Here is a 92,857-nt window from a genome sequence, read left to right as displayed (position 1 = left end):
GCCGCGGGCGCAGGCGCGCTGGGCGCTGGCGCCTTTGCGGCGGGGGCCGGCGCCGGTTGGGCGGGGGGCGCGGGCTGGCTCGTCACAGGCGCTGAGGGACGAAGCTGCGGATCAGGCCGCGCCTGGGGCTCCTCAGGGGGCGCCACGAAGTTCGGCTCGGCCGGCGCGTTGGCGTCATCGGAGCGATAGATCTGAAGGCCAGTCGCAGGGTCGATGGGCTGATCTGCGGCGGTGGGCGCCGTCTTCATCTCGCCCACGGGGGCGCCGACAGTCTGCGGCGGATCTCCCGCCTCACGGGCCCCGGAGCGGTAGATCAGCACGATGGCCACGACCATCACGACCAGCACCACGGCGCTGATCACCAGCATCATGGGCGCCGGGCGCGAGCCCCGCACGGGCTGGCGCGCATCGAAGGACAGCGGCGCGTCAGTGGGGGGCGTATAGGCGCCGCGATCATGGTCGGACATCGCGAAGGCTCCGCGGGAAAAGGTCTTGGGACCCGCCGCGAATCAGGCGGGGCTGGGCGTCAGTCTATCGGAGCCGCACCGTAGATGCGGCCCTCATGCGTGCTAATTCCAGACATCGAGGTGGAAAAGCCGACGATGTTCTTCGATGGCGTAGCGGTCAGTCATTCCGGCGATGTAGTCGCAGACCACCCGCGCCCGACCGGCGTCCCCCCGATCCTTGGACCGGGCGAACCATTCTGTCGGCAGGACGTCGGGCTCTTGCATGAACAAGCCGAACATCTCGGCCAGAATGCGGCGCGCCTGGCTGCGGGTGCGGTTGACCCGCCAGTGCCGGTACATCCGCTCCATCAGGAAGGCCCGCAGCTGGGCCAGATCCTCGACCATGTCCGGGGAGAAGGCGACCAGGGCGCCTGACATCATCCGCACGGCCTCGGGGTTGGCCAGACCGTTGACCTGCGCCCGGCGCCGGGTCTCGGTCAGCACGTCGTCGACCATGGCGCCGATCATGCGACGCACCGCCTCCAGGCGGGTGATCCCGGCGTCGAGCCCCGGATGATCCCGATAGACCTGATGCAGGATCGGGCCAATCAGCGGGACGTCCAGCAACTCTTTCAGGTGGAACAGGCCTGCCTGCACCCCGTCATCCACGTCGTGGTTGTTGTAGGCGATGTCGTCGGCCAGGGCCGCCACCTGGGCCTCGGCCGAGGCCCAGGTCGACAGGCGCAGGCCATAGTCGGCGTCGAACTCGGCGATGGCGCTCCAGGACGGCCGGTCGAGCTTGGAGGCCACAGGTCCGTTGTGCTTGATCACACCTTCCAGGGTTTCCCACGTCAGGTTGAGCCCGTCCCAGCCGGGATAGCGACGCTCCAGCTTAGTGACGACCCGGAAGGTCTGGACGTTGTGGTCGAAGCCGCCATAGGCCTCCATCAGCACCTGCAGCTCATCCTCGCCGGCATGACCGAAGGGCGGATGGCCCAGGTCATGGGCCAGCGCGATGGTTTCGGCGAGATCGACGTCGAGGCCCAGGGCCGCAGCCAGGGACCTGGCGATCTGGGCCACTTCCAGGGAGTGGGTCAGGCGGGTGCGGAAGTGGTCGCCCTCGTGGGCCACGAAGACCTGGGTCTTTTCCTTGAGCCGCCGGAAGGCCGTACAATGGATGATGCGGTCGCGGTCCCGTGCGAAGGGGGTGCGGGTGGCGCTCTCGGCCTCTGCGACCTTGCGCCCGAGGGAGGCTGTGGGATCTTCGGCATAGGCGACGCGGAAAGGCAGGGAGGCGGCCATTGAACCCTTCATTCGGACCAGCCCCTTGGTCGAGGCCGCTTGAGTCCTCATATAGTCCAGGCCACAGGTTGATTTAACAGGCTATGACCATACTCGATCTCACCCTCTCCGCCTCGGCGGCCGAACGGCTCAAGGCGATCAGCCAGGCCCAGGGCAAGCCGATCATGCTTCGGGTCGCCGTCGAAGGCGGCGGCTGTTCCGGATTCCAGTACCAGCTGGACCTGGTGGACTCCGCCGAGCCCGACGACCTGCGCATCGAGCGGGACGGCGCCGCCGCCCTCGTGGACGAGATGTCGCTGATCATGCTGAAGGGCTCGGAAATCGACTTTGTCGACGAGCTGGTGGGGGCGGAGTTCAAGATCCGCAATCCCAACGCCAAGTCGAGCTGCGGCTGCGGGGTCAGCTTCTCCATCTGAGGCTAGCCATGGGCTCCTGGCGGCCCAAGGCCCATTGAGCCGGCGCGGCCGCACCTCTAGCTTCGCGCTTCGCCAAAGCCCTGGAGACCGCGATGCGCCTGGCCACCTGGAACGTGAACTCCGTCAATGCGCGGATCGAGACGGTGGTCCGCTGGTTCGAAGAAGCCGCTCCCGACATCGCCTGCCTGCAGGAGATCAAGTGCGTCGAAGAGAAATTTCCCGCCGAAGCCTTTGAAAGGCTTGGCTATAATGTCGAGGTTCTCGGCCAGAAGACCTATAACGGCGTGGCCCTCCTTTCGAAGACCCCGCTGGAGGATGTGAGGCGCGGACTGCCGGGCGACGAGGCCGACGAGCAGGCCCGCTATATCGAGGCCGTCGTGTCCGGCCCCCGCCCCGTCCGGGTCGCCTCGATCTACCTGCCCAATGGCAATCCGGTGACCACCGAGAAGTACGACTACAAACTCGGCTGGATGGGGCGCCTGCACCGGCACGCCCAGGCTCTGCTGGCCCTCGAGGAGCCCCTGGCGCTGATGGGGGACTACAATGTGATCCCAGAGCCCCGGGATGCGGAAAACCCCGAAAGGTGGCTGGACGACGCCCTGTTCCAGCCCCGGTCGCGGGAAGCCTTCCGGGCGCTGAAGTGGCTCGGACTGTCGGACGCCTATCTCCAGGCCGATGGCGCGCCCGGCGCCTACACCTTCTGGGACTATCAGGCCGGGGCCTGGCAGCGGAACCACGGGATCCGCATCGACCACGCCCTCCTCTCCCCGCAGGCGGCCGACCTCTTGCGGGGCTGCGAGATTCACCGGGATGTTCGCGGCTGGGAGAAGCCGTCGGACCATGTGCCCCTGGTCATTGAACTCGACCTCTAAGCCGCTTCTCGCTCGCGGCGAACGGGGTTAGGTTTCGGCCCCATGGACGAGACGGCGCGCCTCCTTCTGTGGCTGGCCCTGGCGGGCACGGCGGTGACCTTCGCCGGCAGCGCGGCCATCTGGTTCATGGACGAGGATCGCCGCATCCGTCGGGCGGTGCGCCACGTCCTGAAGGTCCCCGCTGACACCCTGCTCAGCGCCAACGGCCGAGGCGTCGGGTTCAACTTCGCCCGCAACCTGGCCGCCGTCGCCTGGGACCAGGGCGCCTGGTGCCTGGTCTATCGCATTGATGAACTGGTCGGGGCCGAACTGCTGGTCGATGGCGAGGTGCGCGCCCGGGCCTATCGCGGCGAGGGACGGCGGGCCCTGGACCGGACCACTCCAGGCGCTGGCCAGGTCGCCCTCCGCCTGATCTTTGACGATCCGCGCTACCCTGACTTTGAGATCACCCTCTGGACCCCTGGCGATGAGGCCAAGCGCAACGCCCCGTCCCCAGCGGAGTGCATCCAGGAAGCCAATCGCTGGGTCGCGCGGGTCGAGGCTATTCTGCGCCGCTCCAGCCCCCCGCGGCCGGCGCCAACGCCACAGGCCGCCCCACCTGCGGCGCCCGTTCCCCGCGAGGCGGACGCCCCGCCCTGGGATGAGGCGCCCGCAGCAACGGCGCGCTCACGCCCCTCACCCCGCCGGGACGAGCCCCGCACCCGCGATCTGTTCGAGGACGACGAGCCGGACGAAGCCTTTTCTTGACACTGTAAATTTATCGCGGGAGGGTCCGCCTGCGCCTGGGGGAAGACCACATGATCCAGCTAACCGCCGCAGCGGCCTTTTTCGTGCTGATCCATCTGCTGATCTCCGGGACCCGCGCCCGGGACGTCGTGGTCAGCCGCATTGGCGAAGGCGCCTATATGGGCCTCTTCTCCCTGCTCTCCATCGCCGGCCTCACCTGGATGATCATGGCCTACGGCCAGGCCAGGGGCGAGGTCTGGAACACCGTCTACTGGGGAGTCGGCGACGCCACCCGCCATATCCAACTCCTCCTGCAATTCATCGCCGTCATGCTGGTCGTCATCGGCCTGACCACCCCCAATCCGACGAGCGTGAAGCAGGAGGGTGTCCTGCAGCGGGAAGACGCCGTGAAGGGCGTGCTGCGCATCACCCGTCATCCATTCCTGTGGGGCGTGGCGATCTGGGCGGTAGGCCATCTGATCGTCAATGGCGACCGGGCGGGCATGACCCTTTTCGGCACCCTGCTGGTCCTGGCGATCGCGGGAACCACCAGCATCGACGCCAAACGCCGCCGGGTCCTGGGCGCGGCCTGGGAGCCCTTCGCCAGCCAGACCTCGAACATCCCCTTCGCGGCGATCCTGGCCGGTCGCCAGTCCCTGCGCCTGGGGGAGCTTGGCCTGTGGCGTCCCCTGGCGGCCCTGATCGTCTATGCGGTCCTGCTGGTTAGCCATCCGCACCTGTTCGGCGCCGTCGCCCTGCCCTGAGGCCTTGCCCGCCTCCACCGCAGGGGCGATGATCTGGGCTGACTCCAGTGAGAGGGACGCTCGAAATGCGCGTTTTCTGGCCCGCAACCCTGTTGGCGATGCTCCTCGCCGGGAGCCCCCAGGCCCAGACGCTGCGGCTCCACCATCCGGCCGACGCCAATCGTGATGGCGTGGTCAGCGACGCCGAACGGGCGGACTACGAAGCCAGTAAGGGGGGGCCGGCGCCCTGGGACCAGCCCAGCCCCTACGCCGTCGATGCGCCGCCCGCCTCCGAGCCAGGCGTGACCTTCAAGCCGGGCGATAGCGCCGGGGGAGCGCCCAGCCCAGCGCGGCTGGAAGACCGGGCGGTTAAGGCCAGCGGCTTTGAAGAATATATCAACGCCGAGGCCGACCGGCAGCGGCGTCGCGACTGATCAGGCCTGCGCCGCCAGGGCGAAGTCCAGGGCGGCTGTGACATGGGCCAGGGCGGAATCGACCACGGGCAGACCGACCGACTCCGGCTCCAGCAGCAGACCAATCTCCGTGCAGCCAAAGATGACGCTGTCGGCGCCCTCGGCCCGGCCACGCTCGATCATGGCCATGACCGCCGTCCTGGACCCCATATCGATCACCCCCTGGCATAGCTCATCATAGATGATCGCGTGGAGCCGCTCCCGCGCGCCGTCCCCTGGGATCATGGGCTCAAGGCCGTAGTCTTCCAGGCGGGCGCGGTAGAAGCGCTCTTCCATGGTGAAGCGGGTGGCCAGCAGCAGGGGCCGCTTGACGCCGAGCTCCACCAGGGCGCCGGCGGTGGCGTCGCCGATATGGATCAGCGGCACGGACACGGCGGCGGCGACCTGATCGGCCACCAGATGCATGGTGTTGGCGCAGATCAGCACGGCCTCGGCCCCCGCCCGCTCCAGGACATGGGCCGCCTGAGCCAGTTGCGCGCCGGCCCTCGCCCAGTCGCCTGCGGCCTGCATCTGGGCGATGGGGGCGAAGTCCACCGACCACAGCAGAAGCTCGGCGGAATGCAGTCCGCCCAGGCGGGCGCGAACCCCCTGATTGAGCAGTTGGTAGTAGGTGGTGGTGCTTTCGGCGCTCATGCCGCCGATCAGGCCCAGACGCCGCATGGGTTTCAGATGACCTTTCAAGCCTAGGCCCCCTCCCTACCGCTCACCCAGGGAGTCGCCAAGGCTGCGGGACCGGTGGCGCCTTCAGGTCCGGCTGAGCTCCAGGAGGGCCTGGCTCAACCGGTCTGCCTCAGCCGGACGGGTGAAGAGGCTGACCGTCGCCCGGACACAGGATCCGCTTGCCAGGCCATGCCGGGCGACCGTGAAGATTCCGAACCGTTCCAGCAGAACCCGGGCCAGCTCCACGTTGTCCGCCGGCGTCGCACGCCCCGTCAGTCGGAAGGCGCCCAGGGCCGAGCCGATCTGGTCATCTGGCGGCGACAGGACCTGCACGCCCGCCACGCCGCGCAGGGGCTCGGTCCAACGGCGACGCAGATAGGTCAACCGCGCGGCCTTGGCCGGGGTTCCTATGGCTTCGTGGAAGTCGAGCGCATCCTCCAGGGCCAGATAGGCGGCCATGTTGGCGGTGCCCGTATGGACCCGCAGGCGCACGTCGCCGGCGGCATGGTCGTCCGAGCCCATGAAGGGGTCGATATCGGCGATGCGGGACCTGGCGATGTAGAGGACGCCGACCCCGATGGGCGCGCCGATCCACTTGTGGCCATTCAGACCCACGAAGTCAGCGCCCAGCGCGCGCAGCTGCGTGTCCACCTGGCCCCAGGCATGGGCGGAATCCAGGATCACGTCCACACCGCGAGCCCGCGCCAAGGCGGTAATCTCTCCCACGGGCAGGCGAAGGCCGTTGCGATGGCTGACCTGGGTCAGCAGCATCAGCTTCACCCTCGGATGGGCGTCGAGGGCCATGGCATAGGCCTCGATCAGCCCCTCCCGGGTGGCAGGTTCAGGCAGGCTGACCCGGACAAGGTCCGCGCCACGGCGGTCCTTGAGCCAGGCCATGGCGCTCTGCATGGAGTCATAGTCCAGGTCAGCGGTCAGCACCTGGTCGCCGGCCCTGAGCCGGTTGTAGCCGCCGATCAGGGCCTGCAAGGCCTCGGTGGCCCCGCGGGTGAAGGCGATCTCGTCCGGCTCCACCCCGAGACTGGCGGCCACCCGCGCCCGGATCCGGGTCAGGTCGGAGCCATGTTCCCGGCGCGAGTAGAAGGAGTTCCGGCGATTGACCATCGCCTGGTGGCGCTCATAGGCCGCCAGGACGGGGCGCGCCATCACCCCCCAGTTTCCATTCTCCAGTTGGACGACGTCCGAGGCGAGATCGTACTGGGCGGCGATCCCTGCCCAGTACGTCTCGTCGGCGGCCAGGACGATCCCCCCCGCCGCCGGCCGGGCGGCCGAAGCCGCTGAGCCTGCGCCCAGGGCCAGACCGGCGGCGACGACGCCGCGACGGGTGAGTTTCGCCATGGCCGATCGTCCCTAGAAGCTGGTGTCGAAGCGCAGATAGTACATCGCCCCGTTGGTGTCGTAGGGCGAGTTCCGCGAGTAGACGAGCCCGCGGCTGGCCTGGAACACCGCCTCGTCCGGATAGGAGTCGAAGACGTTTTCCGCCCCGATCCGGATGGAGACAAACTCCGTCGGGGCATAGGTCAGCGCGAGGTCGAAGAAGGTCATCGCGCCGAAGTCCTGGAAGATGTCGCCGGTGGCGTTGCCCGTGGAGTCCGTCCAGGATCCGTAGTAGCGCATGCGGCCGAGGACTTCGAAGGGCCCCACCTCATAGGTGGCTGAGGCGGTCGCATTGTGCTGCGGCCGGGATTCCTCGAACAGGCGCTGCTGGGTCGGATTGGCGGCGATGGAGCCAGCCGTGACCTCGGTCTGGTTGTAGTTGTAGGCGCCCGTCAGATTGAGCCCGCCTGGGCCGAGATCGCGGTCGTAGGCGCCGACCACGTCCACCCCGCGGGTGCGGGTGTCGAAGTCGTTGGCGAACCAGTTGATGCGCGTGAAGGCCGAGGCGCCGGGCACGCCGGCCGCCACCAGCTGGGCGCGGATGGCTGGGGTCACGGTGACGGCGGCCGAGGAGGAGAAGCGGTCGCTCACATCGATCTGATAGGCGTCGATAGACCCTGAGAAGCCGAAGTCGGTGCGCCAGGTCAGGCCGGCCGTGAGGGTTTCGGAGGTCTCCGGCTCCAGGGCCTCGGCGCCCAGGAAGACCGCCACCGGATTGGTCGGCGACAGGCGGCCCGAGGTGAAGAGCTGCAAGGTCACTGTGTCCAGGCCTTGCGAGGTGCTGGTGGAGTTCAGCTGGCCGGGCGTGGGGGCGCGGAAGCCACTGGACCATGCGCCGCGGAGCGCGAGGTTGTCGGTGATGGCGTAGCGGCTGGCGATCTTGCCGTTCAAAGTATCGCCGAACTCCGAGAAGTCCTCGTAGCGAAGCGCGCCGCCCAGGCTCCAGGCCTGCGTCAGCTGGGCTTCGACATCCACATAGGCGGCATAGCTTTCCTGCGACCACTCACCCGCCTGGATGTCGCTGAAGCCGGGGAAGCCGTTGGAGGCTGGCGCCAGACCAAACGCGGCGCCCGGGCCGACGGCGTAGGAGTCCGGATCGCCGGGGCGGATCGCATAGGTCTCCACCCGACGCTCGGCGCCGAAGGCGATGTTCAGCGGCGCGGCCAGGGCGGCCATGTCCATCCGATAGACCGCGTCAGCGTTCAGGTTGAACTCCGACTGCAACAGCCGGCCGAGATCGAAGTCCGTCGGGCTGTTGGGGCCGAGCGAGGCGTTGATGGTGTTGTTGAGGAAGAAGGCCGTGTCGTTGCGCCCGTAGGCGGCGCTGAGATCCCAGGTGAAGTCGCCCGAGACGTTCCGGAAGCCGGCCAGCGTCTGATAGTCCTGGGACTCGACCCCTTCGATGGGGGTGAAGCCGGCGGGATAGATGCTGCGCAGATCAAAGCCCGGGAAGGCCGCGGTGGGGCGATAGATGCCTGGATTGGTGTCGGGATTGCGCCAGTTGATGTCGTTGACGCCCTCGGTCTCGGTATAGGTGACAAAGCCGTAGAGCTCGCCAGCTTCGCCAGTGTCGACCACTGCGTTCAGGCCAAGCGCCCGGGTCTCCAGGTCAGGATTGCCCCAACGCTGCACGGGGTCGGGGACCCTGAGCGTCGGATTGGCGGCTTGGAAAGCGATGGCGTCCTGCCGTTGGCGGGTGCGCGAGGTGGCCTCGGCGTCCGACCATTCGGCGGTCAGGTTGAAGTTGGCCGCGCCGATCTCGACGCCAGCCTGCGCGCCGGCCCGGTAGGTGACCCCGTCCCCCTCTGCGAACTGTCCGGCCTGAGCAAAGCCGCGCACGCCGGGCTGATCATTGAGGATGATGTTGATGACGCCGGCGATGGCGTCCGAGCCGTACTGGGCCGAAGCGCCATCTCGCAGCACCTCAATGCGCTTGACCGCATAGGATGGAATCTGGGCCAGGTCCGCGCCCTGGGCGCCCCGAGACCCCAGGAAGGCGGAGCGATGGAAGCGCTTGCCATTCACCAGGACCAGGGTCTGGTCGGGCGACAGGCTGCGCAGTGTGGCTGGCCGGACGAACTGCAGGCCATCGGAGGTCGGCAGGCGTTGGACGATGAAGGAGGGAATCTGCTGAGCCAGGTTTTCGCCCAGCTGGGCCGTGGCGGAGGCCTGGATCATGTCCTGCGACAACACATCGACCGGCGCGAGGGTCGTGAACTGCGTGCGCCCGACCTCCCGGGTGCCGGTGACGATGAGCTCGTCGACGGTGGCGGCATCATCGGCCCAGGCCTGCCCGCCCAGGGCGCCAATTGCCATGCTGATAGCGACGGTCGCGTACAGTCTGCGCTTCAGACCCATATAGTGCATTGATTATCCCCGATTCCAGGTCGAGCCTTCTCGACGGCGTCGCTCTGGACCCAAGCGGTGACAGGCTCGCGACGGGGGGATGAAGTTTCATGGAGCTGAGATAACGGGGACAGGCGAACCTATCCCCGTCGCTGTCTAGAGAGCGGCCTTGATCGCCTCGACAACCTCCAGATCCATCGGATCTGTGCGAGGGCCAAAGGCGCGGATCAGGCGGCCGTCCTTGCCCACCAGGATCTTGTGGAAGTTCCAGGCTGGATCGGCGGACTCGCCGAGTTCAGCCTTGGCCCACTGGTAGAAGGGATGGGCGCTCTCGCCCTTCACATCGGTCTTGGCGGTCAGGGGAAAGTCCACGCCGAAGCTTGTGGCGCAGAAGGCCGCGATCTCCGCCTCGGTCCCGGGCTCCTGGCCGGCGAACTGGTTGGAGGGCACCCCCAGAACCACCAGTCCCTGGTCGCGATAGTCGCCGTAGAGCTTCTCTAGCCCCTCATACTGCGGCGTCAGCCCGCATTTGGACGCCGTGTTCACCACCAGGACGACCTTGTCCTTGAAGGTGGTCAGGGGCAGGACGCCCCCCTCAATGGCTTGGAATGAAAAGGCATAGGCGTCAGTCATCGGGCGCTCCTGGAGGGCTTTCGCTCCAAGCTAGGGGCCCGCGCCGCCCCTCGAAACCCTAGGCCTGCAGAAAGACCGTCGGTATGAGAAGAAATCCGATGACGATCAGCAGAACGGCTGGCCAGCGCCACACCCCCATGCCCCGCCAGCTGATCGCCAGGGCCGGGCCCCAGCGCCTGGGCTTTCGCTCAGTACGGATCAGGCGCAAGGCGTAGATCGCCACGCCAGACACCGAAAGGCTGGTCAGGGCGAGGCCGAAGACGAACCAGATGACCTTGGTCGCCAACCCGCCCCAGGTCCCGAAATGCAACGGGTCTGCGGCTTCCGACAACCTCTGGTGCAGGTTCAGATCCCGGCCGTCGTTCACCAGCAGAACTTCGCCGGTCTCCGCCTCCGTCCAGAGGGCGTTGGCCCGGCTGCGCACCAGGATCGCCTCGTCTTGGCCATGCAGGACAAAGGCGCCGGACTTTTCGGTGGGAAACAATATCCGCTCAATGCGCAGGTCTGGATTGGCGGCCTGGGCCTCCTGTAATGTGGCCGGGAGACGAGAAGCCAGGATCTCGACGCTCTCTACGGCCGGCTTGACCTTGGCCACGGGCAGTCGAGGCGCCGGGAAAGCCGTTTCCTCGGCCAGGTACCAGAGGCCCGTCAGGATCATCAGGGCCACGAACCAAAGGCTCCAGAGACCGGCCAGGCGATGAAAGTCGCCCATGGCCGTGCGCAGGTCCGTCAGGCGGATGGGCCTCAGGAAGCCCCGCCACCACTTCTTGTAGACGACAAAGGACGTGACGAGGCTGACCGCCAGAAGCAACGAGAGGGAGGTGACGATGGGCACGCCAATGGGGATCGGCATCATCAGGTGGCGATGCATGTTGCGCAGGATGCGCTGGGCGCTCACCCAGTGACCGGTCCCCTGAAATTCGCCGGTGGCCGGATGGACATAGGCGAAGGACAGCCCTCCGTCGGGGGCTTCCAGGATCGCCGCCGCAGCGAACCAGGGATCGATCGGCCCCTCCAGGCTGACAACCCGCCCCGCCCCGGCCTGAGCCGCCGCCGTTCGCGCCACCGCCGCCCAATTCACCTCCGCGCCGACCGTGGCGGGATCGACCCGCATGGCGGGCCGCAGCAGCCAGTCAATCTCGTGGCTGAGGGTCGCCAGGGTTCCGGTGAGCAGGATGAAGCTCAGCAGGATCGAGACCTTCAGGCCCGCCCACTGGTGCACCTCCCACCAGACGCGTGAGGCCTTCTTCCTTGGCCGAGGCCTCGCGATCGTCGTGTCTTCCCGGTCCAGGGCTACCATTGCCGGGAAAGTTCGAGGAAGACCGACCTGGGATCGCCGGGGAAGTGCCCCGTCCGGTCAATGAAACCTGAGGCGGCGTAGACCTCGTCGGTCAGATTATCGATGCGCACCAGGGCCCGCCAGGGGCCGTGGGTGTAGATGATCGAGGCGTCGAAGATGAGGTAGGGCCGCACCTTCTGATCGGACATCGAGCGGCGGACATCCACGTAGTCGCCGCCCAGGGCCACGGCCAGGCCAAGGTCGGGAAACTGGTAGCGGGTCCAGAAGCCGACCGTATGCTCCGGCGCGTTGGCGAAGCGGTCGCCCACACTGTTGGTGATGGCGGTCCGGCCATTGTCCCCCGTGATGCGGGTGTCGTTGTAGGCGTATGAGGCCGTCAGCACCCAGTCGGTGGTGATGTCCGCCGCCAGATCGAATTCCGCCCCCTTGCTGGTGATCTCGCCGAAGGCGACCAGGTCGTTGGTTCCGTCGCCGCCGATATCGCCGCGGGGATCGGCCTGCAGGATGTTGGTTCGCGTGATGTGATAGACCGCTGCAGATCCTTGCAGGCGGCCACCCATCAGTTCGCTTTTCAGGCCAGCTTCGAACATCTCCCCTTCGGTCGGGGCGAAGGGACCCCCAGCCAGGGGCGTCTGGCTGCTGGCGCCCTGGGGCTCAAAGCTCTCGGCCCACTGGCCATAGATCGAGATGTCTGGGCGTACACGATAGACGAGACCCATCCGCCAGGTCAGGGCGTCGTCCTCGAACGATGTCGTGCCGGAGACGTCCTCGAACCTGTCATAGCGGGCGCCCACGGTCCCGATGAGGTTCCCGACCGTCGCCTCATAGAGCAGATAGCCGCCGGCCCGATCGGACTCCGTCAGGGAGACCGCATAGGCCGGGAGGCGGTAGCTGCTGACCGGCGCAACGCCATAGACGGGGTTGAACAGGCTGAGGGGCATCGGCGTGGTCGGTGTCGCCACGAAGGTCCCATTGACGCTGCGGCCCTCAAACGCGAGTTCGTTGGTGAACCAGTCCGCGCCGGCCAAGAGGCGGCTTTCCACCCCGGCGAGGTCAAAGGCCCAGATCAGATTGGCGGCGGCCGACCAGTTGGACTGGTCCCGGACCTGGTCGCGGTACTGGCGCCTGGACGTGTCGAGAACCCCGTCGCCATCCGTATCAGCCAGGCCGAAAGGCTCGTGGTATTTCTGCGTCTCCAGCCCGTCGGTGTACCGAAGCGCCGCGTTCAGCGTCAGGGTGTCACTGGCCTCCGCCGTCCAACTGGCCTGATAGACATTGGCTTCCAGGCGCAGAAAATCGGTGGGTTCGTTGTGGTTCCAACGGCGGTCGGTGAGGAATTCTCCCAGATTGTTGGTCGGCACGCCCCTCAGCCGATTTCCCGGCAGGTTCTGGTCGTAGTGGGTGGCCTGTAGATTCAGCTCACCGACCGGCAGGTCGATCTTCAAGCCGCCGTCGAGGATGAGAATTTCTGAGCGGGCGTTCACCCGCGCGGTGTTCTGCTCTTCGTAAAAGGCGCCAAAGCGTCCCGCGACGCCCGCCACGGGCAAGGCGCCATTGATCTCAGCCGACGCCCCATATCGCGCCTCGCTGCCGACCACGGCCGCCACCTTGGCCGAGTACGGCTCCTCGGCCTTCTTGGTCACGTAGTTGAAGAGGCCGCCGGGCGCCCCGGGGCCATACAGCATGCCGGCCGGCCCTTTGAGGAACTCCACCCGCTCCACATTGAAGAGCTGTGGCACTGAGAAGCCGGCATAGGGGTCGCCGCGCAGGCCATCGAAGAAGATCTCTTCCTGCCGAAACCCCCGGGCGGTGACGCCGGCGTAGGAGAAGAAACTGACGCCGGAAATGCTGCGGTACAGGTCCTGGGCGTCTCGGGCGCCCTGGTCGGCGATGAGTTCGGCGTTGATGACCTGGACCGCCTGGCTGGACTGCAGCGGTGGCGTCGGCAGGCGGCCGGCCTGCACCTCCTGGGTGCGGTAGAGCTGCTGGGCGCGTCCTGTGACCACCACCTCGCTCACCTCGGCCTCCTGAGCTTGAGCCCCCGAAGCCAGGGCGGTCATCGCCGCCGAAACCAACAAAATTCGCCGCATAGCATCCCCCGCCCGGACCGCATTATGCGACCGCTTCGCAGTCGCATTTCTGCCTCAATGGCCCGGGAGGTGGCAAGCTAATTATTGCGAACGAGTCTCATTAACGTCGCCGGTTTCGCCGGTCTAGGCTCCGGCGGTCAGGCCCTGCTCGACAGCCAGAGCCAGGTCGAGGGCCGCAATGGCCTCAGTGGCGGTGACAATGGGCCGGGGCGCCTCGCCACGAACGGCGGCGAGGAAGGCCTCGATGCTGGCGCCCAGGGTGTCCTTGGCCGCCGGGGTGTCGGCGAAGTCGGCGTTCAGGGCGAAGCCCGTGGTGTTGCGGAATTCGCGGGTCAGGAAGTCGATCTCCAACTCGCCGGAGGGATAGACCAGTTTCATGGTGCGCCGCCGCGCCTGCGCCACGCGGGAGACGTCGAACAGAGCGGTGAAACCGTCGTCGAAGGTCACCTCACTTCGCGCGGTGTCCCAGGAGTCAGACCGAACCACCGCCCCCTCCCCTTCGGCCGTCACCGGCGCGGCCTTCGACAAGGCCAGGGCCAGGTCCAGGTCGTGGATCATCAGGTCGAGCACGACGGACACATCCAGGCTGCGGTCTGACGGCGGGCCGTGACGCACGGCTTCCAGCCGCAGGGGCTGGGCCGGGATATCGAACAGGCCCATCACCTGGAACAGCACCCGCTCCTGGTGCCCGCAGGCGACTGTCAGGTTCCGCCGGGCGGCCTCTTGAGCCACCGCCTCGACCTTGGCGACATCTACCCCGATCGGCTTTTCAATATAGACCGACTTGCCGGCCTTCACCGCCGCGAGCGCCTGTTCGGCGTGAAAGGCGGCCGGGGACGCGATGGTGACCACATCCACCGCCTCCAGGAAGTCTTCCAGGGTGGCGAAGGCTCGACCGCCCAGGGGCATGGCGAGCGCCGCGGCCCGTTCGGGATGGGGATCAAAGACGGCGGCCAGGTCTACGCCGGGCAGACGGGCGTATTGCCGGGCGTGATAGGCGCCGAAGACGCCGGCGCCGATGACGCCGCCTCGCAGGGACTCGCTCATATCACCTCCATGGCCCGGGGGGGCCGCCTAGCATGATCCGCCAGGCGGGCGCCACCATCCGGGCTGGAGAGGGGCCTAGCGCGCGGTAAGTTCCGTCAGGACGGGCAGAGGCTCAGCATCCTGATACTTGAAGCTGACCCGCGAGCCGGGCTCCAGCGGCGCCTCGGCCAGGACGGTGGCGTAGGCGCGGAACTCCTGGCGACCGGCGGGCTGCCCGCCCTCGACGCCCTCGTGGTCGATGGACACGCTCCGCCCATCCAGGGTGGCGATGACGCCGACGCCGCTCAGCTCAGGCCCCGTGGGGGCTACCTCGGCCACGCTGGCCGCGCCGCTCGAGCCCGAGGTGTCAGACGATTGTCCGCAGGCGGCGAGCGCCAGGGTGGAGGCCAGGGCGGCGGCGAACAGGACAGCTCTCATAGGAATCTCCGGGGACGAACCAAGACGCACCATAGCCATCTTGTGTGTCTTGTGAACGACATGCCATTGGCCCGCCCCGGCCGACGGTCTACAAATAGAACTCCTCCCCCTTTTCCGTCCGGAGCCATGCCGTGTCGCGCCTCTTCAGCGCCTATCTGATTGTTGACTGGAGCGCGGCGGCCAAGCCGGGCACCGGGACAGACTCCGTCTGGATCGGCGTGCTCAAGCGTGATGTGCGTTTCCGCATGTCGTTTGAGTCCCACAATCCCGCCACCCGCGGCGAAGCCGAGAAGCTGCTGGGGACGATCCTCGACGATTTGAGAAAGCGGGGCGAGCGCGCCCTGGTGGGCTTCGACTTCCCCCTGGGATTTCCCCGCGGCTTCGCGGCCGGCCTGAACCTGGCCGGCGATCCGCCGTGGCGGGCGGTCTGGGATCAGGTCGACAAGATGGTCAAGGACAAGGCCGACAACACCAATAACCGCTTTGGCGTCGGCTCGGAGCTGAATCGGCGCCTGACCGGCGGCCCCTTCCCGTTCTGGGGCTGCCCGCCCAAGGACGCGCTCACCACCCTGCAGCCCAAGCGCACCAGGGCGCACGGTCCCGATGATCTGCCGGAGTTTCGCTATGCCGATGTCGCGGCCAAGGGCGCGGCGTCGATCTGGAAGCTCTACTACAATGGCTCGGTGGGTGGTCAGGCCCTGTTGGGCATCCCGGCCGTCAAGCGCCTGAAGGCCGCCCGCGGCGAGGCCCTGCGCGTCTGGCCGCTGGAGACCGGTTTCGGCGCTCTGACGCCAGCCGACCTGGAGGGCGTCGAAGCCGTGGTCGCCGAGGTCTATCCGTCCCTGCTGAAGATCAAGGCCGCCCCGGGAGAGGTGAAAGACCTGGTCCAGGTGCGCGAGACCGCCGAACACTTCGCCAAGCTGGACGAAGCCGGCAAGCTGGCCGAGTTGTTCGCCGCGCCAAGGGGCCTGGACGAGGCGGCTCTGGCGGAGGCCGAGCGCGAAGAGGGCTGGATCCTCGGCGCCGGTCGCTGAAGCGGTTCAGAGGGGCTGGAGCGACAGCCGCCAGAAGCGCGCCGCCAGCAGGCCGACCGAAACCAGGCTCGCCAGGATCACGGCCCAGACGAGGCCGGTGACGCCCATGCCCATGGGCAGGGCCAGCCACCAGGCCAGCGGCATCATGATCACCACATAGCTGGTCAGGTGGGTGAAGGTGGGCATCCACACATCGCCGCGCGCCCGCAGGGCCTGGGCGATCACCACCTGCAGCCCGTCCGCCAGCAGGAACAGGCAGGAAAGCGCCAGGGCCGCGGCGGCGACCGCGATCACCTGCGGGTCGGTCGTATAGGCGGCCGCGATCCAGGGGGCGGCGGGCCAGATCACGAAAGAAACGACGACTCCGAAGACGGCGGTCACGGCGAAACCGACCAGGGCCGCGCGGGCGACCCCCGCCCGGTCCCGGGCGCCATAGGCGCTGCTGACCAGGACGGCCGTAGCCGCCGCCAGGCCAAGCGGCGCCATGAAGACCATGGAGATCACGTTCAGGACCACGGTCCAGGCCGCCAGCGCCAAGGTCCCGATCCAGCCAGCGACGATGTTGAGGGAGGCGAAGGCGGCCACCTCGAAGAAGTTGGAGGCGCCGGCCCCGTAGCCGACCCTGCGTTGCTCGGCTTCGGCCAGGCGGTCACGAATGGGCTTGGCGAACACGCCTAGCTCGCGGGCCTCAGCCATTCTGGCGATGTAGATCAGCAGGCCCGCCACAAGAAAGGCCCGGGCGGCGAAGGTCGCCCAGGCCGCGCCGACGGCGCCGAGGGCTGGCAAGCCGAAGACGCCAGGCACCAGCAGCAGCAGGAAGACAAGGTTGACCACATTGGCCAGCCACATGATCACCATGGCCGGCCCAGGCCGCGACAGGCCCTCCAGCCAGAAGCTGGCCGCGCAGGCCACCACATAGGTCGGCAGGGACAGGGCGAAGATGATCACCGGGCCGATGGAGCCCGCCGCCAGGCTGGGCTCCAGACCGATCCGCGACAGGCCCCAGGGCGCCACGGCGACCAGCGCCAGCATGGAGGCGAGACCTATCCAGGCGCCATAGACCAGCCCCCGTCGCAGCACGGCGCCGCTCTCATGCCGGCGCCCCTCGCCCACGGCGCGGGCGGTCATCACCTGGACGCCGGTCAGCAGGCCGATGGCCATGGTCAGGATCACCGAGGTGGGCGCCCAGGCCATGGCGTGGAAGCCGAGCTCCACGGCCGAGTAGCGCCCCACGACGATGGCGTCCATCAGGCCCATGGTCATGATGCCCAGGCGGGCGAGCACCACCGGCCCCGACAGCTTCAGCAGCTGTCGCAGATCCTGACGCACGAGCATGTGGCGCCCGGGCGCCGCTGGCGCCTCGGGGCTCGCGGGGTGGGTCATGGGATCACCAGTCAGACTGGCGGCTGGACTAGACCGCCACCCGGCGGGCCATGTCGACCCGGTCTTCCTTGAGCTTCTCGGCCACCAGGAAGGCCAGTTCCAGGGCCTGCTCGCCGTTCAGGCGCGGGTCGCAGTGGGTATGATAGCGGTCGGCCAGGTCGCCCTCGCTCAGGGCGCGGGCGCCGCCCAGGCATTCCGTCACGTTCTGGCCCGTCATCTCCAAATGGACGCCGCCGGGATGCACGCCCTCTGCCTTGGCGATCTCGACGAAGGACTTCACCTCCGACAGGATGCGATCGAAGGGCCGGGTCTTATAGCCATTGGCGGCGGTGAGCGTGTTGCCGTGCATCGGGTCGATGGCCCAGACCACGTTGCGTCCGCCGGCCTTGGTGGCCTGCATCAGACGGGGCAGACGGTCGGCGATCTTGTCGTGGCCGAACCGGCCGTACAGCGTCAGGCGACCGGCTTCGTTAGCCGGGCTCAGCGCATCGATCAGGCGCAACAGTTCATCGGGCTCGAGGGAGGGGCCGACCTTCACGCCCACGGGGTTCTTCACCCCGCGGCAGAACTCCACATGGGCCCCATCCAGCTGACGGGTCCGCTCGCCGATCCACAGCAGATGGGCCGAGGTGTCGTACCAGTCGCCTGAAGTGGAATCGACGCGGGTCATCGCCTCCTCGAAGCCCAGCAGCAGGGCCTCGTGGCAGGTGAAGAACTCCACCCGGTGCAGGTCGGGATGGCTGTCGGGGGTGACCCCGATGGCGGCCATGAAGGTCAGGGCCTCGCTGATCTTCTCCGACAGCTCGCGGTAGCGGGCGCCCTGCGGGCTGTCATTGACGAAGCCCAGGGTCCAGCGGTGGATGTTGTAGAGGTCGGCATAGCCGCCGCCGGCGAAGGCCCGCAGCAGGTTCAGGGTCGAGGACGACTGGGCATAGGCCTTCAGCAGGCGTTCCGGATCGGGCGCCCGGGCCTCAGGCGTGAACTCCATGCCGTTGATGTTGTCGCCGCGATAAGAAGGCAGTTCCACATCGCCGATCTTCTCGACGGCGGAGGAGCGGGGCTTGGCGAACTGGCCAGCCATGCGGCCCACCTTCACCACCGGCTTGCCGCCGGCGAAGGTCAGGACCACCGCCATCTGCAGGATCAGCCGGAAGGTGTCGCGGATGTTGTCGGCGTGGAACTCCTTGAAGCTCTCGGCGCAGTCGCCCCCCTGCAACAGGAAGGCGCGGCCCTCGGCCACATCGCCCAGCAGCGACTTCAGGCGTCGCGCCTCGCCAGCGAACACCAGGGGCGGCATGCCGCGCAGAGTCTGCTCCACCCGCTCAAGGGCCGCAGCGTCCGGATAGTCGTCCGGAATGTGCTTGGCGGTCTTGGCGCGCCAGGACGCTGGTTTCCAGTTGTCGCTCATCAGTCGGCTCCGCGTCATCCCGAGATCGGGCGGCGATGCCCGGGGACGAAAGAGGGGCCTTCTACTCCGATATGGGGGGATAGGTCGATGCTCTGCGCGACCCCGCTGCAGCCTTTGACGTCGAGGTGGCCATGGCCAGACGCTGGGCGCCGGCGGCTGTGACGAGAGCCAGCGCGCCGAGGGCCAGCCACCATTCCTGCCAGACCCCGAAGCTCACGGCGGCGAAGGTGAGATAGCTGACCGCCGCGGCTGTTCCCGCCGCCGCTCCCAGGTCGGGGCTGCGCCGCTCCAGACGATGAAAGAGTGTCACCCAGAAGACGGTGGCGGCCGCAGCCCCGATCACGCCAAGCTCAAGCCAGACCTGCAGGGCGGCGTCATGGGGATGCAGCCGGATGCCCGGCCCGAACATGCGGCTGGCGTCCAGGCCCCAGCCCCGCAGAGGCTTGTCGCTGATCCAGTCCACCGCATAGCTCCAGTAGTCCATGCGCATGCTCCAGGAGAGGCTGACCCTGTCCTGCAGCGCGGCATAGATTCCTTGCTCCCGCAGCGCCCACAGGATCAGCGGCGTGGCGAGGAAGAACAGACCGGCGCCGGCGCCCAGCACCCGCGGGGCGATGAGCGGCCACCGATAGACCGCAGCGCCCGCTGCGCTGGCCCCCGCCAGGGCGATCAAGGGAGCGTCCGCATTTAGCCCCACCGCGCCGGCGACGAGGCCAGCGGCCATGAGCACCGCAAGCTGCCACCAGCCCAGACGGATCGCGGCCAGGGCGGCCGGCCCCCAAAGCACGGCCAGGACAAACACACCCTGGGCCACGTTGCGGACCGCCAAGTCCGGCCGGATAGGATCAGAGATCGCCTGGCGCAGGGCCTGATAGAGGGCGGCGCCGGTGACCGCCTCGACAATGATCACCGCCGCCAGGCCCGACAGGCCCCACATGAAGACCGCCATGGCCCAGCGCAGGATCTGCGGGTCGGCGCGCCGCACCGCGCAATAGGCCGCCCAATAGAGCGCCGCCTGGCAGGCCAGCTTGACCGCATTCGAGCTCCACAGGGCTTCGGGCTCATAGGGGCTCCAGAGCATGGAGCCCGCCGCCCAGATCACCAGGACCAGGATGGCCAGGGCGGCGGGCCGATCGGCCTCCCGCACCTCAAGCGCCGGCAAGGTCAGCAAGCCCACAAGGCTGAGCAGTACGGCGAAGGCCAGAGGCCCCACCCAACCCAGCGGCCCGGTGAGCGCTGCGGCGAACACCAGCACCCAGCCGCACCAGCGGGCGAACCCCGGGCCGGCGAAGAGGGAGGCCGCCAGCTTCACGCCACCGGGCCCAGGTCCTGGGGCAGATACTTCTCCCGCATGGTCACCAGTTCTTCAGCCAGGGTCGGATGCACCGCGCAGGTGGAGTCCCACTGGGCCTTGGTGACGCCCATCTTCAGCGCGATCGCCGCCATCTGGATGATCTCCGGACCATCGGGCGCCACCACATGGCAGCCCAGCAGCTTCTGGCTCTCGGCGTCCACCACCAGCTTGATCAGCGCCCGCTCCTCTCCGCCCGAAAAGGTGTGCTTCATGGCGCGGAAGCGAGACAGATAGACATCCACCTGGCCATGGGCGCGGCGCGCCTCGGCCTCGGTCAGCCCCACCGAGCCGATGGCCGGCTGAGAGAAGACCGCCGAGGCGACCATCTCGTGGTCGAAGGTCGTGGGGTTGTCGTAGAACTCGGTCTGAGCAAAGGCTGCGCCTTCGCGGATCGCCACGGGCGTCAGGTTGATCCGGTTGGTGACGTCGCCGACGGCCCAGATGTTCTCCACATTGGTGCGGGAATAGTCATCGACCACAATGGCCCCGTCCTGGACCTCCACGCCGGCGGCCTCCAGTCCCAGCCCCTCCACATAGGGCTCACGGCCCAGGGCGAAGAGCACGAGGTCGGAGTTCAGGGTCGCGCCGCTGGACAGGTGGCTCACCAGGCCCCCGGCTGTCTTCTCCACCCGCTCATGCTGGCAGCCCAGCAGAACCTTGATGCCCTTCTTCTCCAGCTCTTCGGCCAGATGGGCGCGGACATGGTCGTCAAACCCCCGCAGGATGTTCGGGCCCCGGTGGACCAGGGTCACGTCAACTCCAAGTCCGCTGAAAATACAGGCGAACTCCACGGCGATATAGCCGCCGCCGGCGATCACCATCCGCTCGGGCAGATCCGCCAGATGGAAGGCCTCGTCTGAGGTGATGACGTGCTCGATCCCCGGCAGGTCCTTCGGGACCCATGGCCGGCCGCCAGTGGCGATGAGAATCTTGCCGGCGGTGACGGTCTTGTCCTTGCCAACCAGTTCGATGGTGTGGGCGTCCGCCAGACGTCCCTTGGCGTGGACCAGCTCGGCGCCGGCGTTCTGCAGGTTGGTCACATAGATCCCCGACAGACGGGCGATCTCCTTGTCCTTTTCCGCCAGGAAGGTCGGCCAGTCGAAGCGCGGCGCCTCGCCAAAGCTCCAGCCATAGGCCTGGGCGGTCTTGAAATGACCGGCATATTCCGAGGCGTAGACCATGAACTTCTTGGGCACGCAGCCGCGGATCACGCAGGTGCCGCCGACCCGGTCCTCCTCGGCCACCGCCACGCGGGCGCCGCTCACGGCCGCCAGTCGCGCGGCGCGCACCCCGCCAGAACCGGCGCCGATGACAAACAGGTCGTAGTCGTACTGGGCCACGCTCAGGTCACTCCACTTCAGGGTTCGACGGTGACGACGCCCTGGGGCGTCCCCACCAGGGCCAGGTCGGCCAGGTCCAGGAACAGGCCGTGATCGACCACGCCGGTGACGCTCTTCAGCGCATCGGCGAGCGCCGCGGGGTCCTCGATCCGACCACAGGCGGCGTCATAGATAAGATTGCCCCCGTCGGTCCGCACCGGCGCCCCGTCCTTCATCCGCAGACGCGGCGCGACGCCCAGGTCGCATTCCGAAAGCGCGTCACAGATGCGCAGGGCCGTTGTCTGGTGGGCGAAGGCCACCACCTCGATGGGCAGCGGGAACTTGCCCAGCATGGACACCCGCTTGGCGGCGTCGGCGATGACCACGCAGCGGCGCGAGGCCTCCCAGACCAGCTTCTCGCGCAGCAGGGCCGCCCCGCCCCCCTTGATCAGCGACAGGGCCGGGCCGATCTCGTCGGCCCCGTCCACGGTGAGGTCGATGGACTTCACTGGTCCAAGCTCAGTGAGCTTCAGGCCCAGGCTCTGAGCCAGTTCAGCGGTGGCCACCGAGGTGGCGATGCAGGTCACGTCAAGCTGACGGGCCGCCAGCGCCTTGACGAACCAGGCTGCGGTCGAACCCGTGCCCAGCCCGACCACCATGCCGGCCTCGACCATCTGGGCGGCGGCCTCGCCGGCGGCCTTTTTCTGGGCGTCTGCGTCCATCTTGATTCCGTGCTCGGCCGCCGGACCTTGGCGGGGGCTTTCTTCTAGGCGCCTGGGGCGGGGAAGACCACGCCCGAACGGTGGCCGATGTCAGGGCTTTTTCGACCGCACGGCCTTGGTGGCGCGGAAACCGGCGGCCCAGCCGCTCTTCTCCACCTGCGTCCCGCGCCCCAGGGCCAGGGCGTCGGGCGCCACATCACGGGTGATCACTGAACCTGAGCCCGTATAGGCGCCGGCCCCGATGCGCACCGGAGCCACCAGGGCCGAGTTGGAGCCGATGAAGGCGCCCTCGCCCACATGGGTCTCGAACTTGTCGAAGCCATCATAGTTACAGAAGATCGTCCCAGCGCCGATATTGGCGCCCGCCCCCACCGTCCCGTCTCCCAGATAGGCGAGATGATTGGCCTTGGCCCCCTCGCCGACCACCACCTTTTTCACCTCGACGAAATTGCCGATATGCGCCCGGTCGCCGATCTGGGCGCCAGGGCGCAGCCGGGCATAGGGGCCCACCAGGGCGCCCTCGCCGACTTGCGCGCCTTCCAGATGACTGAAGGCGCGGATCACCGCGCCGGTCGCAACGCTGACCCCGGGACCGAAGACCACGAACTGCTCGACCGTGGCGCCGGGCGCGATCTGCGTGTCCCAGGAGAAATGCACCGTGTCCGGGGCCGGCATGGCCACCCCCTCGCTGAGGAAGTGGTGTCGCCGCCGCTGTTGGAAGATGGCCTCGGCCGCGGCCAGTTGGGCTTGCGAGTCCGCCCCCATCACCGCGCTCTCGGCGGCGAACACCGCACGAACCTGCGCCTCGTCGGCGACGGCGATGGCGACCGCCTCGGTCAGATAGTACTCGCCCTTGACGTTGTCGTTGCCGATCCGGGCCAGCCAGGCGAACAGCTGGGCCCGGTCGGCGACCATCATGCCCGAATAGCAGGCCCGGACGTGGCGCTCCTCCTCATTGGCGTCGCGGGCCTCCACGATCCGCAGCACGTGACCGTCGGCGCCGCGGATCAGCCGGCCGTAAAGCGCCGCATCGACGGGCTCAAATCCCAGCAGGGCCAGGGCCACCCCCTGAGTGCGCAGGGCGAACAAGGGCTCGAGGTCCTTGCCCTCCAGAAGGGGACAATCGCCATTGGTGACCAGCACCTCACCGTCAAAATCAGCCAGGGCCTCCCGGGCGGCCAGCACCGCATGACCGGTGCCCAGCGGCGGGTCCTGCACGGCGACCGCGTCCTCCCCCAGACGCGCCACCACCGCGGCGCGCACCTCGGGGCTGTGGGGCCCGACCACCACCACCACCCGCGCGCAGCCAGCCGCCTGGACGGCGTCGATAGCCCGGTCGAGCATGGTGCGGCCGCCGACCCTGTGCATCACCTTCGGCACAGGCGACTTCATCCGCGTGCCCTGACCAGCGGCGAGGATCACGGCGGCGCGGGGTCTGGCGCTGAAGGTCATGGGACAGGTCCTTGGCGAGTCGACGGCATTGCAATCATGGGGCGTTTAGCCGAAACGGCGACAGGTTTCGACGAAAGGAAACGCATCCGTCATGGCCGCCCCCCTCGACCTCTCGGCCCTGGCCGGCGCGACGCTCGCCTTCGACCTCGACGGGACCCTGGTGGACACCGCGCCGGACCTGGTCGGCACGTTGAACGTCATCCTGCAGGAGGAAGGCCACGCCCCCCTGCCGCTGGCCGAGGCCCGTCCCTTCATCGGCAAGGGCGCCCGCTGGCTGCTGCAACGGGGCTTCAGCGAGGCTGGCCATCCCATCGCCGACGACGCCATGGGCGGCCTCTTCGACCGCTTCATCGCCCGCTACAACGCCCATATCGCCGATGAGAGCGCGCCCTTCCCCGGCATGGTCGAGACCCTGGAAACCCTGCGGGGGGCCGGCGCGCGCCTGGTGGTCTGCACCAACAAGCGTACCGACCTCTCCACCAACCTGCTGGACGCGCTGAACCTGTCATCCCTGTTCGAGGCCGTTGTCGGCGCTGACGCCGCCCCGGCCCAGAAGCCCGACCGCCGCCACCTGGAGACCGCCATCGCCCGGGCCGGAGGACAGGCCAGCCGCGCCATCATGATCGGCGACGCCTCCCCGGACGCCGGCGCAGCCCGGGCCGCGGGCGTGCCCCTGATCCTGGTCAGCTTCGGCTATACCGAGGTTCCGGTCGCCGACCTGGGCGCCGACATCCTCATCGACCACTACGCCGACCTGCCCGCCGCCTGTTTGCAGCTACTGCCGGCTTGCCCCGGGCCGAACGAGACGCTATAGGCGCAACCCTTCCGATGGATGCGTAGCTCAGCGGGAGAGCACCTCGTTCACACCGAGGGGGTCACAGGTTCAATCCCTGTCGCATCCACCATTCCTTTCAGCGGGTCAGAGATTTCTCCCCGCGGCGCTGGCCAGATCCCCACCTTACTCGCCCGCTCCTCTTCGACCTTCGAGACGGCTCAGACTGATCCGGCGGACGGCTGGCGCTTAAAGACCCGCCGGGGTCGATAGGGGCTGGGTCAGATCGAATGCGACCCGGAACAGGCGCCCAGGCCTAGCCAGCTCATAGGTGAAGGCCTCGTCGGACAGCTCCAGGGACCAGACATTGGTGTTCGACACCGTCCGGTCGGTACGGGTGAACAGCGCGATGGAGTAGGCGTCCACCGGGAAGCTCTGACGGCCGGCCGAGCCCGCCTCCAGGCTGTCGCCCCCGTACTGGGAGAGCTCGTCCTCGGTTCCGTCGGTGTGGCGGTGGTCATGCTTCAGACGCAGCCGATCATCGCCCAGGCGGGTGATGACCCAGGTTCGCGAATGATCCTCGCCCACATGGAAAGGGATCCGGATCTCGGTCTCGCTGCAGCTCGCCACGTGCATGATCAGCTCAGCCTCGCGGAAAGCCGCATCGGTCTCGTTGCCGGCGGCCACCTGACCCGCAAAGCTCTGGCCGCAGAGCTTGCCCAGAGCGTCGAAGAACGCGCCTGCCGGGCTCTGGGCAAGGGCGGCGGGGGCTGTGGCCAGCCAGGCCGCCGCCGCCAGGATCAGGGCGATTCTCATCAGGTCTTCTCCGCAAAGGGGGCGGCGCCTGGCCGCTTTCCGCATGATCCTAGGCGCGGACAGAGGCTTGCGTCTAATCGCTTTGCGCCTCGCCGGCCGCCGGCCTGGGTCTCAGGGGGCGAGCCGATGGGGTAGTCTGCGCCGAACGCCCCGCGATTCGGACCTGATCATGAGCAAGCCCCCCGAGCTGACCTACCGGCCATTGAGCGACGGGCGCTATGAGGTCTGGTTGCACGCCGTGGTGACGCAGGACGCCCTGCTTGGACTGCACGGGGTGCTGGCCCAGTACGGGGCCGAGGGACCGCCGGACCCTGTTGATCCCGAGGCCGATGGCGGCGACCAAGGGGTCGAGTCTGACGAAGGCGGCGGCCGCGCCCACTGACTGCCCAGGTGAGCTGACACCTCAAGGCGAGCGCGGGGGTCCCTTGAGCGAGCGCAGCATGAGCTCGTGGACATAGGCCGCCACGTCGGCGAGGGCTGCATCGAGGGCGTCCCGCACCGCCGACAGCCGCCCCTCACCGTGGGTCTCAGCGGCTTCACAGGCCTTCGCCAGAGTGTGGGCGCCGATCCCCCGGGCGGTTCCCTTGATCGTGTGGACCGCGTCGGGCCACCCTTCCTGGCCGGGCGCGATCAGGGGCGCCCAGAGCGCCGCCTGCTGGCGGAACAGCTCCAGGACTTCAGCCACCACCTCCAGGTCGCCGGCGGCGTAGGATTCCAGATAGGCGAAGTCCACCGCCCCGGTCAGATCGCGCCGCGCCATAATTCTCTCCGTCCCTCGCTTGCCAAGCCCGGAAATCCGGCTATGTTCCGCGCCCTCGCCGGGACCCCCGCAGGAAGGGGTCTGACGCGACGGGTGCATAGCTCAGTTGGTAGAGCAGCTGACTCTTAATCAGCGGGTCGTAGGTTCGAATCCTACTGCACCCACCAAGTTTTCCCGCGAAAACTGAAGGTGGCCTCGCGCTGGAGCGGGATCGGATGCGCCGATCTGGCTGCGGCGGAGCAATCTCTCATGTGGACCCTGGCCGCCTTTGGTCTGATCGCCCTGAACATCGCGACCTTCGCAGTCTTCGCCCTCGACAAACAGAGGGCCCGGGACGGCGGTCGACGGATGGCTGAGCGGACCCTCCTGTTGATGGCCGCCCTGGGCGGGGCGCCTGCGGCCCTGGCCGCCCAGCAGATCCTTCGGCACAAGACGCGCAAGCAACCCTTCGGCGCCCGACTGGCCGGAATCGTCGGCGCCCAGGCCGTCGTCCTGGCGCTGTGGCTGGCCCGTGGCCCCGCCTGAACGCGCCGGACACCGTCGAGGTCGCCACGGGGCCAGAGGGCGCCCTATGCGTAGGCGAGACGCCGCGCCAGACTGGCGGCCACGAACGGGGAAGATGTCGATGAAGCTCTACAGCGGGGACCTGAGCCCCTATTCGGCCAAGGTGCGGATGCAGATCTACGCCAAGGGCATCGAGGATATCGAGCTGGCCCGGCCACCCGGCTTTCCGCAGGCCGGCTTCAGCAAGGTATCCCCCATCGCCCGCATCCCCGCCCTGGACCTGGGCGACGAGGTGATCGCTGAGTCCGAGGTGATCAGCGAATATCTGGAAGAGCTTTACCCTGCCCCGCCCCTGCTGGGGGCCTCCCCCCGGGAGCGCGCCCGCATCCGGACGGTGTCGCGGATCGCTGACATCTACGTCATGAACAACATCTTCATGTGCATTCCGCAGGGCCGGCGATCGAGCCGCAATGACGGCGTTCGCGACCTGTTGACCGGCCAGACCGCCCGGGGGGTCCGCACCTTGGACCAGTACCTGGACGGCACGGGCTTCGCCGTCGGGGGGGAACTGTCCCTGGCCGACTGCACCCTGGTTCCGGCCCTCTTCCTGGTGGAGAATGTCACCCCCACCTTCGATGTCCCCGATCCGCTGAAGGACGCGCCCAAGGTTGCCGCCTACTGGAGCGCCATCCAGCAGAACCCCCACGCCGCACGGGTCCTGGTGGAACTGCACCGTGGTCTGGAGGAGCGCCGCGAGCTGATGCGCAAGGCTGAGAGCTGAGGATTCGCCTACGCACCCTCCTCTGGCCCGCGCGACTGACATCTGAGGCGCTGGGTTCAAGGATTTGAGCGCGTTTCGACCACAGAACGGGGCTCCAATGCTGCGGAAGGCGCGCCAAGCGGCTGCAACGCTTCGCGCGCTTGGGGCGTTGCCAGCGATAGGGCCGCGCCCAGAGCCTGCGCCCAGACCTGTCGAGATAGCCGCCGTGGCGCTATGCTCGCCGCCGCCCGTTAGAACTGAAGGATGACCTCAAAAATGCCTCTGCCTACGTTGCGCCTCGCCCTGTTCGCCACCTGCCTTGTGGCTGCGCCCGCCCTGGCGCAGGCTCAGCCGGCCGCGTCCCAGACCGCCGTCGCTCCCGCCGCGGCCTTTGAGCTCGCCCCTCTGGCGTACGGGTACGATGGCCTTGAGCCGGTGATCGACGCACAGACCATGCAGATCCATCACGGTCGCCACCACCAGGGTTATGTGAACAACCTCAACGCCGCCGTGGCTGAAACGCCCGCCCTGGCCGGGAAGTCGCTGGAGGCGATCCTGGCCGAGGTCTCCAACCACCCGGCGGCGGTGCGCAACAACGCCGGCGGTCACTACAACCACACCCTGTTCTGGACGCTGATGGCCCCGACAGATCAGGTCGGCGAAGCCTCCGACGGCCTCAAGGCCGAGATCGACAAGGACTTCGGGTCCATGGCCGCCTTCAAGAAGGCCTTCGAGGCCGCGGGCGCTCAACGGTTCGGCTCAGGTTGGGCCTGGCTTGTCTGGGACGGCGAAAAGCTGGCCGTCGTCTCGACACCCAACCAGGATAACCCGCTGATGGACGACGCCCCGGTCAAGGGCGCGCCCATTGTCGCCAACGATGTCTGGGAGCACGCCTATTACCTGAAGCATCAGAACAACCGCGGGAGCTATCTCACCAATTGGTGGGAGGTGCTCAACTGGAACGAGGCCAGCCGCCTGTTTGACGCTGCACGCCAGGACTGACGCTGACGACCCTGCGCCGACCTGATCGGTAGGCGCAGGCCGCCCTTTGTCGGGATCGTCGCCCCGCTGACCGGGCCAGCCCTCAGATCATATGTTCGGAGAGGCGCCTTGGTCAGCGGACGGCTGCGTCTCGGGCGGATCGTTGAGCGGCGGCAGATGCTCGGCCACCAGATCATCCCGCTCAGCCATTCGCACCGCGCGCCGAACATTCAGCCGCAGCAACAACTCGGCCGCCGGCCATCGCTGACGGACCTCATCGAGACGCCCTGCCAGGTCCGCGGCCATGACGTTCTCGGTTTCCCCCGCATAGATCAGACGGGTCTCCGGACCGGTTTCGGCGATGACGTAGTTAGCACCAGCCGTTGGAGGAATGCGATCATCCTCCAGGGCGGTGTAACGATAATTGGCGCCGGACTTGCCGACGAAATCGAGTTGGCGGGCCAACGCAACGCTCCCAGCCTTGAATACGCTTTTCCATGTGTCGGTGAGGCTCCCACCGACCGCCCCTCTCTACACGGTCAATTCGGGCGAAAGCGAGACGTGATCCATGGTCACGCTTGGGATTTTCGGCAACTTTCGTCGTCGGGGAACAACCGGCGCCATAAGACGTTCCGACCAGACCCCCGGCTCTGCTAGGATTTCGCGGGGCGGCGCCGTCTGAGTCCGCCATGAGTTTGGAGCCGCACCATTTCCAAGGTTTCTCCCAACGGCCAAATGCCTGCCGCCTTCGAACTCGTGGGGGACGGTGACGCACGGACGGTCAAGCTGACGGGAGACTGGACGCTCAACGCCCTTGACCGGGAAGGCCGCCGTCTGAGCGCCGCGCTCCGCGGCGCGCCGGCGGCGCACTATGACCTCACCGAGGTCGGCAAGCTCGACACCGCGGGCGCCTTCGCCCTGATCCGCGCCGCAGGCGGCGTCCTCGATCCGGCCAAAGTCGAGGCCCGCCCCGAAAGCCAGCGACTGATCGAACTCGTCGCTGAGGCCGCCGCCAAGCGCGAGCCGCCCAAACGCGAACCCAGCGGTTGGCACGAAATGACCGTGCGGATCGGCAAGGGCGTCGTCAGCACCGGCTATGACGCCTTCGACACCCTGGTCTTCGCCGGCCATCTGCTCATCGTGCTGGCCAAGAGCGTGGCCAATCCCATGCGGATCCGTTGGGCGTCGGTTTTCTCTCTGGCCGAGCGGGCTGGACTGGACGCCATTCCCATCGTCGCGGTGACCTCCTTCTTCATCGGCGCCGTGGTCGGCCTGCTGGGCGCCAACATGCTTCGCGAGTTCGGCGCCCAGGTTTTCGCCGTCGAGCTGATCGGCGTCGCGGTCCTGCGTGAGTTCAACATCCTGATCACCGCCATCCTCCTGGCCGGCCGGTCAGCCTCATCCTTCGCCGCCGAGATCGGCTCGATGAAGATGAACCAGGAGGTGGACGCCATGAAGGTCATGGGTGTCGATCCGTTCGAGGCCCTGGTCTTCCCGCGCTTCATGGCGCTGCTGGTGACCATCCCCCTTCTGACCTTCGTCGCCACCTTGGCGGGTCTGTGCGGCGGTCTGGCCGTCACCTGGAGCGTGCTGGACATCGGTCCGAGCTTCTTCTTCCAGCGCATTCTGGAATATGTCGGCCCAACCCACTTCTGGGTGGGCCTGTCCAAGGCCCCGATCATGGCCATCGTCATCGCCGGCATCGGCTGCCGCCAGGGCATGGAGGTCGGCGGCGACGTGGAGTCCCTCGGCCGGCGGGTGACGGCGGCGGTGGTCCACGCCATCTTCGCCATCATCATGATCGATGCGGCCTTCGCCCTGCTCTACATGGAGCTGGACATTTGACCGACCTCGCCCCCCCGTCCGTCGTCCCGCAGGCTGAAGCCCCGCAGACCGACCGCCCGGATGACTTCGTGATCGAGGTCGAGGGCCTGCGTTCGCAGTTCGGCGACCATGTGGTCCATGAGGATTTGAACCTCAATGTCCGACGCGGCGAGATCGTGGCCGTGGTCGGCGGGTCGGGCTCAGGAAAGTCGGTCCTGCTCAATTCCATCATCGGCCTCAAGGTCCCCGAGGACGGCACGGTCAAGGTCTTCGGACAGGACGTCAGCGGCGCCCGGAAGAGCGGGGGACTGGAACGCCGCTGGGGCGTTCTCTTCCAGCACGGCGCGTTGTTCTCCAACCTGACCGTGCGTGAGAACATCGAGGCGCCCATGCGCGAGCATACAAAGCTGTCGATCCGGGAGATGGAAGAGCTGGCGGACCTCAAGATCGCCCTGGTCGGCCTGCGGCCCGACGCCGGCGCCCTCAAGCCCTCAGAGCTGTCGGGGGGCATGCGCAAGCGTGCGGCCCTGGCCCGAGCGCTCGCCCTGGATCCCGATCTGCTGTTTCTCGACGAACCCACCGCCGGTCTTGACCCGATCGGCGCGGGAGCCTTTGACGAGCTGATCCGCGACCTCTCTGACAGCCTCCACCTGACGGTGTTCATGATTACCCACGACCTCGACAGCCTCTATACGATCACTGACCGTGTGGCGGTGATCGCCGACCGCAAGGTGGTGGCCGAGGCGCCGGTCGCCGAGCTCGAATCCTCCGACCATCCCTGGATTCAGGAATACTTCCTTGGACCCCGGGGCCGCGCTGCGGCGAAAGCGACCGCCCAGGGGAGCCGGGCCTGACCATGGAAAAGAACGCCAACTACGCCCTGGTGGGCCTATCGACCCTGATCCTCTTCGTGGGGCTGGTGATCTTCAGCATCTGGCTGGCGCGGGTGGCCTTCGCCCGGGACTATGATGTCTATGACATCCTGTTTCAGGGGCCCGTCCGAGGCCTGACCCAGGGGGGCGAGGTCCACTTCAACGGCATCAAGGTCGGTGAAGTGACGGACATTTCCCTCGACCGGACCAATCCGAGCCGGGTGATCTCCCGCGTGCGGGTCAACTCCGACGTGCCGATCCGCGTCGACTCCTTCGCCACCCTCGAGCCACAGGGCATCACCGGCCTGAACTATATCCAGATCACCGCAGGCACCTCCACCCGGCCCCTGCTCAAGGAGACCGCGCCGGAAGGCAGGGTCCCGGTCATCCAGAGTCAGCGCAGCACCCTGGCTGACCTCCTGGAAGGCGGCGGGACGGTGCTGTCGCGGACCGTGGAGGCCCTGGACCGGGTCAATCGCGTGCTGTCTGACGAGAACATTCTGACCCTGGGGGCGGCCATTTCCGACGCCCAGGCGGTCACCGCGGAGTTGCGGGAGCGCAAGGCGATCATCGCCGACGCGCAGGCCGCCCTGCAGAACATCGGCGAGGCGGCGGAAGAGGCCCGGGCGCTCGCGGCCTCCACCCGCGATATCGTCGACACCGACGGCCGCGCGGCGATGGCCAGCCTGAGCCAGGCCGCCACGGAAACCGAGGCCGCCGCTGCTGATCTGCGCCGCATGCTCGCCAGCCTGGAAGGTCCCACCGCGGACTTCGCCACCTACGGCCTGCCGCAGGTCACCCGCGCCGCCGAAACCCTGCAGGACGCCGCAGAGTCTCTCTCGCGGCTCACCAATGAGGTCAGCTCCAACCCCCGCGGGGTTGTCGGCAAGGGGCCGGCCAAGGAAATGGAAATTCAGCCATGATCGCGAAACTGCGGACCCTGGCCATCACCGCCACCGCCCTTTGCCTGTCGGCCTGCGTCTCACTGCTCCCCGACGCCGACCCCTCTCAGCTCTACCGCTTTGGGGGCGCGATGGGAGCCGTGGACGCGCCCCGTAGCGCCCAGTCCTTCGGTCTTGTCCTGCCCAGCACCGGCTTTGATCGCGCCGCCAGCGGTGACCGGATCCTGACCATGACCGGAACTGAAGCGGCCTATGTGGCCAGCGCACGATGGGTCGCGCCGGCCAGCACCCTGTTCGACGAGGCGGTCGCCAAGGCCTTCGACGCCAATACCGGCCCCGCCCGGTTGGTTACGCGGGGCGAGGTGCGTGAGGCCGCCAGCGTCTTGCGCCTTGATGTCCGTCAGTTCGAGACGGTCTATGACCAAGGCCAGAGCGCCGCCCCGCTGGTGATTGTCCGGCTGCGGGCGACTCTGGTGGCTCGGGACGACCGCGCCCTGGTGGCCGAAGAGATTTTCGAAGCCCAGGTCCGCGCGCCCGACAACCGGGTTGGCCAGATCGTGGCGGCCTATGACACCGCCGTCAGTGAGGTCCTTGCCGCCCTGGTGGACTGGTCCAATCGGCGCGGCGCGCCGCGCGGCTAGAGCCGCCGACAACCGAAACAGGTACGCGGCCGCGGCCGCACCCCATGAGTGCGCACGCCTTGAGCGAGCTGGCTCGGGCCTCGCCTGCAGACCGAGCAAGCGTCTGCGCGTTCCTGCCCCTGAATGAACGCCTAAAGGTCAGCTTGGCCTTGTGGCTGGTGTTTGCGGGACACCGCGCCTTGCTACTGCGTCAGCGCGATTCAACCGTCAGGGTGGATGGTCTGCGCCTCCGGCGCCGCCTGGGAACACCGCCATGGTCCAAACCCGCGCAATATTCGTGGCCTGGGTCGGCGCGCAGATCCTGCCTCACGAGGGGGATGTGCGTCGCTGGCTGAGCCGCGCCGGCTGGAGTCGGGATGAGATCGACGACATTGTTCAGGACGGCTATTGCCGTATCGCCGCCCTGTCCTCGATCGATCATATCCAGAACGGCAGGGCCTATCTGTTCCAGACCATTCGCAGCGTCGTGACGGACCGGCTTAGGCAGGCCCGGGTGGTCTCCCTCGCCCGAACGACGGAATTAGCGCTGTTGGACGTCTTAGATCATGCGCCGTCTGCGGAACGGGTGGTCGCCGGCCGCCTTGAACTTCGCAGGGTCCAGGCCGTGATCCAGGCTTTGCCAGAGCGGTGCAGGACGATATTCATGTTGCGCCGGGTCGATGGGCTGTCCCAGCGTGAGATCGCCCAGCGGCTCGGCGTCACCGAGAATGTGGTGGAGGCCCAGGCGGCGCGGGGATTGCGTCTCATCCTGAGCGCCCTCACCGGGGTCGATGGGACAGAAGAGGCGGCCAGCCGCACACAGCCAGATGTCAGAGGTTCAAGCCGCAAACGAGATCGATGACGAGGCGGCCCTCTGGGCCGTGCGGAGCGATGCGCGAGGCCTTGAGCCGACGACTGACGTTGAACTGGCCGCCTGGCTGGCTGGGGATCCCCGGCGACAGGGCGCCTATCTGCGCGCCCAGGCCGCCCTGAGTCTGGTGGATCGAGCCAGAGCCCTCCCATCGACTGATCTGCAGCCGGCGAAGGCTCCCACCCTGCCCCGCCGCGCCCTGTTGGCCTGGGGCGGTGGAGCCGCGGCGGCGGCGATTGGCGGGACCGCCATCGTGATGAACCTCGGGACCGAGCGATTCACAACCGGCCTGGGGGAGATCCGGCGGGCCCCTCTGGCCGACGGCACCCAGATGATCCTCAACACCGAGAGCGCGCTCAAGGTCCAGATCACCACGCGCCGGCGACAGATCGAGGTCCTGCAAGGGGAGGCCTGGTTCGATGTCGCCCATGATCCCCAACGGCCTTTTATCGTCCAGGCGGGTGGGGCGAGATTTCAGGCCCTGGGGACGGCGTTCAGTGTTCGCCAGCTCGGCGGGCGAACGGACCTGCAGGTCACAGAAGGCGTGGTCGAGGCCTCGCGGTCTGATGGCGGTCAGCGCGCCGACGTGCGCGCGGGCCATCGGCTGTCGGTCACCGATACAGACCAGGCCTTTGTGGTGAGACCTGACCCTGCCGCGATCCGTCGCAGCCTCGCATGGCGTCAGGGGGAGCTCGTCCTCGACGGGGAGACCCTCAGCGAGGCCGCCGCGGAGTTCAACCGCTATAATTCGCTGAAGATCGTCGTCGAGGATCCCGAGCTCGGCGGCGAACAGCTGGTCGGCCTGTTTCGGACGGGGGATCCGGAATCTTTCGTCACATCGGTGACGACCCTCCTCGGCGCCGAGGTTCGCCGCGAAGGCGAGGTCCTGCGCCTGCGGCGCCCGTGATCGCGCCGCAAGCTTCGACGTCTGACTAATTTTCAAGCGATCCCTGTGGAATGGGCCGACCTGCGGGCCGCCTCCCCCGGAACTGTGACCCCAGGCCGTCCTCCCCCCTGACGCCGGATGGAGCCGGCATCAGTCACGGGGGATAAGATGAGCACCAATAGCAAGACGATGAGCGCATGGCGGCGGGGCCTGTTTGGCGCCTGCGCCGTCGGGGCGATGCTGACCGCCGCGCCGGTGTGGGCGCAGGTTCAGCCCTTCCAGGTCGCCCCTCAGCCGGCGTCGTCAGGCATCGCCGAATTCGCCCGCCAAGCCGGGGTCCAGATCCTCGTCGCCGCCGATCAGGTGAGGCACAAGCAGACCCGTGGCGTCCAGGGGGACCTGCCGGTCCGTCAGGCCTTGCAGGGGCTGTTGGCCGGCACCGATCTCGTGGTGGTCGCCGACGACGGCCGCACCATCACCCTTGGGCCAGCGCCGGCGGCGCCGCTGATCAGAACCGCCTGGCAGGCTCCGAGCGCGCCTATCCAGACGGCCCAGGCCGCGCGGCCACCCGCTCCGGCGGCCGCTGAGGTCGAGGTCGGCGAAGTCCTGGTGACCGGCTCGCGCCTCCAGGTGAGCGGCTTCCAGGCCCCGACCCCGGTCACCACCGTCGGCGCCGCGGAAATCGAACAACGGGCCGCCGCCAGCGTCTTCGAAATTGTCCGCGACATTCCGAGCTTCCGCGGCTCCAGCGGCCCCAGCGTCAATTCGACCGGCGCGCAGAACGCCTCCAAGGCCAATTTGGATCTGCGCGGCCTGGGCGGGCAGCGGACGCTCGTCATGCTCAATGGCCGCCGTCACGTCCCCGACGGCCAGACTGGTCTTTTTGACACCAATCTCATCCCGACCAGCCTGATCGAACGGGTGGAGATCGTCACCGGCGGCGCCTCGGCGGCCTATGGCTCCGACGCCGTGGCCGGCGTGGTCAACTTCATCCTGCGCAACCGGATGGAGGGGCTCGACGTCAACATGCACTACGGCGTGTCGCAGGAAGGCGACAATGTCGAGGTCAACGGGTCCACAGCCTATGGGACCTCCTTCGCCGATGGCCGCGGTCACTTCATCATCGGCGGCGACTTCACCCTCAACAACGGCTCAGGACTGATGGACTCCCGCGACTGGGGGGAAAGCTATCCCGGCGTCCTGTCTCTTCCGGCCAACCGTCCAGCAGGCCTGCCGGCCACCATCATTTCCAACAATGTCTTCACCTCGGCCTACAATTCCAATGGCCTGGTTCCGTCTGGCCCCCTGCGGGGCACCGCCTGGAACGCCGACGGCGGGATCTACCAGTATCAGTACGGCTCGATCGTGGGGAACACCGAGATGATCGGCGGCACCGTCGACAGCTGGGAGAACCCCGACCAGCGCCTGCGTCCGGCCTATGACCGCAGCGCAGCCCTGGCCCGGGTCGAGTATGAACTGACCCCTGACATCAACGCCTTCGCGCAGCTGCACTATGGCAATCTGCTGACCTACGGCCAGTCGTTCGGCGCGCGGATTCCCAACTACAACAACTACCCGGTCCTGATCACGAACCCCTTCCTGCCCGCCTCGGTGGTCGCCGCGATGCGAGCCGCCGGGGTCGATCGGATCCCCTACAGCGCCACCCGACGAGACGATGTCGGCTCAATCCGGTCACGCAACCGCACCGAAAGCCTGCAGGCCGACTTCGGGATCGATGGAAAGGTGTTCACCGACTGGAAATGGGACGTGGGCGTCGGCCTTGGCCGGGCGACCTTCAATCCCAACCTCAGCGGAACGCCCCGTACAGCTGACTTCTTCCAGGCGGCCTACGTGGTGACGGGGCCCGACGGTAAGCCGGCCTGCGGTCCCGTAGAGACCAACCCCCACTTCAACGCTCAGCGCCCGGAGGAGCGGGCCAAGTGGATCGCCAACCTCTCCCCCGGCTGCGTGCCCTACAATATCTTCGGCGCCAATGTGGAGCAGAACAAGGCCGCGAACGCCTATTTCAATTCCGCGTCGCAGCAGAAGAACGACCTTCGTCAATACACCGTCCAGGCCAATCTGGCCGGTGAGCTCTTCAGCCTTCCGGCCGGCCCCGTGGCCGTCGCCACAGGGTTCGAGTGGCGCAAGGACACCGCCGATGTGAACGGCTGCCCCGACTGCAAGCGCGGCGCGCTGATGAACCAGAACTACCCCACCTATACGGGTGAGATCGAGGTCAAGGAGGCCTATCTCGAAGGGGGCGTGCCGATCCTGCGCGACCTGCCCTTCGCCCAGTCCCTGGACCTGAACGGCGCGGTGCGGCGGACCAACTATTCCACCTCCGGTTCGGTCACCACCTGGAAGGTCGGCGCCACCTGGGAGCCCGTCGACGCCCTGCGCCTGCGCTTCACCCGCTCCCGGGACATCCGCGCCCCCAACATCAATGAGCTGTTCAATCCGGGCTCAGAGGGCAATCCCAACGTCGTCAACCGGGTCACCGGCCGTTCGGGCTTCACCAAGAGCAACACGGTGGGCAACGACCAGCTCGTCCCGGAGACCGCCGACACCACCACCTTAGGCGTGGTCATCCAGCCCACATGGGAATGGGCCTCAGGCTTCCGCGCCTCGGTGGACTACTACGACATCGAGATCCGCGACGTCATCGCCACCCTGGGGGTCCAGGAAATCCTCGACCGCCTGCTGGTCCAGGGCGATCAGTCCTACGCCCGCTTTGTCGAGCTTGATCCCAGCAGCCCAATCGGCGTCGCCCGGGTCAATGTGCCCCAGCTGAACCTCAACGCCCTGAAGACCAACGGGGTGGATATCGAGATGGCCTATCGGGCCCCGCTGGAGAATTTTGACCTGCCAGGCTCTCTGACGGTGCGGGCCCTGGGCACCTGGGTCGACGACCTGCGGACCATCGCCGGCGTCAGAGACACCGACAATGCCGGCGCCACGATCCCCACCTGGTCCTGGAACGGCCAGGCCACCTACAATCTTGGCCGACTGACCGCCAACCTGATGGTCCGCTACACCAGCTCCATCAAGTACAACGTCAATCTCGTGGGGCCGGAAGACCCGAACTACAACCCGGCCGCTTCCAACAGCGTGAACAAGAACGTCTGGCCAGAGGCGGTCTACTGGAACACCAGCCTGCGCTATCAGGTCGTCGATCGGCCCGGCCGGCAGATTCAGGCCTATCTCAATATCGACAACCTGTTCGACAAGGACCCGCCGATTGTGGCGATCAGCCTTGGCGGCTCTCCCTACGACCTTGTCGGCCGCGCCTTCAAGGCCGGCGTGCGGATGAGCTTCTAGATGTCGCCCCCCACAATTGGAAAAGGACCCAGCCTCGTGATCAGACACGTTTCTGTCGCCGCCGCCCTCATGGCGCTCTGTGGACCTGCCATGGCCCAGCCGGCGGCGCACGACGCCTATCTTCGCTCAACCCCTGAGACCGTCCTGCGAGGTTCGATCTCGGCGACCCGCACGCCTGTGCTCAGGATCACATCGGGACAGACTGTGCGCATCGACACCGTCTCCCATGGCGGGCTCACCAGTGATCCCGTCGCCTATTTCGCCCAGGCCGGCATCACGGCCGACGAGATCCTGCAGGATGTGAAGGACATCGCCGCAGCCAGCACCGGCGAGGGCTGGCGCGGTCACGTTCTCACCGGCCCCATCTATGTGGAGGGTGCTGAGCCGGGCGACATGCTGGAAATCCGGGTCGTCGACCTGGAAAACCGGGTGCCTTACGGGGTCAACAGCCCTGGCACGGGGGGCGTCGTCCCTGGCCTTCTGACCGAGCAGGTGCAGAAGATCCTGAAGTTCGACCTGGAGCGTCAGGTGGCGCTCTTTTCCCCGGAAATCGAGGTGCCGCTCATCCCCTTCCTGGGGATCATGGCCGTGGCGCCGGACCCGGCCATCGGCGTCGTGGGCTCCCGGGCCCCAGGCATCTTCGGCGGCAATATGGACTTGAAGCGCCTGACTGTGGGATCAACCCTCTACCTGCCGGTCTTCAATCCGGGGGCTCTGTTCTACACAGGCGACGCCCATGCCGCCCAGGGCGATGGAGAGGTGTCGGGCAACGCCATCGAGGCCTCGCTGACCGGCACGCTCCAGTTCATCGTGCACAAGGGCAAAGGCGCCGACATGCCGGCGCCCTTCGCAGAGGACGCCGCGAACTACTATGTGATGGGCCTCGATGAGGACCTCGACGACGCCATGCGGAAGTCGGTGGAGAATACGGTGGCCTTCCTGGAGGCGCATGCCGGAATTTCCAAGGCTGACGCCTATTCCATCTCCAGCATCGCGGTGGACTTCGCCGTCGCCGAGGCTGTGGACGGCGTGGAGATCATCTACGGGACCGTGCCCAAGAAGCTGTTCCTGAAGCCTGCGCCTTATTGGACGGAATAGGCGAAATGGGGCGGCGTCTCGGCGTCGCCCCTACCCGTCAGATGGCTCGAGCCCGGCCTGTCGCTTGGCGGCGGTGACCGTGTTCTGCAGCAGACAGGCCACCGTCATCAGGCCGACGCCCCCAGGGACCGGGGTGATCGCGCCAGCCACCTCGCGGGCTTCCTTGAAGGCTACATCCCCGACCAGCTTGGTTCTTCCCGCCGCGGCCTTTTCAGGATTGTCGAAGGGGACGCGGTTGATGCCCACATCGATCACCGTGGCGCCGGGCTTGATCCAGTCGCCGCGGATCATCTGCGGCCGGCCCACGGCGGCCACCAGGATGTCGGCCTGTCGGCAGACCCCGGCCAGGTCACGGGTGCGGGAGTGAGCGATGGTCACGGTGCAGTCGGCCTGCAGCAGCAGCTGCGCCACTGGCCGCCCCACCAGGACCGAGCGCCCGACAACCACTGCGGTCTTGCCGGTCAGATCCCCCAGGGTCTCCCGCAGCATGATCATGCAGCCGAGCGGCGTACAGGGCGTCAGGGCCGGCTCGCCGCTGGCCAGTCGCCCGGCATTGACCACATGCAGACCGTCCACATCCTTGTCCGGATGGATGGCCGCCAGGGCCGCGCGGGTCTCCAGATGACCGGGCAGCGGAAGCTGCAGCAGGATCCCATGCACCCGGGGATCCTCGTTCAGGCCGGCGATCAACAGCAGAAGCTCGTCCAGCTGGGCGTCGCCCGGCAACCGGTGGGTCACCGAATGCATCCCCACGGCCAGGGACTGCTCGCCCTTGGATTTCACATAGACCTGGCTGGCCGCGTCGTCCCCGACCACGATCACCGCCAGGCCTGGCTGCAAGCCGTGATCCTGGCGCAGACGGGCCACCTCCTGCGCCACCCCGGCGCGAACGCGTTCGGCATAGACCTTGCCGTCGATGATCTGGGCCTGGGGCATGACGACTCCTGAGGGCGTTGTGTGCGCCAGCCACTAAAGCCTGGAAGACATTCGCGCAACGCGCCCGCCAGGGCGCTACGGCGGTTCAGGCCCGGCGCAGCCAGCAGGCGAGCGCCCAGGCGTGACTGTCGCGGCTCAGCAGGCGGAGCGCCTCATCCGGGTTGCGCCAGAAGAGGCTGTGGTCGGCCTCGATCTTCCGCTCCGGACGCTCAGCCAGGACCTCCACCGCATAGAAGAACCCCCGGGTGTTGAAGCTGTCAGCGGCCCCATTGACGAAAAAATGGTCGGCCCGCGTCAGAAGATGTAGCGGCCGGACCTCCAGCCCCGTCTCCTCGACAAATTCCCGAGCCATGGCCGCCTCGGGGGTCTCTCCGGGGTCGATGCCGCCGCCCGGCAGGTCGATGCGCACAGGTCCGTCGGCCGGCTCCACCCGCACCAGGGCCACCAGACCCTCCCGCAGGCCGACCCCGAAGGCCACCGGCCGGTCGGGATAGGGACGGGCGGGCTCTGGGGCGCCAAACTGGGGAACCGTCGCCATCAGTCGACGGAGAACAGGGCGTCGAACGGATCGACCCGGCCGGCCTCGACATCCACCACCTTCACCGGTCGCCATCCCACCTGGGAGTCGGCGCTGTCGCGCCAGGCCTCGACGATGAGGTCCCGCAGCTCCGAGGCCCCGGCGCTGGTGCGGGTCAGGACGAAGGCCACGCCCCGGGGGTCGGCGGGCGCAAAGCCCCCGGCCTGCTCCAGGGCGTAGAAGGGCTCCACCTGGGAGAAGCCCGCCAGGATGTAGTCGACGGTCCGGTCCTCGATGGCGCAATCGCAGATTCGCAGGGCCGACATGGCCCCCTTCAGCTCCGGAAGCCCCAGGTTGGCGCGGGTGAATTCACCCTCAAACAGGCCATGGATCTTGGCCGCGGTGTAGCCCTTGGGGTTGGGATAGTCCGCGCTCCAGCCATTGTAGTGGACCGTGGTGTGCAGGGGCTGGGCGCCGTCGGCCACATAGTGCGAGAGCGAGCCGATCGTGGTCTTCAACAGCCCTTCGCGCAGGGCCCGGTCGGCGGCGTACCAGGCCCGGCGGCCGGGATCGCGCTCCCGGGCCTCGGCGGCGACCAGGACCCGCCAATAGGCGAAATCCAGGGTCAGCTGCTGGTAGGAGTCGACGATGGAGTACTGCAGATAGCCGGCCTTCCAGCTGTCCGTCCCGGCCGCCTGCAGCTGCGCCTCATAGTCGGCGCGGGTCGGCGCTATGGGCTTTTCGAACCTCGGCCCTCCCATCACCAGGCCCGCGTCATCAATGTCGACGAAATGGGCGGAGTCGCGGTTGGAGCCGTGGATCTTCCCAGCGCCCTTGGAGCGGTCAGGCTCGCGGCTCAGTTCGCCGATCTGGCTGATCGCCGTCGGATCACGCAGGAAGGCCGGAACATCATCCGGGAGCGCCTCCATGGCCGCCACCCCGATGATCCGGTGCCCATGCCCCCCCCAGGCGAGGGCCTGGCTCGGCGACAGAACGGCAAGGGCCGCCAGGACGAGGGGAAGCGTCGCAATCCGCATCGCGGAAACTCCTAGGACTTGATCGGCAGGGCTGTCTCCACCCGCGCGATCCAGGCCTGAACCTTCGGGTATCGCGCCAGATCGAAGCCGCCCTCGCCAGCCAGCCGGGTATAGGCCACCAGGGCGACATCGGCGAGACTGAGCTGATCGCCCACGAGGAATTGAGCGTCCGCCAGACCATCCTCCAGCCGTTGCAGGGCCCCCTCGCCCTTGGCCACCAGCTTCGGATCCAGGTCTGCGACCGCCCGCCCCTGATAGACCACATGGAAACGGGCCACCGCCACATAGGGCTCGTGGCTGTACTGCTCCCAGAACATCCACTCCAGCATCCGGGCGCGGGCATAGGCGTCAGCCGGGATCAGATCTGAGCCTTCCGCCAGGTGCAGGATGATGGCGTTGGACTGAGCCAGGGGCCGGCCGTCGGGCAGAACCACGACTGGGACCTGGCCGGCCGGATTGATCGCCATGAACTCCGGGGCCCTGGTCTGGCCCTTCAACAGGTCGATCTCGATCCACTGATAGTCGAGCCCGAGTCGCTCGGCCGTCCACTTCACCTTCAGGCAGTTGCCTGAGATGGAATCCCCATAGATCTTCAGGCTCATCTGAGTCCCCTCGTTCGTTCAGCGCTCGGTGATATCTGACCGTTGCAGGGCGCCAAGCCAGATCGACTCATAGCGCCGCGAGAAGACCTCAATTGAACGGGTTGCCGGGCGACCCCCAGCCGGGTACGGACTGGCCACCAGCTTCACGACGCAGGATGACGCCGCCATGCGACGCCGCCTTGCCGCCCTGGCGGCTCTACCTCTTCTGGCCCTGGCCTCCAGCGCCCAGGCCTCCACGAGTGATCCGATCGGCGATCTGATTGTCGGCGCGGTGACGGGCGGCTTGCCCGGCACGCCAGCCTACCGGATGCGCGCCACGCTCTATCACGCAGGCGCTGCGGGCGTCGGCGCGCTGGACTCTCTGGGCTGCAAGGTCGTGGCCATGCGCACCGCGGCCATCGACAAGAACCTGATCCCCCGCCGCACCGTTCTGTTCATCAAGGAGACGGTCGGCCTGCCCCTGCCCGACGGGGGCGCGCATGACGGCTACTGGTACGCTTCGGACGTCGGCGGCGCGATCAAGGGCGAGAAAATTGACCTCTATACCGGCCATGGACGCGCCTCCATGAAGCCGATGATGCCCCTGAACCTCTCGGAACTGACCGTCACCAAGGTCGGCGAATTCAAGGGTTGCCCCCCGGCCAAATAGGCCAAGGGGGCCACGTCCCTCAGGTCTCGACGAAGGCCTTTTCCAGGACGAAGTCGCCGGGCTTGGCGATCGAGCCTTCTTCGAAGCCGCGCTCGATCAGCATGGTCTTCAGGTCGGCCAGGACCCCGGGACCGCCGCAGAGCATCAGCCGGTCCACGGCCGGATCCAGCGGCGGGACACCCAGATCTTCGAACAGCTTGCCCGAGGCGATCAGGTCAGTGATCCGGCCCTGGGTCTTGAACGGCTCCCGGGTGACGGTGGGGTAATAGCGCAGCTTGTCGCCGATCACCTCAGAGAGGATCTCGTCCTTGGCCAGGTCTTCCTCAAACAGTTCGCGATAGTTGAGATCGGCCACATTGCGCACCGTGTGGGTGACAATCGCCTCGTCGAACCGCTCATAGACATCGGGGTCGCGGGCCAGGGACAGCCAGGGGGCCAGGCCCGTGCCGGTGCCGAGCATATAGAGGCGCTTGCCGGGCTTCAGGCCGTCCAGCACCAGGGTGCCAGTGGGTTTGCGGCCGATCAGCACCTGATCGCCCACCTGGATCTTCTGCAGGCGCGAGGTCAGCGGGCCGTCAGGCACCTTGATGGAATAGAATTCCAGCTCCTCGTGCCAGGCGGGGCTGGCGATGGAATAGGCTCGCAGCAGCGGCTTGCCGTCCACCTCGAGCCCGACCATCACGAACTGGCCGCTGGAGAACCGCAGGGACGGATCTCGCGTCGTGCGGAATGAGAACAGGCTGTCGGTCCAGTGCTGGACCCAGGTCACGGTCTCCAGGTGAAAGGCGCTGGCCTTCTTGGGGGCCGGGGCGGCCACGGTCACGTCAGTCATCACTTCGTCTTTTCTGTCCCAGAGCATGTCCCCGCACGCGGGGTGCGGTGGTCGGGCGGGATGCTCCAAACCTAGTTATGAGCGCCGATCAGATATCGCCGCCGACATTGCCAGAGCCGCCGCCGATCATCGAGACGCCGGGCGCCCGGGCGACATGTATGCCGCATTCGCTTTTTTGCGAACCCTGCCAACGGCCGGCGCGGACATCCTGTCCATCCTCCACCGGCGAGGTGCAGGGCCAGCAGCCGATCGACGGAAAGCCCTGCGCCACAAGGGGATGGGGAGGCAGGTCATGGGCCACGACATAGGCGTCGAGCTCTTCCTTGCCCCAGTTGGCCAGGGGATTGAACTTGGTCTGGGTCTCGGCCTCTTCGACCACCCGCAGGGCCAGCCGGTCGCCCCCGTGGAAGCGCTTGCGCCCGGTGATCCAGGCGTCGAAGTCGGCCAGCGCGCGGTCCAGGGGCAGCACCTTGCGAATGTGGCAGCAGCCGTCCACATCGGTCTCCCAGAGCTTGGCCTGCGGGTCCGACACCGCCAGGTCCTGGTAGTGCGGACGCAGGTCGCGGACATCGGTCAGACCCAGGCGCTTCGCCAGGCCGCGACGATAGTCCAGGGTCTGGCCAAACAGCATGCCGGTGTCGAGGAACAGCACCGGGATGTCCTTGCTGACCTGGGCGGCCAGATGCAGCAGCACCGCCGATTCCGCCCCGAACGACGAGACCATGGCCAGCTTGTCGCCGAACTCCCGAAGCGCCGCAGCGATGATCTCGGTCGGCTGGGCATGGCGCAGCTCGCCGTCAAGCCGGTTGGCGACGGAGAGATGGTCGGTCTGATCATAGGCCATGGTCACCCTCCCTCGCGCTCCACAAAGGCCGGCGTGCGCAGATCGGCGGCCCGCTGGTAGACGTGGCGGTGGCGATGGACGGCGTGGGCCCAGTCCTGCGGGCTTGCGCCGTCGGCCGGGGCGAAAGCGTCAAAGCCGCAACGGACCATGAAGCCGGCCTGCTCGCGCAGCACCTCGCCCACGGCGCGGACTTCTCCGGCATAGGCGAACCGCTCTCGCAGCAGCCGGGCGGCGGTATAGCCTCGCCCATCACGGTACTTCGGAAAGGCCAGGGCGACGACGGCGATCCGCGGCAGGTCATAGGCCAGGGCCTCAACCTCCTCGGCCGGCTCCAGGCGCACACCCACGGCGCGGCCCTCGGTCAGCAGTCGGTCGCCCTCGGCCTGAAAGCGGGTGAAGGAGATGATCACGTCGCCGGGCGGCAGGCCCTCATCGTCGGCCACAGCGGTGAACGGGTCGTCGGCCAGGATGAACTGGTCGTCGTCCAGGCGCCTAATGAGCGTCGGCATAAACGGCCTCCTTGAAGGGTTCGACCCCGGTGCGGCGATAGGTGTCGAGGAAGCGTTCGCCCTCTTGACGCTCGCGCAGATAGACCTCGACCAGGGTGTCGATGGCGCTGGCCACCTTGTCGTACGGCAGGGCCGGGCCGAGCATCTTGCCCACCGCGGCGTCCTCGGCGCCGGAGCCTCCCAGGGTCAGCTGGTAGAACTCCTCGCCCTTCTTATCGACGCCCAGGATGCCGATGTGGCCCACATGGTGGTGGCCGCAGGCGTTGATGCAGCCGCTGATCTTGATCTTCAGCTCGCCAATGGCCTCGGCGCGGTCGGGGTCGGCGAAGGTCTGGGCGATCTGCTGGGCCACCGGGATGGCCCGGGCGTTGGCGAGCGCGCAATAGTCCAGCCCCGGGCAGGCGATGATATCGGAGATCAGGTTCACATTGGCGCTGGCCAGACCCGCGGCCTGCAACTGCGCGAAAACCTCCGGCACGTCGTCGAGCCGCACATGTGGCAGGACCAGGTTCTGCTCATGCGTCACTCGGATGTCGTCCTGGCCATAGCGCTCAGCCAGGTCGGCGATCACGTCCATCTGATCCGAGGTCGCGTCCCCAGGGGTGTCGCCGATGGTCTTCAGCGAGACCTCTATGATCGTGTAGCCGGGCTTCTTGTGCGGCCGCAGATTATTGCGGGCGAACCGGGCCAGGGCGGGATGGGCCGCCTTGGCGGACTCGAAGGCCTCCGAGCGCGCTGGCAGGGCTTCAAAGACGGTGGTCGCAAACGCGCCGCGAATGCGCGCCAGCTCGGTGTCGGGCAGGTCGCCTTCGGGACCGATCTTGGCCCACTCCTCGGCGACCTGGCGGGCGAATTCCTCGGCGCCCAGGGCCGCGACCAGGATCTTGATCCGCGCCTTGTAGATATTGTCCCGGCGGCCATGGCGATTGTAGACCCGCAGGATCGCCTCCAGGTACGAGAACAACCGGTTGGCTGGCAGGAACTCGGTGATGGTCGGGCCCACATAGGGGGTGCGGCCGAGGCCGCCGCCGACGATCACCTCAAAGCCCAGCTGGCCGTCGCGGCCGCGGCGGATCATCAGGCCGATATCGTGGACCTTGGCCGCCGTGCGGTCCTTGGCCGAGGCGGTGATGGCGATCTTGAACTTGCGCGGCAGGAACGAGAATTCCGGGTGCAGGCTCGACCACTGGCGGATCGCCTCCGACCAGACCCGCGGATCATCCAGCTCTTCGGCGGTGGCGCCGGCATAGGGATCTGACGTCACGTTGCGGATGCAGTTTCCGCTGGTCTGGATGGCGTGCATGTCCACCTCGGCCAGCTGGTCGAGGATGTCTGGGGCGTCCCGCAGCTTGATCCAGTGGAACTGCAGATTTTGGCGGGTGGTGAAGTGGCCATAGCCCCGGTCATAGACCCGGCCGATATGGGCCAGGCGGCGCATCTGGCGCGCATTCAGCGACCCATAGGGAATGGCGATCCGCAGCATATAGGCGTGCAGCTGCAGATAGAGGCCGTTCATCAGGCGCAGAGTCTTGAACTGGTCTTCGCTCAGTTCGCCAGACAGGCGGCGGGCCACCTGCTCGCGGAATTCCCGGGAGCGGTCGGCGACGAATTCCTGGTCGACAGCGTCGTACTGGTACATTCGGCGCTCCTTACTTACGCTTGATCAGGTTGACGCGACCGCTGGAGCGGGCCGCGCCGTCGGCATGCAGCAAGGCTTCAATCACCTCGCCGCCCTGCGCCTGCTTGCCGTGGGTCGGATGGTTGGTGGGCCCCAAGGCCCGGATGCGCTCGCGATAGCTCAGCGGCGCCCAGAGACCGTCGGACTCCATCAGCTCGATCAGATAGGGGTCGATGACGACCGTAGGCTGCGACTTGGCATGGCCTTCGGCGGCCTCGGCGGCGGCAGGGTCATCAAACAGTTCGGCTTCACCGAAGCCCTCGACCCACCGGCCGGACTTCCAGAACACGACATCGCCGTCGATCAGGCGGTTGGCGGTCAGGGCCTTCATCTCACTTGCCTCCCAGCTCGGCGGCGCGAGCCTCAATCTGCGTCGTCTGCCCTGGTTCCCCCGCCTGGGCCAGGGCCATGGCCTCGCCCACGATCAGCAGGGCCGGACCCGTAAGCGTCGCGGCGACCTCCGCCAGCCCCGCCAGGCTGGTGACAAGGCGGCGCTCATCTGTCCGGCTGGCGTTCTCGACAATAAGCGCCGGCGTGGCCGGGTTGCGGCCGGCCTGTGTCAGCCTGCGGGCGATCCCCGCCGCCGTGGAGACGCCCATATAGATCACCACCGTCTGGTTGGGGCGGGCGAGGCTGTCCCAGTCCAGATCCGGCTCGCCATCCTTGGCGGCGTGACCGGTGACAAAGGTCACCGCCTGGGCCACGCCCCGATGGGTCAGGGGCGCGCCAGCGCTGGCGCCGGCGGCCAGGGCCGCGGTGACGCCGGGGACGATGACGCACTCGACGCCCGCCTCGCGGCAGGCTTCCAACTCCTCGCCGCCCCGGCCGAAGATGAACGGATCGCCGCCCTTCAGCCGCACAACCCTCAGCCCCTGGAGGGCGAAGGCCACCAGCATCCGGTTGATCTCATCCTGGGCATAGGCATGGCGGGACTTCCGCTTGGCCACGCTGATCTTCTGGGCGCCGGCTGGGGCGAGCTCGAGAATCTCGTTGGACACCAGACCGTCGTGAACCACCACCTGGGCGCCCTGCAGGGCCTTCAGCGCCTTCAGCGTCAGCAGCTCCGGATCGCCGGGGCCGGCGCCGACCAGCCATACCGTCCCAGCCGCGCGCACCGCTGCGCCGTCCAGAAGGACGAGGCCGCCGGGTCGCCTGTTGGTTCTGTCGCTGGACGCCATAGATTTAGCTTCTCTATCACTCTTGAGCCCGAAGGCCGACGGGGCGGACCCTAGGCCCGCCCCGTCGAATATCCGCCAGCGAAAGGGCCATAACGCCGCCGGATGGTTGCAAACTGGGGAAAACCACCCCACTTCGCAACCCAAGGAGTTCTGCCCGGGGGTTCAGGAAAACTTATGGAACGACAGGCTGAGCGGAGCGGAGATCGCAGGCGATTGCCGCCGCTGAACGCCCTGCGCGCCTTTGAGGCCGCCGCCCGTCACCTCAATTTCAGCCGGGCCGCCGAGGAGCTTTCGGTGACGCCAGGCGCGGTCAGCCAGCAGATTCAGAACCTGGAGGACTATGTGGGGGCGGCGCTGTTCAAGCGCACGCCCAAGGGCCTGCTGCTGACCGACGCCGCCCAGACCGCCCTGCCCGCCCTGCGCGAGGCCTTCGATCGTCTGGCCGAGGCCGCCTCCCTGCTCACGGCCGCGGTGGATGGCCGCCGGCTCAGCATCACCGCGGCGCCCTCATTCGCCGCCAAATGGCTGGTGCCCCGGCTCGGCAAGTTCGAGGAGGCCCATCCCCAGGTCGATGTCTGGCTTTCGGCCGGCATGGAGTTGGTGGACCTCAGCGCCGGCGAGGTCGACCTCGCCATCCGCTATGGCTCGGGCCGCTATCCTGGCCTTGAGGTCACCCCCCTGATGAGCGAGACGGTGCTGGCGGTGGCCAGCCCCGACCTGATGGCGAAGAACCCGCTGAACGACCCGGCCGATCTGGTGAACCACATCCTGTTGCACGACGGCTCGGCCGAGCTCGACGCCTCCTGCCCCGACTGGGCCATGTGGCTGGCGGCCCGGGGGCTCAAGACGGTGGATGGCTCGCGGGGCCCGCGGTTCAACCAGTCCAGCCTGGTCATCGAGGCGGCCGCCAATGGCCGCGGCGTGGCGCTGGCCAAGCGCACCCTGGCCCAGGCCGATCTGGAGGCCGGACGTCTGGTGGCGCCGTTACAGATCGCCACGGCGGTGGACTTCGCCTATTACCTCGTCCACCCCAAGGCCAAGGGCCGGCTGCCTCAGGTCAAGGCGTTCACCGCCTGGATCACGGCCGAGGCCCAGGCCCATGAGGCCGCCCTGCGGGCGATAGACAACGGGGCCGGCATCTAGAGAGGCGCCGGCGCAAAGCGACCAGAGTGCTGAATGCTGATTGAGATCGACGACCACAAGGCGCCCGCCGACTGCACCACCATGACCGAGGTCCGCCAAGGGGTCGACGCCCTGGACCGCGCCCTGGTCAAGCTGCTGGCCGAGCGCCAGGGCTTCATGGACGCCGCCGCCCGCATCAAGCCCCATCGCGGCGTGGTGCGCGACGAGGCCCGGATCGAAGACGTAGTGGCCAAGGTCCGCGCCGCCGCCCGGGAGGCTGGCCTGTCCGAAGCCATCGCCGAGCCCGTCTGGCGCACCCTGGTCGATCGCTGCATCGCCTATGAGTTCGGATCCTGGGACAGGAACCGGACGCGGGAGGGCGATCCCCTACCCTGATCTTGTCCGCTCGCGCTCAGGCCGCGGCGGACTCGCTGGAGGCGGCAGGTCCCATCCAGCGGCTGAGACAGGCGTACAGGTTCTCGATCTTCACCGGCTTGTCGACGCTGTCGACCATGCCTGCCTCGCGCATGCGCGCAATCTGTTCGGGCAGCACGTCAGCGCTCATGGCGATGATCGGGGTCCTGCCCTCCGGGCCCTCCAGAGCTCGGATCGCCCGGGTGGCGGCGAGACCATCGACCCCCGGCATGTGCAGGTCCATCAGGATGGCGTCGTAGCGGCCGGTCTTCGCCGCCTCGATGGCCTCGCGCCCATCACAGGCTACGTCGGCGGTGCAGCCCAGGATTTGCAGCATCAGCACCCCGAGTTCGCGGTTCATCGGGTGGTCGTCGACCAGGAGGATATGAGCGGACAGGCTCTCGCCGCGCCCCTCTTCCTCGACGGACGGCGCCGTCACGCTGGCCCGTTCCAGGCTGAGCTCCAGCCAGAAGGTCGATCCGACCCCCGGGGCGGAGTCGACGCCCACCTGCCCGCCCATCGCCTCGATGAGTCCCTTGCAGATCGCCAGGCCCAGTCCGGTGCCCCCATGGGTGCGGCTCACCGAGGAGTCCACCTGGCTGAAGCGCTCGAAGAGGCCCGCCGCGGCGTCCTGGGCGATCCCGACCCCGGTGTCGCTGACCGAGATGCGCACCCGGTCTCGATCACCCTCCGAAGTCATGGCCAGCGACAGCGTGACCTGCCCGGCGTCAGTGAATTTCACGGCGTTGTTCAGATAGTTGAGCAGGACCTGGCAGAGGCGATGATCGTCGCAGACGTGACCGGCGGTGATTTCGCCCTCGATCTCCAAGGTCAGGACGAGACCCTTGCTGTCGGCGGCCTCGGCCACGATAGCCAGCGCGTCACGGCAGACCACGCCCAGATCAACGGGCTTGGGATCGAGTTCGATGCGGCCCGCCTCGACCTTCGAGAAGTCGAGGATGTCGTTGACGACGGTGAGCAGGGCGATGCCTGAGCGCCGGATCAGGTCGATCTGGCGGCGACTGTCGGCCCGCATCTCCTTGTCCATCTCCAGAACCTGGGCGAAGCCGATGATGGAGTTCAGGGGCGTGCGGATTTCATGGCTCATCGTGGCCAGGAAGTCTGTCTTGGCGACCGAGGCGGCTTCGGCCCGCTCTCGCGCCCGCTGGTGGCTGATGGACCGGCGAAGGATCAGGTCTCGCAGGCGCTGCTGGTGAATGGCCATCAGGGCGGTGACGATGCCGGTGCCGAACACCAGGCCAAGATAGACCTGGAAGAGGGTGATCTGCTGATAGAGCGACCGGGTCTCGGCCAGCACCGGGGTGCGCCCCCACAGGACGCCGACCGTCAGCAGAACCACGCACGCCACCGCCATGGCCACGGTTACCGCCTGGGGTCCTGTGCGCAGGCCAAGGATCGTAATCACGGGGAACATGGCCAGCAGGGCGATGGGCGCGGCCGGCGTGATGATCAGCGCGACCAGCACGGCTACGGCCACATAGCCAAGGGTGATTTCCCACGACCTTTCCGAGGCGAGACGCGTCCGGCGCTCCTGATTGAGCAGCAGAATGGCGGGCAGGACCATGGACATCCCAAGGAACTTGGCCGCCAAACGGTTGACCAGCATCGCCGCGGGGAACTCACCCTCGATCACCAGGGCGCCGAGGCCGAGCAGCAGGGCCGCGAAGATCAGGACTGGCGCCAGCGCCAGAAATATCAGCGCCGCGAACCGCCCTGGCGTGGTCAGTCGAACCGCATTGAAGCGCCGGGCGAGATAGACGACCGCCACGGCCTCAATCACATTCAACAGGCTATAGCCGATGGCCCCATACAGGGGATGGCCAAAGGCGAGGATGACGGCGCCCTGCAGCACAAAGCCCACGGCGAGAAGGGCTGGCGCCCACCGGGCCGGCAGCAGCAGGAGGGCGCCGATGACAAAGGCGTTGGCGGTCCAGATCGTCCCTATGCCCGTCGACACCTGCAGAACATTGGTCAGCCACAGGTTGGCGACGTAGCAGCCGTAAAGCGTGACGGCGAGCAGGAGCTGTCGGCTTTGACGAGTAATGGGGGAACTCCAGGACAAGGGCGAACGGCCGATACCTTGGGGCCAACCTAGACCGTGGCTTCTCAACCAAAGCTTAAGCCTGTCGTCGCCGGCTATCGGCCGGCCAGACGACCGCTCAGGGCGCCGATTTCCTGACGCAAGGCGGCCAGCTCGCTGCGGAGGGCGGCGAGATCGGCGGCGTCCTCGGCATGGGCCTGCTGGCGCTCCACGCTGGCCAGACGCAGGTCTTCCTCGATCTGCTGGCGCTCGGCCTTGGCCTCTTCCTCATGCTCGCTCTGCATGGCGTTGACCACGATGCCGATGAACAGGTTCAGCATGGTGAAGGTGGTGCAGAGGATGAAGGGCACAAAGAAGGCCCAGGCATAGGGATAGACCTCCATAACCGGCCGCACGATGCCCATGGACCAACTCTCCAGCGTCATGATCTGGAACAGGGAATAGGCTGAGGCCGGGATCGTCCCGAACCACTCGGGGAAGCTTGCGGCGAACAGCTTGGTGGCCATCACCGAGGCCACATAGAAGATCAGCGTCATCAGCAGGATGATCGAGCCCATGCCCGGCAGAGCGCTGATCAGGGCGCCCACTACACGGCGCAGGGACGGCACCAGGGTGATCATCCGCAGCACGCGCAGGATGCGCAGGGCTCGCAGCACCGAAAACGCGCCGGCGGCTGGCACCAGCGCGATACCCACAATGGCGAAGTCGAACAGGCTCCAGGGGTCCTTGAAGAAGGCCAGCCGGTGGACGGCGATCCGCGCGACGATCTCGACGACGAACACCGCCAGGATCGCCCGGTCCAGGATCAGCAGGACGTTCCCGAAACTCGCCATCGCCCAGGGGCTGGTCTCCAACCCCAGGGTGATCGCGTTGAGCACGATCAGGGCGGTGACGATCTTCTCTGTGCGCGGTGAGGTGATCAGCGCCTTGAGCTGGTCCAAAGGTGTGGCTCCGTGGGTAGGATTTCTCCGCGCCATCTGCCGCAAACCGCAGCCCAGCGCCAGCAGGCCGAAGCGGCCGATGTAGAAACTCTGCCCGGCTTGACGTCGCGGCGTGGTTTCCCGGGGCCATCGCCTCCTCTATGGGCTTGGGATAACATCCAACGGGGGACGACCATGGGCCATCCTGGCGAACTCGAAGCGATCCTGGAGACCGTTCGGAGGCTCTGCGCGGACTTCCCGGGCGAGTACTGGCGCGTCAGGGATCGGGAGCGGGCCTATCCCACTGAGTTCGTCGAGGCGCTGACGCAGGCCGGCCTGCTGGGCGTGCTGATCCCGGAGGCCTATGGCGGCAGCGGGCTGGGCCTGTCGGCGGCCGCGGCCATTCTGGAAGAGATCCACGCCAGCGGCTGCAATGCCGCCGCCGTCCACGCCCAGATGTACACCATGGGCACAGTGCTGCGGCACGGGAGCGAGGCTCAGAAGTCCCAATGGCTGCCCAAGATCGCCTCGGGCGAGGTGCGGCTGCAGGCCTTCGGCGTCACCGAACCTGGCGCCGGGACCGACACCACCGCCATCACCACCCAGGCGGTGCGCAAGGGCGACACCTACGTCATCAACGGCCAGAAGGTGTGGATCAGCCGGGCCGAACACTCCGACCTGATGGTCCTGCTGGCCCGGACCACCCCCCGGGAGCAGACGGCGAAAAGGACCGAAGGTCTGTCAGTCTTCCTGCTGGACATGCGCGAAGCCGTTGGGCGCGGCCTGACCATCAAGCCGATCCGCACCATGTTCAATCACGCCACCACGGAGCTCTTCTTCGACGACCTGGAAATCCCCGCCTCAAGCCTGATCGGCGAAGAGGGCAAGGGCTTCCGCTACATCCTCGACGGCATGAACGCCGAGCGTATCCTGATCGCCGCCGAATGCATTGGCGACGGGCGCTGGTTCGTGGACAAGGCGCGGAACTACGCCACCAGCCGCGTGGTCTTTGGCCGGCCTATCGGGCAGAACCAGGGGGTCCAGTTCCCTATCGCCCGGGCCTATGCGCAGGTGCGCGCCGCCAAGCTGATGACCTATGAAGCCGCGGCCCGCTACGAGGCCGGCGATCCGGCCGGCGAGGAGGCCAATATGGCCAAGCTGCTGGCCTCGGAAGCCTCCTGGGCGGCGGCCGACATGTGCATCCAGACCCACGGCGGGTTCGGCTTCGCCGAGGAATATGATGTGGAGCGCAAGTTCCGCGAGACCCGCCTCTATCAGGTAGCCCCGATCTCCACGAACCTGATCCTGGCCTATCTGGCCGAGCACGTGCTGGGCCTGCCCCGCTCGTACTGAGGCGTCCGCCTCAGTCGGTGAAGACCACGGTCTTGGCGCCGTTCAGCAGCACCCGGTCCTCCAGGTGCCAGCGCACCGCCCGGGCCAGCACGCGCCGTTCGATGTCGCGGCCTTTGCGGATCAAGGCGGCCGGCGTATCGCGGTGGCTGATCCGCTCCACGTCCTGCTCGATGATCGGGCCTTCGTCGAGGTCGGCGGTGACGTAGTGGGCGGTCGCCCCGATCACCTTCACGCCGCGGGCGTGAGCCTGGTGATAGGGCCGCGCGCCCTTGAAGCCCGGCAGGAAGGAGTGGTGGATGTTGATGCAACGCCCCTCCAGCTTGGCGGCCAGACCGTCGGACAGGATCTGCATGTAGCGGGCGAGCACCACCAGCTCGGCGCCGGTGGACTGGACCAGGGCCCAGAGCTCTGCCTCCTGCTCCAACTTGGTGTCACGGCCCACCGGCAGGTGGTGGAAAGGCAGACCGCTGAGGTCGATGCTGGAATAGGTGTCGGCGGCGTGGTTCGACACCACAGCGCAGATGTCCATGGGCAGTTCGCCCCGACGCCAGCGCCAGATCAGGTCCGACAGGCAATGGTCAGCCTGGGAGGCCAGGATCATCACCTTGCGACGCACCTTGGGGTCTCGGAGCGTCCATCGCATGCCAAACTCGGCGCCGATGGGGGCGAAGGCCTCGCGCAGGGCCTCGACCGGCGGCTCACCAGCCTCGAACACCACCCGCATGAAGAAGCGATCGGTCTCGACATCGCCGAACTGCTGGGCGTCGATGATGTTGCCGCCACGCTCGAACAGGAAGCTCGCCACCCGGCTGACAATGCCGGGCCGGTCGGCGCAGGATAGGGTCAGGATCATGAGGCGGCTGACTAGCCTGCGCGGGCGATCAGCACCACCACCAAGACGGAGATCGCGACTCCAAGCGCCAGCCGCCACAGGGGCGACGGCTGTAGTTCGCCCTCCAGGCCGGGAGTCGCGTCCTGGCCGGTCACCATGGGCGTGACCAGATTGCGGCGCTTGAACACCGCATAGGCGGCGATGGCCACCAGATGCAACGCCACCGCGGCCTGCAGCAGCCGGAAGTTCAGCTCATGCAGATCAGAAGCCTTGCGGCCCGTCTCGAAGTCTACGAAACGCGCCAAGGGGCCGGACTCCATGCCATTGATATCAATGGCGAACAGCCCAAGTCCAACCTGTGAGATCAGCAGCAGCAGCAGCAACAGCACGCTGAGCGCGCCCAGCGGGTTGTGGCCAAAACTCGCCGGCTTCCCGCGCCAGCCCCGAGCATAGGCTAGCACCGCGCCCGGGCCCTTCACGAACTGCGAAAACCGCGCCGTGGATCCGCCAGCCACCCCCCAGTAGAGCCGAAAGATCACCAGGCCGAGAATGCCATAGCCGGCGTAGCGGTGGATGTTCATCCGCTCGCCGCCGGTCAGCCAGGCCACCACGACGAGGATCACCAGGGCCCAATGGACGAGGCGGGTGGGCAGGTCCCAGACCCGGACACGAGGTCCCTGGCCGGACATGGCTACTGCTTGACCCGGAAGTTGTCGTGACAGCCGCCGCAGCTGGCGCCGACCATCTTCACATGCTCGCGCAGACCCGCCGCATCTCCGGCCGTGGCCAGCGCCTGCAACCGGGTCGTGGCTTCTGCAAGACGGGTCTGAGCCGCGGAGAAGCCTTCCGGATCGCTCCACACCGTGGCCAGGGCGTCGGTCTTCACCCCGTCATCCGGGCCGGTGCCCGCGGGAAACCAGGTGGGGATCTGGCCAGCCAACTCATTCATCTGAGCCGCCGCCGGCACGATGGCCGCCATGTCCGGGGAGTCGGTCTTGAGTTGATCATTGATGATCTTGAAGGCCGCGCCCAGGGCCTTGAACCCCTCCTGGCGTTCGCTTACGGCCCGCGGAAGCGGCTCATCGCTTGTCGCCTGCTCGGCCGCCTGCTGGTTACAGCCGGCGATCAGAACAACGAGGGCCACGCCCATCAAGCCGCGTCGGAAATGGGGCCACCGGACAGATTGGGACGGCGTCTTCATGGTTTTGGGTTCCTCAAGCCGTACACGCGCACCGCGCGATTGAGTCTCCCCTGCAGTATGGCACAGGTTTCACGCCAGGGCTGAAGAGCATAGCCGGCTGATCTATCCTCCCGGCGCCCACCCCTTGCGCAGTTCATCGGCCGCGACGCGGAACCTTAGCCATGGGCGGCGCATTGGCCTGTGGAACCAGAGGAGGATCACTCGTGACCACGGTCAACCACACGCCCCGCCTGGGCCTCGCCGGCGCCTTGACGGCGGCCGGTCTCCTGATCGCCGCGTGCGGCCAGGGCAATCCCGCCACAGCCGGGAACGAGCAAGCCGTCGTGGACAATGAGGCTGGAACTCTGAACGCCCCACCCTCTGACGCGCTCGGCGGAGCCACTGGCCAGACGCCGGACTATGGGCAGCCCGGCGGCGTCCCGTCTGAAGCCTACAGCGCGCCCGGCTCGCAGCCAGCCGGCAGCGAGATGCCACCGCCGCCCGGCTCGAACTGAGCGGCGGGCGACGGCGACGTTTCAAGATCAGGCGGCGGCAAAGAAGCCATGCTCGCCGCTGACCCGCACCAGGCAGGGCTGACCCTTGTCCTGGGCGGCGCGGGCGCGCTTGTTGGCCGCCGCCTTGGCTTCTTCCTTGTCCAGGCTGTGGTCGGAGAAGGCGCCGTCCTGCTCGACGGCCCAGTAACCGTCATGGCGGGCCACCGTGAAGACGATCCGATCCCGAATTTCGCGCATGCCATGCTCCCGTGAGGTCTGGCCGAGACCTCCACAGGGCGAGAAACGCAATGAGGGCCGGCGGCCAGAACGTGTTGTGAAGAAACGGTGTATAGGAAATTTCGCTGTAAGTCTGGGCATTTGCGAAAATAATCTTGCCAAACACGGGGTTTTCATGCAATTTTGAGCAATCGAATATCGTTTTGGCTCGCCTAAAATCCACCGCTGCGCACTTTGTACGACGTCTGGACTCCTCGACCCTCTCCGAAGATTTGATCGCGCGACCGCTCTTGGGCGCGTGAATATTTAGACCCGGAAAGGGATCAACATGAGCACCGGAACCGTAAAGTGGTTTAACGGCCAAAAGGGCTTCGGCTTCATCCAGCCTGACGACGGCGGCGCCGACGTTTTCGTTCACATTTCGGCCGTGGAGCGCGCCGGCATGGCCTCGCTGCACGAGGGCCAGAAGCTTGGCTTCGAAATGCAGCGCGACGCCCGCAACGGCAAGATGTCCGCAGCCAACCTGCAAGCGGCCTAAAAGCCTCTTCGGACTGCAGAACAGCGAAGGGTCGGCGCTTGCGCCGGCCCTTTTTCGTGTTTGTTCCAGCGGGCCTGGAGCAGGCCCTGCATTCAGCCGTTGAGGTTGAGCTACTGCACAGGAGCCGGCCATGCCGACAAGATGGGTGATTGAAGTCCGCCTGGGCGAGCGGCCCGAAGCCCAGCCCCTGCGCCGAAGCGTGGTCGAAGCCGAGGATGAGGCCCAAGCCCTGCGGATCGTCCTGGCCGAGGCTGAGGCCGACCTCGCCGGCGCTCGATCCCGGCTTGGCGAGGACGGGCAGGAAGAAGTCTTCGCCACCTCAGAAGCCAGTGCTGGTCGCACAGAGCATCACCGCGGTGAGGAAGCCCGCGACCAGACGGACCCCGCGGTGGGGTGACAATGATGGTCGGCGGAACCTCCACCGGCCGCGTGGGTTCATCCCCCCATGACGCACCCGCTCCAGACCAAGGATGACCAATGGCGCGAGCGCCCCAATGGCGCCGAGCCGGTTTTTGATCCTGGCGCCGCGCCGGCCGGGACCGACGCTGAGGCCGGCGGCGCCCATGCGCCCCCCTCCGCCCCCGGCCGGGCCCGCCCAGAATTGCCCACACGCCCAGACCCGAACGCGCCCGGACTGACCTTGCCGCCGGTCGTATGGGGCGTGGCAGCCGGGGTCATGCTGGTGGCCGTCGTGATCGCCGCCATTTTCAGCTTCTAATCCCTCCCCGCAGCGCAATCTGAGGGCGGTCTATGACTTCGACGTCACCGCGCGATCTGACAGGACACGACAAACCGCTGGTGCTGATCACCGGCGCCGCAGGCAATCTGGGCGCGGCCCTCGCCGCACACCTCTCTGATAAATATCAGATTGTTGGGCTGGACCTGGAGGGCGGCTCCAACGACTTCCCTCTGATCGCGGCTGACCTGACCTCGGCGCAGTCCATTGCCGCGGCCCTGGCCGAGGTGCGCCGACGCTATGGCCCTCGGCTGGCCAGCGTCATTCATCTGGCGGCCTATTTCGATTTCTCGGGCGAGGATCACCCCTTGTACGAGGCGCTCAATGTCGCGGGGACGCGCCGCCTGCTCAAGGCTCTGCAGACCTTCGAGGTCGAGCAGTTCATCTATGCGAGCACCATGCTGGTCCACGCCCCGGTGAAGCCAGGGGAGCGGCTGGACGAGCGCCAGCCCCTCGATCCTCAGTGGATCTATCCCCAGTCCAAGGCCGCAGCCGAGGCCGCCGTCGCCGAAAACGCCGGCGACATCCCCTACCTGCTGCTTCGGCTCGCCGGGGTCTATGACGAGCAGACCGCTGTTCCGACCCTCTCCCAGCAGATCGCCCGCATCTACGAGCGAGACTTTGAGAGCCACCTCTATTCGGGGGACACCGAGGTTGGCCAGTCCATGCTCCACAAGGATGACATGGTGGACGCCTTCGTGCGCGCCGTGGACAGGCGCGACCGCCTGCCTGGCGACACAGCCGTCCTGATCGGCGAGGCCGAGGCGCTGTCCTACCAAGCGCTGCAGGATCAGATCGGCCAACTTATCCACGGCGAAGATTGGCTGACGCTTCGCGCGCCCAAGCCGATCGCGGCCGTGGGCGCCTGGGTCCAGGAAAAGCTCGAACCGGTCATTCCAGACGCCCTGGATCAAGGGGAAAAGCCCTTCATCCGCCCCTTCATGGTCCGGATGGCGGACGACCACTACGCCCTGGATATCAGCCGGGCGGCGGCCGTGCTGGACTGGCGGCCCCGCCACCATCTGCGGGACGAGCTGCCACGGCTGGTGGCCGCCTTGCAGGCCGACCCGGAGGGCTGGCACAAGGCCAACGGTGTTCCGGTGCCCGCCTGGATGAGCGTGGCCAAGGACGCCGACCTGGAGCCCGAGTCGACCCGGCTGGCGCATGAAGCGGCCTTCAGCGACGCCCATGCCCGCCAACGCTGGGCGCATATGGCGGTCATGGCCCTGGGGGCCTGGCTGGTGGCCACGCCGCCGGCCATGGGCCTGGAGGACGGCCGGTTGGTCGCCAGCCAGGTCGCCTCCGGGATCGGCCTCATCGTCTTGGGCGCGCTCTCCCTCAGTCCGCGCCTATGGCTGGCCCGCTGGGGCGCGGCGGCGGTGGGGCTGTGGGTGATCTTTGCGCCGATCCTGTTCTGGACGCCCTCTTCCGCAGCGTTCCTGAATGGCGTGCTTGTCGGCGGCCTCACCATGGCGCTGGCGGTGGGGTTTCGTCCCGACCCTGGCGTCACGCCTGCCGCCGAGCGCACAGGACCCCTGACGCCCCCGGGCTGGGGCTACAATCCGTCCGACTGGACCCAGCGACTGCCGATCATCGGCCTGGCTGTGATCGGGCTCTTCGTCTCGCTGATCCTGTCGGCCTACCAGCTCGGCCACATCGACGCCGTATGGGAGCCTTTCTTCCCCGGGGGGCCGGACCCACGTAACGGGACCGAAGAGATCATCACTTCGGATGTGTCCAAGGCCTGGCCCATTCCAGATGCGGCCGTGGGCGCCTTGGTCTACGCACTGGAAATCGTCACCGGGCTCATCGGCTCCCGGCGACGCTGGCGGACCATGCCTTGGCTGGTGATCGCCTTCGGTCTGATGATCGTCCCCCTGGGCGTGGTCTCCATCGCCTTCATCATCATCCAGCCGATCGTGATCGGGACCTGGTGCACCCTGTGCCTGATCGGCGCCGCGGCCATGCTGTTGCAGGTGCCCTACGCCATGGACGAACTGCTCGCGAGCCTGCAATTCCTGGCGCGGCGCAAACAGGCGGGTCATCCGATCCTGAGAACGCTTCTGGTCGGCGACACCGATGAGGGTGGCTCCGAAGTCGAAACCGACGAGTTCGCCCGCCCGGCGCCGGTCATCCTGCGGGACATGGCGGGCGGCGGGGTCAATCTGCCGTGGAATCTGGCTGTGGCCGCTGCGATAGGGATCTGGCTGATGTTCAGCCGCCTGACACTCGGGGCCGAAGGCGCGGCGGCCGATGCTGACCACCTGATCGGGGCGCTCGTGTTGACCGTGGTGGCTATTGCTGCAGCAGAGGTGACCCGCACGGCTCGCCTGGCCTTGCCCCTGCTGGGCGCCGCGCTGCTGGTCAGCGCCCTGACATTCGAAAGCTCCACCTTGCACACCGCCGCCGCCATGGCCGCGGGGCTCGCCCTCATCGCGCTGTCGGTTCGGCGGGGCCCAGTGCGGGCGCGCTACGGCGACTGGAGCCGGCGAATTCTCTAAAGCGCCGCCCTGTTGATCACGGCGCCGGGCGAAGGGGCCTCCGCGACGGGCTCCAGGGATTCAATATAGGCCACGATGTCCTGCATCTCGGCCGACGTCATATAGATCGGCGGCATCTCGCCATGGCCTTCCCGGGCGATCTGCGCCAGCGACCGCTCCAACCCGATGGCGGTATGGCGCATCCGCACGCTGGCGAAGCCCGGCGCCACCGCATTGGCGCTATGCCCCCCATAGCCCACGGCGTGGCATCCCGCGCAAGATCGGGCGACGAATTGCAGGCCGCGCTCGGCGGCGGGACTCAAGGTCTGCGGCGGAGGCGCGGCTGGGGTCGCGCAGGAGGCCAGGGCGCCGGCGAGGCACAGAACGATCAAGGCTTCGCGCATTGCAAGTCTCCCATGGGTGGCGGGGCATCCTAGCTGATGGGTCCAGATCCTGCCGCCTCCGTAGTCCTACCTAGGCGTCAAACCGGAATTTTCGCCTGAGCGGCCGGACGGAATCCTTTCCTGCATTCGAGAGGAGCAAACCATGAGTTTTCACGACCTTTACCTGGGCTTGGTCCTGGCCACCTTCGGCGCCTTCGCCGTCACCCTGTTTGGGTTCAGCCTCTGGTCGAACGGCGGCAAGCGCTAGCCCCCCCGGGTGCTCCAGGCCACCCAGGCCGCCACCGCCACCAGACCTAGGGCGAAGGCGCCCTGGATCTGGGGCGCCCGGTCGGTCCGGGCCACCCAGTCATAGGCGCGGGCGCCCAGGGCCACGATCGCGATGTGGATCACTATCGAGACGGTGAGGTGGATCGAACCCAGCAGCAGGAAGACCCGCAACGGGCTCTCCGCGCCAGGGGGCGCGAAGCTTGGCAACACCGCCACATAGAAGATCAGCGCCTTCGGATTCAGCAGGTTGGTGATGAAACCCCGGCGCACGTCCCGCCAATCCCCGACCGACTTGTCTTCCAAGGTCGAAGACGCCGCACGGTCGCGCCAGCCTTCCCAGGCTAGCCAAAGCAGGTAGAAGACGCCTGTCCAGCGGAGCCCCTCGTACAACAGGGGCTGGGCGGCAGCCAATTGCGACAGCCCTGCCGCGGCGGCCACCATGTGGACCGTCAGTCCCAAGGTCACGCCCGCGACGGTCAACAGACCGGCGGCCCAACCCCGTCGCGCGCTGGCCAGGGCGAGGTAGCCCATGTTGGGGCCGGGGGTGAGCTCGATCAGCACTGCGGCCACGAGAAAGGGCGCCCATCTGACCTCGTCCATCTCAGTCGCCTCTTCCGCCACCGCCCGCGCGGTTGGTCCGCCGTGCTTGCCAAGCGCGGCGACCCCTTCTACCGCATCTCTCCATGCACTGGCTCACTTGGCACAACGTCGCAACTCGGCGACCCGCCTGGACCGGATACCTGTGGGCGGTGGGGGCTACCGCCCTATCGGCGGCCCTTTTTGTCGCGATCCTGCCTCTGGTGGGGGAACGGACCGTTTATCTGGTCTTCCTGCCAGCCGCCGTCATAGGCGGGCTCATGGGGGGCGCAGGCCCGGCCCTGCTGGCGACCTTCGCCGGCATGGGGTGTGCGTGGGCGCTCGGCGGACATGCCGCGTTTACCGGCATGGCCAACCAGGTCGACAGTCTGCTGTTCGTCATCAGCGGCGTCGCGATCGCTATCGCCGGCAGCCACCTGCAGCGGCGCACCACCGAGGGCGCACAGGCCATCCTGCACCTGGCCGAGAGCGAGGCCAGGCTCCGGTCCATTCTGGAGACTGTTCCCGACGCGATGATCGTCATCGACGACCTTGGGGTGATGCGCTCGTTCAGCGCGACCGCAGAACGACTGTTTGGCCTGCGCGCGGACGAAGCTGTGGGCCGCAATGTCTCGGCCCTGATGCCCAGTCCCTACCGGGAGCAGCACGACGGCTATCTGCTGCGCTACATGCAGACCGGCGAGCGGCGGATTATCGGTATTGGCCGGGTCGTGGTGGGCGCACGAAAGGACGGCTCCACCTTTCCCATGGAACTGGCCGTCGGCGAGATGGAGACGATGGGCAATCGGTTCTTCACCGGCTTTGTCCGCGACTTGACCGAGCGCCAGAGCACCGAGCGCCGGGTGCAGGATCTGCAGTCGGAGCTGGTTCACGTCTCCAGGCTGACTGCGCTCGGCGAAATGGCCTCCGCCCTGGCCCATGAGCTGAACCAGCCCCTGTCGGCCATCGCCAACTATGTGAAGGGCTCCGAGCGACTGTTGGACGCGCCGCAACTGGACCGCGACAAGATCAAGGGCGCCCTGTCCAGCGCCACCGAACAGGCGCTGCGGGCAGGCCATATCATCCGGCGCCTGCGGGACTTCGTGTCCAAGGGCGAATCTGACCGACGCATCGAAAATCTGCCGCAGCTTCTGGAGGAAGCCGGGGCCCTGGCCATGATCGGCGCCAAGGAGCGGGGGGTGCGCCTGCAGTTCCAGCTCGATCACCAGCTGGGCCTGGTTCTGGCCGACAAGGTCCAGATCCAGCAGGTGCTGCTGAACCTCATGCGCAACGCCATTGACGCCATGGAGACCTCGACGCGCCGGGAACTGACCGTCGCGACCCAGCCCGCCGCCGAGGATATGGTTGAGGTGACCGTCGCCGATTCAGGTCCAGGGATCGCCCCGCAGATGATCGATCAGCTCTTCCAGCCTTTCGTGACCACCAAGCCCCAAGGTATGGGTGTTGGCCTTTCGATCTCGCGGACGATCGTCGAAGCGCACGGGGGACGGATCTGGGCCGAGCCTAATCCGGGGGGCGGCACGATTTTTCGCTTCACCCTTCGCGGGGTGAGGCGTGAGGATTTGGAGTCCGATGACTGAATCTGTTGTTCATGTGATCGACGATGACGAGGCGATGCGCGAATCCCTCGCCTTCCTCCTGGACACGGCCGGACTCGTCGCCCGCACCTACGACTCAGCCCCGCGGTTCCTCGAGGCGCTGGATGCGGCGCCCGCTGGCGTGATCGTTACGGACATCCGTATGCCTGAGATGTCAGGGCTGGAGCTGGTGCGGCGGCTGAAGTCCCGCGGATGCGCCTATCCTGTGATCATGATCACAGGTCACGGTGACGTGCCCCTGGCGGTAGAGGCCATGAAGGCCGGGGTGGTCGACTTTCTGGAGAAGCCATTCGAGGAGGACCGACTCCTGGCGGCGATCCGCACAGCGCAGAGCCCGACCATCGCCGAGGACCCCGAACGCGAGCGGGTTCGCGCCGTTCTCGACAGTCTCTCCCCCCGGGAGCACGAGGTTCTTGAGGGCGTTGTCGAGGGCAAGCTGAACAAGGTGATCGCCCACGAACTGGGTATCAGCCCCAGAACGGTGGAGGTCTACAGGGCCAACGTCATGTCGAAGACCGGCGCTCGGGGCCTCTCGGAGCTGATCCGCATGGTGCTGTTGATCAGACCCTAGGGCATGGCGCAGCAGGAAATCTCGCTCGGGCTGGGCGCCCGCGGCTGACCTTTGCGTTGGATCAAGGACGGGCGCCCCCCCGCCCCTAGATTTGGCGTTCCGCTCCCTGAGCCCGTGGCCAATGCTTGCTGAGACCATGACCGTCATACGTCCTGCGCCTATGGTCGTCCTGCTAGACGACGATGCGGCTCTGAGACGGGCGCTGACCTTCTCCCTCGAGATCGAAGGTTATCGCGTGAAATCCTCCGCCACTGGAGAAGACCTCATGAGGCAGGTCTTGCCGGAGGATCGGGCCTGTCTGGTGCTGGACTATCGCCTGAGCGGCATGTCAGGGCTGGATGTGCTGCAGGTTCTCCGCGACCGCGCCGTGGCGTTGCCCGCCATACTGATCACCAGCAACCCCACGCCGGAGGTCCGCGCCCGGGCCGCACGCCTTCAGGCTCAGGTGGTCGAGAAACCCCTTCTCGGAGATCTACTGCTCGGCCACATCCACCAGATGCTGCCCCTCTGAGGAGGCGCAGTCGTTCATGCAGCCTCTGCGCCTAGGCTGCGCAGGCGTGCAATCCAACGCAGTCGGCGGGCCGGATCGGGCGATTCGACGGGACCAAGGGCCATCTCTCGCACCGGCCGGTATCCCGACACCCACAGCAGCCCCCGGCTGACGCACTTCAGGCCGTGAGCGAAGAAGACCAGGCGGAAGATGAAGCCCGGCATGCCCATGGTCACCACAACCCGGGCGGAGCGGCCAGCGAGCAGGCCCTTGACCCCCTTGGCCTCCCCCGGCGCCGCCAGGGCCAGGCCATAGCGGAACACCTGTTCGAGGAAGGCCTTGAGCACGGCTGGGGGCGCCCCCAGCCAAAGCGGGTAGATCAGCACCAGATGATCGGCCTCCCGCACGGCCGCCTGGAGTTCGGCGACCTCAGGGCTTGAGGGGGCCATGAAGGCGGCCTGGGAGGTGATGGGCGGCAACGCCAGCCCGCCGACTTCGATCCGCCTGACGTGATGGCCCGCAGCTTGCGCCCCTTCGGCATAGGCGCTGGCCAAGGCCGAACACAGCCGGTCCGGATGGGGATCGGGATGGCCGTTAATCAGCAGGATCTTGCGGGGGGCGATTCGGGCGGCCGTCATGGGGAGCTCTCCAGGCTCGACAGTCTTGGGCTGTGATCCGGGCCGGCGCCTTGACGAGCGTCAAGGACGCCGACGCTGCGAGGCGCCACAGATTCCAGGCGCCGCACTTCCGGGAAACTACTTAGGTAGCGGACCTGAATGTCAGCGCAGGGCGGCGCGCGCCAGGATGAGGTCATCGGCTCAAGGACCTCCGCCATGACCCTCGCCTACGCCTCCGACGCCCCCCTCGCCACCCCCGCCATCGCTCAGGTGATGGAGCGTCTTGGGCTGCGCATGAACTTCGCCAAGGACGAGGAAATCTTCTGCCAGGATGAAGAGGCCGACCTGCTCTACATCGTCGTGTCCGGCGCGGTGCGGACCACCCGCCTGCTGAGCGACGGCCGACGCCAGGTGGGCAGCTTCTACTACGCTGGCGACCTGGTCGGCCTGGAAACCGGTGAGCTGCATCGTTTCTCGGCCGAGGCCCTGTGCGACTGCACCCTGTTGGTGGTGAAACGTTCGGCGGTAAAGACTTTCGCCGGCGACGAAGATCTGGATCGCGCGCTCTGGCAGGCCACCCGCCGCGAACTGGAGCGCACCCAGGAGCACCTGCTGGTGCTGGGCCGCAAGACCGCCTGCGAGAAGGTCGCCTCTTTCCTGATGGACCTGGCCCAGCGCGATCGCTCCCAGCAGATCGCCCTGCCCATGGGGCGCCAGGACATGGCCGACTATCTGGGCCTGACCATTGAAACCGTCTCGCGGATGCTGACCCAGCTTCAGGGCGCCTCGGTCGTCGAATTCGACGGCTGCCGGCGCTTCCGCGTGACCCGCTGGGATGCGTTGGAACGTCTCGCCGAATAGGCCATCGAGCGTGGGCTTGCCCAGGCCCGCGCCCGGACCTGTCGAGACCGGATCTCGCCCCGCATCCACCCCGTCGCGGTCGAGGTCCTGCTTCAGCGCCGCCGGCGCAGCGCCCGGCTCCGCCCCAGACGGAGCTGGTCTCGCTGCGCCGGCAGTTGCTTTTTGACCAGCGCCCTGGGGCTGGCCGGTTCAAGTCTGCTCAGCGTCGGTATTGGGCTTTGATCTGGGTCAGGGCGAGGCGCCGACCCCTTGGAGAAGATGGTTCATGACCGTGCTCTACAACCCCCACGCCCCCGCCGATGCACACCTCATCGCCAAGTACGATGGTCGCGCGCCCCGCTACACCAGCTATCCGACGGCGGTGCAGTTCACCCCCGAGGTGAACGAAGCCACTTATCGTGAGTGGTTGGCGGCCCTGCCGGTGACCACGCCGGTTTCGGTCTATCTGCACATCCCGTTCTGCGCCCGCCTCTGCTGGTACTGCGGCTGCAACACCCGGGCGGTCAGCCGCCACGAGCCCGTGCGCGACTATGTCGCCCTGCTGATGAGCGAGCTCTCGATCCTGGAGCAGGCCCTGCCCGGCAAGATGGCCGTGGGCGACATCCACCTGGGCGGCGGCACCCCCAACATGCTCAGCGTCGAGGAACTGGCCACCATCTTCGGCGGCCTGCGCCACGTCTTCAACCTGGCCCCCGACGCCGAGATCGCCGCCGAACTGGACCCTGCGGTCCTGTCGCGCGACTGGATCCGGGCTGCGGCCTATCACGGCCTGTCGCGGGCCAGCCTCGGGGTGCAGAACCTGGCCCCGGAGGTCCAGAACGCGGTCAATCGCCAGGAGAAGTTCGAGGATATCGCCGAATGCGTGAACGATCTTCGTCAGGCCGGTGTCGGCTCCATCAATCTCGACCTGATGTATGGCCTGCCCCACCAGACCACCCGTAACACCCTGGCCACCCTGGACTCGGTCCTGACCCTGCGCCCGGAGCGGCTGGCCCTGTTCGGCTACGCCCACGTGCCCTGGATGAAGACCCACCAGCAGCTGATCGATGAAGCCGCCCTGCCCGGCCCCGCCGAACGGCTGGAACAGAGCCAGGCCGCCGCTGAACGGCTGAAGGCCGAGGGCTATGTCCAGATCGGCCTGGATCACTTCGCCCTGCCGCAGGACGCCCTGGCCAAGGCCGCCGCCAATGGGACCCTGCATCGCAACTTCCAGGGCTACACCACCGACGCGGCCGGTACGCTGCTGGGGCTCGGCGCCTCGGCCATCGGCACGACGCCGGGGGGCTATGTGCAGAACATCACCCAGGAACTTGGCTGGCGTCACGCCGTGGCCGACGGGAAGCTGCCCATCGCCCGGGGCGTGGCGGTCACTGACGAGGACCGCTTCCGCGCTGATATCATTGAGCGCCTGATGTGCGACTTCGCCGTTGATCTGGCCGCGGCCTGCGAACGCCACGGCCGCACCATCGCTGACCTGCAGGACTCCATCGTCCGGCTGCACGATTTTCAGCAGGACGGCCTGGCGACCTGGGACGGTCAGATGCTGAGCGTGACGCCCCGGGGACGGATGCTGGTGCGCTCCATCTGCGCCCTGTTCGACGCTCATCTCGCGCCAGACGCACAACGCCACGCCAAGGCGATCTGACACCGCGCGGGGCCCTGACATTTCAGGGCAAATGTCCTAGGTCCTGACGCTGGAGTCATTGGCGAGGAGTCGTCCCATGAGCGTCTGCGTCCTGGGCGGCGTCAACCTGGACCATGTGGCGCGGGTGGCGGATCTGCCCCGCCCCGGCGAGACCGTCGCCAGCCGGAGCCTGATCCAATTTCCCGGCGGCAAGGGCGCCAACCAGGCCGTCGCCGCCGCCTGCCTGGGTGCAGAGACGCGCCTGCTGGGCGCCGTCGGCCAGGATAGCGCCGGCGACTTCATGCTCGATTTTCTTGTGGGCGCGGGCGTGAATGTGGGTGGCGTGCGGCGCGAGGCCGGCGCCCCGACCGGTCAGGCCTTCATCACCGTCGATGACGCCGCCCGGAACATGATCGTGGTCGCCGCCGGGGCCAACGCCCTCTATGGCGCGCAGGCCGCGCTGAGCGCTGATCTCGCCGGCGCAAAGGTGATCCTGACCCAGTTCGAGGCGACATTGGAGGCCATTGAGGCGATCTTCAGGCGGCCGGACGCGGCCGGCGCGATCAAGATCCTCAACACCGCGCCTGCTCTCTCAGAGGGCGCGGCCCTGCTGGCCCTGGCCGACCTCCTGATCCTCAACGAGACCGAGCTGGCGAGCTTTGCAGGCCTGGACGCCGAACCTGCCGACGCTTCCGCCGCCCTCGCTGCAGCGCAGGTCCTGGCCCGGCCAGGTCAGACGGTGCTGGCCACTCTGGGCGCAGCCGGCGCCGTGGCGGTGCGGGGGGACGAGGCCTTCCAGGTCCCCGGCCTACGACAGCGGGCGGTGGACACGACCGGCGCGGGCGACTGCTTCTGCGGAGCCCTCGCCGCTGGCCTAAGTCGCGGCCTCACCCTGCCCGACGCCATGGCCTTCGCCAACGCCGCCGCGGCGCTCTCGGTCACACGGGCCGGCGCGGCGGCCTCCATGCCCCTGGCCGCCGAGGTCGAGGCGCTGATGGCGGGCGCCTAGGCCTCTTCGCCGAGGGCTGCGCGGCGGTATTCCCGGGGCGACTGGCCATAGGCGCTGCGGAAGGCCCGGCTGAAATGGGCCGAGCCGTTGAAGCCCCAGCGAAAGCAAATCTCCGAGATCGAGAGCTGGGCGCAGGCGGGGCTGGCGAGGTCAGCCCGGCAGCGCTCCAACCGCCGGCCGCGCACATAACCGGTGAAGCTCTGCCCCTGCCCGGCGAACAGTTTCTGCAGGTAGCGGGGCGAGACACCGTCCTCATCAGCCACCCGGCGCAGGGTGAGCTCGGGCTCGGCCAGCAGAACCTCGATGGTCTGGCGGACCCTGTGCATCTGGACCGCACGGGCCCCCTCGGCGCCGCCCCGCGCAGCCGGCCCCCCGTCCTGGGCCAGGCAGGCGACCAGGAACTCGGTCAGCGCCAGTTCGACCGGGCGGAGCTGGTCGCTCGTCAGGTCATCCAGCGCATCAGCCGTAGCTCGTAACAGTCCTGAAAAAACATGATTTATGCCCGCGACAGTCGCCAGATGTCCGAGGCGCAGGGCCGAGGGCGCCAGCAGCCGGTGATCCAGAGCCACCCGCGGCGCGGTGATGAACAGCAGGCGAAACCGGCTCTCCAGGCGCAGGCCGGCCGTCTGCCCCGTCGGGCCATAGACGATGTCGCCCGGCGCCATGGGGATTTCGCGGTCGCCGTCCAGCAGGGTCGACTCCCCCTCAAGCAGGACCGCCATCCAGATGGCGGCGGGCTGGTGGGGATTGCGCCCGGAGATCTCCTGCGGCGTCGAGGCCACCACCGCGAACTCCACCCCCATGGGCGAGGTCAGGCTGGAGACCTGAGCATGGAAGGCCCCCTCGGCCGGCAGGTCGCCGACGGGCAGGCGCAGCCGCTCCATGGCCTCGCGCCAGGCGTCCCGGCGCTCAGGCTTGAGATAGGTGTCGGTGGTGAACTGCCAGGCCTTCAACGGCTCGTCTCTTGTCAGGCGGGGGCCTTCACCGATCCCTTGGCCGGGAAGATGCCCCGGGGGATGCGCACATGGATGCCCTGGGTCCCGTCCACCACCTGGGTGATGGAGAAGTCGGCGGCCACGCTCATCAGGGAATAGGCGTCGTTGCGCGACAGGCCCTGCTGCTCGGTCAGCAGGCCCAGCATGTCCAGGGAGGCGTTCTTCATCGCCCGGTTAAGATCGGGGTCGAAGCCATGGACAATCCACCAGTTTGGCGTCTCCAGCAGCGGCGATGGGAAGGTGAAGTCCTTGCGCAGGACGATCTGCATCAGCACGTTCAGCGAGGCCTCGATGGCCGTGCCGCTGATCTCGCCGTCGCCCTGGCTCACATGCGGATCGCCGATGGAGAACAGGGCCCCGTCGACCTGCACCGGGTAGTACATGGTCGCGCCCGCGCCGATGCGCCAGTTGTCGATATTGCCGCCATGAAGCCCCGGCGGAATGGTGCTGACCCGGCCGTTGACGTTCGGCGCGACGCCGGCGGTGCCGAGGTGGGGCCGCACCGGCACCCTCACGCCAGGCAGCGCCCCTTGGCGATCACAGACCGGGCAGTGGGTGATGGTCCCGGGCGTCAGATACTTGCCGGGGAAGTCGTAGGCATACAGCGCGCTGGCGGTCTGGGCGTTAGCGTCCAGTTCATAGATGGTCACCCGCTCCTTCTGGTCGAACTCATCATAGAGATGGCCCCAGTTGGCTGCGAGGTTGGAGCCATAGTTGCAGCGCGGGACCATGCGCAGATAACGCACCTCCAGCATGTCGCCGGGCTGGGCGCCCTCGACATGGATCGGGCCGGTCATGATGTGGACGCCGGGATTGCGGTCGGCCTCGGGGATCTCGCGGAAGATGGCGGTGACTGCCTCGTCCATCATCAGCTCGGGATCATCGCCGGCGTGGTGGGTGATGGCCTCGGCCTGCACCAGGTCGCCGCTCCTGATCCGCAGAGCCGGGCCCCGGGCGGGATCGAAATAGCCCCAGTGCACGGTCTTGGACGTGGCGTTCAGGGTGTGCAGGGCGCCCGGCAAGGTGTCGGCCCGGGTCTCGGTCGGCTCGCAGATGAAGGCCATGGGGCGTCCTTGGAATGGCGTGGGTTCAGGCGGCCTGGGCGGCCGGGCGGCTGTCGAGCATCACCGTGGTCATGCTGAGCGAGCCATGCTCGATATGGTCGGGGCCAAAGACCGCCCGGTCGCCGGGCATCCGGGCGCCAAGCGCATAGAGCAGCGGCCAGTAGTGGTCCGGCGTCGGGACCGACCGACTGGCCGCCTCGCCGAACGCCTCATAGGCCACCGCCTTCTGGGGATCGTCGGCGGCGATGGCGTCCTTGATGTGGGCGTTGAAGGCCTCGGCCCAGTCAAAGGCTGGACGGTGGCGGGCGCCCCAGTCCATGGCCGGCAGGTTGTGGACGATGTTGCCGGTGGCGACGATCAGCACGCCCTCATCTCGCAGGGGGCTGAGCTTGGCGCCCATCTCATAGTGCCAGGCCGGCGGCTTGCTGGCGTCCATCGACAGCTGCACCACCGGCACATCGGCCTTGGGATAGGCCTTGGACAGCACCGACCAGGTCCCATGGTCCAGGCCCCAGCCCTCGTCCTGGCTCACCGGCAGCGGCGCCAGCAGTTCGGCCACGCGCCGCGCCAGGGCCGGATCGCCGGGCGCTGGGTACTGCACGTTGAACAGGGCCTGAGGGAAGGAAGCGCCGAAGTCGTGGATGGTTCGCGGCTGGGCCATGGCGGTCACGCCGACGCCGCGGGTCAGCCAGTGGGCCGAGATGCAGAGAATGGCCCGGGGCTTGCCGATTGACGCCCCAATGGCGCCCCAGGCCGCGGTGGTGTCGTTGGTCTCGATGGCGATCATCGGGCTGCCGTGACCGAAGAAGACCACCGGCAGGCGTTCAGCCGGCCCGCTCATGCCGGAACCCGGGCCGGCGCGGCGACGGGCGCCTTTGCGCCGACGTCGGCCTGCATCGCCTTCCAGGTCCCCTGATAGCGCGGCGTCAGCCAGCGGTTGAAGGCGATCTGGGCCCCCTCCTGCCAAGAATAGCGGCCACGGATGGCGAAGCGCGAGCGCAGGCCCGCCTGGACCAGGCCGTCCACATGCAGGTCCTGGGCGATGATGGATCCGGCCGCGGCCATGTTCATGGCCAGCTTGTGCTCGAAGGCCGGGTCTTCCATGGCGCCGGGCGCAAACAGCAGGCCGGTGTCCATCTCGTGGGTCTCGGCCCCGTCGGCGCGGACGATCAGATAGATGACCATGTCGCTGGTGACGACGAGCGAAAGCGTCGGCGGGATGTTCGCAAAGGTCATCCGGTTGCGGTCGACCTCGGTCAGCTTGGGGAAGACCGGCAGCAGGGCCTTTTGCGTCACGTTGAAGCTGGCGTCGGCATGCAGGGTGCCGTTGAAGCGCAGATAGCCCGCCGCGCCGTGGGGCGGCTCGGGGAACACCGACTGGGCGCTGGGTACGAAGTCGTGCAGCGGCCCCTGGTGCAGACGGCTGGCGTGATAGCCGTCGTTATTGTTCTCGAACATCACCTTCCAGTTCCAGGGGAGCTTGGCGGCCGGATCGGGGCGCGGCCCCTCGGCGTTGGCCAGATCGTAGCCGGCCAGCGCGCTCTCGATCTCGGTCAGGCGCGGTCCCAAGGGCGCGGCGTCCAGGTCGAAATTGATGAACACGAAGCCCAGCCACACCTCGACCTTGAACCTCGGCAGGGCGATCTTCTTCTTGTCGAAGCCGCAGGTCTGCTCCATGGCCGGGGCGTTCACCAGCTTGCCGTCCAGGCCATAGGTCCAGTGGTGATAGGGGCAGACGAAGCCGCGGGTATTACCGTGCCCCTCGGCCACCAGCATGGCCCGGTGCTGGCAGACCGAGCTCATGGCCACCAGTTCGTTCTTGCGGGTGCGGGCCACGATGACGGGCTCGCCGATGATCGTGGTGGTGAAGTAGTCGCCGGCCGTCTTCACCCAGGACTCGCGCCCGACGCAGAGCCACTCGTGGTTGAACACCGCCTCCTTCTCGAACTCGTAGAATCCGGCGTCCACATAGCAGGCCGGCGGCAGGGTCTCGGCGGTCTCAAACCCCTCCATGGAGGTGGAAAGCCCGTCGAAAAAGGCGTCGTTCAAGAGGTGCGCGCTCATGCTGTGGACCCTCGGCTTCCGGTTCGGTCGAGGCCTTGACGGTAGGCGCCACGGTGGGGGCGGTCTTGCACCAGCGCGCACGACAACTTGGCCAGCCAGCGGCCAAATCCCCCGAACGCCCCATTTGCAGGCGGCGGTGATCAGGGGCTGATCAGCCGGCCGACCCCCCGCTCGGGCGCTGGCAAGCAAATGTGCGCGGATGGACAAGACCTGCGCCCGGCCCTGCGGCTAAGGTCGTCGTCACACAGCCGGAGCCTGCGCCGATGACCACCGCCGTCCAACTGAAGACCCAAGAGCTGAAGCCCGGTTTCGGCGCCGAGATCCTGGACGTGGACCTCGCCCGCGCCGATGGCGAGACCCTGGCCGGCGTGGTCGACACCTTCCATCGGCACGGCGCCATACTGCTGCGCGGCCAGGACATGACGCCGGCCCAGCTGGTGGATTTCGTGGCCCTGTTCGGCGAGCCCGAGGACCACACTCAGAAGCAGTTCACCCTGCCCGGCCAGCCCAAGGTCTTCGTCCTGTCCAACCGCGAGGTGGATGGCAAACCCATCGGCGCCCACAATGACGGGGTCGGCTGGCACACCGACTATTCCTACAAGGCGCAGCCGGTGATGTGCACCATGCTCTATGCGGTGGAGGTGCCGGCCGAGGGCTCCGACACCTTGCTGGCCGATGGCTGCGCGGCCTGGAACGCGCTCAGCCCTGAGCGCCAGAAAGAACTGGACGGTCTCCGCCTGCACCACTCCTACCAGCACTTCATGGCCACCCGGGAATTCGGCCGCCAGGAGCTGTCGGACGAGCTCAAGCGCGACAATCCCGATGTCGAGCATCCCCTGATCCGCACCCACCCGGCCGATGGCCGCAAGGCGCTGTGGCCCTCCACGGGCACGGTGACCGAGGTGGTGGGGATGGAGAACCCCAAGGGCCTGGAGCTGGTGGACGAGCTGGTGGAATTCATGACCAGCGACCCCTTCGTCTTCCGCCACAAGTGGCAGGTCGGCGACGTGCTGATGTGGGATAACCGCTGCACCCTGCACACCGGCACCCTCTACGACGACACCAAGTATTTCCGGACCATGCATCGCCTGTGGGCCAAGGGCGACGCGCCCTACTGACATGACGCGCACCTGGTTCATCACCGGCGTCAGCGGCGGCCTCGGCCGCGCCCTGGCGCTGGCCGCCCTTGAGGCTGGCGATATCGTCGCTGGCACGGTCCGCAAGCCCGCTGATCTGGCGGCCTTCGCAGCGCTCCATGCAAACGCCCAGGGGTTCGTCGCTGACGTCACCGATGAGGCCGCCGTCCAGGCCGCCGTCGCGGGCGCCGAGGCCCTGGCCGGCGGGATCGACATCCTGGTCAACAATGCCGGCTATGGCCTGACCGGCGCGGTGGAAGAGACCAGCCTCGATGAGGCCCGCGCTCAATTCGAGGCCAATCTGATCGGCCCCCTGGCCGTTCTGCGCGCCGCCCTGCCGGGTATGCGCGCCCGCCGCTCAGGCCATGTGATCAACATCACCTCGGTCAGCGGCCTGGCCGCCTGGTCGGGGACGGGCGTCTACTGCGCCAGCAAGTTCGCCCTGGAAGGCCTGGGCGAGGCCCTGGCCCAGGAGGTGGCGCACCTCAATATCCAGGTGACCAATGTGGCGCCCGGCGGCATGCGCACCGACTATGCCGGCCGCTCGCTGATACGCGCCGCCCAGGTGATCGACGACTATGCCGAGACCGCCCACAGGGCGCCCAAGCTGCTGGCCGAACACGCCGGCCAGGAAAGCGGCGACCCGGCCCGCGCCGCCGCCGCCATCCTGAAGATCGCCGGGGCAAAGGACGCGCCCCTGCATCTGCTGCTGGGCGCGGACGCCCTGCACTACGCCATGCGCAAGATGGGCGCGATGACCACCGAGATCGGCGACTGGGCCGGCGTCTCGACCAGCATCAGCTTCCCCGAGGCGTGACGGGGAGCCCGTCGGCGCTCAGCCCTCTGCGCCATCCGCGGTGAGAACCCAGCCCTGGACCGTGGTCAGCGGCGTAAAGCCGAGGTTCTGCAGGATCGGTCGGCTGGTCTCCAGCGCCTCGGTGATCAGGTATTCGTACCCCCGCCCCGCCGCCTCCCGCGCCCGGCTCTGCACCAGGGCGCGATAGAGGCCGCGTCCCCTGTGCGCCGGGGCGACGCCGCCGGTATAGAGGCCCGCGAAGCTGCGCCCTGCCGGCATCTCCAGGCGCCCGGCCGCGATCGGTACGCCCTCGGCATAGGCCACATGCACCGAGACCTCGCCTCCGCTGATCCCCGCGAGAAGCTGGCCTGGATCATAGCGGAAGGGGTGGCCGAAGGCGGCCTCGACGGCTTTCAGGAAATCATCGACATCGGCGGCCGTCGCCACCTGCCTGATCGACAGGTCCCGCTCCAACGCCGGCTGCAACAGGGTCTCATCGATGGCCCGGACCAGCAGGGTCTCCATCGGCTCTGGCGTAAAGCCGTGACGCGCCAGGATGAGCGGCAGGTCACCCGGCCTGTCATGACCGTGAACCTTCCACTCCAGCTGTCCGCCCGTGGCCGTCAGATGGGCGACCTCAGCGGCCACCTGCGCCTCCGCATCGGCCGTCGAAAGATCAGAATAGACGATGCAGTTGTAGGGTCCGCTCAACCGCACCCGCCCCCCGACTCGGGTCGCCACCAGTCCCTGGCTCGACGGCGGCTCCCGCCGCATCTCAGCGTCATAGCGCTCAAGGAGATCTGACCGCATGTGAAGCCCTCTGGCCTGTGACGCCCGGGCAATCGGTATGAATAAATCACACCGCATGCTAGCCTTCTATCAGAGCAGAAGGCGCAGCCCATGATCGAGAAGAGAACCGTAAGCCTGCCCCGGGACCAAGCTGAATTCATCGACGCCAAGGTGAGCTCAGGCGACTACGCCTCGGCCAGCGAGGTTGTCCGCGCTGGCCTGCGCGCCCTGAAGGAACGCGACGAAGCCATCAGCCGCTGGCTCCGCGATGAGGTCGCCCCCACCTACGACGCCATGCGAGATGATCCAGGTCGCGCCGTATCGTCGGCGTCGGTCTTCTCCGACATCCACGCGCGGCACCAGGAACGGTCGAAGGATCGCAAGTGATCCGCCGCACCATCGTCTTCAGCCCGGAAGCAAAAGACGACCTTCTTGCGCTATACGACTGGATCGCCAGCGAGGCCTCACCCGAGACCGCGATGGCCTACATCGGCCGGATCGAGCGGTTCATCGCCGGCTTCGAAACCGCAGCCGAACGCGGCACGCGGCGAGACGACATTCGGCCAGGCCTTCGCATGATCGGCTTCGAACGGCGCGTGACCATCGCGTTCGTCGTCGGCGAGCAGGTCACGATCCTGCGGGTATTCTATGCCGGCAGGGACTGGGAAGCGGAATCACTACCCCCCTGATCAACGGTACGAGATCCCGGGAGCCGATAGGCGGAGGCCTCAGCGCGGCACTTCTCCACCAGCAAGGCAACTCGCGCTAACCGAAGGCAGAGGTTGGCCGGCCATTCGTTTGAGATGCGCCGGGCCTGGCCTGCAACCGAGTCCACAACCCGCATCTCGAAGCTCGCTAAGCACAGCTGCCTTATCAGAGGCGTTCTGTTCGGTGAGGTGCTCGCGCAGAGATTTCCCCTCCGCCAGCACTACTTCCCGTGCGGCCTCGCACTCGGCAGCACTGGGGAATTCAGTCTGCGCAACGTGGGGTGGCTGATCGGGAACCAGCCACGTAGTCATCAGCGTTACCGGCACGCCGGCCGGCTCTACCGGATGCTGGCTCACGCCTGATTCAGGCACTGAGCAGGCTGATAGCACCCCGCAGATTAGGATGAACCTGAGGTTCATGCTCACTTCCTCGTTCGCGCAGCAGTGTTGCTCAGCTACTCGGCGGCACGTCTGGGCGTAGAGCTTCGGTCACGCCGCCTCAACGAGGTCTAAGGCGAATTCCGTCCGACAACACCGCACTCCCTTAAAACGGCTTATCCCCCGCCACCGTCACCCGGAACCCTGAGCGCGTATCCGGGAAGTAGTCCCAGATGGCCTGGTGCCAGGTGCAGCGGTTGTCCCAGAAGGCCACCGAATTGGCCTGCCAGCGGAAGCGGACCTGGTAGTTGGGGTTCATGCAGTGGACGTAGAGGAAGTTAAGGATGGCCGCGCTCTCGTCCTCGGGCATGCCCTCGATGTGGGTGGTGTAGGACGGGTTGACGAAGATCAGCTTCTTGCCCGTCACCGGATGGGTGCGGATCACCGGATGGACCGAGCGGTTGTACTTCCGGTCCAGATCCGGGAAGAGCTTCTGATAGACGGGGTTGGCGTCGTGGACCGCCTGCAGCCCCTCCAGATAGGCCTTCATCCGCTCCGACAGGGTGTCATAGGCCGCGTACATCGAGGCGAAGACGGTGTCGCCGCCGCTCTCGGGCACCACCGGCATGTAGAGGATAGAGCCCAGCGGCGGGGCCGGATCGCAGGTCAGGTCCGAATGCCAGTTCTCGCCGGCCACGAACTTGGAGTCGGCATCAGCGTGGATGGCGACGATCTCGGGATGGCCCTCGATGCCGGCGATGGCCGAGTGGATGGCCAGTTCGCCAAACAGCCGGCCGACCGCCTTGTGGGCGTCGTGATCCATCTCCTGGTCGCGGAAGAACAGCACCTGGTGATTGGCCAGCGCCTCGCGCAGCTCGGCGGTCTGCCGGTTGCTCAGCGGCTTGCCAAGATCGAGCCCGAACACCTCGGCGCCGATCCGGCGGGTCATCGGCTTCACGTCCAGAACGTCATATCCCATGGTCTTTGACCTTCAGTCCTCTGGGCCCAGGAACCGGCCCTGGCTGTAGATGAGGGGCTCGCCGGCGGCGGCCTGAATGTTCAGGCCCCGGCCGATCAGGATGTCGTGGTCGCCGGCCGCGTGCAGGGAGTGCAGGCGACAGTCGATGCTGGCCAGGGCGCCGGTGATCTGCGGCGCGCCCAGGACGCCCGGCGTGATCGCCACCTCGGCGAACCGGTCAGTGGCGCCGGGGCCGGCGAACAGACGGGCGAGCCCCCCTTGGCCGGCGGCCAGGATGTTGATGCAGAAATGACCTGAGCGACGCACGGCCGCCCGGGTGCGGCTCTTGTGGTCCAGGCAGACCAGCAGCAGGGGCGGATCCAGCGAGACCGAAGAGAAGGCGCTGACCGTGGTGCCCACGGGCCGGCCCTCCTCGTCCTCTGTGGTGACGATGACCACGCCGCTGGCGAAGGCGCCCATGGCCGCGCGCCAGGCCGGCGCTTCGAAGGGGGCGCCGATCTCGAGGTCGCCGAAGTTTGTCGCCTGACCCATCAGTCGTTCCCGAACGGGTTGTCGCCATAGACGGGGGGCGGGCCGCTCTTGGCCTGGGCGCTCTCCGCCCGGCCACAGACCGCCAGCGCCGTCAGCGCATAGACCAGCGCGCTGTCGGTCAGGTCCTTCGGGGTCGGCCGCCAGCGCTTGAAGCCGGTGGTGATGGCCGGAATGCGCTGCATGTTGAAGACGTTGTGGTCCCGCCACATGCTGGAATAGACCGGCGCGGCCCGCTGCACCGGGTGGCCCAGCGACAGGCGGGTAGCGGCGTCCACCGCGCCGACCAGGGGGGCGACCTCGGCGGCGTCGGCCTCAAAGCCGTGGCGGACCACGACGGGCTCGATATCCACCTCGCCCAGACCTGCGGCGCGGACCATGCGCTCCAGGGAGTGCTGCAGATCGGCGATGCGTTGGCGGGGGTTCAAGCCCACCTCCAGATAGAGGTTCACCAGCTCGGTGCCGGCCCCGAAGGCGTAGGGAATGCCCCCGCGCACCGCGGCGATCTGCGCCTTTGGCAGGGCCACGCCGCCGGCGCTCTCATAGGCGCTGTCGGTCTCGTACTGGCGGCTCCACTGGTGGATGGCGTCGGTCAGCGCGCCCAGGCGATAGATCGGATTGGGGTGGTCCCCCGACTTCTCCGGCTGGGTCAGCAGGGGGGTGAACACCCCCTCCCCCCACAGGCGGAAGCGGAACACGGCATAGCCGCAGCCGACCCAGGTCAGGCCAAAGTCGCAGCCCTCGGCGGCGATGGCGTAGTCGGGCGCCACGCCCCCGTGGTGGAACAGGTAATGGGCGCCAATATCCTTGCCCATATAGGCTACGCCCCTGTGCTCCTCGATGGGCTCAGGGCCGATCTCGCCGGGGCAGGCGGTCAGATAGAGCTTGCCGGCCAGGTCATAGCCGGCGGTCTTCAGGGCCTTGGCCGCGATCAGGAAGCAGCTCATCGGCCCCCGGTCATTGGCGATGGGATAGCCATAGAGGACCCCGTCCTCGAGCCAGCACTTCTCCCACTCCGGATTGTCCAGGGTCTCGGGCCGGTACTTGTAGGCGTCGAGGTCGGGATTCCAGGTCGGCGCCTCGGTGTCCAGGTGGGCGGTGAACAGCAGGTTCTTGCCCTCGCCTGCTCCGCCATAGGTCCCGATGATGTTGTTGCGCTCGGGCGTCGCGCCGACCCGGCGGGGGCTGAAGCCCTCGCGCTTCATCCAGTCGTGGACGAACTCGCCGGCGGCGAACTCGTGGCCGGCGGGGCTCGGAATATTGCCCAGCTCCAGGGCCAGCTCGACGATCTCGGTCTCACTGATCGCCGCGGCGATGGCGGCGCGGTCGGCCTCGGAGACCGTGAACGGCGCCTGGGCGCCGGGCAGTTGAAATCCATCGGCCATTACGCGGCCTCCTCCCAGGCGGTGATCACCTGGTCGGTCTCGACCAGGATCGCGCAGTTCAGTTCCAGGGCCTTCAGCGACGCGGCATGCACCTCGGCCTCATAGGCGGCGCAGGCGTCGGCGGCGATGAAGACATGATAGTCCAGATGGAAGGCGTCGCGGACCGTGCAGTCCACACAGCACTCAGTGGTCAGGCCCGCCACCACCAGGGTGTCGACCCCCAGACCTTTCAGCACCGCATCGAGCGGGGCGTCGTGGAAGCCGGAATAGCGGGCCTTCTCCACCACCTTATCGCCGGCCAGAGGTTTGGGACCATAGAAGTCCGACCCCACCTCGCCGGCCCGGCAGAGGCCGGAATCGGAGTCCGGATCGCCGCCCCGGCGGCGCATCCGCTCGCGCCAGGAGACGGAGTCGGTTTCGGATCGCGTGAACAGGCCGACAAAGACCACCGGGGCCCCCGCCGCCCGGGCCGCCGCCGCCAGGGCCTGCGCCTTTTCCAGGGCTGGCGGCACGGTGGAGAGATCGACGCCCCACTGGCCAAGACGGCCCTCGGGCGCGGCGAAATCCACCTGCATGTCAATGATCACCAGGGCGGTGCGGGCCGGCGTGATCCAGGTCGCCAGCCCATCGGAGGCTGGCGAGGGCGAGGCCAGAGCGCTCATGCGAAGGCCGAACGCAGGCCTGGCAGGATCTCGGCGCCGAACATCTTCAGGCCCTCCACATAGTCGGGGAAGATCAGCATTAGGCCGTCCAGCTGGGCGAACTCCACAAACTCCTGGACCTGCTCGGCGCAGGTGGCCGGCGAGCCCACGGCGGTGTGGGTCATGAAGGCGCCCTGCTGCTTGGCCACCACGTCCAGCTTGTCAGCCGGCACGCCCCAGCTGCGCAGCATCTCCAGGATGGCGCCCATGTCGGTGCCGGTCTTGTAGTGCTCGACCATGGCCTCGGCCTTGGCGTCGGTTTCGCCGTGGACGATGGTGCACATGGCGTAGGTCTTGATCGACTTGCCCAGGTCGGCTGCGACCTTCTTGGCCCGCAGGCTGTTGTCGCGGCGCTCCTCGGCCGTACGACCGCCGATGAAGCAGATGTCGGCCTCGCGCACCGAGAACTGGAAGCCACGGTCCGACTGGCCCGCGCAGATCAGGTCCGGCCGGGGCCGCGACAGGGGTTTGGGGTTCGACTTGGCGTCCTTCATGTTGAAGAACCTGCCCGCGTGATCGACGCTGTCCTCCTTCCAGAGGCGCTTGATGACGGCGGTCCATTCCTCAGTCAGGGCGTAGCGCGCCTCGTGGTCGAGACTGTCGTCCCACATGCCCATCTGGTCGAACTCGGCGCGATAGGCGCCGGCCACGATGTTCAGGCCAGCCCGCCCGCCGCTGATGTGGTCGAGGGTCGAGATCATCTTGGCCGTCACCGCCGGGTTCTGCAGCATGGGGTGGACGGTGGCCCAGATCTTCACATTCTTGGTCGCCTCGGCGATGCCGGCCATCATGGTCACCGACTCCAGGGACGCGCCCCAGTGGTCGGTCGTACCGCCGAAGCCGCGCCACTTGCCCATGGACATGACGAAGTCCATGCCGACCTCGTCGGCGGTGACCGCTGCGGCCCGGTTCTGGGTCCACAGGTCGTCCAGCGGCGGCGAGGTCTCCGAGATGATCCAGCCGCCATTGGCGACCGGCAGGAAGACGCCGAATTCCTTATGGGAGGAAGGCTTCTGATACATGGGGGACGCCTCAGACAGGATCGTTGACAAGGCCGGCGCCCGGGGCGGCCGGAGCGTTCGCTTCGGTCTTCATCTGCGGCGGGCGCATGAAGAGCGAGGCGACGAACACCACGGCGGCGACGACGCCGAACAGCTGGAAGGTCGGGGTGAAGCTGCCGAGCGCATCGCGCAGGGAGCCGCCAATCAGGGGGCCGAGCGCCGACAGGGCGCCGACCAGGCAGACCGTGGAGAAGATCTCCAGGTTGTTCTTCCGCCCATAGTAGTTGAGCAGCAGGATGGTCACCGCCAGCGCCGTCAGGCCAAAGCCGATGCCGGTGCCCACCGCATAGATGATCATCAGCAGGTAGGTGTCGGCGACGCTGAGGGCCAGGGAGCCGGCGCCCAGGACCCCGACGGCGAGCATCAGGAGCCACTTGGGATCAATCCGGTCGCCGATGAAGCCGCCGCCCAGGCGGGCGACCGTGGACATCAGGCCCTCCAGGCTGAGCATACCGGCCGCGATACCGACCGCCACACCCCGCTCTGAAAGGTGGGCCACCGACAGGCTGGAGACCGTCACCCCGCTCAGCAGATGGACGAAGTAGGCCGCGACCAGGATGTAGAACTGCGGCGTGGCCATCGCCTGTTTCAGCGTCCAGTCGTGGACCGTGCGATAGACAGCCAGCGGCGGTTGGGCCGGGGCGGCCGCAGCGGCTTCGGCGTCAGCCTTGACGGCCCGGTCGATCTTCTCAGAGGACTCCCGCAGCCAGGCGTTGTTGGGGATCAGCATCGAGCAGATGACGCCGATGGCCAGCGCCGCCACCGCCTGCAGCGCCCAGAAGGGTCGCCAGGCGCCGCCCGTGGCCTCCATGACGCCGAGCGCCATCCAGGGCCCCGCCACGCCGCCCAGGCCGCCGAGGGTGAAATAGAGCCCAAAGGCCATGGCCCGCTTCTGGAACACCGCGGCCAGGACGTGGGTCCCGGGGATCAGAGCCATCAGCTGGTAGGCCACCCCACACAGGGCGGTGCCGAGGAAGTAGATCCAGACGCTCTGCGTCAGGTAGAGGCAGATGAAGCCCACGGCCATGACGACGGTGCCCACCAGCAGGGCGGCGCGCACGCCGAACCGGCGGATGATGATCGGCGGCAGCCAGGCCGAGCCGCCGCAGCAGGCGCCCAGCAGGGTGAAGCCGAGACCCGCCTGCGCCCAGCTCCATTCCTGATCGGCCACCATGGCCGGCAGCACCACGCCCAGCGAAGAGAAGGTGGCCGCCGAGATCAGGAACAGCAGCAGGCTGAAGACGCCCAGAAGCACCCAGGGACGCCATTGGCTCAGGGGCATGTCATGCCTCCACACAGGAACACAGTCCCGCCGCCCCCCGGAAGGGGCGGCGGTCGTCAGATCAGAACGAGCGCTTCAGAGTCACCCGCCACTCGCGGCCCTTGCCGGGGATGGCCGCCAGGTTGGCGTAGGAGTCCGCAGCCGGGGTGAAGAACAGCTCATCGAACACGTTATCGACGTTGAGCGAGGCGTGGAACGGGCCGCGCGCATAGAAGACCGAGAGGTTGGCCGTCGTGTATTCCGGATAGGTGATCGGGTTCTCTACTGTCTGGGCCGTCTCGCTGACCCGGGTGGCCCCGAAGACGCCGCCCAGCTGGCCCCAGTCATACTCATCGCTGGTGTAGCTGCCATACAGGCTGAGCACGGTGCGCGGGATCAGGGTGTAGGCATAGTCGCCCCCGCGGCCCGGCAGGCCGGAAAACGCCCAGACCACATAGGTGCCGCCAAAGGCGTTCACCGGGTCCACGCCGGTCACATAGTAGGGGATGTAGCCGAAGCTGTTGTCTGGCCCCTTGACCGTCGTGCGCTGGCTGTTGCCGGCGAAGGTGAAGGACAGGTTGTCCGTGGCCAGGTAGCGCACCTCCAGTTCCACGCCCTTGGCCCGGGTGCCCCGCACGGTAGGATTTGGCCCGCCGGTCAGCTGGGTGCGGTTCTGCCGATAGCCGGCCACCGAGCCCACCAGGGAGCCCGACAGCAGCTGGAACTTCACCCCGGCCTCGGCCAGGTCGGAGTCCGAGAGCCAGGCGTCTGACTGGATCAGCGACGGTGCGATATCGCCGGCCTGGCTCATCTCCAGGGCCGCGGTCTCGGCATAGGTGATGTAGGGCATCAGGCCGAAGTCGAACTGATAGGTCAGGGAGGCGGTGTAGGTCCCCTTGCCCTGGCTGTCTTCGAACTTGCCGGCCGGCTGATAGCTGACCAGGCCCGTATCCTCGGACTCCACCTCGTAGTGATCATACCGGCCGCCGACCATCAGGTTCAGCCGCTCGCCGATGAAGATGTCGGAGGTGAAGAAGATCCCGGCCTGGTTCCAGGTGGAGCTGTTGTCGTTCTCCCACTGCAGGCCGTAGCTCTCGGGCGAGAAGGGATCATCGATGATGTCGGTGGGCGTCGCGCCAAAGGCGATGTCGCGGCGGTCCAGCGCGATCAGGCCGGAGTTGAAGCTCTCCATCCTCCGTCCGTCAAAGGCCCGGTAGGACGCGCCGACAAAGGACGTCGACGTCACCATGCCCACGTCATAGTCGAAGTCGTAGCTGACCCTGGCCTCGCCTACCTGGGAGTCGAACATGGCCGGATAGCCGTAGGACACGAACCGCTTGTTCTTCAGCTCGTCATAGAACAGCTGGAACTTCAGCGCTGAGCCGTTGTCGAAGTCCCGCACGAGATCGAAATAGCCGGTCCGGGTCCACGAATTCGAGAAGTCCGCATCGCTGATATAGACCGTGCGCGGATCGAGCTTGGTGGTCCCCACGCCGACATCCAGCGTGTGCTTGGCGCTGCTCTGCGGGAAGCCGTAGTAGGCGAGGTACATGGCCGAGGCGTAGGGGTAGAAGCCGATCTCATTGGGCGTCAGCTTGCCGTCGCCATTGGCGTCGACCAGGCTGGTGTCGCGGCCGGTGATATAGGTCTGATTGTCGATCAGGTCCTGGGTCAGGCGGTTCCAGCCCGGGGTCTGCACGTCGCCGTCGGAGTGGAAGCCCATGCCGCCGAAGGCGGTGCGCCAGCCGCCGCCCAGTTCCAGATCCACCGAAGCCTGGAGGATTTCCCGGCGGGGCGAGACACCCCGGTAGAAGCTGTCGGAATTTTCCGCCTGGCCATAGAGGTTCAAGCCCCCTTCCATGCCACCGAAGTTCAGCGGGATGCTGATCTGGCCCGACGCCTCCTTGCGATTGTAGGAACCGACGGTGAAGTCGGCCTGGCCGGAGATCTCGGAGATATAGGCGCCTTCCAGGCGGCCGGACTTGGGCACGAAGTTGAGCATGCCGCCGACCTTGCCGGCCCCATAGATGGGCGTCGGCGGCCCGCGGACGATCTCGATCTGGGCCGCATTGGCGATGGGGGTTGAATAGGTCCCGCGGTTTTCGATCCGCTTGAAGCCGCGGAAATAGTTCTCCGCCAGGGTGCCGCGAATGTTCAGGGCGCCGGCGACGCCGTAGAAGCTGGCCGTATAGGTGCCCGGCGAGATCGCGGTCAGGTCGTCGATCGACTCGATGCCGTAACGCTCCAGGGTCACGTCGCTGGCGAAGCTCGCCGAACGCGGCGTTTCGATCAGCGCCTTGTCCAGGCCAAAGACGCTGTTGCTCGGCGTCTTCTCCAGCAGGCCGGTGCGGTCCTGCGCGGTGACCACGACCTCGTCGACCATTTCGGACTGCGCCAAGGCCAGGCCAGGATTTGCGATCAGCGCGGACAGGGAGGCGCCCGCGACCAACATGAGTCTCTTTGACATATCGCCCTCTTCAGGAGGGGCGCGGACCCTCCGCCGGGTGGCGGTTATCCCCGCGTCCGCGCGCCTCTTGAAAGACAAGGTCTCGCGACCGCGGCCCCAGGTCAAAAATGTCTGGTGACATTTCAGTTGGAATGTCAGCGGCGCCCTTCCAACGCTCAGATTTCCCCGTCCGGCGCCCAGATGCGGATCAGCGCCTGGGCGGGGCTCAACCTGCGGGCGCTGCTGGGGGCTGCAGTTTCCCCGAATGCGCGTCCTCTTCGCCCCAGCTGGTCAGGGAGCGCTTCACGGTTTGCGGCATGGTCCCCAAAACCAGGATCATGCCAGCCCGGGCGCCCTCGGCGTCGCGGGCGGCGATTCGCTGGGCCACGGCCCGGTGCAGGCAGATATCGGCCAGCCGCTCCTCCTGCGTTGTGGTCCCCATCGAATAGACCCAGAACCGCGCGGCCTTGTGCTGCAGGGGGATCAGAATCCGCGCCAGGGCGGCGTTGCGGCTGGCCCTGGCGATCAGCGCGTGGAACCTCTGATCCATGGCGATCAGGGCCCGGCGGTCCTGATCCCGATCGGCCCGCTCGGCGTCGTCAAAGGTCGAGGCGATCTGGGCGATCTCTTCGGCCGAGGCGTTACGCGCGGCCATGGCCGCGCAATGGGGCTCGATCAGCGCCCGGGCTTCATAGCCCTCCCGCAGGTCGACGAGATCCAGAGGCGAGACGGTGGTTCCGGCCCGGGACCGGCGCACCACCATGCCCTCCAGAGCCAGGCGGCCCAGGGCGTCGCGAATACCGGCCAGGCCCGTACTGTAGCGTCGGGTCAGGGCCTGCTCGTCCAGCCGCGCGCCAGGGGGCAACTCCCCCAGGATGATGTCGAGCAGGATCTGTTCGTAGGCGCGGGCCTTCTGGAGCTCAGGGGACCATTCACCGGAATCGGTGATGATGCTCACCGTTCCAGCATCCCTGGCTGCGCCCTCAGGGTTCACGCTCAAGCTCCGCACCACGCCTTGTCCTTCCTCCGACGCCGGCTCTTCGGGGCCGGTCACCCTCTGGTCTAGTCTGAAATCCCAGACCGGACCAGCCGAGCCCCATCTAAAGCACCTTGCAGGCCTCCTCGAACTCGAGCCGTGGGTTGCGGGGATAGACGCCTTCGGGACGCCCCTGGCCGAGGGCCACCAGGAAGTTGGACCGCCAGTTCGTCCCGCTGAAGAAGGCCTCGTCCAGCCCCGTGTTGTCGAAGCCTGACATCGGACCGCAGTCGAGCCCCAGACTGCGAGCGGCCATGATCAGATAGGCGCCTTGCAGGCTCGAATTCCGCAGGGCGGTTTCGAACCGCACCTGGGGGTCGCCGAACCAATGCCTGGCGCTCGGATCGTGGGGGAACAGCTTGGGCAGCTGTTCGGCGAAGTCCAGATCATAGGCCACGATGACGCAGACCGGCGCGGCCATGGTCTTTTCCCGATTGGCCCGTGAGAGGTGCGGCGCCAGCTTTTCTTTGGCCTCGGTCGACTGGATAAAGACGAACCGCCCTGGCCCGCAGTTGGCTGAGGTTGGGGCCCACTTCAGCAGATCATACAGCTGGCGCAGGGTCGCCTCGCTGATCGGGGCGTCGGACCAGGCGTTATGGCTGCGCGCCTGGCGAAACAGCTGGTCAAGAATCGGGTCGGCGAGATCCTGCACGAGGGCTCCTTGGGCGGCGGGCGGGCGGTTGATGGCAGAGTGATCAGCGCAGCGGCGCTGTGACCAGTCGCTTTGCACATTTCCAGTAAAATTTCCGCATCCCGCCCATCTCCTGGGCGCGGCGCCGATGAGCAAGGCCTCGTGCGCATGCAGGCAAGAAGTCGAACCTCGCCATCCCTAGGGTCCCAGCGAGGCCGGTCAACGGCCGCCGTGCATGAGAGGAGTTCCCGTGGGCCATCCCAACACCCTGATCTTTGTCGATCTGGTCGCCGATGATCCGGCCGCCGCCGGCGCCTTCTATGCCGAGGTGTTCGGCTGGCGGAACGATCCCCGTCCGGAGGGCCTCTATCACCGGATGGTGCCGGGCGGTCAGTTCCGCAATCCGGACGGCTCCGACAGCGAGATCGGCAATCTGCACCTGGGGATCTTCAAGGCGGACAATGCCCGTCCCCACCCGGAGCCCGGGGGCGTGGCGCCGCGCAGCGCCAGCCAGGAGGGTCGCAAGCCGCGGATCTGGGTCCTGATCAGCGATGACGACACGCCTGAGAGGATCTTGGATGCAGCGGCGGCGCGCGGCGCAGCCATCCTCTGGCGCAACCACTATTGGTCAGAGTTCAACGGCTTCAATCACGCCTTCCGGGACCCCTGGGGTAATGAGATCGTCCTGTGGGGCAAGGCCGGACCGGAGCCGGTCATTCCGGCTGACCACACCCGCGAATAGGGCCGGCCCGCGGGTGGAATCAGTCGCCCCGCCCGCGGGTCAGGAACTTCAGGCCGCCTGTCAGGAAGAAGCCCACCAGGCAGACCACGAACAGTCCCCAGGCGATGATCCGCACCGCCTCGATCAGCAGGCCGAGGATCGCCGCAGCGATCATGACGAGAAGAAAGATTCCGGCCCATTTCAGCATTGTCGTCTCCAAGCTTGAGCTTGAGAACGCCAGCCGCGCCATGACGTTCCCAGCGGTGAGTCGCAATTGTACAGGCGCCTTCCGGGTTAGTGCAGGGTCGAGCCCGGGGGACGTCCGCAGGGCTGAAGCGATCCGTCGGTCAGGCGCGCAGGCAGGTCCAGCCCTTCGTGACAGAGCACCATGTTCAAGGCACGGGCGAAGATGGCCACCGGCTCTGGTTGACTGACCAGCGGCGCCAGCAACGCCCGCGCAATCCCCATATCCACCCGCGACACGCCACAGGCCAGGACGAGCCTCTGCTCATCCTCCCCATAGCCGCCGCATCCGCCGCACGCGATCTGCAGGGGCCGCCGGGTCTGGCGCTCCAGCGCCTCCATCAGGGCTACAAAGATCGCCCCGGCCCGGTCGCTCACCTGCTGCGCCATCAGCCGACGAACACAGGGGGCCGGCGACTCGCCCGATAGTCGAAGCCCCGCCCACAGACGCAGGGCCGCCAGGACCACCTGTTCGCCATTGGTGAGGCCGGCGGGGCCTTGCACCGACATCATTTCAGCCCGAGGCCCTGCATCGTCAGCCATCACTCACCTATAATGCGAATAGTTCGCATTAGCGATATCCCGCGCCTGCCCCGTGGTCAAACCCCGATATGGGACCCGTTCGCCGCGGGCGCGTTCTTGGGCTAAGCTGGCGTCACAGCGAGGAAAGTCCGTCCATGAACATGATCGCAAAACGGGGCCTGCGCCCCCTTCGCACCGTCGCCTTGCTGGCGGCGCTGGCTGCGCCCGCGGGGCTGGTCGCCTGCGCCTACAATGAGGAGCTCGGCCGCCAGCAGGTGCTGCTGGTTGACCCCAGCGCGCTGTCGCAACAAGGCGCTCAGGCCTGGGCGCAGATGAAGCAGACCTCGCGGCTCTCCACTGACGCCGCCGCCAACGCCCGTCTGCGCCGCATTGGCGGCCAGATCGTCGGCGCGTCGGGTTTGGGGGGCCAGACCTGGGAATACGCTGTCTTCCAGGACAACTCCGTCAACGCCTTCGTCCTGCCGGGCGGCAAGGTGGGCGTGACCACGGGCATGATGGCCTTCGTCGCCAATGACGATGAGTTGGCCGCCGTTCTGGGGCATGAGGTGGCTCACGTCATGGCCAACCATGCGGCCGAACGCTATTCGCAATCCGCGCTCGCCCAGGTGGGCGCGGGCCTGGTAGGCGCGGCGACCCAGGGCGCCGAGAATGGCCTGGCCCAATCCCTGGGCCGATATGCCGGACCCGCCCTGCAGGTCGCGGTCCTCAACCCCTATTCCCGCCAGCATGAGCTGGAAGCCGATCGCATCGGCCTCGACCTCATGGTGCGTGCGGGCTTCAGCGCCCGGCGCGGGGTGGAGCTTTGGCGCCGGATGGCGGCACGGGGCGGATCATCCATGCCCGCCATCCTCTCAACCCACCCCTCGGACGCCGCGCGTGTCCAGCAGCTGGACGCCTACATCGCCGCGCGCGGCTATTCCTAGGTCCTAGAACTCGGCGGAGCCGCCGTCACAGGGCACCACCGCGCCGGTCGTATAGGCCGAGGCCCGGCTGCTGAGGAAGATCGCCACGCCGGCGATGTCCTCCGGCTGGCCGATCCGGCCGCGGGGGTTGTTCTTGGCGATGGCGTCGCCGGCCTGGGCCAGGGTCGCGGCCATCATCTTCGATGGGAAGGGCCCTGGCGCAATCGCATTGACCAGGATGTGCTCGGGCGCCAGCCGCTTGGCCAGGTGGCGGGTCAGCATGATGCAGCCGGCCTTAGAGGTGGAATAGGCGTAGGTCTCCAGCGTCGGCGGCTCGATGCCATTGACCGAGGCGATATTGATCACCCGGCCGGGGTTTTCGGCAGTCGAGGCGGCCCGCAGCAGGGGCAGCAGCTTCTGGGTCAGGAAGAAGATCGACTTGACGTTCAGGTCGACCGTCTTGTCCCAGCCGTCCTCAGGGTAGTCGTCGATCGGCGCGCCCCAGGTGGCGCCGGCGTTGTTGACCAGCACGTCGAGGCGGCTCTCTCGCTCCTTGACGGCGTTCGCCAGGCCCTCGATGCCCTCCATGCCGCCCAGATCGAAGGGCAGCGAAATGCAGGTCCCGTATTCCGAGAGCTCATCGGCCACCCGGTCGCAGACCTCGGCCTTGCGCGACGAGATATAGACCTTGGCGCCATTCTCCACATAGCCGCGGGCGATCATCTCCCCGATGCCGCGGCTGCCGCCGGTCACGAGGACGACCTTGCCCTCGACGCTGAACAGGTTCTTCAAAACGCGCTCCTGAAAATAGCTGGATATGAATTTGGTCAGCCGATCCGGCTGGACATGCCGCCATCGACCGGCAGCAGGACGCCGGTGATGAAGGCGCTCTCGTCGCTGGCCAGGAACAGGGCCGCATAGGCGGTGTCCCAGGCCGTGCCCATCTTGGCCCCCAGGGGAACCCTCGCGCCACGGGCCTCGCGGACCGCCTCGACGTCCTGGCCTGTCGCCTGGGCGATGCCGGCCACGGCCATGGGCGTGTCCATCAGGCCCGGCAGGATGGCGTTGCAGCGCACCCGATACTTGGCGTTGGACTGGGCGATGCTGGTGGTCAGGCGGTTCATGGCGGCCTTGGAAACCTCGTAGGCCACCTGATTTCCGCCCGCCAGCGACGCCAGGGACGAGATGTTGACGATGGCCCCGCCGCCTTGCGCGCGCATCATGGGGATGGCGGCCTTGCTGGTCAGCCAGGCGCCCTTGAGATTGACCGCCATGATCTTGTCAAAGGCGTCTTCCTCGACCTTGTGCGCCGGTCCATCGCCCCCGCCGATCCCCACATTGTTGACCAGGATATCGAGACGTCCGAGGGTTTCGGCCGCCGCGGCGACCACCGCCTCGGCGCCCTCGGCCTTGGCGATATTGGCCGCCAGGGCGTAGGCGTGGCCCCCCTCGGCGGTGATCATGTCCACCGTCTCCTGGGCGCGCTCGGCGACCCGATCGACACAGAGGACCCGGGCGCCTTCGCGGGCGAACAGGACCGCCATGGCGCGGCCATTGCCGATGGTCTGCCCCGGCGTCTGCCCTGCCCCGCAGATGACTGCGGTCTTGCCGTCGAGCCGTCCCATCAGAAGCCCTTCAGGTCAGGATCAAGGGTCTGGCCCTCGTCCAGCTGAACCCCGAACGTGTTCAGCATCATCGAGACCTGGGTGTACTGACCGGCGGAAAACACCACGTCCATCTTCTGCTTGTCGCTGAAATGGGCGTCGAGCGCCTTCCAGGTCGTCTCGGTGATGAACTGGTCGTGGTGCAGTTCGTCGGCGGCGCGGACCAGGGCGGCGTCGGCGGGGCTCCAACCGGCCGCGTCGGGGCCCTGCTTGATGCGCGCCACCTCTTCGTCGGTCAGGCCCGCCTGCTTGCCGATCGGCACGTGCTGGGTCCATTCATAGCCCGAGCGGCAGAGATAGCCGATGCGCAGGATGACGATCTCCCGCTCCCGGGCCGGCAGGCCGTTTCTGCGTGACAGGATGTAGTTGCCCCACCCCATGAAGCCCTTCATGGCCTTGGGCTCGCGCACAAGGGTGCGGAAGATGTTCAGAACCTTGCCGCGCTCGGCCATGGGGGCGAGCAGCTCGCGCTGATCGGCGTCCATGTCCTTGTCGGCGAGAGGTTCGATCCGGGGTTTGGCCAGGCGCATGGGTGGTCCTCCGCTTCCATGTTCGGCGTCCTCAGTCGCACTCGACCAGCCAGACTTCTAGGGTCGGGTCTGGCTCGGCGACCGATGAGGGCGCGCATTTTCCAGCCCCTGTCATGGGCCGGACCCGGCGGCGGCGTCAATCACAAGCGGCCGGATCCGCCGTCTAGGTCTGGGGGGTCGCGGCTGGAGACGGGGCTGGCGCTGGCTCGACCTGCGCGGCGGGCGAGGCGACCCGCGCCGGTGCCTTGTGGCTGATGGCCAGGCCGATGATGGTCGGGATCAGGATGCCCGGCAGGCCCTCATAGACCTGCTCATGCCAGCCCTGGACCCGCCACAGGAAGGCGATCCCCACCCCGCCCAGCATCAGGGCGATGGCCATGGGCTGGTTCAAGCGCCGGCCCAGGGCCTGGACGATCATCAGCGGGCCAAAGGCGCAGGCGAGCGTCGACCAGGCCAGGATCACCAGGCTGAACACGCTGCGCGACCCGCTCAAGGCGAACAGCAGCGCCATGATGGTCACCGCGGCGGTCACCGCCTTCATCATCCAGGCCTTCTGGATCCGGCCCCCGGCCAGGTCGCTGGTGATGGCCGCCGAACAAGCCAGCACAAGGGAGTCGGCCGTCGACATGGTGGCGGCGAAGATGCCCGCCAGGATCACGCCGACCAGGGCCGCAGGCAACAGCTCCACCGCCATGGTCGGCAGGGCCAGTTCCGGATCGAGCGCCCCCAGGTCCGGCAGATAGAGCCGCGACATCAGGCCGACACCCGTGGCCAGCAGATAGAAGAGGGTGAAATAGCCGTAGTACCAGCCCCGGGCCGCGGCCATGTCGCTGGGCTCGTTCAGGGCCATGAACCGGACCATCACGTGCGGCTGGCCGATGACGCTGATGCCCGCGAACATCCAGCCGACGACAAACAGCGCCATGCCCAGCAGCCCCGGGAACAGCAGGTCAGCGGGGAAGAGGTCGAGGAAGCCGGGAATGGCCGCCATCTCCAGATAGGTGGCGTCCAGTCCCCCGCGGCCGACCACGGCCACCGCCAGCAGCAGGCTCATGGCGAAGACCATGACGATGGACTGGGCCGCGTCCGTCCAGATCGAGGCGCGGATGCCGCCAAAGGCGCTATAGGCCAGGATCAGGGCCGCCGAGATCAGGGCGCCGGTCTGCGGCGTCCAGCCCAGCACACCCTGCAGGGCCTTGCCGCCGGCCGCGATCTGCGCCGCCGCATAGGCGCCCAGGAACAGCACCGCGATCACTGCGGCGATCTTGCGCCAGAGTTCGAAGTCCTGCCCTGACCACTTGGCGACCACCGCGCCGAAAGACACCTGCCCCGAGCTCTCGGTCACCTCGCGCAGGCGGCGATGAATGAACAGGGAGGCCAGGAAGTCGCCGAGAATCCAGCCGATCATCAGCCAGATGGCCGCCAAACCGGTGGCGTAGGTGAAGCCGATCACCCCGATGAACATGTAGCCGGAATTGTTGGTGGCCACCGCCGACAGCCCGGCCATGGCCGGGCGGACATTGCTGCTGGCCAGGTAGTAGTCCTTCTTGGACGCCTGCGCCTTGCGCACCGAAGCCAGGCCGATGGCCACAAAGGCGGCCAGGCAGAGCAGGAATACGATCATCGTCATGGCGCGGCCTCGGGACGTTCAATGCTCAGGTCAAAAAATAGTTCAACAATGCGAAGCGCCCGCGGCGCGGGGCCGCGGGCGAAAAAGCTGGCCTTCAGGCCGCGCTACGCAGGGGACGGGCGAGGACCCCGTCATCTTCCACAAGTCGTCGGTGCAGGGCGGTGACGGCTGCGGCGTAGCTGTCTTCGGAGACCACGAACTGGATATCCACCCGCCGGGAAAGCTGCTGCAGGCCCAGCACCTCGACACCGCCCTCGCCGAGCGCGAGGGTCGCGCGGCTGGTCAGTCCGGGCACGTTCAAATCGCTGCCAATAACCGCGACAATGGCCACTTTTCGGGTCGAAATGGCCGCATTTGGGAACATCTCTTCCAGGTCGGCGATGACCCGCTTCACCTGCTTGGGATTGGCGTCCAGGTGGTGGGTGATGGTGTTTGCGTTCGACGCCTTGGATACGATGCGGACGTCGTGGCGCGACAGCACTTCCAGGATGCCGGCGTCGTAACCCTTCACGCCCACCATGTCCTGCTCGAGCAGCTCCAGGGTGGTCACCCCCTTCATGCCGGCGATGATCTCCACCCGCGGGGTCTCGGAGACAAAGGCGCCGCAGATCGAGGTGCCCTGATCCTGCGGCTCGAAGGTGTTCTTGACGATCAGCGGGATCCCCGCGTGGCGCAGGCCGCGGGCGGCCCGGGGATGGATCGCCTCCATGCCGAGATTGGCCAGCTGGTCAGCCACGTCGTAATTGGTCCGGCCGATCTTGCGGACCGCATCGGCGCCGACCAGGTTCGGGTCGGCGCTGGAGAGGTGGAACTCTTTGTGGATGATCGCCTCGCGGGCGCCGGTCAGGACGGCGATACGGCTGAAGACCACCTCGCTATAGCCCCGGCCAAACTCCTTCATCAGGCCTTCGCGGCGCTGGCCAAAGCCTGTGGCGATGGGCAGCTCTGCGGTCA

98 protein-coding genes, 2 tRNA genes and 1 pseudogene (1 of these 101 cut by a window edge) are annotated in these 92,857 nt (G+C 67.3%); 42 read left to right on the top strand and 59 right to left on the bottom strand.

Annotated elements, in window-relative coordinates:
• Both Q8K84_RS04460 and Q8K84_RS04455 read right to left on the bottom strand, forming a co-directional pair.
• Positions 1-467: pseudogene (locus Q8K84_RS04460) on the bottom strand (SPOR domain-containing protein); the annotation flags it as partial.
• 102 nt (positions 468-569) lie between these two features.
• Positions 570-1,748, bottom strand: coding sequence for a deoxyguanosinetriphosphate triphosphohydrolase (locus Q8K84_RS04455; RefSeq protein WP_305281232.1), 1,179 nt, complete (start codon positions 1,746-1,748; stop codon positions 570-572).
• Between the two features lie 83 nt (positions 1,749-1,831).
• Between Q8K84_RS04455 and erpA the strand changes: the two genes are divergently transcribed.
• The 5 genes from erpA (at position 1,832) to Q8K84_RS04430 (ending at position 4,939) form a co-directional block, all read left to right on the top strand.
• The gene (gene erpA / locus Q8K84_RS04450; protein WP_305281229.1) at positions 1,832-2,164 is read left to right on the top strand and encodes an iron-sulfur cluster insertion protein ErpA; all 333 of its coding nucleotides are present in this window, start codon (positions 1,832-1,834) and stop codon (positions 2,162-2,164) included.
• A 92-nt stretch (positions 2,165-2,256) separates the two neighbouring features.
• Entirely contained in the window at positions 2,257-3,036 is a 780-nt protein-coding gene (xth, locus tag Q8K84_RS04445; protein WP_305281227.1) for an exodeoxyribonuclease III, read from the top strand.
• 42 nt (positions 3,037-3,078) lie between these two features.
• Positions 3,079-3,783 (top strand): hypothetical protein, encoded by a 705-nt coding sequence (locus tag Q8K84_RS04440; RefSeq protein WP_305281225.1) that lies wholly within the window; start codon positions 3,079-3,081, stop codon positions 3,781-3,783.
• 50 nt (positions 3,784-3,833) lie between these two features.
• Positions 3,834-4,526, top strand: coding sequence for an NnrU family protein (locus Q8K84_RS04435; RefSeq protein ID WP_305281223.1), 693 nt, complete (start codon positions 3,834-3,836; stop codon positions 4,524-4,526).
• A 65-nt stretch (positions 4,527-4,591) separates the two neighbouring features.
• Positions 4,592-4,939 carry a hypothetical protein gene (locus tag Q8K84_RS04430; protein ID WP_305281221.1) on the top strand — a complete coding sequence of 116 codons (348 nt, stop codon included), beginning with the start codon at positions 4,592-4,594 and terminating at the stop codon, positions 4,937-4,939.
• Here Q8K84_RS04430 and Q8K84_RS04425 read toward each other — a convergent pair whose 3' ends face one another.
• The 8 genes from Q8K84_RS04425 to Q8K84_RS04390 form a co-directional block, all read right to left on the bottom strand.
• Positions 4,940-5,659 carry an aspartate/glutamate racemase family protein gene (locus Q8K84_RS04425; protein ID WP_305281219.1) on the bottom strand — a complete coding sequence of 240 codons (720 nt, stop codon included), beginning with the start codon at positions 5,657-5,659 and terminating at the stop codon, positions 4,940-4,942.
• A gap of 63 nt (positions 5,660-5,722) precedes the next feature.
• A complete protein-coding gene (locus tag Q8K84_RS04420) occupies positions 5,723-6,994 on the bottom strand; it encodes an aminotransferase class V-fold PLP-dependent enzyme (protein ID WP_305281217.1) in 1,272 nt (423 codons plus the stop codon).
• A 12-nt stretch (positions 6,995-7,006) separates the two neighbouring features.
• Positions 7,007-9,349: a TonB-dependent siderophore receptor gene (locus Q8K84_RS04415; RefSeq protein WP_305281215.1), complete on the bottom strand. Its 2,343-nt coding sequence runs from the start codon at positions 9,347-9,349 to the stop codon at positions 7,007-7,009.
• Positions 9,350-9,535: 186 nt separating this feature from the next.
• Positions 9,536-10,012: a glutathione peroxidase gene (locus Q8K84_RS04410; RefSeq protein ID WP_305281213.1), complete on the bottom strand. Its 477-nt coding sequence runs from the start codon at positions 10,010-10,012 to the stop codon at positions 9,536-9,538.
• 58 nt (positions 10,013-10,070) lie between these two features.
• Positions 10,071-11,234, bottom strand: coding sequence for a PepSY domain-containing protein (locus Q8K84_RS04405; protein ID WP_305281211.1), 1,164 nt, complete (start codon positions 11,232-11,234; stop codon positions 10,071-10,073).
• A gap of 71 nt (positions 11,235-11,305) precedes the next feature.
• Positions 11,306-13,372 carry a TonB-dependent siderophore receptor gene (locus Q8K84_RS04400; RefSeq protein WP_305281210.1) on the bottom strand — a complete coding sequence of 689 codons (2,067 nt, stop codon included), beginning with the start codon at positions 13,370-13,372 and terminating at the stop codon, positions 11,306-11,308.
• 153 nt (positions 13,373-13,525) lie between these two features.
• Complete coding sequence (locus Q8K84_RS04395; RefSeq protein ID WP_305281208.1) at positions 13,526-14,449, bottom strand: Gfo/Idh/MocA family protein; 924 nt, start codon at positions 14,447-14,449, stop codon at positions 13,526-13,528.
• A 75-nt stretch (positions 14,450-14,524) separates the two neighbouring features.
• On the bottom strand, positions 14,525-14,866 hold the full coding sequence (locus Q8K84_RS04390; protein ID WP_305281205.1) for a lipoprotein: 342 nt from the start codon (positions 14,864-14,866) through the stop codon (positions 14,525-14,527).
• Between the two features lie 131 nt (positions 14,867-14,997).
• Here Q8K84_RS04390 and Q8K84_RS04385 point away from each other — a divergent pair, with 131 nt between their 5' ends.
• Entirely contained in the window at positions 14,998-15,900 is a 903-nt protein-coding gene (locus Q8K84_RS04385; RefSeq protein WP_305281202.1) for a cobalamin biosynthesis protein CbiG, read from the top strand.
• Positions 15,901-15,906: 6 nt separating this feature from the next.
• Here the strand turns inward: Q8K84_RS04385 and Q8K84_RS04380 are convergent, their stop codons facing one another.
• From Q8K84_RS04380 to glmU, 6 genes are all read right to left on the bottom strand, one after another.
• Positions 15,907-17,283, bottom strand: a complete 1,377-nt coding sequence (locus Q8K84_RS04380; RefSeq protein ID WP_370867828.1) for an MATE family efflux transporter — start codon at positions 17,281-17,283, stop codon at positions 15,907-15,909.
• A 28-nt stretch (positions 17,284-17,311) separates the two neighbouring features.
• Complete coding sequence (locus Q8K84_RS04375; RefSeq protein WP_305281199.1) at positions 17,312-18,691, bottom strand: class II 3-deoxy-7-phosphoheptulonate synthase; 1,380 nt, start codon at positions 18,689-18,691, stop codon at positions 17,312-17,314.
• Positions 18,692-18,752: 61 nt separating this feature from the next.
• The gene (locus Q8K84_RS04370) at positions 18,753-20,003 is read right to left on the bottom strand and encodes an O-antigen ligase (RefSeq protein ID WP_305281197.1); all 1,251 of its coding nucleotides are present in this window, start codon (positions 20,001-20,003) and stop codon (positions 18,753-18,755) included.
• Positions 20,000-21,385, bottom strand: coding sequence for a glutathione-disulfide reductase (gor, locus tag Q8K84_RS04365; RefSeq protein WP_305281194.1), 1,386 nt, complete (start codon positions 21,383-21,385; stop codon positions 20,000-20,002). The genes Q8K84_RS04370 and gor overlap by 4 nt, the downstream gene beginning before the upstream one ends.
• A gap of 17 nt (positions 21,386-21,402) precedes the next feature.
• Complete coding sequence (rpiA, locus tag Q8K84_RS04360) at positions 21,403-22,086, bottom strand: ribose-5-phosphate isomerase RpiA (RefSeq protein ID WP_305281192.1); 684 nt, start codon at positions 22,084-22,086, stop codon at positions 21,403-21,405.
• Positions 22,087-22,176: 90 nt separating this feature from the next.
• Positions 22,177-23,538 carry a bifunctional UDP-N-acetylglucosamine diphosphorylase/glucosamine-1-phosphate N-acetyltransferase GlmU gene (glmU, locus tag Q8K84_RS04355; protein WP_305281191.1) on the bottom strand — a complete coding sequence of 454 codons (1,362 nt, stop codon included), beginning with the start codon at positions 23,536-23,538 and terminating at the stop codon, positions 22,177-22,179.
• 91 nt (positions 23,539-23,629) lie between these two features.
• Here glmU and Q8K84_RS04350 point away from each other — a divergent pair, with 91 nt between their 5' ends.
• Both Q8K84_RS04350 and Q8K84_RS04345 read left to right on the top strand, forming a co-directional pair.
• Positions 23,630-24,352, top strand: a complete 723-nt coding sequence (locus Q8K84_RS04350) for an HAD-IA family hydrolase (protein WP_305281190.1) — start codon at positions 23,630-23,632, stop codon at positions 24,350-24,352.
• A 16-nt stretch (positions 24,353-24,368) separates the two neighbouring features.
• Positions 24,369-24,443, top strand: a tRNA-Val gene (locus tag Q8K84_RS04345).
• A gap of 116 nt (positions 24,444-24,559) precedes the next feature.
• On the opposite strand, the gene Q8K84_RS04340 is transcribed toward Q8K84_RS04345, so the two are convergent.
• Complete coding sequence (locus Q8K84_RS04340) at positions 24,560-25,126, bottom strand: hypothetical protein (protein WP_305281189.1); 567 nt, start codon at positions 25,124-25,126, stop codon at positions 24,560-24,562.
• Positions 25,127-25,295: 169 nt separating this feature from the next.
• Between Q8K84_RS04340 and Q8K84_RS04335 the strand changes: the two genes are divergently transcribed.
• Entirely contained in the window at positions 25,296-25,508 is a 213-nt protein-coding gene (locus tag Q8K84_RS04335) for a hypothetical protein (protein ID WP_305281187.1), read from the top strand.
• A 21-nt stretch (positions 25,509-25,529) separates the two neighbouring features.
• Here Q8K84_RS04335 and Q8K84_RS04330 read toward each other — a convergent pair whose 3' ends face one another.
• Positions 25,530-25,886, bottom strand: a complete 357-nt coding sequence (locus Q8K84_RS04330) for an Hpt domain-containing protein (RefSeq protein WP_305281185.1) — start codon at positions 25,884-25,886, stop codon at positions 25,530-25,532.
• A gap of 91 nt (positions 25,887-25,977) precedes the next feature.
• Between Q8K84_RS04330 and Q8K84_RS04325 the strand changes: the two genes are divergently transcribed.
• The 4 genes from Q8K84_RS04325 (at position 25,978) to Q8K84_RS04310 (ending at position 28,152) form a co-directional block, all read left to right on the top strand.
• Positions 25,978-26,053, top strand: a tRNA-Lys gene (locus Q8K84_RS04325).
• An 82-nt stretch (positions 26,054-26,135) separates the two neighbouring features.
• The gene (locus Q8K84_RS04320) at positions 26,136-26,411 is read left to right on the top strand and encodes a DUF1294 domain-containing protein (protein ID WP_305281182.1); all 276 of its coding nucleotides are present in this window, start codon (positions 26,136-26,138) and stop codon (positions 26,409-26,411) included.
• A 100-nt stretch (positions 26,412-26,511) separates the two neighbouring features.
• On the top strand, positions 26,512-27,171 hold the full coding sequence (locus Q8K84_RS04315) for a glutathione S-transferase family protein (protein ID WP_305281181.1): 660 nt from the start codon (positions 26,512-26,514) through the stop codon (positions 27,169-27,171).
• Positions 27,172-27,426: 255 nt separating this feature from the next.
• Complete coding sequence (locus tag Q8K84_RS04310) at positions 27,427-28,152, top strand: superoxide dismutase (RefSeq protein ID WP_305281178.1); 726 nt, start codon at positions 27,427-27,429, stop codon at positions 28,150-28,152.
• Between the two features lie 87 nt (positions 28,153-28,239).
• On the opposite strand, the gene Q8K84_RS04305 is transcribed toward Q8K84_RS04310, so the two are convergent.
• Entirely contained in the window at positions 28,240-28,596 is a 357-nt protein-coding gene (locus Q8K84_RS04305; RefSeq protein WP_305281177.1) for a hypothetical protein, read from the bottom strand.
• Positions 28,597-28,866: 270 nt separating this feature from the next.
• Between Q8K84_RS04305 and Q8K84_RS04300 the strand changes: the two genes are divergently transcribed.
• The 8 genes from Q8K84_RS04300 to Q8K84_RS04265 all read left to right on the top strand — a co-directional run bounded on the left by Q8K84_RS04300 (position 28,867) and on the right by Q8K84_RS04265 (position 38,525).
• Positions 28,867-29,976 (top strand): ABC transporter permease, encoded by a 1,110-nt coding sequence (locus Q8K84_RS04300; protein WP_305281175.1) that lies wholly within the window; start codon positions 28,867-28,869, stop codon positions 29,974-29,976.
• Positions 29,973-30,809, top strand: coding sequence for an ABC transporter ATP-binding protein (locus Q8K84_RS04295; protein ID WP_370867827.1), 837 nt, complete (start codon positions 29,973-29,975; stop codon positions 30,807-30,809). Before Q8K84_RS04300 ends, Q8K84_RS04295 begins: the two co-directional genes overlap by 4 nt.
• A 2-nt stretch (positions 30,810-30,811) precedes the next feature.
• On the top strand, positions 30,812-31,750 hold the full coding sequence (locus Q8K84_RS04290; RefSeq protein WP_305281173.1) for an MlaD family protein: 939 nt from the start codon (positions 30,812-30,814) through the stop codon (positions 31,748-31,750).
• On the top strand, positions 31,747-32,370 hold the full coding sequence (locus Q8K84_RS04285; RefSeq protein WP_305281171.1) for an ABC-type transport auxiliary lipoprotein family protein: 624 nt from the start codon (positions 31,747-31,749) through the stop codon (positions 32,368-32,370). Before Q8K84_RS04290 ends, Q8K84_RS04285 begins: the two co-directional genes overlap by 4 nt.
• A gap of 253 nt (positions 32,371-32,623) precedes the next feature.
• Entirely contained in the window at positions 32,624-33,211 is a 588-nt protein-coding gene (locus Q8K84_RS04280) for an RNA polymerase sigma factor (protein ID WP_305281168.1), read from the top strand.
• Positions 33,177-34,127: a FecR domain-containing protein gene (locus Q8K84_RS04275; RefSeq protein ID WP_305281165.1), complete on the top strand. Its 951-nt coding sequence runs from the start codon at positions 33,177-33,179 to the stop codon at positions 34,125-34,127. The genes Q8K84_RS04280 and Q8K84_RS04275 overlap by 35 nt, the downstream gene beginning before the upstream one ends.
• 147 nt (positions 34,128-34,274) lie before the next feature.
• Positions 34,275-37,427 carry a TonB-dependent receptor gene (locus Q8K84_RS04270; RefSeq protein WP_305281163.1) on the top strand — a complete coding sequence of 1,051 codons (3,153 nt, stop codon included), beginning with the start codon at positions 34,275-34,277 and terminating at the stop codon, positions 37,425-37,427.
• Positions 37,428-37,463: 36 nt separating this feature from the next.
• Positions 37,464-38,525 (top strand): acetamidase/formamidase family protein, encoded by a 1,062-nt coding sequence (locus Q8K84_RS04265; protein ID WP_305281161.1) that lies wholly within the window; start codon positions 37,464-37,466, stop codon positions 38,523-38,525.
• A gap of 30 nt (positions 38,526-38,555) precedes the next feature.
• Here the strand turns inward: Q8K84_RS04265 and folD are convergent, their stop codons facing one another.
• The 4 genes from folD to Q8K84_RS04245 all read right to left on the bottom strand — a co-directional run bounded on the left by folD (position 38,556) and on the right by Q8K84_RS04245 (position 41,617).
• The gene (folD, locus tag Q8K84_RS04260; RefSeq protein WP_305281159.1) at positions 38,556-39,461 is read right to left on the bottom strand and encodes a bifunctional methylenetetrahydrofolate dehydrogenase/methenyltetrahydrofolate cyclohydrolase FolD; all 906 of its coding nucleotides are present in this window, start codon (positions 39,459-39,461) and stop codon (positions 38,556-38,558) included.
• Between the two features lie 85 nt (positions 39,462-39,546).
• Positions 39,547-39,999 carry an NUDIX domain-containing protein gene (locus Q8K84_RS04255; RefSeq protein ID WP_305281157.1) on the bottom strand — a complete coding sequence of 151 codons (453 nt, stop codon included), beginning with the start codon at positions 39,997-39,999 and terminating at the stop codon, positions 39,547-39,549.
• On the bottom strand, positions 39,999-41,015 hold the full coding sequence (locus tag Q8K84_RS04250) for a S1/P1 Nuclease (RefSeq protein WP_305281155.1): 1,017 nt from the start codon (positions 41,013-41,015) through the stop codon (positions 39,999-40,001). Before Q8K84_RS04250 ends, Q8K84_RS04255 begins: the two co-directional genes overlap by 1 nt.
• 11 nt (positions 41,016-41,026) lie before the next feature.
• Positions 41,027-41,617 carry a glutathione S-transferase family protein gene (locus tag Q8K84_RS04245; protein ID WP_305281154.1) on the bottom strand — a complete coding sequence of 197 codons (591 nt, stop codon included), beginning with the start codon at positions 41,615-41,617 and terminating at the stop codon, positions 41,027-41,029.
• Between the two features lie 166 nt (positions 41,618-41,783).
• On the opposite strand from Q8K84_RS04245, the gene Q8K84_RS04240 reads away from it, so the two are divergent.
• Positions 41,784-42,266, top strand: a complete 483-nt coding sequence (locus Q8K84_RS04240; protein ID WP_305281151.1) for a 3D domain-containing protein — start codon at positions 41,784-41,786, stop codon at positions 42,264-42,266.
• A 19-nt stretch (positions 42,267-42,285) separates the two neighbouring features.
• Here the strand turns inward: Q8K84_RS04240 and Q8K84_RS04235 are convergent, their stop codons facing one another.
• The 6 genes from Q8K84_RS04235 to cobA all read right to left on the bottom strand — a co-directional run bounded on the left by Q8K84_RS04235 (position 42,286) and on the right by cobA (position 47,307).
• Positions 42,286-43,098, bottom strand: a complete 813-nt coding sequence (locus tag Q8K84_RS04235) for a ferredoxin--NADP reductase (RefSeq protein ID WP_305281149.1) — start codon at positions 43,096-43,098, stop codon at positions 42,286-42,288.
• An 88-nt stretch (positions 43,099-43,186) separates the two neighbouring features.
• A complete protein-coding gene (locus tag Q8K84_RS04230; protein ID WP_305281147.1) occupies positions 43,187-43,942 on the bottom strand; it encodes a phosphoadenylyl-sulfate reductase in 756 nt (251 codons plus the stop codon).
• Positions 43,943-43,944: 2 nt separating this feature from the next.
• Positions 43,945-44,451: a DUF934 domain-containing protein gene (locus Q8K84_RS04225; RefSeq protein WP_305281145.1), complete on the bottom strand. Its 507-nt coding sequence runs from the start codon at positions 44,449-44,451 to the stop codon at positions 43,945-43,947.
• On the bottom strand, positions 44,435-46,090 hold the full coding sequence (locus Q8K84_RS04220) for a nitrite/sulfite reductase (protein ID WP_305281143.1): 1,656 nt from the start codon (positions 46,088-46,090) through the stop codon (positions 44,435-44,437). The genes Q8K84_RS04225 and Q8K84_RS04220 overlap by 17 nt, the downstream gene beginning before the upstream one ends.
• A 10-nt stretch (positions 46,091-46,100) precedes the next feature.
• A complete protein-coding gene (locus tag Q8K84_RS04215; RefSeq protein WP_305281142.1) occupies positions 46,101-46,460 on the bottom strand; it encodes a DUF2849 domain-containing protein in 360 nt (119 codons plus the stop codon).
• A gap of 1 nt (position 46,461) precedes the next feature.
• Complete coding sequence (gene cobA, locus Q8K84_RS04210) at positions 46,462-47,307, bottom strand: uroporphyrinogen-III C-methyltransferase (protein WP_305281141.1); 846 nt, start codon at positions 47,305-47,307, stop codon at positions 46,462-46,464.
• Positions 47,308-47,481: 174 nt separating this feature from the next.
• On the opposite strand from cobA, the gene gcvA reads away from it, so the two are divergent.
• Both gcvA and Q8K84_RS04200 read left to right on the top strand, forming a co-directional pair.
• Positions 47,482-48,450: a transcriptional regulator GcvA gene (gene gcvA / locus Q8K84_RS04205; RefSeq protein WP_305281139.1), complete on the top strand. Its 969-nt coding sequence runs from the start codon at positions 47,482-47,484 to the stop codon at positions 48,448-48,450.
• A 33-nt stretch (positions 48,451-48,483) separates the two neighbouring features.
• Positions 48,484-48,825, top strand: coding sequence for a chorismate mutase (locus tag Q8K84_RS04200; protein WP_305281138.1), 342 nt, complete (start codon positions 48,484-48,486; stop codon positions 48,823-48,825).
• Positions 48,826-48,841: 16 nt separating this feature from the next.
• Here the strand turns inward: Q8K84_RS04200 and Q8K84_RS04195 are convergent, their stop codons facing one another.
• Both Q8K84_RS04195 and Q8K84_RS04190 read right to left on the bottom strand, forming a co-directional pair.
• Positions 48,842-50,926, bottom strand: a complete 2,085-nt coding sequence (locus tag Q8K84_RS04195; RefSeq protein WP_305281136.1) for an ATP-binding protein — start codon at positions 50,924-50,926, stop codon at positions 48,842-48,844.
• Positions 50,927-51,000: 74 nt separating this feature from the next.
• Complete coding sequence (locus Q8K84_RS04190) at positions 51,001-51,846, bottom strand: ion transporter (protein ID WP_305281134.1); 846 nt, start codon at positions 51,844-51,846, stop codon at positions 51,001-51,003.
• Between the two features lie 174 nt (positions 51,847-52,020).
• Between Q8K84_RS04190 and Q8K84_RS04185 the strand changes: the two genes are divergently transcribed.
• A complete protein-coding gene (locus tag Q8K84_RS04185; RefSeq protein WP_305281132.1) occupies positions 52,021-53,178 on the top strand; it encodes an acyl-CoA dehydrogenase family protein in 1,158 nt (385 codons plus the stop codon).
• 10 nt (positions 53,179-53,188) lie between these two features.
• On the opposite strand, the gene purU is transcribed toward Q8K84_RS04185, so the two are convergent.
• Genes purU through Q8K84_RS04170 form a run of 3 tightly spaced genes read right to left on the bottom strand, consistent with a single transcriptional unit; the run spans position 53,189 to position 55,154 of the window.
• On the bottom strand, positions 53,189-54,031 hold the full coding sequence (gene purU / locus Q8K84_RS04180; protein WP_305281129.1) for a formyltetrahydrofolate deformylase: 843 nt from the start codon (positions 54,029-54,031) through the stop codon (positions 53,189-53,191).
• An 11-nt stretch (positions 54,032-54,042) separates the two neighbouring features.
• The gene (locus Q8K84_RS04175; RefSeq protein WP_305281127.1) at positions 54,043-54,699 is read right to left on the bottom strand and encodes a cytochrome b/b6 domain-containing protein; all 657 of its coding nucleotides are present in this window, start codon (positions 54,697-54,699) and stop codon (positions 54,043-54,045) included.
• A 2-nt stretch (positions 54,700-54,701) separates the two neighbouring features.
• Positions 54,702-55,154, bottom strand: coding sequence for a cytochrome c (locus Q8K84_RS04170; protein WP_305281125.1), 453 nt, complete (start codon positions 55,152-55,154; stop codon positions 54,702-54,704).
• A gap of 260 nt (positions 55,155-55,414) precedes the next feature.
• Here Q8K84_RS04170 and Q8K84_RS04165 point away from each other — a divergent pair, with 260 nt between their 5' ends.
• Positions 55,415-55,705: a hypothetical protein gene (locus tag Q8K84_RS04165; protein WP_305281123.1), complete on the top strand. Its 291-nt coding sequence runs from the start codon at positions 55,415-55,417 to the stop codon at positions 55,703-55,705.
• 27 nt (positions 55,706-55,732) lie between these two features.
• On the opposite strand, the gene Q8K84_RS04160 is transcribed toward Q8K84_RS04165, so the two are convergent.
• A complete protein-coding gene (locus Q8K84_RS04160) occupies positions 55,733-55,942 on the bottom strand; it encodes a hypothetical protein (RefSeq protein ID WP_305281121.1) in 210 nt (69 codons plus the stop codon).
• 307 nt (positions 55,943-56,249) lie between these two features.
• Here Q8K84_RS04160 and Q8K84_RS04155 point away from each other — a divergent pair, with 307 nt between their 5' ends.
• The 4 genes from Q8K84_RS04155 (at position 56,250) to Q8K84_RS04140 (ending at position 59,696) form a co-directional block, all read left to right on the top strand.
• Complete coding sequence (locus Q8K84_RS04155; RefSeq protein ID WP_296562956.1) at positions 56,250-56,459, top strand: cold-shock protein; 210 nt, start codon at positions 56,250-56,252, stop codon at positions 56,457-56,459.
• 130 nt (positions 56,460-56,589) lie between these two features.
• On the top strand, positions 56,590-56,856 hold the full coding sequence (locus Q8K84_RS04150; RefSeq protein ID WP_305281113.1) for a hypothetical protein: 267 nt from the start codon (positions 56,590-56,592) through the stop codon (positions 56,854-56,856).
• 48 nt (positions 56,857-56,904) lie between these two features.
• Positions 56,905-57,177: a hypothetical protein gene (locus Q8K84_RS04145; protein ID WP_305281111.1), complete on the top strand. Its 273-nt coding sequence runs from the start codon at positions 56,905-56,907 to the stop codon at positions 57,175-57,177.
• Positions 57,178-57,209: 32 nt separating this feature from the next.
• Positions 57,210-59,696 carry a vitamin K epoxide reductase family protein gene (locus tag Q8K84_RS04140; RefSeq protein ID WP_305281109.1) on the top strand — a complete coding sequence of 829 codons (2,487 nt, stop codon included), beginning with the start codon at positions 57,210-57,212 and terminating at the stop codon, positions 59,694-59,696.
• Here Q8K84_RS04140 and Q8K84_RS04135 read toward each other — a convergent pair.
• Positions 59,693-60,079: a cytochrome c gene (locus Q8K84_RS04135; RefSeq protein WP_305281108.1), complete on the bottom strand. Its 387-nt coding sequence runs from the start codon at positions 60,077-60,079 to the stop codon at positions 59,693-59,695. The two genes, Q8K84_RS04140 and Q8K84_RS04135, sit on opposite strands and share 4 nt — an antisense overlap.
• A 243-nt stretch (positions 60,080-60,322) precedes the next feature.
• Positions 60,323-60,946 carry a LysE family translocator gene (locus tag Q8K84_RS04130; protein WP_305281106.1) on the bottom strand — a complete coding sequence of 208 codons (624 nt, stop codon included), beginning with the start codon at positions 60,944-60,946 and terminating at the stop codon, positions 60,323-60,325.
• Between the two features lie 83 nt (positions 60,947-61,029).
• Here Q8K84_RS04130 and Q8K84_RS04125 point away from each other — a divergent pair, with 83 nt between their 5' ends.
• The 3 genes from Q8K84_RS04125 (at position 61,030) to Q8K84_RS04115 (ending at position 63,623) form a co-directional block, all read left to right on the top strand.
• Positions 61,030-62,523 carry a PAS domain-containing sensor histidine kinase gene (locus tag Q8K84_RS04125; RefSeq protein ID WP_305281103.1) on the top strand — a complete coding sequence of 498 codons (1,494 nt, stop codon included), beginning with the start codon at positions 61,030-61,032 and terminating at the stop codon, positions 62,521-62,523.
• Complete coding sequence (gene fixJ / locus Q8K84_RS04120) at positions 62,516-63,112, top strand: response regulator FixJ (RefSeq protein WP_305281100.1); 597 nt, start codon at positions 62,516-62,518, stop codon at positions 63,110-63,112. Before Q8K84_RS04125 ends, fixJ begins: the two co-directional genes overlap by 8 nt.
• Before the next feature lie 121 nt (positions 63,113-63,233).
• Positions 63,234-63,623, top strand: a complete 390-nt coding sequence (locus Q8K84_RS04115; protein ID WP_370867826.1) for a response regulator transcription factor — start codon at positions 63,234-63,236, stop codon at positions 63,621-63,623.
• Positions 63,624-63,637: 14 nt separating this feature from the next.
• On the opposite strand, the gene Q8K84_RS04110 is transcribed toward Q8K84_RS04115, so the two are convergent.
• The gene (locus Q8K84_RS04110; protein WP_305281097.1) at positions 63,638-64,240 is read right to left on the bottom strand and encodes an NAD(P)H-dependent oxidoreductase; all 603 of its coding nucleotides are present in this window, start codon (positions 64,238-64,240) and stop codon (positions 63,638-63,640) included.
• Between the two features lie 195 nt (positions 64,241-64,435).
• Between Q8K84_RS04110 and Q8K84_RS04105 the strand changes: the two genes are divergently transcribed.
• From Q8K84_RS04105 to Q8K84_RS04095, 3 genes are all read left to right on the top strand, one after another.
• Positions 64,436-65,080, top strand: coding sequence for a helix-turn-helix domain-containing protein (locus tag Q8K84_RS04105; RefSeq protein WP_305281094.1), 645 nt, complete (start codon positions 64,436-64,438; stop codon positions 65,078-65,080).
• Between the two features lie 265 nt (positions 65,081-65,345).
• On the top strand, positions 65,346-66,725 hold the full coding sequence (gene hemN, locus Q8K84_RS04100) for an oxygen-independent coproporphyrinogen III oxidase (protein WP_305281091.1): 1,380 nt from the start codon (positions 65,346-65,348) through the stop codon (positions 66,723-66,725).
• Positions 66,726-66,801: 76 nt separating this feature from the next.
• The gene (locus Q8K84_RS04095) at positions 66,802-67,713 is read left to right on the top strand and encodes a ribokinase (RefSeq protein WP_305281088.1); all 912 of its coding nucleotides are present in this window, start codon (positions 66,802-66,804) and stop codon (positions 67,711-67,713) included.
• Here the strand turns inward: Q8K84_RS04095 and Q8K84_RS04090 are convergent.
• From Q8K84_RS04090 to Q8K84_RS04075, 4 genes are read right to left on the bottom strand one after another with little or no spacing between them, the layout of a single operon-like run.
• Positions 67,710-68,666, bottom strand: a complete 957-nt coding sequence (locus Q8K84_RS04090) for a helix-turn-helix domain-containing protein (RefSeq protein ID WP_305281086.1) — start codon at positions 68,664-68,666, stop codon at positions 67,710-67,712. The genes Q8K84_RS04095 and Q8K84_RS04090 overlap by 4 nt on opposite strands.
• A gap of 14 nt (positions 68,667-68,680) precedes the next feature.
• Positions 68,681-69,772 (bottom strand): acetamidase/formamidase family protein, encoded by a 1,092-nt coding sequence (locus Q8K84_RS04085; protein ID WP_305281084.1) that lies wholly within the window; start codon positions 69,770-69,772, stop codon positions 68,681-68,683.
• 25 nt (positions 69,773-69,797) lie between these two features.
• Complete coding sequence (gene ygiD / locus Q8K84_RS04080; RefSeq protein WP_305281083.1) at positions 69,798-70,613, bottom strand: 4,5-DOPA dioxygenase extradiol; 816 nt, start codon at positions 70,611-70,613, stop codon at positions 69,798-69,800.
• Positions 70,610-71,836 carry an aromatic ring-hydroxylating dioxygenase subunit alpha gene (locus Q8K84_RS04075; protein WP_305281081.1) on the bottom strand — a complete coding sequence of 409 codons (1,227 nt, stop codon included), beginning with the start codon at positions 71,834-71,836 and terminating at the stop codon, positions 70,610-70,612. The genes ygiD and Q8K84_RS04075 overlap by 4 nt, the downstream gene beginning before the upstream one ends.
• A 263-nt stretch (positions 71,837-72,099) precedes the next feature.
• Between Q8K84_RS04075 and Q8K84_RS04070 the strand changes: the two genes are divergently transcribed.
• Together Q8K84_RS04070 and Q8K84_RS04065 are read left to right on the top strand one after the other, a co-directional pair.
• Positions 72,100-72,954, top strand: a complete 855-nt coding sequence (locus tag Q8K84_RS04070; protein WP_305281079.1) for a TauD/TfdA family dioxygenase — start codon at positions 72,100-72,102, stop codon at positions 72,952-72,954.
• 1 nt (position 72,955) lies between these two features.
• Entirely contained in the window at positions 72,956-73,789 is an 834-nt protein-coding gene (locus Q8K84_RS04065; RefSeq protein WP_305281077.1) for an oxidoreductase, read from the top strand.
• A gap of 18 nt (positions 73,790-73,807) precedes the next feature.
• Here the strand turns inward: Q8K84_RS04065 and Q8K84_RS04060 are convergent, their stop codons facing one another.
• Positions 73,808-74,578, bottom strand: a complete 771-nt coding sequence (locus Q8K84_RS04060; RefSeq protein WP_305281075.1) for a GNAT family N-acetyltransferase — start codon at positions 74,576-74,578, stop codon at positions 73,808-73,810.
• Positions 74,579-74,668: 90 nt separating this feature from the next.
• Between Q8K84_RS04060 and Q8K84_RS04055 the strand changes: the two genes are divergently transcribed.
• Positions 74,669-74,944, top strand: a complete 276-nt coding sequence (locus Q8K84_RS04055; protein ID WP_305281072.1) for a type II toxin-antitoxin system ParD family antitoxin — start codon at positions 74,669-74,671, stop codon at positions 74,942-74,944.
• Complete coding sequence (locus tag Q8K84_RS04050; protein ID WP_305281070.1) at positions 74,941-75,246, top strand: type II toxin-antitoxin system RelE/ParE family toxin; 306 nt, start codon at positions 74,941-74,943, stop codon at positions 75,244-75,246. The genes Q8K84_RS04055 and Q8K84_RS04050 overlap by 4 nt, the downstream gene beginning before the upstream one ends.
• A gap of 562 nt (positions 75,247-75,808) precedes the next feature.
• Here the strand turns inward: Q8K84_RS04050 and Q8K84_RS04045 are convergent.
• The 9 genes from Q8K84_RS04045 to Q8K84_RS04005 form a co-directional block, all read right to left on the bottom strand.
• The gene (locus Q8K84_RS04045) at positions 75,809-76,621 is read right to left on the bottom strand and encodes a TauD/TfdA family dioxygenase (RefSeq protein ID WP_305281065.1); all 813 of its coding nucleotides are present in this window, start codon (positions 76,619-76,621) and stop codon (positions 75,809-75,811) included.
• A gap of 12 nt (positions 76,622-76,633) precedes the next feature.
• Entirely contained in the window at positions 76,634-77,152 is a 519-nt protein-coding gene (locus tag Q8K84_RS04040) for a flavin reductase family protein (protein WP_305281063.1), read from the bottom strand.
• Positions 77,152-78,534, bottom strand: a complete 1,383-nt coding sequence (locus Q8K84_RS04035; RefSeq protein WP_305281061.1) for a peptidase M20 — start codon at positions 78,532-78,534, stop codon at positions 77,152-77,154. The genes Q8K84_RS04040 and Q8K84_RS04035 overlap by 1 nt, the downstream gene beginning before the upstream one ends.
• On the bottom strand, positions 78,534-79,196 hold the full coding sequence (locus Q8K84_RS04030; protein WP_305281058.1) for a cysteine hydrolase family protein: 663 nt from the start codon (positions 79,194-79,196) through the stop codon (positions 78,534-78,536). The genes Q8K84_RS04035 and Q8K84_RS04030 overlap by 1 nt, the downstream gene beginning before the upstream one ends.
• Positions 79,193-80,257, bottom strand: coding sequence for an LLM class flavin-dependent oxidoreductase (locus Q8K84_RS04025; protein ID WP_305281055.1), 1,065 nt, complete (start codon positions 80,255-80,257; stop codon positions 79,193-79,195). Before Q8K84_RS04025 ends, Q8K84_RS04030 begins: the two co-directional genes overlap by 4 nt.
• Positions 80,258-80,267: 10 nt before the next feature.
• Positions 80,268-81,578, bottom strand: a complete 1,311-nt coding sequence (locus tag Q8K84_RS04020; protein ID WP_305281053.1) for a CynX/NimT family MFS transporter — start codon at positions 81,576-81,578, stop codon at positions 80,268-80,270.
• 61 nt (positions 81,579-81,639) lie between these two features.
• On the bottom strand, positions 81,640-84,024 hold the full coding sequence (locus Q8K84_RS04015; RefSeq protein WP_305281051.1) for a TonB-dependent siderophore receptor: 2,385 nt from the start codon (positions 84,022-84,024) through the stop codon (positions 81,640-81,642).
• Positions 84,025-84,229: 205 nt separating this feature from the next.
• Positions 84,230-84,997, bottom strand: a complete 768-nt coding sequence (locus Q8K84_RS04010) for a GntR family transcriptional regulator (protein ID WP_305281238.1) — start codon at positions 84,995-84,997, stop codon at positions 84,230-84,232.
• A 106-nt stretch (positions 84,998-85,103) separates the two neighbouring features.
• Entirely contained in the window at positions 85,104-85,691 is a 588-nt protein-coding gene (locus Q8K84_RS04005; RefSeq protein ID WP_305281049.1) for a malonic semialdehyde reductase, read from the bottom strand.
• 229 nt (positions 85,692-85,920) lie between these two features.
• On the opposite strand from Q8K84_RS04005, the gene Q8K84_RS04000 reads away from it, so the two are divergent.
• Entirely contained in the window at positions 85,921-86,412 is a 492-nt protein-coding gene (locus Q8K84_RS04000) for a VOC family protein (RefSeq protein ID WP_305281047.1), read from the top strand.
• Between the two features lie 19 nt (positions 86,413-86,431).
• On the opposite strand, the gene Q8K84_RS03995 is transcribed toward Q8K84_RS04000, so the two are convergent.
• On the bottom strand, positions 86,432-86,599 hold the full coding sequence (locus Q8K84_RS03995; protein WP_305281046.1) for a DUF1328 domain-containing protein: 168 nt from the start codon (positions 86,597-86,599) through the stop codon (positions 86,432-86,434).
• An 86-nt stretch (positions 86,600-86,685) separates the two neighbouring features.
• Complete coding sequence (locus Q8K84_RS03990; protein WP_305281044.1) at positions 86,686-87,177, bottom strand: hypothetical protein; 492 nt, start codon at positions 87,175-87,177, stop codon at positions 86,686-86,688.
• 134 nt (positions 87,178-87,311) lie between these two features.
• Between Q8K84_RS03990 and Q8K84_RS03985 the strand changes: the two genes are divergently transcribed.
• Entirely contained in the window at positions 87,312-88,100 is a 789-nt protein-coding gene (locus Q8K84_RS03985; RefSeq protein ID WP_305281043.1) for a M48 family metallopeptidase, read from the top strand.
• Between the two features lie 3 nt (positions 88,101-88,103).
• Here Q8K84_RS03985 and Q8K84_RS03980 read toward each other — a convergent pair whose 3' ends face one another.
• The 5 genes from Q8K84_RS03980 to Q8K84_RS03960 all read right to left on the bottom strand — a co-directional run.
• Positions 88,104-88,871 carry an SDR family oxidoreductase gene (locus tag Q8K84_RS03980; protein WP_305281041.1) on the bottom strand — a complete coding sequence of 256 codons (768 nt, stop codon included), beginning with the start codon at positions 88,869-88,871 and terminating at the stop codon, positions 88,104-88,106.
• A gap of 35 nt (positions 88,872-88,906) precedes the next feature.
• On the bottom strand, positions 88,907-89,704 hold the full coding sequence (locus tag Q8K84_RS03975) for an SDR family NAD(P)-dependent oxidoreductase (protein ID WP_305281040.1): 798 nt from the start codon (positions 89,702-89,704) through the stop codon (positions 88,907-88,909).
• Positions 89,704-90,273, bottom strand: coding sequence for a carboxymuconolactone decarboxylase family protein (locus tag Q8K84_RS03970; protein WP_305281038.1), 570 nt, complete (start codon positions 90,271-90,273; stop codon positions 89,704-89,706). Before Q8K84_RS03970 ends, Q8K84_RS03975 begins: the two co-directional genes overlap by 1 nt.
• Before the next feature lie 163 nt (positions 90,274-90,436).
• Positions 90,437-91,903, bottom strand: coding sequence for a sodium/proline symporter (locus Q8K84_RS03965; RefSeq protein ID WP_305281036.1), 1,467 nt, complete (start codon positions 91,901-91,903; stop codon positions 90,437-90,439).
• A 94-nt stretch (positions 91,904-91,997) separates the two neighbouring features.
• Positions 91,998-92,857, bottom strand: partial view of an aspartate kinase gene (locus tag Q8K84_RS03960; protein WP_305281033.1) — the 3' portion only. It continues 589 nt past the right edge of the window; only the last 860 of its 1,449 coding nucleotides appear in the window; its start codon lies off the right edge, out of view; its stop codon occupies positions 91,998-92,000.

Origin of the sequence: Phenylobacterium sp. (genome assembly GCF_030679875.1) — a bacterium.
Taxonomy (GTDB): Bacteria; Pseudomonadota; Alphaproteobacteria; order Caulobacterales; family Caulobacteraceae; genus Phenylobacterium.
This window is presented reverse-complemented; position numbering and strand designations above follow the sequence as displayed.

Excerpts from the sequence above, each read along its gene's own strand:
- Q8K84_RS04455 (WP_305281232.1), bottom strand. The coding sequence starts at position 1,748 with ATGGCCGCCTCCCTGCCTTTCCGCGTCGCCTATGCCGAAGATCCCACA.
- erpA (WP_305281229.1), top strand. The coding sequence starts at position 1,832 with ATGACCATACTCGATCTCACCCTCTCCGCCTCGGCGGCCGAACGGCTC.
- xth (WP_305281227.1), top strand. The coding sequence starts at position 2,257 with ATGCGCCTGGCCACCTGGAACGTGAACTCCGTCAATGCGCGGATCGAG.
- Q8K84_RS04440 (WP_305281225.1), top strand. The coding sequence starts at position 3,079 with ATGGACGAGACGGCGCGCCTCCTTCTGTGGCTGGCCCTGGCGGGCACG.
- Q8K84_RS04435 (WP_305281223.1), top strand. The coding sequence starts at position 3,834 with ATGATCCAGCTAACCGCCGCAGCGGCCTTTTTCGTGCTGATCCATCTG.
- Q8K84_RS04430 (WP_305281221.1), top strand. The coding sequence starts at position 4,592 with ATGCGCGTTTTCTGGCCCGCAACCCTGTTGGCGATGCTCCTCGCCGGG.
- Q8K84_RS04420 (WP_305281217.1), bottom strand. The coding sequence starts at position 6,994 with ATGGCGAAACTCACCCGTCGCGGCGTCGTCGCCGCCGGTCTGGCCCTG.
- Q8K84_RS04415 (WP_305281215.1), bottom strand. The coding sequence starts at position 9,349 with ATGGCAATTGGCGCCCTGGGCGGGCAGGCCTGGGCCGATGATGCCGCC.
- Q8K84_RS04410 (WP_305281213.1), bottom strand. The coding sequence starts at position 10,012 with ATGACTGACGCCTATGCCTTTTCATTCCAAGCCATTGAGGGGGGCGTC.
- Q8K84_RS04400 (WP_305281210.1), bottom strand. The coding sequence starts at position 13,372 with ATGACCGCCCTGGCTTCGGGGGCTCAAGCTCAGGAGGCCGAGGTGAGC.
- Q8K84_RS04395 (WP_305281208.1), bottom strand. The coding sequence starts at position 14,449 with ATGAGCGAGTCCCTGCGAGGCGGCGTCATCGGCGCCGGCGTCTTCGGC.
- Q8K84_RS04390 (WP_305281205.1), bottom strand. The coding sequence starts at position 14,866 with ATGAGAGCTGTCCTGTTCGCCGCCGCCCTGGCCTCCACCCTGGCGCTC.
- Q8K84_RS04380 (WP_370867828.1), bottom strand. The coding sequence starts at position 17,283 with ATGACCCACCCCGCGAGCCCCGAGGCGCCAGCGGCGCCCGGGCGCCAC.
- Q8K84_RS04375 (WP_305281199.1), bottom strand. The coding sequence starts at position 18,691 with ATGAGCGACAACTGGAAACCAGCGTCCTGGCGCGCCAAGACCGCCAAG.
- rpiA (WP_305281192.1), bottom strand. The coding sequence starts at position 22,086 with ATGGACGCAGACGCCCAGAAAAAGGCCGCCGGCGAGGCCGCCGCCCAG.
- glmU (WP_305281191.1), bottom strand. The coding sequence starts at position 23,538 with ATGACCTTCAGCGCCAGACCCCGCGCCGCCGTGATCCTCGCCGCTGGT.
- Q8K84_RS04350 (WP_305281190.1), top strand. The coding sequence starts at position 23,630 with ATGGCCGCCCCCCTCGACCTCTCGGCCCTGGCCGGCGCGACGCTCGCC.
- Q8K84_RS04340 (WP_305281189.1), bottom strand. The coding sequence starts at position 25,126 with ATGAGAATCGCCCTGATCCTGGCGGCGGCGGCCTGGCTGGCCACAGCC.
- Q8K84_RS04335 (WP_305281187.1), top strand. The coding sequence starts at position 25,296 with ATGAGCAAGCCCCCCGAGCTGACCTACCGGCCATTGAGCGACGGGCGC.
- Q8K84_RS04330 (WP_305281185.1), bottom strand. The coding sequence starts at position 25,886 with ATGGCGCGGCGCGATCTGACCGGGGCGGTGGACTTCGCCTATCTGGAA.
- Q8K84_RS04320 (WP_305281182.1), top strand. The coding sequence starts at position 26,136 with ATGTGGACCCTGGCCGCCTTTGGTCTGATCGCCCTGAACATCGCGACC.
- Q8K84_RS04315 (WP_305281181.1), top strand. The coding sequence starts at position 26,512 with ATGAAGCTCTACAGCGGGGACCTGAGCCCCTATTCGGCCAAGGTGCGG.
- Q8K84_RS04310 (WP_305281178.1), top strand. The coding sequence starts at position 27,427 with ATGCCTCTGCCTACGTTGCGCCTCGCCCTGTTCGCCACCTGCCTTGTG.
- Q8K84_RS04300 (WP_305281175.1), top strand. The coding sequence starts at position 28,867 with ATGCCTGCCGCCTTCGAACTCGTGGGGGACGGTGACGCACGGACGGTC.
- Q8K84_RS04290 (WP_305281173.1), top strand. The coding sequence starts at position 30,812 with ATGGAAAAGAACGCCAACTACGCCCTGGTGGGCCTATCGACCCTGATC.
- Q8K84_RS04285 (WP_305281171.1), top strand. The coding sequence starts at position 31,747 with ATGATCGCGAAACTGCGGACCCTGGCCATCACCGCCACCGCCCTTTGC.
- Q8K84_RS04280 (WP_305281168.1), top strand. The coding sequence starts at position 32,624 with ATGGTCCAAACCCGCGCAATATTCGTGGCCTGGGTCGGCGCGCAGATC.
- Q8K84_RS04275 (WP_305281165.1), top strand. The coding sequence starts at position 33,177 with ATGTCAGAGGTTCAAGCCGCAAACGAGATCGATGACGAGGCGGCCCTC.
- Q8K84_RS04270 (WP_305281163.1), top strand. The coding sequence starts at position 34,275 with ATGAGCACCAATAGCAAGACGATGAGCGCATGGCGGCGGGGCCTGTTT.
- folD (WP_305281159.1), bottom strand. The coding sequence starts at position 39,461 with ATGCCCCAGGCCCAGATCATCGACGGCAAGGTCTATGCCGAACGCGTT.
- Q8K84_RS04255 (WP_305281157.1), bottom strand. The coding sequence starts at position 39,999 with ATGGCGACGGTTCCCCAGTTTGGCGCCCCAGAGCCCGCCCGTCCCTAT.
- Q8K84_RS04250 (WP_305281155.1), bottom strand. The coding sequence starts at position 41,015 with ATGCGGATTGCGACGCTTCCCCTCGTCCTGGCGGCCCTTGCCGTTCTG.
- Q8K84_RS04245 (WP_305281154.1), bottom strand. The coding sequence starts at position 41,617 with ATGAGCCTGAAGATCTATGGGGATTCCATCTCAGGCAACTGCCTGAAG.
- Q8K84_RS04240 (WP_305281151.1), top strand. The coding sequence starts at position 41,784 with ATGCGACGCCGCCTTGCCGCCCTGGCGGCTCTACCTCTTCTGGCCCTG.
- Q8K84_RS04235 (WP_305281149.1), bottom strand. The coding sequence starts at position 43,098 with ATGACTGACGTGACCGTGGCCGCCCCGGCCCCCAAGAAGGCCAGCGCC.
- Q8K84_RS04230 (WP_305281147.1), bottom strand. The coding sequence starts at position 43,942 with ATGGCCTATGATCAGACCGACCATCTCTCCGTCGCCAACCGGCTTGAC.
- Q8K84_RS04225 (WP_305281145.1), bottom strand. The coding sequence starts at position 44,451 with ATGCCGACGCTCATTAGGCGCCTGGACGACGACCAGTTCATCCTGGCC.
- Q8K84_RS04220 (WP_305281143.1), bottom strand. The coding sequence starts at position 46,090 with ATGTACCAGTACGACGCTGTCGACCAGGAATTCGTCGCCGACCGCTCC.
- Q8K84_RS04215 (WP_305281142.1), bottom strand. The coding sequence starts at position 46,460 with ATGAAGGCCCTGACCGCCAACCGCCTGATCGACGGCGATGTCGTGTTC.
- cobA (WP_305281141.1), bottom strand. The coding sequence starts at position 47,307 with ATGGCGTCCAGCGACAGAACCAACAGGCGACCCGGCGGCCTCGTCCTT.
- gcvA (WP_305281139.1), top strand. The coding sequence starts at position 47,482 with ATGGAACGACAGGCTGAGCGGAGCGGAGATCGCAGGCGATTGCCGCCG.
- Q8K84_RS04200 (WP_305281138.1), top strand. The coding sequence starts at position 48,484 with ATGCTGATTGAGATCGACGACCACAAGGCGCCCGCCGACTGCACCACC.
- Q8K84_RS04185 (WP_305281132.1), top strand. The coding sequence starts at position 52,021 with ATGGGCCATCCTGGCGAACTCGAAGCGATCCTGGAGACCGTTCGGAGG.
- purU (WP_305281129.1), bottom strand. The coding sequence starts at position 54,031 with ATGATCCTGACCCTATCCTGCGCCGACCGGCCCGGCATTGTCAGCCGG.
- Q8K84_RS04175 (WP_305281127.1), bottom strand. The coding sequence starts at position 54,699 with ATGTCCGGCCAGGGACCTCGTGTCCGGGTCTGGGACCTGCCCACCCGC.
- Q8K84_RS04160 (WP_305281121.1), bottom strand. The coding sequence starts at position 55,942 with ATGCGCGAAATTCGGGATCGGATCGTCTTCACGGTGGCCCGCCATGAC.
- Q8K84_RS04155 (WP_296562956.1), top strand. The coding sequence starts at position 56,250 with ATGAGCACCGGAACCGTAAAGTGGTTTAACGGCCAAAAGGGCTTCGGC.
- Q8K84_RS04150 (WP_305281113.1), top strand. The coding sequence starts at position 56,590 with ATGCCGACAAGATGGGTGATTGAAGTCCGCCTGGGCGAGCGGCCCGAA.
- Q8K84_RS04145 (WP_305281111.1), top strand. The coding sequence starts at position 56,905 with ATGACGCACCCGCTCCAGACCAAGGATGACCAATGGCGCGAGCGCCCC.
- Q8K84_RS04140 (WP_305281109.1), top strand. The coding sequence starts at position 57,210 with ATGACTTCGACGTCACCGCGCGATCTGACAGGACACGACAAACCGCTG.
- Q8K84_RS04135 (WP_305281108.1), bottom strand. The coding sequence starts at position 60,079 with ATGCGCGAAGCCTTGATCGTTCTGTGCCTCGCCGGCGCCCTGGCCTCC.
- Q8K84_RS04130 (WP_305281106.1), bottom strand. The coding sequence starts at position 60,946 with ATGGACGAGGTCAGATGGGCGCCCTTTCTCGTGGCCGCAGTGCTGATC.
- Q8K84_RS04125 (WP_305281103.1), top strand. The coding sequence starts at position 61,030 with ATGCACTGGCTCACTTGGCACAACGTCGCAACTCGGCGACCCGCCTGG.
- fixJ (WP_305281100.1), top strand. The coding sequence starts at position 62,516 with ATGACTGAATCTGTTGTTCATGTGATCGACGATGACGAGGCGATGCGC.
- Q8K84_RS04115 (WP_370867826.1), top strand. The coding sequence starts at position 63,234 with ATGCTTGCTGAGACCATGACCGTCATACGTCCTGCGCCTATGGTCGTC.
- Q8K84_RS04110 (WP_305281097.1), bottom strand. The coding sequence starts at position 64,240 with ATGACGGCCGCCCGAATCGCCCCCCGCAAGATCCTGCTGATTAACGGC.
- Q8K84_RS04105 (WP_305281094.1), top strand. The coding sequence starts at position 64,436 with ATGACCCTCGCCTACGCCTCCGACGCCCCCCTCGCCACCCCCGCCATC.
- hemN (WP_305281091.1), top strand. The coding sequence starts at position 65,346 with ATGACCGTGCTCTACAACCCCCACGCCCCCGCCGATGCACACCTCATC.
- Q8K84_RS04095 (WP_305281088.1), top strand. The coding sequence starts at position 66,802 with ATGAGCGTCTGCGTCCTGGGCGGCGTCAACCTGGACCATGTGGCGCGG.
- Q8K84_RS04085 (WP_305281084.1), bottom strand. The coding sequence starts at position 69,772 with ATGGCCTTCATCTGCGAGCCGACCGAGACCCGGGCCGACACCTTGCCG.
- ygiD (WP_305281083.1), bottom strand. The coding sequence starts at position 70,613 with ATGAGCGGGCCGGCTGAACGCCTGCCGGTGGTCTTCTTCGGTCACGGC.
- Q8K84_RS04075 (WP_305281081.1), bottom strand. The coding sequence starts at position 71,836 with ATGAGCGCGCACCTCTTGAACGACGCCTTTTTCGACGGGCTTTCCACC.
- Q8K84_RS04070 (WP_305281079.1), top strand. The coding sequence starts at position 72,100 with ATGACCACCGCCGTCCAACTGAAGACCCAAGAGCTGAAGCCCGGTTTC.
- Q8K84_RS04065 (WP_305281077.1), top strand. The coding sequence starts at position 72,956 with ATGACGCGCACCTGGTTCATCACCGGCGTCAGCGGCGGCCTCGGCCGC.
- Q8K84_RS04060 (WP_305281075.1), bottom strand. The coding sequence starts at position 74,578 with ATGCGGTCAGATCTCCTTGAGCGCTATGACGCTGAGATGCGGCGGGAG.
- Q8K84_RS04055 (WP_305281072.1), top strand. The coding sequence starts at position 74,669 with ATGATCGAGAAGAGAACCGTAAGCCTGCCCCGGGACCAAGCTGAATTC.
- Q8K84_RS04045 (WP_305281065.1), bottom strand. The coding sequence starts at position 76,621 with ATGGGATATGACGTTCTGGACGTGAAGCCGATGACCCGCCGGATCGGC.
- Q8K84_RS04040 (WP_305281063.1), bottom strand. The coding sequence starts at position 77,152 with ATGGGTCAGGCGACAAACTTCGGCGACCTCGAGATCGGCGCCCCCTTC.
- Q8K84_RS04035 (WP_305281061.1), bottom strand. The coding sequence starts at position 78,534 with ATGGCCGATGGATTTCAACTGCCCGGCGCCCAGGCGCCGTTCACGGTC.
- Q8K84_RS04030 (WP_305281058.1), bottom strand. The coding sequence starts at position 79,196 with ATGAGCGCTCTGGCCTCGCCCTCGCCAGCCTCCGATGGGCTGGCGACC.
- Q8K84_RS04025 (WP_305281055.1), bottom strand. The coding sequence starts at position 80,257 with ATGTATCAGAAGCCTTCCTCCCATAAGGAATTCGGCGTCTTCCTGCCG.
- Q8K84_RS04020 (WP_305281053.1), bottom strand. The coding sequence starts at position 81,578 with ATGCCCCTGAGCCAATGGCGTCCCTGGGTGCTTCTGGGCGTCTTCAGC.
- Q8K84_RS04015 (WP_305281051.1), bottom strand. The coding sequence starts at position 84,024 with ATGTCAAAGAGACTCATGTTGGTCGCGGGCGCCTCCCTGTCCGCGCTG.
- Q8K84_RS03995 (WP_305281046.1), bottom strand. The coding sequence starts at position 86,599 with ATGCTGAAATGGGCCGGAATCTTTCTTCTCGTCATGATCGCTGCGGCG.
- Q8K84_RS03990 (WP_305281044.1), bottom strand. The coding sequence starts at position 87,177 with ATGGCTGACGATGCAGGGCCTCGGGCTGAAATGATGTCGGTGCAAGGC.
- Q8K84_RS03985 (WP_305281043.1), top strand. The coding sequence starts at position 87,312 with ATGAACATGATCGCAAAACGGGGCCTGCGCCCCCTTCGCACCGTCGCC.
- Q8K84_RS03975 (WP_305281040.1), bottom strand. The coding sequence starts at position 89,704 with ATGGGACGGCTCGACGGCAAGACCGCAGTCATCTGCGGGGCAGGGCAG.
- Q8K84_RS03970 (WP_305281038.1), bottom strand. The coding sequence starts at position 90,273 with ATGCGCCTGGCCAAACCCCGGATCGAACCTCTCGCCGACAAGGACATG.
- Q8K84_RS03965 (WP_305281036.1), bottom strand. The coding sequence starts at position 91,903 with ATGACGATGATCGTATTCCTGCTCTGCCTGGCCGCCTTTGTGGCCATC.